This is a genomic window from Nonomuraea angiospora (genome assembly GCF_014873145.1).
Taxonomy (GTDB): domain Bacteria; phylum Actinomycetota; class Actinomycetes; order Streptosporangiales; family Streptosporangiaceae; genus Nonomuraea; species Nonomuraea angiospora.
On record NZ_JADBEK010000001.1, the window covers coordinates 2267178 to 2379854 of the forward strand.

The 112677-nt window shown below is 72.2% G+C and carries 110 protein-coding genes (2 of these 110 running past the window's edge); 34 read left to right on the top strand and 76 right to left on the bottom strand.

Annotation, left to right across the window (positions count from 1 at the left end):
• The 3 genes from H4W80_RS62605 to H4W80_RS10355 form a co-directional block, all read right to left on the bottom strand.
• Nucleotides 1-125, bottom strand: partial view of a phospholipase D family protein gene (locus H4W80_RS62605; protein ID WP_192784892.1) — the start only. It extends 1432 nt beyond the left edge of the window; the window shows 125 of its 1557 coding nt (coding positions 1-125); its start codon is at nt 123-125; its stop codon lies beyond the left edge, outside the window.
• Nucleotides 122-913 (bottom strand): DUF1206 domain-containing protein, encoded by a 792-nt coding sequence (locus tag H4W80_RS10350; RefSeq protein ID WP_192784893.1) that lies wholly within the window; start codon nt 911-913, stop codon nt 122-124. Before H4W80_RS10350 ends, H4W80_RS62605 begins: the two co-directional genes overlap by 4 nt.
• 95 nt (nt 914-1008) lie before the next feature.
• On the bottom strand, nt 1009-1542 hold the full coding sequence (locus tag H4W80_RS10355; protein WP_192784894.1) for a DUF3592 domain-containing protein: 534 nt from the start codon (nt 1540-1542) through the stop codon (nt 1009-1011).
• Between the two features lie 152 nt (nt 1543-1694).
• Here H4W80_RS10355 and H4W80_RS10360 point away from each other — a divergent pair, with 152 nt between their 5' ends.
• Nucleotides 1695-2390: an AMP-binding enzyme gene (locus H4W80_RS10360; RefSeq protein ID WP_192784895.1), complete on the top strand. Its 696-nt coding sequence runs from the start codon at nt 1695-1697 to the stop codon at nt 2388-2390.
• A 13-nt stretch (nt 2391-2403) separates the two neighbouring features.
• Here the strand turns inward: H4W80_RS10360 and H4W80_RS10365 are convergent, their stop codons facing one another.
• Complete coding sequence (locus H4W80_RS10365; RefSeq protein ID WP_192784896.1) at nt 2404-3615, bottom strand: ATP-grasp domain-containing protein; 1212 nt, start codon at nt 3613-3615, stop codon at nt 2404-2406.
• Nucleotides 3616-3784: 169 nt separating this feature from the next.
• On the opposite strand from H4W80_RS10365, the gene H4W80_RS10370 reads away from it, so the two are divergent.
• Together H4W80_RS10370 and H4W80_RS10375 are read left to right on the top strand one after the other, a co-directional pair.
• A complete protein-coding gene (locus H4W80_RS10370; protein ID WP_192784897.1) occupies nt 3785-5011 on the top strand; it encodes an alpha/beta fold hydrolase in 1227 nt (408 codons plus the stop codon).
• Between the two features lie 73 nt (nt 5012-5084).
• Nucleotides 5085-5486 carry a hypothetical protein gene (locus H4W80_RS10375; protein ID WP_192784898.1) on the top strand — a complete coding sequence of 134 codons (402 nt, stop codon included), beginning with the start codon at nt 5085-5087 and terminating at the stop codon, nt 5484-5486.
• On the opposite strand, the gene H4W80_RS10380 is transcribed toward H4W80_RS10375, so the two are convergent.
• From H4W80_RS10380 to H4W80_RS10400, 5 genes are all read right to left on the bottom strand, one after another.
• The gene (locus H4W80_RS10380; protein WP_192794440.1) at nt 5464-5691 is read right to left on the bottom strand and encodes a hypothetical protein; all 228 of its coding nucleotides are present in this window, start codon (nt 5689-5691) and stop codon (nt 5464-5466) included. The genes H4W80_RS10375 and H4W80_RS10380 overlap by 23 nt on opposite strands.
• A complete protein-coding gene (locus H4W80_RS10385) occupies nt 5678-6853 on the bottom strand; it encodes an MFS transporter (protein WP_318786789.1) in 1176 nt (391 codons plus the stop codon). The genes H4W80_RS10380 and H4W80_RS10385 overlap by 14 nt, the downstream gene beginning before the upstream one ends.
• Entirely contained in the window at nt 6850-7392 is a 543-nt protein-coding gene (locus H4W80_RS10390) for an SRPBCC domain-containing protein (protein ID WP_192784899.1), read from the bottom strand. Before H4W80_RS10390 ends, H4W80_RS10385 begins: the two co-directional genes overlap by 4 nt.
• Nucleotides 7393-7549: 157 nt before the next feature.
• Nucleotides 7550-8443, bottom strand: coding sequence for a lysophospholipid acyltransferase family protein (locus H4W80_RS10395; protein ID WP_318786790.1), 894 nt, complete (start codon nt 8441-8443; stop codon nt 7550-7552).
• Nucleotides 8440-9156: a GNAT family N-acetyltransferase gene (locus H4W80_RS10400; RefSeq protein WP_192784900.1), complete on the bottom strand. Its 717-nt coding sequence runs from the start codon at nt 9154-9156 to the stop codon at nt 8440-8442. The genes H4W80_RS10395 and H4W80_RS10400 overlap by 4 nt, the downstream gene beginning before the upstream one ends.
• Nucleotides 9157-9531: 375 nt before the next feature.
• On the opposite strand from H4W80_RS10400, the gene fusA reads away from it, so the two are divergent.
• Nucleotides 9532-11610, top strand: coding sequence for an elongation factor G (gene fusA, locus H4W80_RS10405; RefSeq protein WP_192784901.1), 2079 nt, complete (start codon nt 9532-9534; stop codon nt 11608-11610).
• A 65-nt stretch (nt 11611-11675) separates the two neighbouring features.
• On the opposite strand, the gene H4W80_RS10410 is transcribed toward fusA, so the two are convergent.
• The 3 genes from H4W80_RS10410 to H4W80_RS10420 all read right to left on the bottom strand — a co-directional run bounded on the left by H4W80_RS10410 (nt 11676) and on the right by H4W80_RS10420 (nt 14176).
• On the bottom strand, nt 11676-12260 hold the full coding sequence (locus H4W80_RS10410) for an O-methyltransferase (protein WP_192784902.1): 585 nt from the start codon (nt 12258-12260) through the stop codon (nt 11676-11678).
• 106 nt (nt 12261-12366) lie between these two features.
• Nucleotides 12367-13290 (bottom strand): phosphotransferase, encoded by a 924-nt coding sequence (locus H4W80_RS10415; protein WP_192784903.1) that lies wholly within the window; start codon nt 13288-13290, stop codon nt 12367-12369.
• Nucleotides 13291-13315: 25 nt separating this feature from the next.
• Nucleotides 13316-14176 (bottom strand): alpha/beta fold hydrolase, encoded by an 861-nt coding sequence (locus tag H4W80_RS10420; protein ID WP_417629236.1) that lies wholly within the window; start codon nt 14174-14176, stop codon nt 13316-13318.
• A gap of 93 nt (nt 14177-14269) precedes the next feature.
• Here H4W80_RS10420 and H4W80_RS10425 point away from each other — a divergent pair, with 93 nt between their 5' ends.
• Complete coding sequence (locus tag H4W80_RS10425; protein WP_192784905.1) at nt 14270-14410, top strand: hypothetical protein; 141 nt, start codon at nt 14270-14272, stop codon at nt 14408-14410.
• On the opposite strand, the gene H4W80_RS10430 is transcribed toward H4W80_RS10425, so the two are convergent.
• On the bottom strand, nt 14397-14849 hold the full coding sequence (locus H4W80_RS10430; protein WP_192784906.1) for a nucleoside deaminase: 453 nt from the start codon (nt 14847-14849) through the stop codon (nt 14397-14399). The genes H4W80_RS10425 and H4W80_RS10430 overlap by 14 nt on opposite strands.
• Nucleotides 14846-15649 (bottom strand): LLM class flavin-dependent oxidoreductase, encoded by an 804-nt coding sequence (locus tag H4W80_RS10435; RefSeq protein WP_192784907.1) that lies wholly within the window; start codon nt 15647-15649, stop codon nt 14846-14848. Before H4W80_RS10435 ends, H4W80_RS10430 begins: the two co-directional genes overlap by 4 nt.
• Nucleotides 15650-15742: 93 nt before the next feature.
• Here H4W80_RS10435 and H4W80_RS10440 point away from each other — a divergent pair, with 93 nt between their 5' ends.
• The gene (locus H4W80_RS10440) at nt 15743-16189 is read left to right on the top strand and encodes an Lrp/AsnC family transcriptional regulator (RefSeq protein ID WP_192784908.1); all 447 of its coding nucleotides are present in this window, start codon (nt 15743-15745) and stop codon (nt 16187-16189) included.
• 81 nt (nt 16190-16270) lie between these two features.
• Nucleotides 16271-16606 (top strand): hypothetical protein, encoded by a 336-nt coding sequence (locus tag H4W80_RS10445; protein WP_192784909.1) that lies wholly within the window; start codon nt 16271-16273, stop codon nt 16604-16606.
• A 131-nt stretch (nt 16607-16737) separates the two neighbouring features.
• Here H4W80_RS10445 and H4W80_RS10450 read toward each other — a convergent pair whose 3' ends face one another.
• Nucleotides 16738-16953 (bottom strand): hypothetical protein, encoded by a 216-nt coding sequence (locus H4W80_RS10450; RefSeq protein WP_192784910.1) that lies wholly within the window; start codon nt 16951-16953, stop codon nt 16738-16740.
• Between the two features lie 374 nt (nt 16954-17327).
• On the opposite strand from H4W80_RS10450, the gene H4W80_RS10455 reads away from it, so the two are divergent.
• A complete protein-coding gene (locus tag H4W80_RS10455; RefSeq protein WP_192784911.1) occupies nt 17328-18110 on the top strand; it encodes a class I SAM-dependent methyltransferase in 783 nt (260 codons plus the stop codon).
• Nucleotides 18111-18215: 105 nt separating this feature from the next.
• Nucleotides 18216-19622 carry an FGGY-family carbohydrate kinase gene (locus H4W80_RS10460; protein WP_192784912.1) on the top strand — a complete coding sequence of 469 codons (1407 nt, stop codon included), beginning with the start codon at nt 18216-18218 and terminating at the stop codon, nt 19620-19622.
• Nucleotides 19623-20050: 428 nt separating this feature from the next.
• On the opposite strand, the gene H4W80_RS10465 is transcribed toward H4W80_RS10460, so the two are convergent.
• Genes H4W80_RS10465 through H4W80_RS10485 form a run of 5 tightly spaced genes read right to left on the bottom strand, consistent with a single transcriptional unit; the run spans nt 20051 to nt 24356 of the window.
• Nucleotides 20051-21028, bottom strand: coding sequence for a quinone oxidoreductase family protein (locus tag H4W80_RS10465; protein WP_225963352.1), 978 nt, complete (start codon nt 21026-21028; stop codon nt 20051-20053).
• Nucleotides 21028-21387 (bottom strand): hypothetical protein, encoded by a 360-nt coding sequence (locus H4W80_RS10470; protein ID WP_192784913.1) that lies wholly within the window; start codon nt 21385-21387, stop codon nt 21028-21030. The genes H4W80_RS10465 and H4W80_RS10470 overlap by 1 nt, the downstream gene beginning before the upstream one ends.
• On the bottom strand, nt 21384-22247 hold the full coding sequence (locus tag H4W80_RS10475; RefSeq protein WP_192784914.1) for a DODA-type extradiol aromatic ring-opening family dioxygenase: 864 nt from the start codon (nt 22245-22247) through the stop codon (nt 21384-21386). Before H4W80_RS10475 ends, H4W80_RS10470 begins: the two co-directional genes overlap by 4 nt.
• Complete coding sequence (locus H4W80_RS10480; protein ID WP_318786791.1) at nt 22240-23187, bottom strand: citryl-CoA lyase; 948 nt, start codon at nt 23185-23187, stop codon at nt 22240-22242. The genes H4W80_RS10475 and H4W80_RS10480 overlap by 8 nt, the downstream gene beginning before the upstream one ends.
• Entirely contained in the window at nt 23184-24356 is a 1173-nt protein-coding gene (locus tag H4W80_RS10485; RefSeq protein ID WP_318786792.1) for a CaiB/BaiF CoA transferase family protein, read from the bottom strand. The genes H4W80_RS10480 and H4W80_RS10485 overlap by 4 nt, the downstream gene beginning before the upstream one ends.
• Before the next feature lie 160 nt (nt 24357-24516).
• Here H4W80_RS10485 and H4W80_RS10490 point away from each other — a divergent pair, with 160 nt between their 5' ends.
• The 4 genes from H4W80_RS10490 (at nt 24517) to H4W80_RS10505 (ending at nt 31608) form a co-directional block, all read left to right on the top strand.
• Nucleotides 24517-25959 carry an amidohydrolase family protein gene (locus H4W80_RS10490; RefSeq protein WP_192784915.1) on the top strand — a complete coding sequence of 481 codons (1443 nt, stop codon included), beginning with the start codon at nt 24517-24519 and terminating at the stop codon, nt 25957-25959.
• A gap of 82 nt (nt 25960-26041) precedes the next feature.
• Nucleotides 26042-26842, top strand: coding sequence for an IclR family transcriptional regulator domain-containing protein (locus H4W80_RS10495; RefSeq protein WP_192784916.1), 801 nt, complete (start codon nt 26042-26044; stop codon nt 26840-26842).
• A gap of 162 nt (nt 26843-27004) precedes the next feature.
• Nucleotides 27005-29002, top strand: coding sequence for a M14 family zinc carboxypeptidase (locus H4W80_RS10500; RefSeq protein WP_225963353.1), 1998 nt, complete (start codon nt 27005-27007; stop codon nt 29000-29002).
• Nucleotides 29003-29025: 23 nt separating this feature from the next.
• Nucleotides 29026-31608, top strand: coding sequence for a M14 family zinc carboxypeptidase (locus H4W80_RS10505; RefSeq protein ID WP_225963354.1), 2583 nt, complete (start codon nt 29026-29028; stop codon nt 31606-31608).
• Here the strand turns inward: H4W80_RS10505 and H4W80_RS10510 are convergent.
• From H4W80_RS10510 to H4W80_RS10520, 3 genes are all read right to left on the bottom strand, one after another.
• Nucleotides 31598-34408, bottom strand: a complete 2811-nt coding sequence (locus H4W80_RS10510; protein WP_192784918.1) for an FAD-binding and (Fe-S)-binding domain-containing protein — start codon at nt 34406-34408, stop codon at nt 31598-31600. The two genes, H4W80_RS10505 and H4W80_RS10510, sit on opposite strands and share 11 nt — an antisense overlap.
• 8 nt (nt 34409-34416) lie before the next feature.
• Complete coding sequence (locus H4W80_RS10515) at nt 34417-35256, bottom strand: fumarylacetoacetate hydrolase family protein (protein ID WP_475717319.1); 840 nt, start codon at nt 35254-35256, stop codon at nt 34417-34419.
• Between the two features lie 85 nt (nt 35257-35341).
• Entirely contained in the window at nt 35342-36112 is a 771-nt protein-coding gene (locus tag H4W80_RS10520; RefSeq protein ID WP_192784920.1) for an IclR family transcriptional regulator, read from the bottom strand.
• Nucleotides 36113-36273: 161 nt separating this feature from the next.
• On the opposite strand from H4W80_RS10520, the gene H4W80_RS10525 reads away from it, so the two are divergent.
• From H4W80_RS10525 to H4W80_RS10535, 3 genes are read left to right on the top strand one after another with little or no spacing between them, the layout of a single operon-like run.
• Nucleotides 36274-36735 (top strand): hypothetical protein, encoded by a 462-nt coding sequence (locus tag H4W80_RS10525; protein ID WP_318786793.1) that lies wholly within the window; start codon nt 36274-36276, stop codon nt 36733-36735.
• A gap of 6 nt (nt 36736-36741) precedes the next feature.
• Nucleotides 36742-36984, top strand: a complete 243-nt coding sequence (locus tag H4W80_RS10530) for a hypothetical protein (protein WP_192784921.1) — start codon at nt 36742-36744, stop codon at nt 36982-36984.
• Between the two features lie 35 nt (nt 36985-37019).
• Nucleotides 37020-37736 carry a phosphatase PAP2 family protein gene (locus H4W80_RS10535; RefSeq protein ID WP_192784922.1) on the top strand — a complete coding sequence of 239 codons (717 nt, stop codon included), beginning with the start codon at nt 37020-37022 and terminating at the stop codon, nt 37734-37736.
• Nucleotides 37737-37788: 52 nt separating this feature from the next.
• Here the strand turns inward: H4W80_RS10535 and H4W80_RS10540 are convergent, their stop codons facing one another.
• On the bottom strand, nt 37789-38469 hold the full coding sequence (locus H4W80_RS10540; RefSeq protein ID WP_192784923.1) for an MBL fold metallo-hydrolase: 681 nt from the start codon (nt 38467-38469) through the stop codon (nt 37789-37791).
• Nucleotides 38470-38478: 9 nt separating this feature from the next.
• On the opposite strand from H4W80_RS10540, the gene H4W80_RS10545 reads away from it, so the two are divergent.
• Nucleotides 38479-38802: a MerR family DNA-binding protein gene (locus tag H4W80_RS10545; RefSeq protein WP_192784924.1), complete on the top strand. Its 324-nt coding sequence runs from the start codon at nt 38479-38481 to the stop codon at nt 38800-38802.
• 5 nt (nt 38803-38807) lie between these two features.
• Nucleotides 38808-39623 (top strand): NAD-dependent epimerase/dehydratase family protein, encoded by an 816-nt coding sequence (locus tag H4W80_RS10550; protein WP_192793398.1) that lies wholly within the window; start codon nt 38808-38810, stop codon nt 39621-39623.
• Here the strand turns inward: H4W80_RS10550 and H4W80_RS10555 are convergent.
• Nucleotides 39572-39907 (bottom strand): ABC transporter permease subunit, encoded by a 336-nt coding sequence (locus H4W80_RS10555; RefSeq protein WP_192793399.1) that lies wholly within the window; start codon nt 39905-39907, stop codon nt 39572-39574. The two genes, H4W80_RS10550 and H4W80_RS10555, sit on opposite strands and share 52 nt — an antisense overlap.
• 191 nt (nt 39908-40098) lie before the next feature.
• Nucleotides 40099-40710 (bottom strand): TetR/AcrR family transcriptional regulator, encoded by a 612-nt coding sequence (locus H4W80_RS10560; protein WP_192784925.1) that lies wholly within the window; start codon nt 40708-40710, stop codon nt 40099-40101.
• Between the two features lie 22 nt (nt 40711-40732).
• On the opposite strand from H4W80_RS10560, the gene H4W80_RS10565 reads away from it, so the two are divergent.
• The gene (locus tag H4W80_RS10565) at nt 40733-41650 is read left to right on the top strand and encodes an NAD-dependent epimerase/dehydratase family protein (protein WP_192784926.1); all 918 of its coding nucleotides are present in this window, start codon (nt 40733-40735) and stop codon (nt 41648-41650) included.
• A 40-nt stretch (nt 41651-41690) separates the two neighbouring features.
• Here the strand turns inward: H4W80_RS10565 and H4W80_RS10570 are convergent, their stop codons facing one another.
• The 7 genes from H4W80_RS10570 to H4W80_RS10600 form a co-directional block, all read right to left on the bottom strand.
• A complete protein-coding gene (locus H4W80_RS10570) occupies nt 41691-42752 on the bottom strand; it encodes a VWA domain-containing protein (RefSeq protein ID WP_192784927.1) in 1062 nt (353 codons plus the stop codon).
• Entirely contained in the window at nt 42753-43733 is a 981-nt protein-coding gene (locus H4W80_RS10575) for a VWA domain-containing protein (protein ID WP_225963355.1), read from the bottom strand.
• Nucleotides 43730-44617: a DUF58 domain-containing protein gene (locus H4W80_RS10580; protein ID WP_192784928.1), complete on the bottom strand. Its 888-nt coding sequence runs from the start codon at nt 44615-44617 to the stop codon at nt 43730-43732. The genes H4W80_RS10575 and H4W80_RS10580 overlap by 4 nt, the downstream gene beginning before the upstream one ends.
• A gap of 6 nt (nt 44618-44623) precedes the next feature.
• On the bottom strand, nt 44624-45613 hold the full coding sequence (locus tag H4W80_RS10585) for an AAA family ATPase (protein ID WP_192784929.1): 990 nt from the start codon (nt 45611-45613) through the stop codon (nt 44624-44626).
• 31 nt (nt 45614-45644) lie between these two features.
• A complete protein-coding gene (locus H4W80_RS10590; RefSeq protein ID WP_192784930.1) occupies nt 45645-46439 on the bottom strand; it encodes a S1C family serine protease in 795 nt (264 codons plus the stop codon).
• Between the two features lie 92 nt (nt 46440-46531).
• On the bottom strand, nt 46532-47698 hold the full coding sequence (locus H4W80_RS10595; protein WP_192784931.1) for an erythromycin esterase family protein: 1167 nt from the start codon (nt 47696-47698) through the stop codon (nt 46532-46534).
• Nucleotides 47699-47857: 159 nt separating this feature from the next.
• Nucleotides 47858-49381, bottom strand: a complete 1524-nt coding sequence (locus H4W80_RS10600) for a serine hydrolase domain-containing protein (protein ID WP_225963356.1) — start codon at nt 49379-49381, stop codon at nt 47858-47860.
• 287 nt (nt 49382-49668) lie between these two features.
• Between H4W80_RS10600 and H4W80_RS10605 the strand changes: the two genes are divergently transcribed.
• The gene (locus tag H4W80_RS10605) at nt 49669-50481 is read left to right on the top strand and encodes a CPBP family intramembrane glutamic endopeptidase (protein ID WP_192784932.1); all 813 of its coding nucleotides are present in this window, start codon (nt 49669-49671) and stop codon (nt 50479-50481) included.
• On the opposite strand, the gene H4W80_RS10610 is transcribed toward H4W80_RS10605, so the two are convergent.
• The 3 genes from H4W80_RS10610 to H4W80_RS10620 form a co-directional block, all read right to left on the bottom strand.
• Nucleotides 50429-51133: a response regulator transcription factor gene (locus tag H4W80_RS10610; protein WP_192784933.1), complete on the bottom strand. Its 705-nt coding sequence runs from the start codon at nt 51131-51133 to the stop codon at nt 50429-50431. The genes H4W80_RS10605 and H4W80_RS10610 overlap by 53 nt on opposite strands.
• Nucleotides 51130-52374, bottom strand: coding sequence for a sensor histidine kinase (locus H4W80_RS10615; RefSeq protein ID WP_192784934.1), 1245 nt, complete (start codon nt 52372-52374; stop codon nt 51130-51132). The genes H4W80_RS10610 and H4W80_RS10615 overlap by 4 nt, the downstream gene beginning before the upstream one ends.
• Nucleotides 52375-52586: 212 nt before the next feature.
• A complete protein-coding gene (locus H4W80_RS10620) occupies nt 52587-53201 on the bottom strand; it encodes a hypothetical protein (RefSeq protein ID WP_192784935.1) in 615 nt (204 codons plus the stop codon).
• Between the two features lie 257 nt (nt 53202-53458).
• Here H4W80_RS10620 and H4W80_RS10625 point away from each other — a divergent pair, with 257 nt between their 5' ends.
• The 4 genes from H4W80_RS10625 to H4W80_RS10640 all read left to right on the top strand — a co-directional run bounded on the left by H4W80_RS10625 (nt 53459) and on the right by H4W80_RS10640 (nt 55972).
• Nucleotides 53459-54181 carry a sulfotransferase family protein gene (locus H4W80_RS10625; RefSeq protein ID WP_192784936.1) on the top strand — a complete coding sequence of 241 codons (723 nt, stop codon included), beginning with the start codon at nt 53459-53461 and terminating at the stop codon, nt 54179-54181.
• Nucleotides 54182-54229: 48 nt separating this feature from the next.
• Nucleotides 54230-54841, top strand: coding sequence for a TetR/AcrR family transcriptional regulator (locus H4W80_RS10630; protein WP_318786794.1), 612 nt, complete (start codon nt 54230-54232; stop codon nt 54839-54841).
• A gap of 180 nt (nt 54842-55021) precedes the next feature.
• Nucleotides 55022-55528 (top strand): SET domain-containing protein, encoded by a 507-nt coding sequence (locus H4W80_RS10635; RefSeq protein WP_192784937.1) that lies wholly within the window; start codon nt 55022-55024, stop codon nt 55526-55528.
• A 27-nt stretch (nt 55529-55555) separates the two neighbouring features.
• A complete protein-coding gene (locus H4W80_RS10640; RefSeq protein WP_192784938.1) occupies nt 55556-55972 on the top strand; it encodes an RNA-binding S4 domain-containing protein in 417 nt (138 codons plus the stop codon).
• Nucleotides 55973-56043: 71 nt separating this feature from the next.
• Here H4W80_RS10640 and H4W80_RS10645 read toward each other — a convergent pair whose 3' ends face one another.
• A complete protein-coding gene (locus tag H4W80_RS10645) occupies nt 56044-57291 on the bottom strand; it encodes an MFS transporter (RefSeq protein ID WP_318786795.1) in 1248 nt (415 codons plus the stop codon).
• A 252-nt stretch (nt 57292-57543) separates the two neighbouring features.
• On the opposite strand from H4W80_RS10645, the gene H4W80_RS10650 reads away from it, so the two are divergent.
• Nucleotides 57544-58758 (top strand): phospholipase D-like domain-containing protein, encoded by a 1215-nt coding sequence (locus H4W80_RS10650; protein WP_192784939.1) that lies wholly within the window; start codon nt 57544-57546, stop codon nt 58756-58758.
• A gap of 185 nt (nt 58759-58943) precedes the next feature.
• On the opposite strand, the gene H4W80_RS10655 is transcribed toward H4W80_RS10650, so the two are convergent.
• A complete protein-coding gene (locus tag H4W80_RS10655; RefSeq protein WP_318786796.1) occupies nt 58944-59855 on the bottom strand; it encodes an aminoglycoside phosphotransferase family protein in 912 nt (303 codons plus the stop codon).
• 43 nt (nt 59856-59898) lie between these two features.
• Complete coding sequence (locus H4W80_RS10660) at nt 59899-60342, bottom strand: ester cyclase (RefSeq protein WP_192784940.1); 444 nt, start codon at nt 60340-60342, stop codon at nt 59899-59901.
• 222 nt (nt 60343-60564) lie between these two features.
• Here H4W80_RS10660 and H4W80_RS10665 point away from each other — a divergent pair, with 222 nt between their 5' ends.
• From H4W80_RS10665 to H4W80_RS10675, 3 genes are all read left to right on the top strand, one after another.
• Nucleotides 60565-61056, top strand: coding sequence for a hypothetical protein (locus H4W80_RS10665; protein ID WP_192784941.1), 492 nt, complete (start codon nt 60565-60567; stop codon nt 61054-61056).
• A 94-nt stretch (nt 61057-61150) separates the two neighbouring features.
• Entirely contained in the window at nt 61151-61591 is a 441-nt protein-coding gene (locus H4W80_RS10670) for a cupin domain-containing protein (protein WP_192784942.1), read from the top strand.
• Between the two features lie 169 nt (nt 61592-61760).
• Entirely contained in the window at nt 61761-62825 is a 1065-nt protein-coding gene (locus H4W80_RS10675; RefSeq protein ID WP_192784943.1) for a class I SAM-dependent methyltransferase, read from the top strand.
• Nucleotides 62826-62838: 13 nt separating this feature from the next.
• On the opposite strand, the gene H4W80_RS10680 is transcribed toward H4W80_RS10675, so the two are convergent.
• Complete coding sequence (locus H4W80_RS10680) at nt 62839-64722, bottom strand: hypothetical protein (RefSeq protein ID WP_192784944.1); 1884 nt, start codon at nt 64720-64722, stop codon at nt 62839-62841.
• Nucleotides 64719-65654, bottom strand: a complete 936-nt coding sequence (locus H4W80_RS10685; protein ID WP_192784945.1) for a leucine-rich repeat domain-containing protein — start codon at nt 65652-65654, stop codon at nt 64719-64721. The genes H4W80_RS10680 and H4W80_RS10685 overlap by 4 nt, the downstream gene beginning before the upstream one ends.
• 193 nt (nt 65655-65847) lie before the next feature.
• Between H4W80_RS10685 and H4W80_RS10690 the strand changes: the two genes are divergently transcribed.
• Nucleotides 65848-67101: a DUF6745 domain-containing protein gene (locus tag H4W80_RS10690; RefSeq protein ID WP_192784946.1), complete on the top strand. Its 1254-nt coding sequence runs from the start codon at nt 65848-65850 to the stop codon at nt 67099-67101.
• A gap of 32 nt (nt 67102-67133) precedes the next feature.
• A complete protein-coding gene (locus H4W80_RS10695; RefSeq protein ID WP_192784947.1) occupies nt 67134-67538 on the top strand; it encodes a hypothetical protein in 405 nt (134 codons plus the stop codon).
• Nucleotides 67539-67892: 354 nt separating this feature from the next.
• Here the strand turns inward: H4W80_RS10695 and H4W80_RS10700 are convergent, their stop codons facing one another.
• The 19 genes from H4W80_RS10700 to H4W80_RS10790 all read right to left on the bottom strand — a co-directional run bounded on the left by H4W80_RS10700 (nt 67893) and on the right by H4W80_RS10790 (nt 96091).
• Nucleotides 67893-69467, bottom strand: coding sequence for a choice-of-anchor I family protein (locus tag H4W80_RS10700; protein WP_192784948.1), 1575 nt, complete (start codon nt 69465-69467; stop codon nt 67893-67895).
• A gap of 119 nt (nt 69468-69586) precedes the next feature.
• Nucleotides 69587-72703 (bottom strand): AfsR/SARP family transcriptional regulator, encoded by a 3117-nt coding sequence (locus H4W80_RS10705; protein WP_192784949.1) that lies wholly within the window; start codon nt 72701-72703, stop codon nt 69587-69589.
• 87 nt (nt 72704-72790) lie between these two features.
• Nucleotides 72791-73018, bottom strand: coding sequence for a hypothetical protein (locus tag H4W80_RS10710; protein WP_192784950.1), 228 nt, complete (start codon nt 73016-73018; stop codon nt 72791-72793).
• A gap of 66 nt (nt 73019-73084) precedes the next feature.
• Nucleotides 73085-75004, bottom strand: a complete 1920-nt coding sequence (locus H4W80_RS10715) for a glycoside hydrolase family 127 protein (protein ID WP_192784951.1) — start codon at nt 75002-75004, stop codon at nt 73085-73087.
• 37 nt (nt 75005-75041) lie between these two features.
• Entirely contained in the window at nt 75042-75650 is a 609-nt protein-coding gene (locus H4W80_RS10720; protein ID WP_192784952.1) for a YesL family protein, read from the bottom strand.
• On the bottom strand, nt 75650-76552 hold the full coding sequence (locus H4W80_RS10725) for a carbohydrate ABC transporter permease (protein ID WP_318786797.1): 903 nt from the start codon (nt 76550-76552) through the stop codon (nt 75650-75652). The genes H4W80_RS10720 and H4W80_RS10725 overlap by 1 nt, the downstream gene beginning before the upstream one ends.
• Complete coding sequence (locus H4W80_RS10730; RefSeq protein ID WP_192784954.1) at nt 76549-77514, bottom strand: ABC transporter permease; 966 nt, start codon at nt 77512-77514, stop codon at nt 76549-76551. Before H4W80_RS10730 ends, H4W80_RS10725 begins: the two co-directional genes overlap by 4 nt.
• Complete coding sequence (locus tag H4W80_RS10735; protein ID WP_192784955.1) at nt 77514-79112, bottom strand: type 2 periplasmic-binding domain-containing protein; 1599 nt, start codon at nt 79110-79112, stop codon at nt 77514-77516. Before H4W80_RS10735 ends, H4W80_RS10730 begins: the two co-directional genes overlap by 1 nt.
• A gap of 139 nt (nt 79113-79251) precedes the next feature.
• Entirely contained in the window at nt 79252-80316 is a 1065-nt protein-coding gene (locus H4W80_RS10740; RefSeq protein ID WP_192784956.1) for a LacI family DNA-binding transcriptional regulator, read from the bottom strand.
• On the bottom strand, nt 80313-81371 hold the full coding sequence (locus H4W80_RS10745) for a LacI family DNA-binding transcriptional regulator (protein WP_318786798.1): 1059 nt from the start codon (nt 81369-81371) through the stop codon (nt 80313-80315). The genes H4W80_RS10740 and H4W80_RS10745 overlap by 4 nt, the downstream gene beginning before the upstream one ends.
• Nucleotides 81372-81400: 29 nt before the next feature.
• Complete coding sequence (locus H4W80_RS63515; protein WP_192784957.1) at nt 81401-82570, bottom strand: cellulose-binding domain-containing protein; 1170 nt, start codon at nt 82568-82570, stop codon at nt 81401-81403.
• A gap of 159 nt (nt 82571-82729) precedes the next feature.
• Entirely contained in the window at nt 82730-83608 is an 879-nt protein-coding gene (locus H4W80_RS10755) for an SGNH/GDSL hydrolase family protein (RefSeq protein WP_192784958.1), read from the bottom strand.
• Between the two features lie 140 nt (nt 83609-83748).
• Nucleotides 83749-84819 carry a hypothetical protein gene (locus H4W80_RS10760; RefSeq protein WP_192784959.1) on the bottom strand — a complete coding sequence of 357 codons (1071 nt, stop codon included), beginning with the start codon at nt 84817-84819 and terminating at the stop codon, nt 83749-83751.
• Nucleotides 84820-85312: 493 nt separating this feature from the next.
• A complete protein-coding gene (locus H4W80_RS10765) occupies nt 85313-87763 on the bottom strand; it encodes an SCO7613 C-terminal domain-containing membrane protein (protein WP_192784960.1) in 2451 nt (816 codons plus the stop codon).
• Between the two features lie 249 nt (nt 87764-88012).
• Nucleotides 88013-88534 (bottom strand): hypothetical protein, encoded by a 522-nt coding sequence (locus H4W80_RS10770; protein ID WP_192784961.1) that lies wholly within the window; start codon nt 88532-88534, stop codon nt 88013-88015.
• 4 nt (nt 88535-88538) lie between these two features.
• Entirely contained in the window at nt 88539-91745 is a 3207-nt protein-coding gene (locus H4W80_RS63520; protein WP_192784962.1) for a CHAT domain-containing protein, read from the bottom strand.
• Entirely contained in the window at nt 91670-92884 is a 1215-nt protein-coding gene (locus tag H4W80_RS10780) for a tetratricopeptide repeat protein (RefSeq protein ID WP_192784963.1), read from the bottom strand. Before H4W80_RS10780 ends, H4W80_RS63520 begins: the two co-directional genes overlap by 76 nt.
• A gap of 569 nt (nt 92885-93453) precedes the next feature.
• The gene (locus tag H4W80_RS10785) at nt 93454-95055 is read right to left on the bottom strand and encodes an aminoglycoside phosphotransferase/kinase family protein (RefSeq protein WP_192784964.1); all 1602 of its coding nucleotides are present in this window, start codon (nt 95053-95055) and stop codon (nt 93454-93456) included.
• A gap of 58 nt (nt 95056-95113) precedes the next feature.
• Entirely contained in the window at nt 95114-96091 is a 978-nt protein-coding gene (locus tag H4W80_RS10790; RefSeq protein ID WP_192784965.1) for an NUDIX hydrolase, read from the bottom strand.
• 445 nt (nt 96092-96536) lie between these two features.
• Between H4W80_RS10790 and H4W80_RS10795 the strand changes: the two genes are divergently transcribed.
• The gene (locus H4W80_RS10795) at nt 96537-96803 is read left to right on the top strand and encodes a hypothetical protein (protein WP_192784966.1); all 267 of its coding nucleotides are present in this window, start codon (nt 96537-96539) and stop codon (nt 96801-96803) included.
• 13 nt (nt 96804-96816) lie between these two features.
• Nucleotides 96817-97161: a hypothetical protein gene (locus H4W80_RS10800; protein WP_192784967.1), complete on the top strand. Its 345-nt coding sequence runs from the start codon at nt 96817-96819 to the stop codon at nt 97159-97161.
• Here the strand turns inward: H4W80_RS10800 and H4W80_RS10805 are convergent.
• From H4W80_RS10805 to H4W80_RS10880, 16 genes are all read right to left on the bottom strand, one after another.
• Nucleotides 97143-97664: a carboxymuconolactone decarboxylase family protein gene (locus H4W80_RS10805; RefSeq protein WP_318786799.1), complete on the bottom strand. Its 522-nt coding sequence runs from the start codon at nt 97662-97664 to the stop codon at nt 97143-97145. The two genes, H4W80_RS10800 and H4W80_RS10805, sit on opposite strands and share 19 nt — an antisense overlap.
• 276 nt (nt 97665-97940) lie before the next feature.
• On the bottom strand, nt 97941-98393 hold the full coding sequence (locus H4W80_RS10810) for a hypothetical protein (RefSeq protein ID WP_192784969.1): 453 nt from the start codon (nt 98391-98393) through the stop codon (nt 97941-97943).
• A 127-nt stretch (nt 98394-98520) separates the two neighbouring features.
• On the bottom strand, nt 98521-99855 hold the full coding sequence (locus tag H4W80_RS10815) for an MFS transporter (RefSeq protein ID WP_192784970.1): 1335 nt from the start codon (nt 99853-99855) through the stop codon (nt 98521-98523).
• Nucleotides 99852-101075 carry an ATP-grasp domain-containing protein gene (locus tag H4W80_RS10820; RefSeq protein ID WP_192784971.1) on the bottom strand — a complete coding sequence of 408 codons (1224 nt, stop codon included), beginning with the start codon at nt 101073-101075 and terminating at the stop codon, nt 99852-99854. The genes H4W80_RS10815 and H4W80_RS10820 overlap by 4 nt, the downstream gene beginning before the upstream one ends.
• Nucleotides 101072-101632, bottom strand: a complete 561-nt coding sequence (locus tag H4W80_RS10825) for a cupin domain-containing protein (RefSeq protein WP_192784972.1) — start codon at nt 101630-101632, stop codon at nt 101072-101074. The genes H4W80_RS10820 and H4W80_RS10825 overlap by 4 nt, the downstream gene beginning before the upstream one ends.
• Complete coding sequence (locus tag H4W80_RS10830; RefSeq protein WP_192784973.1) at nt 101632-102570, bottom strand: BtrH N-terminal domain-containing protein; 939 nt, start codon at nt 102568-102570, stop codon at nt 101632-101634. The genes H4W80_RS10825 and H4W80_RS10830 overlap by 1 nt, the downstream gene beginning before the upstream one ends.
• Before the next feature lie 4 nt (nt 102571-102574).
• Nucleotides 102575-103030, bottom strand: coding sequence for a GNAT family N-acetyltransferase (locus H4W80_RS10835; RefSeq protein ID WP_192784974.1), 456 nt, complete (start codon nt 103028-103030; stop codon nt 102575-102577).
• Nucleotides 103031-103933, bottom strand: a complete 903-nt coding sequence (locus tag H4W80_RS10840; RefSeq protein ID WP_192784975.1) for a beta-ketoacyl-[acyl-carrier-protein] synthase family protein — start codon at nt 103931-103933, stop codon at nt 103031-103033.
• On the bottom strand, nt 103934-104212 hold the full coding sequence (locus tag H4W80_RS10845) for a hypothetical protein (RefSeq protein WP_192784976.1): 279 nt from the start codon (nt 104210-104212) through the stop codon (nt 103934-103936).
• Nucleotides 104205-105116 carry a chlorinating enzyme gene (locus H4W80_RS10850; RefSeq protein WP_192784977.1) on the bottom strand — a complete coding sequence of 304 codons (912 nt, stop codon included), beginning with the start codon at nt 105114-105116 and terminating at the stop codon, nt 104205-104207. The genes H4W80_RS10845 and H4W80_RS10850 overlap by 8 nt, the downstream gene beginning before the upstream one ends.
• Entirely contained in the window at nt 105113-106036 is a 924-nt protein-coding gene (locus H4W80_RS10855) for an amidohydrolase family protein (RefSeq protein WP_192784978.1), read from the bottom strand. Before H4W80_RS10855 ends, H4W80_RS10850 begins: the two co-directional genes overlap by 4 nt.
• Complete coding sequence (locus H4W80_RS10860; RefSeq protein WP_192784979.1) at nt 106033-106263, bottom strand: acyl carrier protein; 231 nt, start codon at nt 106261-106263, stop codon at nt 106033-106035. The genes H4W80_RS10855 and H4W80_RS10860 overlap by 4 nt, the downstream gene beginning before the upstream one ends.
• Nucleotides 106260-107786: an AMP-binding protein gene (locus tag H4W80_RS10865; RefSeq protein ID WP_192784980.1), complete on the bottom strand. Its 1527-nt coding sequence runs from the start codon at nt 107784-107786 to the stop codon at nt 106260-106262. Before H4W80_RS10865 ends, H4W80_RS10860 begins: the two co-directional genes overlap by 4 nt.
• Nucleotides 107776-109128, bottom strand: coding sequence for a hypothetical protein (locus H4W80_RS10870; RefSeq protein ID WP_192784981.1), 1353 nt, complete (start codon nt 109126-109128; stop codon nt 107776-107778). The genes H4W80_RS10865 and H4W80_RS10870 overlap by 11 nt, the downstream gene beginning before the upstream one ends.
• Complete coding sequence (locus H4W80_RS10875) at nt 109125-110723, bottom strand: GMC family oxidoreductase (RefSeq protein ID WP_192784982.1); 1599 nt, start codon at nt 110721-110723, stop codon at nt 109125-109127. Before H4W80_RS10875 ends, H4W80_RS10870 begins: the two co-directional genes overlap by 4 nt.
• On the bottom strand, nt 110724-111560 hold the full coding sequence (locus H4W80_RS10880) for a TauD/TfdA dioxygenase family protein (RefSeq protein WP_192784983.1): 837 nt from the start codon (nt 111558-111560) through the stop codon (nt 110724-110726).
• Between the two features lie 292 nt (nt 111561-111852).
• Here H4W80_RS10880 and H4W80_RS60520 point away from each other — a divergent pair, with 292 nt between their 5' ends.
• Together H4W80_RS60520 and H4W80_RS10890 are read left to right on the top strand one after the other, a co-directional pair.
• Nucleotides 111853-112548 (top strand): class I SAM-dependent methyltransferase, encoded by a 696-nt coding sequence (locus H4W80_RS60520; protein WP_318786800.1) that lies wholly within the window; start codon nt 111853-111855, stop codon nt 112546-112548.
• Between the two features lie 21 nt (nt 112549-112569).
• Nucleotides 112570-112677, top strand: partial view of a diaminopimelate decarboxylase gene (locus H4W80_RS10890; protein ID WP_225963357.1) — the beginning only. It continues 1116 nt past the right edge of the window; the window shows 108 of its 1224 coding nt (coding positions 1-108); it begins with the start codon at nt 112570-112572; its stop codon lies beyond the right edge, outside the window.

Sequence of the window (112677 nt, forward strand, 5' to 3'; positions counted from 1 at the left end):
AGCTCGGCGAAGTAGGTGGCCCCGTGCACGAGCGGGCGCACCAGGTTGCCCTCCGTCCAGGGGGCGAGCCTGGTCGCGTCGTTCCCGCGCTCGGGGCCGGTGAGGAACCAGTCGTCCAGCCTCATGTACGCCGCCAGCGGGCCTCTCCGAAGCAGTAGCCGGCGAACAGCAGCAGCCCGAGGGCCACCACCACCAGCAGCCAGGGCCCGGCCGGAGTGTCGGCGAACGCCCTGAGCGTGGCGTCGATGCCGCCGGCCTTGTCCGGGTCGAAGGTGACGGCCGCCTGGACCACGAAGACGCCGGCCAGCGCGGCGATCAGCCCGCGCGCGAGGTAGCCCGCCAGGCCGAGCCGGTCCATCACCGAGCCGGCCCGCCTCGGCATCGGCCTGAGCTCCTTGCGGAACTCCTTCTTGATGCCGTGCCGCATCCAGTAGACGCCGAGCGCGATGACGCCGAGCCCGATCGCGCCCACGAGGACCTGCCCCGCGGGCAACTCGAGCAGCTTCCCGGTGAGGTCCTGGGTCCGCTGGTCGTCGGAGGCGGTCTTGTGCGACAGCAGCATGGTCAGCAGCGTGGAGCACACGAACACGTAGACCGCGACCCGGCTGGCCGACTCCACCCGGTCCTTGACTTCGTGGGCGCCGAAGATGGCCTCCGACGCCTGCCACAGGGCCAGGGCGGCGAACCCCACGACCATGATCCACAAGAGCACGGCCCCGAACGGCAACGACGCGACCGTGCTGATCGCCCCGTTCTTGTCGGCCTCCCGCCCGCCGTCCCCGAACGCGATCTGCACGGCCAGCACTCCGATCAGCCCGTACAGCACGCCGCGGCAGACCAGCCCTACCCGCGCCAGCTTGTCCATGGCGGGGCTGTCCGCCGCCTGTCTCGCTTTGGCCTCGGCTTCGGTCATGACTTCTCCCAAGAGCTCGTCAAAACCGGCGAACTGCCCTGAATTCCGCGTTCTAGACCCTCACCCGCCGCGACCGGCGGGAACGAGTGTGAGGATCACTCGCCGAGGTCGAGATCGGGCGGGCAGTCGATGGGCGCGAAGGAGCCGTCGGCCTGCTGCATCTCGCACTGGCTCTGCCGGTCGCGTTCTCCGGGGCCGGAGGAGCCGGAGGACCCGGAGAACGCGGCGAAGCCCGCGAAGAAGGCCAGGCCGATGGCGACGACGACGAATCCGACGACGATCGCGCCGTGGCCCCCGCCGGCGTCGGCCGCGGGCACGGCCCTGGTCGGGTTCCGCGGGTCGTAGAGCACCTCGGTCTCGTTGCCGACGCCGAGGCCGGAGGTGGTCGCCGCCTCGGTGGTGATTTCCCGCCCCTCCACGGTCGTGAAGGTCAGGACGGGCCGCTGCCGCGCTCTCAGGTGCTCGCCTTGCCCCGTGAACGTGGTCCGGACGTCGCTGACCACGCCCGGCACCCGCTGCGCCCGCCGGACGAACTGCCCGCGGTCGACGACCCCCTTGATCGAAACCAGAACGATCAGTATGCCCACCGCCACGAACAGCAGCGGGAAGTACTGGAACAGATTTTCCACCGCGATCTCCTTGGCTCGGCCTGCATCTGAGAAACGTCCGGGCGAGCCACAGGTTCCCGGACGGGCGGCCCGGTGCCGGCGGCGCGGAGTACCGTTGATCGACGGGCCGGGCGGCCCGGCGGCGGAAACCATGGCGAGCGACGGGAGCGGCTTTGACCGAGAGCGGGCTCGAACAGCGCTTACCCGGGCACCCGGCGGTGACCGAGTGTGTCGTGGTCGAGGGCGAGCAGGTGATCGCCTACGTCGTGGTCGGTGAGACGGGCCGGCTCACGAAGTTCCTGACGGAGCTGGTGCCGCGGCGGCGGCTGCCCGACGTGGTCGCGGTCGTGCCGGCGTTGCCGCGCACGCCGGAGGGCGAGATCGACGTCGCGGCGCTGCCCCTGCCGGTGGCGGAGGGGCCGCGGCCCGAGGGCGGCAAGGGCGGCGGCGCGGCGGCCGGGAGCGGTTCGCTGGTGGTCGGGGGCACGCTCCTGTTCGGCTTCCTGGCCTTTGCGACCACCAACGTCTTCTGGCCCTACTCCACCGACCTGTCCGGCGTGCCGCTGCCCTGGGCGGCGCTGTTCTTCGGGCTCTACCTCTTCGAGTGCCTCTCGTTCGGGCTGGGCGTGATGGTCCTGCTGCGGGGCCGCTCGGCGCTGGCCCGGCGGGGCCGCTCCGCGTCGCTGACCACGGCGGCCTGGCTGGCGCTCGCGTGGCTGCTGCTGGCGTGGTGGCCGCAGGACAACTTCTACCGCCTGGCCGCCAAGACCGACTGGCCGCAGCAGGCGGCCCTGGTCTACGCATTCAACGTCACCCTGATGATCGCCGCGGCGGTGCTCGTCGCCTTCGTCTCCGGCCGGCGAAGATGAACCCGCGGCCGGGTCAGACGAACATGGCGCCGAGCGCCTCGTTGGCGTTCCGCACGGCCCGCTCCGCCTCGTCGAGCTCGCCGATCGTCCGGGCGGCCAGCGCGATCCCCAGGTAGGGAAAGGGGTCGAACGCGGCCGTCGGGATGGTGACCAGGAGGATCGCACCGAGCTCCCGGCAGCGCGCGGCCAGCCGCGTGACGTGCTCGCGCAGCGCGGCCGGCGGCAGCCGGGCGCCCAGCGGCAGGCAGTCCAGGGTGCGCACCAGGTGCCCGGCGCCGTGCAGGCCGTCCAGCGCCGTCTGGATGGTGAAGGCCGCGCAGGGGCCGGTGAGCCGCAGGTTGATCTCGGTGGGCACCAGCGAGCCCGCCCGGTCGGCCACGTAGTCCACGTCGTACCAGCCGCGGTAGCCGTGGCGGACCAGTGCCGCACCCACGTCGGCGCCGAACGCGGCCGCGGTCCGCGCCTGCCCGGCGGGCAGCGTGCCAGGTCCGACGGTGACGCCCTGGTAGCGGGTTCCGTCGATCGCCATCGCGCCCGTACCGACCGGGTGCACCTGCCCGTCGGCGGCGATGACGGCGTCGAACGTGGGGTCGGCGACGCCCGCGATGTACTCCTCCAGCAGCAGGCCGCGCACCCTGCGGGGCGGCGGGGACGTGGTCACGACCTGGGTGCCCGTTCCGCCCACTCCGTACTCCTTTTTGAGCACGTACGGCCTGGCCGCCCCGCGCAGCTCCCGGCGTGCGGCGATCCGGCGCTGTGCGGCGATCCGGATCCCGCGATGGCCGGGAGCCAGCTCGCGGAAGAGCTCGTGGGAGCCGCGTTTGGACTCGAAGCGGCGGACGCACTCCAGCACCCCGGCGGGGGCGGGCCGGATCCGGTCGAACGCGGGCGAGCGGCCCCAGGACAGCACCGCCGTCCCGGGCGGGACGAGCTCGGGCAGGCCCGCCAGAGCCGCCGACACCTGCCCGTCCGCCGCGATCCCGCCGCGTACCGGCACCTCGCCCCAGCCCAGCGTCCCGGCCAGGTGGCGCACCCACCACTCCGGTACGGGCAGCGGCAGCACGACGAGGGCGGGCCGCGGGCTGGCGAAGGCCGCCAGGCACGAGTAGTGGTCACGCCCGGCCGGGATCCCGCCGAAGGCGGCGTTGAACTCGGCGGCGTTGCCGACATGAACGGCGGGCAGCCCACCCGTCCAGGCCCGCACCCACGACGGCTCGGCACTCATCCGGTCAGGAAATCCCATGGATCACCTGACGTGCAAGGTTTGCGGACCGCCGCCCCGCGCCCCCGGTCCTTCTTCGACGGCGGAGAAAAGCGACATGATCACCCGTTGACCTGACATGAGCGCTTCGAGCGATGGACCGCGCCGTACAGCTGACGAAAAGCGCGCGGGCGTGAGGGCAAGGGCAGCGGCTGGGCTGCTCATCGTGGTGGCGGTCCCGGCCGCGCTCGTCGCGGGACTCGGCGCGCTGTGGGCCGCCGCCGCGGCGAGCGGCAACCGGTACGTGGCGCTGACCGTGGCCGCACCGGCGCTGGCGGGCGTGGCCTGGGGGTTGTGCCGATTGGCGCTGCGGCGCGTGGCGGGCTCACGGGTACGGCGCTGGGTGCCGATCGCGGTCGCCGGGGCGGAGCTGGCGGCCGTGGCCGTCCCCCTCGCGGGCCTGCTGTTCGGCGGGCCGCCGCCCCGGCCGATGGCGGCCGGGCCCGGCACGCGGTACTGGGACCTGCCGACCGGCTCGCGCATCGCCTACACGCGGACCCCGGCCGAGGGCGAGCGCGCGGACACGCCGGTGATCCTCGTGCACGGCGGGCCGGGCGCGCCGGACGCCGAGCCGTCGCCGCTTGCGCCCGCGCTCGCCGCCGCGGGCTTCGACGTGTACGCCTACCACCAGGTGGGCGCGGGCCTGTCCGGCCGCCTGTCCGACGTGGGCGGCTACACGGTCGCCCGGCACGTCGCCGACCTCGACGCCGTCAGGGCCGCGATCGGCGCCGACCGCGTCGTGCTGGCCGGCGTCTCCTGGGGCGGCCAGCTCGTCGCCGCCTACCTGGCCGCGCACCCGGACCGGGTCGCCCGCGCGGTCGTGGCCTCGCCGGGAACGATGTGGTCTCCCGCCTTCCCGGACAACCGGCACCTGACGGCGAGCGGGCTGCGCGACCAGAACAGCGCGCTGTGGGACCGCCATCCGCGCTTGCTGCTGGCCGCCGCGCTCGTCGAGGTCGCGGGGCCTCGCGCCGCCCACGCGCTGCTGCCGGGCGAGGCGATGGACGGCGAGTTCGAGTCCCTCGTCGGCGACCTGGACATGCGGGCGGGATGTCCCGGCCGGCCGCTGCGGGAGCCGCCGTCGGGGTCGGGGTTCTGGGCCAACGTCATGACCGCGCGCGACGCCGGCCGGATGGCCGACCCCCGGCCCGCGCTGCGCCGGGTCGCCGTGCCCGTGCTGGTGCTGCGCGGCTCGTGCGACTACCTGGCGCCCGAGGTCGCCCGCGAGTACGCCGACGTGCTGCCGAACGCCGCCTTCCGCGCGATCGACGGCTCCGGCCACGACATCGCCCACGACCGGCCCGCCGAGTACCGGGAGCTGGTCACCGCGTTCCTGCGCGGCGACCCGAATGCCCGTTGAATGCCCTGCTGCTGCCCTGGCCGGTGCTGCTTCCCGTACCGAGAATCGGTCCTGGAACCCTGAGGAGGCGGACATGGCACACAAGGGATCGCATTTGAGGAAGCCGACCATCGTCCTGAGCACGGCCGCCATGCTGGGCACGGCCGTCGCGCTGCTGACAGGCGGGACCGCGAGCGCCGGCCAGGCGTCATCGGGCATGGCGCTCGCGGTCACCTGCGGAGACGGCTCGCTGTCGGCCGACTGGTACTTCGACTCCTCCCACTACAACCCCAGCGCGTGCGCCAAGTGCCAGGAGGCGGGCGCCAGGCTCGAGGCGACAGGTCTCTGGCGCGCCTACTGCAAACGGCGTTACAACCAGGCCGGCACGCTCACCCGCGTGGACCTCTATCGCTTCTGCTTGGCCTGCCGGAGCGCCGAGGCGGCCCTCGCCGCGGGGCCGTCGCCCTGGCGGCTCAGCCGTCCGGCCCGCGCCTGACGAGGACGAGCACCAGGACGAGCACCAGGACGAGCACCAGGACGAGCACGGCCACGCCGGCCAGTCCCACGACGTTGCAGGCGCCGGTGAACGCCGCCCGCACCTCCCCCAGCAGGTGGAGGTCGCCGCGGGCGGCGGCGCCGGCCCGCTCCGGCGGTGCGGCGCTGATGACGTCACGGTGAGTTGCGTCATCATGGCCCCACAAGAGCCGACGGGGCCCTGCGGGCCCGGGGGACGAAGGCGCCGGCGAGTGCCATCAGGGCCGCGGTGACCAGCAGCGCCGGCGGGTAGCCGGTCAGGGGAGCCAGGAGGCCGACCGCGAACGCGCCGGCGGCCATGCCGCTGTCGTAGGCGGCGTTCCACAGGGCGCTGACGGTGCTGAACAGCTCCGGGCGGACGCGCCCGTACATGATGGTCATGGTGGCGTTCTGCAGGACGCCGAATCCGGCGCCGAAGACGGCGGCGCCGGCGACGACGCTCACGCTCCAGTGCGTCAGCGACACGGCGGCCATCCCTCCCGCGGACAGGACGAGCCCGGCGAGCAGGAGCCCCTCGTGCCCGCGGCGGTCGCCGACGCGGCCGGCGACCCATTTGGCCAGCGTCGCGGTGGCCGACTGCGCCAGCAGCGCGGCCGGCGCGACCCAGACAGGCCCGCCGCGTACCGCGAGCGGCACGAAGGTGCACAGGATCCCGGTCCCCGCGGCCGACGCGGCGAACACGGCGGCCGGCCACATCAGGTACGGCGAGCGCAGGCCGGCCGGCACCCCGGCGGCCCGCCCCGCGACCGCCGGACGGCCCGGCAGGAACGGGACGGTGAGGACGGACAGGACGGGGACGGCGGCGGTGGCGACGAAGACGGCGTCGTAGCCCGCGACCTGCGCGAGCCAGGTGCCCGCGGGCAGCGCCAGGAGCGCGCTGACCCCGCTGACCAGGCCCACCAGCGCGAGCCCCTCGCCGCGCCGCTCGGCCGGCACGAGTTCGGCGGTGAGCGCGCCGCCCGCCACGACCGTGACCGCGAAGCCGACGCCGCGCAGGGCGCTGACGGCGATGACGGCCGCGGCGTCCGAGGACGTCACCAGCACGAGGGTCGGCCCGCCAAGGGCGACGAGGCCCAGGCCGAGCGCCCACCGGTAGCCGAGCCTGGCCACCAGGGCGGGTGCGGCCAGCTCGACGGCCACGGTGGTCACCAGCAGGGCCGCGTTCGCGGCGCCGGCGACGGTGGCGCCCGCCGACCGCTCGGCGTACTCGGGAACGACGGCGAACGGCAGGAAGAACCCGATCGACGAGGCCATCACGGTGGCCATCCGCACCAGCAGCGCCCCGGTGACGATCGGCGGCCGCGCCGCCGCGCGCGTGGTGGCGATCACGGCCGTGCCTCCCCACCGGGGAGGGGACTGGCGGCGTCTCGCCGGGTGGCCGGCCTGCCCGGCGGCCTGGCGGCGCCCTGCCGGGATGGGGGTGGCGCCGGCCCGCCCAGCTCCGCCTCCAGCGACTTCAGCGCGTTGCGCATGTGCTGCTCGAACCGGGAGGTGTCGTCGTCGGTGAGGAAGGCGGCCTGCTCGGTGTGGACGAGCCTGGTGCCCGGCCCGTGCCGGACGAACTCGATCGTGGCCAGCGAGACCAGGGCGCGTACCTGGTCGAGCAGCACGTCGTAGCTGTAGACGATGCGTTTGCTCGGCACGATGTCCAGGTAACGAGCCTGGACGGTGTGCGCGGGGCCGCCGGTCTGGAGGCCGTGGCACCGCTCCACTCCGTCGACGCGGAAGTCCAGGTCGAGGCGCGGGTTCCAGCCTGGGGGACCGCCGGCCCAGCGGGCCTTGACGGCCGGGTCGGCCCAGGCGGAGAAGACCTCGACCGGCGGGACGGCGTACACGTGCTCGGCCACGAAGGTGGCGTGCGTGATCATGAGAGCCTCTCGTTGTCCGTTCGCTGCCTGCGACCTTGGCCTGCAGCGACCGGCCGGGGCATCCGTGGGGGCCTCCTGATCACCACGGAGGAGGCACGGATTCGCCCCGGAAAGAGCACCTGACGGAATGGAGGAGGAGGCCCGCCGCGGCGGCGCGCTAGTGCCCGGTGACGGCAGTGTGGACGAGATCGTCGGCCCCGGTGCGGACGCGGGCCTCGGCGATCCTGGCCAGCGCCGCGCGGGCCTCGGACCGCCTGCCCTCCGGCCGCGCGGGCGGTACGGGGGCGAACAGCGTCACTTCGACGACCAGGTCACGGGTCCCGGCCACCCGGACCATGGAGGCGAGCAGCGAGTCGTCACCGACGTAGCAGGCGCGGGTCGAGGCCGCCGTCCCTTCGCGGTAGCGCAGCGTGGCCGGGCGGACCGCGGCGCCGGTGTCGACGGCCGCCTGGAACACCGCGGGCCGGAAGCGCCCCATCCCCCGCCCGCACCACGTGGTGCCCTCGGGGAAGGCGACGACGGTGTCGCCCTCCCTGAGCGCGTCCGCGACGGCCGCGACGGCCGAGGGCAGCGCGGAGAGCCGTTCCCGGTCGATGAACAGCGCCCCCGAGCCCCTCGCCAGCGTGCGGATGACCGGCCACTCGCCGATCTCGCGCTTGGCCAGCGGCCGCGACGGCAGCGTGGCCGCGACCACCAGCGGGTCGAGCCAGGACACGTGGTTGGCCACGACCAGGGCGCCCCCGTCCGGAACGGCCGGGGCGCCGGTGACCTCGAGCCGGATCCCGAGCGCGCGCAGGAGCAGCCGCGCCCAGGCCATGGTCAGCTTCGCCCGCCACGACGTCCGTACCCGCCCCACGAGGGACACCGGCACCCCGGCGAGCACCACGAGCAGCGCGGCGCACAGCCGGGCGACCAGGAGGAGGGGCCTGCTGGCGCGGGCGGCGGGCGCCAGGCAGGCCTGCGCGGTGCACGGGCCGAACGGACGCCAGGGATCGAGCGCGGCCGCCGGGGCAGCAGGGGCAGGGGCCAGGATGTCAACGGCCGTGTTCACAGCGGCTCTCCCAGGAAGTGGCGCAGGTAGCGGGTGTTCACGTTGGCCATCGGGAGCAGGACGAAGAAGTCGGCGGTGCCGAAGTCCCGGTCGTGCGCGGGCGCCCCGCACACCCACGACCCCAGCCGCAGGTAGCCGCGCAGGAGGGCGGGCGGCACGAACCGGTCGGAGCGCACCGCGCCCCGGGGACGCCACGGCGTGCGCGGCGCGACCCGGTACTCCTCCGGCCCGAGCGGCACCCGCTCCACCACGGCGGAGGCCACCGCGCCCCCGTCGTCCAGCGGTACCGAGCAGCAGCCCGCCAGCCACTGGTGACCGCCGGAGATCATGTAGCGCGCGATGCCCGCCCACATCAGCGCGACGACCGCGCCGCCCCGGTGGTCGGGGTGCACGCACGTACGGCCCGCCTCGACCAGCCCCTCCCTGATGGGCGCGAGGTTGGCCAGGTCGAACTCGCCGTCGGAGTACAGCCGCTCCGCGCGCCCCGGGGGAAGCAGCCGGTAGGTGCCGACGACCTCGCGGCCGTCGCGCACGAGGAGGTGGTCGCAGTACGCGTCGAACCTGTCCACGTCGAGGCCGGAGACCGGACTGTCGAGCCGCGCCCCCATCTCCTCGGCGAAGACCTCGTGCCGCAGCCGCTGCGCGGCCTGGACGTCGGCGGGGCCGGTGGCCATGCCGATCGTGTAGCGACCGGTGTCAAGAGAGATCGTCATGGGCGCGGATCCTTCCCTGAAAGCGTCTCACGCCTATGTCGACATGCGGAAATGACGGTTGAGCCGCACATCGGGGTCAGCGAGGCGACCGCGTGGTGAACCTCGCACGCACGCGAAAAATCGCTTTCTTGACCGGCTCCCGGTTCACTACACTCGCCACTGATCATCGACGAGGGAGAGGAGTACGGCCGTGCGCCACAGCACCACTGCCGTCGTTCCCCCGTCGCGCTACGAGGTGATCCTGGTGTCTCCGTCGTCCCGGTGCCGGCTGCGCGGCCGCCACTGGACGACGCCCTGACGACACCCGCCTCCTGGCCTCTCGTCAGGGGAATCGCGCTGTCCTGCTGAAGAATCCTCCCGAAAGGGTCTTGGGCCGTGCGTCCCCGAATACCTGACAATCCCCTTGCCATCGTCCGCAACCTCGGCATCCTCGCCCACGTCGACGCCGGCAAGACCACCGTCACCGAGCGCATGCTGTACCTGGCCGGCGCCACGTACAAGCGCGGTGAGGTGCACGACGGCACGACCGTCACCGACTTCGACCCCCTGGAGCGCGACCGCGGCATCACGATCTTCGCCGCCGCGGTGAGCTGCGCCTGGGACGGGCACCGCGTCAACATGATCGACACCCCCGGCCACGTCGACTTCTCCGACGAGGTGGAGCGCTCGCTGCGGGTGCTCGACGGGGCGATCGCGGTGTTCGACGCCGTCGCGGGCGTCGAGCCGCAGAGCGAGTCCGTGTGGCGGCGGGCCGACCGGTACGCCGTGCCGCGCATCGCGTTCGTCAACAAGCTCGACCGGGCCGGCGCCGACCTGGACACCGCCGTCGAGTCGATCCGCCGCCGGCTGCACAAGGCCCCGCTGGTGGTCCAGCTGCCGATCGGGCAGGAGGACGGGTTCACCGGGGTCGTGGACCTGGTGCGGATGCGTTCGCTGGTGTGGGCGGGCGGTGCCTGCTCGGCCGGGCCGGTGCCGGAGGACCTGCTGGCGCAGGCGCGGCGGCGGCGCCGGCTGCTGGAGGAGTCGGTGGCCGAGCTGCACGCCGGCGCGCTGGAGGAGTTCTGCGTACGGCCGTCGATCTCCGACGAGACGCTGGCCGGCGCGCTGCGCGACCTCACGCGCAGCGGCGCGGGCCTGGTGGTGCTCTGCGGGTCGGCCTACCGAGACCGCGGGATCGAGCCGCTGCTCGACGCCGTGGTGGCGTACCTGCCGTCGCCGCTGGACGTGCCGCCGGTGCGCGGCGAGGGCGGCGCGGAACGGGCCGCCGACCCGCAGGCGCCTCTGGCGGCGCTGGCGTTCAAGGTGAACGCCACCGCCACCGGGCGGCTGACCTACGTGCGGGTCTACTCGGGAACGCTGCGGAAGGGGGACACGGTGCTGGTCACCGGGCTGGTCACCGGGCTGGTCACCGGGCTGGTCACCGGGCTGGACACCGGCGCGGGGCGCACCGAGCGCGTCAGCCGCATCCTGCGCGTGCAGGCCGACCGGCACACCGAGGTGGACCTGGCGGTGGCCGGGGACATCGTCGCGGTCGTCGGCCTCAAGTCGGCCCGCCCCGGGGCCACGCTGTGCGCGCCCGGCGCGCCGCTGGTGCTCGAACCGCCGAGCACGGCCGAGCCGGTGGTGTCCGTGGCGGTCGAGGCCCGCAGGAGCACCGACGCCGACCGGCTGGCCTCGGGGCTGGCGCGGCTGGCCGAGGAGGATCCGTCGCTGGCGGTCCGTACGGACGCCGAGACCGGGCAGACGCTGCTGTCCGGGATGGGCGAGCTGCATCTGGAGGTGGCGGTGGACAAGCTCCGGCGCGAGCACGTCATGGACGTCGCCGTGGGCCGCCCGCAGGTGGCCCTTCGGGAGACGGTCGTGCGCGGCGTGTCCGGGCTGCTGTACCGGCACGTCAAGCAGGACGGCGGCGCCGGGCAGTTCGCCCACGTCGTGCTGGACGTGGAGCCGCTGGACGGCGCGCTGGACGGTGGGGGCTTCGAGTTCGCCTCGACCGTCGTCGGCGGCCGGGTGCCGCGCGAGTACGTGCGCGCGGTGGAGGCCGGCTGCCGGGACGCCCTGGCCGACGGCCCGCTCGGCGGCCACCCGGTGACCGGCCTGCGGGTCACGCTGACCGACGGGGCCACCCATCCGAAGGACTCCTCGGACCTGGCGTTCCGCACGGCCGGGCGGCTCGCGCTGCGCGAGGCGCTGCGGGCCGGCGTCATGGAGCTGCTGGAGCCGGTGGCGGAGGTCACGGTCACCGTGCCCGGCGACGCGGCGGGCGCCGTGCTCGGCGACCTGGCCGCCAGGCGCGGCCGGATCTCGGGCTCGTCGGCGCGGGCCGGGACGGTGGTGATCACCGCCGTGGTGCCGCTGGCGGAGGTGTTCGGGTACGCGACCCGGCTGCGCAGCCGTACGCAGGGCCGTGGCACGTTCACCAGCAGGCCCGCCGGTTACGCCCCCGTCAGGTAGGGGGTGGCCCCGTCCGTACGCGGGCGGGGCCACCCGCGGCGGCGTCGTCAGGCGTCCCGCCGAGCTCAGCGCCGCAGCGCGACCAGTTCGCCCTTGCCCACGGCGATCGTGGTACAGGTCAGGCTCGGCTCCCGGAGGAGCAGCTCGCGCAGCGGGGCGATCTCCTCGGGGTGGGACAGGGCGTTGTCGGCCACGAGCACCCCGCCCTGGCGCAGCACCCGGTACGGGTTCGGCCACCAGGAGGGGTACTCGACGCGTTCGGCGTCGAGGAAGAGGAGATCGACGGAGCCGTCCGGCATGCGGGCGAGCGCGCCGCCGCCGTCCTCGACCCGGAACTCGACATGATCCTCCAGTCCGGCCTCGGCGACGGTGCGCCGGGCGTGCCGCTGGGCCTCGGCGTCGGTGTCGAGGCTCAGGACGTGACCGCCGACCGCCCGGGCGGCGTCGGCCAGCCACAAGGTGGACACGCCGCGAGAGGTGCCGATCTCCACGATGACCCGGGCTCCGACGCTTTGGGCCAGGAACCAGAGGAACTCCCCGGCGTCGGGCTCGAGCACCCGCCACCGGTCCAGCCGGTCCTGCTGACCGGCGTCGTGCTGGGCGGCGGCCTCGTTCAGCTCAGCGATGATCTTGCGCAGTACGGTGTCCACAGACGCATTCTGCCGCGCCGGCAGCCTTCCCGGCGTCCTCGCCGCACGACCCGGACCGGCGCATTCGAGCGAGCGGGGAGCCGTCGCTCAGCGACGGGCCGTCTGCTCAGCGACGGGCCGTCTGCTCAGCGATGAGGCGTCGCAGTGCCGCCTGGGCGGGCGGGCCCCACGTGGCCTTGCCGCCGCGGCGGCCGTGGACGCCGGTGTGTCCGATGAGCAGGCCGCTGAGGGCGCGCAGCACCGCCCATCCGCGGGCGCGGCGCAGGGTCGCGGCGTCCGGGGCCGGCTGGTAGGCGGCATGGAAGCGCTCGGCGGCGCCGTCCGGCAGCAGGATCCAGGCGGCGGCGAGGTCGCAGGCCGGATCGCCCGCGAACAGGTCGCCGAAGTCGATCACGCCGCAGATGGTGCCGTCCGCGGTGAGGACGTTGGCCGGATGCAGGTCGCCGTGGAGCCAGAGCGCCGGGCCTGCCCAGCCGGGCGCGGCGGCGGCGTCTTCCCAGACGGCGCGGACGGCGTCCGGGTCGGGGATCAGCCCCAGTTCGGTGGCCTCGGCGAGCTGCCTGGCGAACCTCCCGGCGTAGCCGGCCAGCGACCCTCCGCGGTCCCGGCCGGCGGGCGCCTGTTCGGGGGCGGGCCGGTGAAGAGCGGTCAGGAAGGCGGCCAGGGCGCCGGCCGCCTCCGCGCCACGCGTGACCGGGGCGCGGTCGGCGGGCTCGCCCGGCACCCAGGTGGTGACGATCCAGGGTCGCGGAAACCGCGCGGAGGGATCGCCGAGGCGTTGCGGGACCGGAACCGGCAGGGGCAGGCGCGGGGCGAGGACGGGCAGCCACGCGTGCTCCTTGCGCAGCAGCCCGTCCGCGGACTCAGTCGCCCAGGGCAACCGGACGGCGAGGTCGTCGCCGAGCCGCCACAGCTGGTTGTCCCAGCCTCGCGCGCCGAGCCGCACAGGGTGGCCGGCCAGGTCGGGGTGCTGGTCACGCAGCAGATCCCGTACGAGCTCCGCCGTGATCTCGATCTCGGTGTGCGTCATGCGGAGCAACAGTACGCGTTCATGATCATTCAGGTGTCGAGTTGTGTGACGCGGAGGCGAGGAACGCCAGCAGCGACTCCGCCAGGGCGTCCGGGGCCTCCTCGGCCACGTGGTGGCCGCTGTCGATCGCCTGACCGGTCACCTCGTCGGCCCAGGTGCGCCAGATCGCCAGCGGGTCGCCGTACAGGTCCTCCATGTCGTCCTTGGCCGACCACAGGAACAGGGTCGGGCAGGTGAGACGGCGGCCCGCGGCACGGTCGGCGTCGTCGGCGGCGCGGTCCACGGTCAGACCGGCTCGGTAGTCCTCGCACATCGCGTGCACGGTGTCCGGGTCGTGGATGGCGCGGCGGTAGTCCTCGTACGCCTCCTGGCCCATCTGCTCGGCGGTCGCCTTGTACCAGGCGTCGGGGTCGGCGTTGATGACGCGCTCGGCGGGTTTGGCGGTCTGCCCCAGGAAGAACCAGTGCCACCAGGCCGCGGCGAATCTCGCGTCGGCGCGGGCCAGCGTCTCACCGATGGGGATGGCGTCCATCACGATCAGGCGCGTCACGGCGCCGGGGTGGTCGGCGGCCAGGCGGTGGGCGACGTACGCGCCGCGGTCGTGCCCCGCCACGGCGAAGCGGCGGTGGCCCAGCGCCTCCATGAGCGCGACCATGTCGCCGGCCATGGCCCGCTTGGAGTAGGGCGCGTGGTCGGAGGTGGTGGGCGGCTTGCCGGAGCGGCCGTAACCGCGCAGGTCAGGGCAGACCACCGTGTGGTGCGGGGCGAGGAGCGGGGCGAGGCGGTGCCAGGTCGCGTGCGTGCGGGGGTGGCCGTGGAGAAGCAGGAGCGGGGTGCCCGAGCCGCCGTACCGGACGAACAGCTCTGTCTCACCCACGTCGACCATGCTGGTTGCGAAGTCCTCGAACATCCGCGGCTTCTACCCGAGAACCGGTCACCATGGCCCGTGATCGCGAAGGATCCCGATAACGATTGGGCTGTGCGGCCCGCGGGGTCCGCGAACGTCCTGGCGTGCCTGGCGGGCGCGGGTCTCGGAGTGTCCAGCCTGGTGAAGGTCACCACGTTTCTCCTGAAGCGGGAGTATGCCGACGCCAACTCCGCGATCATCACCCGGCGCTGACGGGGTCCTGACGGTAGAAGGCGTCGATGGGGGCACGTGCCTCGTCGAACAGGGCCGGGCCGTCCTGCGGCACCGTCGGCCAGGTGCCTGACGCCGGGTTGAGTTCGACGAGTTGCTCGGTGGCCAGGGCGTAGACGACGCGGCCGAGCCCGGAGCGGGCGATGCCGCCCGCGCACATGGTGCAGGGCTGGCAGCTGGTGTACATGGTGGTGCCCGCCGCGGTGTCCGGGTCGAGTTCGCGGGCCGCCCAGCGGGCCAGCTTCAGTTCCGGGTGGGCGCTGATGTCGTCGTCGCGTCGTACCGTGTTGTGGGCCTCGGCGAGGATCGCGCCGTCCGGGCCGACCAGCAGGGAGCCGTACGGCGCGTCGCCCAGCGTGACGGCGTGGGCCGCGATGGCGATCGCGCGCCGCAGGAACTCCTCGTCGGCAGGGGTGATCATGATGCTGTCCTCCAGTGTGTGGCCACGGCGGTGAGCGCCTGCCAGGCCGCGTGGGGCCGCCGGGTCTGCTCCGGATCACCGTGGTAGGGGTCGAGCAGGACGGTGTCGGCGCCCAGCGAGCGAAGCTGCTCCAGGTCGTCGATGATCTGTTCGATGGTGCCGACGCCGGCGAGGCGCTCGCCGTCCTCGACGGGTTCGGTGGTCAGCCGCAGGGCGATACGGGGCGCGAACGCGAGCCGCGGGTGCTCCGCCAGGGTAGAGCGCAGCCACGCCACGGTGCCCCGCAGCGGGTGCCAGACGTGGCCGAAACCGATGGCTCGGCGGATCGCCGCCTTGCTGTTGCCGCCGACCCAGATGGGCACGCCGCTCTCCTCGCGCCAGGCGTCCCGCAGGGCGGACAGGTATTCGTCGGTCAATCTGCCGCGCTCGGCGAACGGCACGCCGAGCGCGTCGAACTCCTGGCGCGACCAGCCGACGCCCACACCGAGCACGAGCCGGCCGCGGCTGAGCTGGTCGAGGTTGGTGGCCATGCGCGCCACCAGCAGCGGATGCCGGTAGGGCAGCACGAGCACGGTCGTGCCCAGCCGCACCCTGGTGGTGATGCCGGCCAGGAAGGACAGCGTGGTGAACGGCTCGTAGAACGGCTCGGGGTACCGTTCGGCCACCTCGGGGGTGATGACCACGTGATCCGACATCATGAGGAGGTCGAAGCCGAGCCCCTCCACGACCCCGGCCCACTCGCGGAGCACGCCGGGATCGGTTCCGGGCCCGAAATTCGGTACGTTGACGCCAAGTCGCATGACGTGAAGCTATCCCGGCTCTCATCGGTTACGGAACCATCTTTTCCCGGCTATATCGGCATTCTCCCGTGAATCTGCCGGTAGATTCGCGTGATGGCCATCAACCTTGACGACGTCGATTGGGCGATCATCGGCCGGCTGCAGCAGGAAGCCCGGATCTCTCTCAGCGAGCTGGGCCGGCGCGTGAGCCTCAGCGCGTCGGCCACCACCGAACGGGTGCGGCAGTTGGAGGCGCAGGGCGTCATCACCGGCTATCAGGCGGTGGTCGACCTGGCCAAGGTCGGCTATCCCGTCCTGGCCCTGGTCCGGCTGAAGTATCCGGGCAACCACCACCAGCCGTTGCGCCGGCTGCTCGCCGAGCGCCGCGAGATCCTGGAGTGCCTGCGTACCACCGGCGACGATTGCTACACGCTGCGGGTCGCCGCGACCTCCATGGCGCATCTGGAAGAACTCGTGGACGAGCTGGCCGGGTTCGGCAGCACGACCACCAGCGTCGTCTACAGCCAGACGCTGCCTTACCGCGGCCCCGACCGGCCCTGAGCTGATTCTCAACGGATCCTCAACACGGCCCGGCCTACCTTCCTCTCATCGGTCACACCGACAGCAGAAAGGAAGGCCGCAATGACCGCCTTCATCCGCAAGTCGCTCACTGCACTGACCATCGCGGGCGCCGCCTCGGTGAGCCTGCTGGCCACCGCCCCCACCCAGGCGAACGCCGACACCCAGACGGTCACCCAGGCCCTCGGCAACGCCCCGTCCTGCGTCAGGGTCTGGGAGAAGAAGGGCAAGGTGACCAAGACGGGCTACGCCCGGAACAACTGCGGTCGTGCGCTCAACCTCAAGATCATCTGGGCGGACGGCGGCGACGGCCCCTGCACGCGGGTGGCACACGGCCAGTACATCTCGCACAAGGTCGCCAGGTGGCCGCGCCGGTTCGACGGCGCAGGCCGGTGCTGACCTGGTTATCACGCCTGGCCGAAGCCGCGATCGAGAGTCAGTCGGCAGGTGGCCGGCTTCATGATGAACGGCTGCGTCCTGCGCCCCGCCTGTGGGCGCAGGACGCAGCCGTTCATCTGGCGCGTTGCCGGCTAGCAGAGGGTCCTTCGCGCGGATTCCCTGTCACCGACCGGTGTCCTGGCCAGCGTGTAGTAGTTTCCGTGGCCGGTCCTGCTGCAGTAGGCGTATGCGGTGACCGGGCTGGTGTATCGGGGGCAGCAGCCTGCCCTGACGTCGGGCCCGGGCACGTCGATCCAGATCTCCACCGTGACGGCCTGGTTGCCGCACCCGCCGATTCCGGAGATCACGTCTCCGTTCTGGCCCGGAGGATAGGCGTACGGCTCGTACCCGTTGCAGGTGGCCGCAGCCGAGGCGGCCGATGTTTCCGCTGCCGCTGACGCCGCCGAGGCCCATGGCATGAGGAGCCCTAGCGCCACTGTGAGAATCATGATGGTTCGCCGGAACTTCATCCTTTTCTCCCATCTACGAGCCACCAAGGATTGAGCGAGGTCGATGGTTCCGCGTCGAGGCGGAGGCCCTCGTCGTACGACGATTCTGGTGAGCGGCCGGATCGGCGGCTATCCCGTATCCGCCGAGGTATCTCGTTCACTGGATTGACGGAATCAGCGCAGGCCGTAAAAGCAGTGGCCGTGCGGGCTCGGGGCCACGTACGTTCGCCTCCATGGTTGACGCAGCTTTCGGACATCCGCGCCTCGCCGCCATCTACGACCCGCTCGATCCGGACCGCAGCGATCTCGACGCGTATCTCGCGATGGCGGAGGAGTTCGGCGCGCGGTCCGTGCTGGACATCGGGTGCGGTACGGGCGTGTTCGCGCTGCTGCTCGCCGGGCGCGGGATCACGGTCACCGGGATCGATCCCGCGCGGGCGTCCGTCGACGTCGCGCGTGGCAAGCCGGGCGCGGAGCGGGTGCGCTGGCTCGACGGCGACGCGGGGGACCTGCCGCCCATGCAGGTCGACCTGGTGACGATGACCGGGAACGTCGCCCAGGCGATCGCCGATCCGCGGGCATGGCGTGCGACGCTGCGCGGCGCGTACGAGGCGCTGCGGCCCGGCGGGCGGCTTGTCTTCGAGACGCGCGATCCGGCGCAGCGCGTGTGGGAGGAGTGGGCGGAGTGGACGCGCGAGACCACGTACCGCATGACGAACATCCCGGGCGTCGGCCACGTCGAGACCTGGGCCGAGCTGACGGACGTGAGCCTGCCGCTGGTGAGCTTCCGGGGTACGCACGTGTTCGCCGCGGACGGGGACGTGCTGACCTCGGAATCGACGCTTCGCTTCCGCGAACGTACGGAGATCGAGCGGGACTTGCACGAGCACGGCTTCGTCGTCGAGGACGTACGCGACGCACCCGACCGGCCGGGGAGGGAGTTCGTGTTCGTGGCGCGGCGCGATGCCGCGGAGCTCGTCCCTCCCGGAATGAACGCCGGGCAGACGGGACTTTGAAGACACTCCCTGATCAGGGCCGAAGCGTTCTCGTGCCGTAAGACCGAGTAGGCGGGCTCTGGGGCGGTGGCCGGGCCCGGTGATCGGCTCCGCCATAGTGACAGCATGAGAATGCTGGCCGGGGTCGACGTGGGGACCACGCATGTCAAGGTGGGCTTCTTCGACGAGCTGGGCGGCTGCGCCGTGGCCGTGCGGCAGCCGACCCCGCGCGAGCTGCCCGCCCTCGTCGCCGCGGTGACGCGGGCGCTCGGCGAGTGCGCCGAGCGGGCCGGGCGCGGGCCGGACGCGATCGGGATCGCGGGCATGGCCGAGACCGGCGTGCCCCTCGACCGCGCGGGGCGGCCGCTCACCCCGCTGCTGTGGTGGAACGACCCGCGGGCCGCGCGGGAGGCCGCCGAGCTGAGCCGGGACGCCACGGCGTTGTACGCGCTGACCGGCCGCCGCGCCGACCCCAAATCGCCGCTGGCCAAGTGGCTCTGGCTGCGGGCCCACTCGCCCGAGGTGCTGGAGTCGATGCGGTGGTGGGCGAACGTGCCGGACGCCGTGGCGTACGCGCTCACGGGGCGCCTGCGGACGCACGAGACGCTGGCCGCCCGCACCCTGGCCTACGACCTGGACGCCGGGGACTACGACCCGGGGCTGCTCGCGCGTGCCGGGCTGCGCACCGGGCAGCTGCCGGTTCCGGGCGGGTCCGTGGAGCCGGTCGGGCCGCTGACCGCGCGGGTGAGCGGGGTGGCGGCCGGGGTTCCCGTGGTGATCGCGGGCCATGACCACGCGGTGGGGTCGTGGGCGGCGGGGGTGCGGCGGCCCGGCGACGTGGCCGACTCCCTCGGCACGGCGGAGGCGGTGATGGTGCCGTCGGACACGCGCCCGGATCCGCGTACGGGGCTGGCCCGCGGCATCACGACCGACCCGTCGCTGGACGGGACCCGCAAGGTGGTGGTCGGCGGCCTGCCCACCAGCGGCGCCATGCTCGACTGGCTGCTCTCCCTGACGGGGAACGGCGAGAGCGGGTACGCGGCGCTGCCCGGGCTGCTGGGCGGGGTGCGGTTGCCGACGGGGATCGTGGTGGAGCCGTACCTGCGGGGCCGGTCCGCCCCCGCGCCCGACCGCGCCCGGCGCGTGACGGTTTCGGGGCTCGGGCCCGAGCACACGCCGGGCGACCTGCTGGCGGCGGCCGTCGAGGGCACCTGCCTGCACGCCCGCTGGATGCTCGACGCCCTCACCGCCGTCACCGGCACCGCCCCGGAGCGCCTCGTGGTCCTCGGCGGGCAGGTCAGGCTCCCGCTGTGGATGCGGGTCAAGGCCGCGGTCTCGCCCGCCCCGGTCGAGGTGGTGCGATCCGATGACGCGGTCTGCGCGGGCGCGGCACTCATCGCGGGGCAGGCGGGCGGGTCGCTGGACGACGTGCCCGTGCTCCCCCGCGATCGCCAGCCGCCCGAACCCGATCTCGCCGCCGCCTACGTCCCCATTTACGAACGTTTCCTGGCTTCGGCCCGCACACCCCGATAACGGCATGGCCCGCACACCCCGATGAGGGCCCGGCGAAGCGGACGCCTGCGGGCGACGGCGGCGCGACTTGGCGTGGCAGGGCGGGATAGAGGCGGAGACGGGACGGGTGTGGTGGGGCGGGCGTCGTCGTGAGGCGGACGGAGCGGGGTGGAGCGGCACGGCGCCGGGCGGCACAGCGCGGGGCGGCGCGGGCGGGGCGGCGAGAGCGGAGACGGCGCGGGGCGGCGCGGCGCGGCGCGAGCGGAGACAGCGCGGGGCGAGCGCCGCGAGCGGGGAGGCGCGAGCGGAGACGGCGCGGGACGGCGCGGCGCGAGCGGGGCGGCGCGAGCGGAGACGGCGACGGCGACGGCGACGGCGACGGGGTGAAGCGTGCCGACGCGAAGCGTGCCGGGGCTGGCGGGACCGGCGGAGGCGGGCGACAGCACGGCTCAGGTGACGCGCAGGACGATCCGGCCATCGGCCGTGCCCGCCGCCTGGCGGCGCCATGCCGCTCCCGCATCCTCCAGCGGCACCACCTCGTGGGCCACCGACAGCCGCCCCCGCGCCGCGTGCTCCGCGACCAGCGTGATGGCCTCGGCGCGCTGCTCCCGGGTCAGCTCATTGTTGGTGTAGCCGAGCACCCGCAGCGACCGGCCGCGCAGGGTGGAGGAGTCGAGCGGGCACGTCTCGGAGGCCGAGCCGCCGAGGTTGACGAGCCTGCCGCCCGGCCGGAGGGTGCGGGCCGCAGCGGCGGCCGGGGCGCCGAAGAGCGGGTCGAGCACCAGGTCCGCCGGGCCGTCGCACGCAGCGGAGAGGCGGGCGGCGAGGTCGGCCACGTCCTGCGTGCCGAGCTCCACCACCGCGTCCGCGCCCGCCCGCTCCGCCCGTTCCCGGCCTTCGGGAGAGCGGGCGGCCGCGACGACCCGGCGCGCTCCGGCGAGGCGGGCGAGCCGCACGGCCGCCTGGCCCACCACGCCCCCGGCGCCCAGCACCACCACCTGCTCCCCCGTTGCGAGCTCGCCGCGCCAGGTCAGCGCCATGTGGGCGGCCACGGCCGACAGCCCGAGCGCGGCGACGGCGTACGGGTCGGCGCCGGCGGGCAGCTCCACCAGGTCCTCCGAACGCACCACCGCCAGCCCGGCCATGCTCCCGTCGCCGGGCGCCATTCCCGCCGTGGTCGGGAACCACACGGCCCGGTCCCCGACGGTCCCGACGCCCTGGACGCCGGGCACGTAGGGGACGGCGGGCGTGCCGAAGTAGGAGGCGCCGCCCGCGCACAGCAGGTCCAGCGGCGTGACCGGGGCGGCACGTACGCGTACCAGGCTCTCCCCCGGCCCGGCCACCGGCACGGGGACGTCGCCGACCACGGGCGGCCGGCCGCACGCCTCGACCCGGGCCGCGCGCATCCGGCCGTGCTCACCGGTCATCAGGTCGCGATGTCCGGGTACGGGAGCCGGAAGGCCGCCAGCCGCCGCGCGTACTCCGTCTGGAAGCCCAGCGGCGGGTGGTCGCGCTCGAACATCGCGATGAACAGGGTCAGCGTGAGAAACGGGTGCGCCCCCAGCTCGAACAGCTTCGGGTAGTCGTGCGCGGCCAGCGCCTCCCGCTCGTCGTCGTCGAGGCGCAGCCAGGTGGACGACTCGCCGGTGTGGCAGCCGAGGATGCGGTTGGCCTGCTCTGACTCCCACCACTCGACGGTGGCGCGCGGCTCCTCGCGGTAACGCTCGACCAGCTCGGGGTCGCGGTCGACGGTGAAGAGGAACTTGTTCAGCACATACTTGCTCACGAAGAACCCCCGCTCGGATACCAGGTGAAGTACGCCTCCATGGTGTGGAACAGGTCGTACGTGTCCACGTAGTCGGCCTTGCGGCCCTCCCCCGCCACGCCCATCATCAGCATGAAGTCCATGAACCCGTGCGTGGCGTTCCCCGGCAGGTGGAGGCTGTCCAGGGTGACCTCCGACAGGCAGCCCTCGATGTCCCCGGTGGAGATCCACTCCACGGCCTTGCGGTCGAACTCCGGGTCGGGCCCGTGCGGCCCGAACTGGCGCGGCCCGCCGAGCTCCAGCGACAGGTGCCCGGTGCCGATGACCGCCACCCGCCGGTCCGCCGGCCAGGACTCCACGAGCTGCCTGATCGTCCGTCCGAGCTGCACGAACCGCTGGGGACGCGGCAGGGGCGGGGCGAAGATGTTGGTGTAGACGGGCACGATCGGCAGGTCGGCCTCGGGGCGCAGGGTGATGATCGGGCACGTGATGGAGTGGTCGATGCGCAGCTCGTTGCTGAAGGCGAGGTCGAAGCCGGCGTCCAGGCCCTCGCGCAGGATGTACGCCGACAGGTCCTCCTGACCCTTCAGCACCATCCGCGGCAGCCCGAACTCGCGCTCCTCGTTGTAGAAGTTGGCGTCGTAGAACGGCGCCTTGCCGACCAGGAACTGCGGCATGTTGTCCAGCCACAGCTGGTGGAAGTGGTCGGAGCCGACCATCACCAGCACGTCGGGCCGCGCCCTCGTGAGGGTCTGCCTGAACGCCTCCACCTTGCGCACCCACTCGTCGGCGAACGGCGGGCGGTCCTCGCCGGTGGAGGTGCTGGCGCGGTAGTAGAAGGGGTGGTGGGTGGATGCGATGACCGCGACGAGTTCAGCCATGCGTACCTCCGTTGGCGGCATACGGCTCGGGCGGGACGGGACGGTTGTTGAGGTCCACCGAGAGGAAGATGTCGTTGGCCACGGGACGGCGCAGCTCCTCGGCGAGCTGCCCGATCAGCCCGGCCGTCCTGGCCAGCAGCGCGAAGCCGCGCAGCAGCTCCAGCGGCAGCCCCAGGTCGGCCAGCGCCGCGCCGCACGCGCCCGCCCCGTTGAGCGGCAGCGTCCGGCCCAGGACCTGGGGGTGCACGCGGCCGACGGCGGCGTAGAGCGACAGGTGCGGCCCGAACAGGCCCTCCTCGGCCGCGATCTCGAACAGCCGCGCCGTGCGCGGATCGCCGTCCTTGTGCACGTGGTGGCCGAGGCCCGGGATGCGGCCGCCCGCCGCGCGCCGGGCCCGTACGGTCTCCAGGGCCAGGGCGTCCCAGCCCGCGTCGTCGGCCGGGAGGGGGTCCGCGGCCCGCAGCACGCCGGCGAGGAAGCGGCCGCAGTCCTCGGTGACGCCGAGGAAGCGGGAGCCGCCGCCGAGCAGCCCGGCGGCCAGCGCTCCCTGGACGGAGTCGGGCGCCGACAGGTACGTCAGCCGCGTCACGATCGCGGTGGGCGTGAACCCGTGGTCGGCCAGCGCGGCCAGCACGGCCTCGAACACGCGCACCTCGCCGCGGGCCGGGCGGCGCTGCGTGGCCAGCCAGAACGCCAGCTCACCGAAGCCCACCTCGCCCATGACGTCGGCCGCCAGGTCGTGCCCGAGCAGGGTGATCGTCTCCAGCGAGGACGCCCCGAGCGCGGTCGGATACTCCTTCCGCTCCCCGGCACGACCGCCGCCGACGCCGGGCTCCTTCAGCTCCCCGGCACGACCGCCGCCGACGCCGGCGGGCTCCTTCGGCTCCCCGGCACGACGGCCACCCACGCCGGCCGCCTCCTCCGCGTTCCCGCCGCTCACGACCGGGCCTCCCCGCAAGCGCCATCGGCCGGCTGGGTGAGCCATTTACGCAGCTCCGTGCCGTGCTCGTCGAGCTCCGGCGGCGGCAGCCGGTACCCCGCGGGCGTCCGCGAGAACCGGATCGGATGCCGCGTCGTCGGCACGGCCCGCTCCCCCTCCCCCACCACGACCACCGGTTCGAGGCCGAACCGCTCGGCCACCGCGAACCCCCCGTCGATCGTGTTGATCGGCCCGCTCGGCACCCCCGCCTCCACCAGCAGGTCGAACCACTCCTCCGCCCGCCGGGTGACGAGCCGCTCCACGAGGATCGGCCTCAGCTCCTCCCGCCGCGCGGTCCGGTCGGCGTTGCGGGCGAAGCGCGGGTCGTCGGCCACCTCGGGGATGCCCAGCACCTCGCACAGCCTGCGGAACTGCCCGTCGTTGGCGGCCGCGACGATCAGCTCGTGGTCCGCCGTCGGGAGCGGCTCGTACGGGAACACGCTCGGGTGCGCGTTGCCCATCCGGTACGGCACCACGCCCCCGGCCACGTACGCCGAGCTCTGGTTGACCAGCCCCGTCAGCGCCGACGACAGCAGGTTGACCTCGACGTGCTGCCCCTGCCCGGTGGCCTCCCGGTGCCGCAGCGCGGCCAGGACGCCGATGACCGCGTGGTTGCCCGCCATCACGTCGAACACCGAGATCCCGGCCCGGTACGGCGGCCCGCCGGGATCGCCGGTCAGGCTCATCAGGCCCGACATGGCCTGCACCATCAGGTCGTACCCCGGCACCCGCGCGCCCGCCCCCGCGCCGAACCCGCTGATGGAGGCGTACACGACGCCCGGGTTCGCCGCCAGCACGGCCGGGAAGTCCAGCCCGTACTTGGCGAGCCCGCCCGGCCGGAAGTTCTCCACCAGCACGTCCGCGCGCCGGGCCAGCTCCCTGGCCGCCTCCGCGTCGGCCGGCTCGCGCAGGTCGAGGGCGATCGACCGCTTCCCCCGGTTGACCCCGAGGTAGTACGTGGACGCCTCGCCCCGCGCGGGCGGCGTCCACGACCGGGTGTCGTCCCCGCCGGGCGACTCGACCTTGACGACGTCGGCCCCCAGGTCGGCCAGGAGCATCGTGGCGTACGGCCCCGCCAGGACCCTGGAGAAGTCGGCCACCAGCAGGCCGGACAGCGGCCCCTCAGGCACGATGGACTCCCTTTCCCGCGTCCGTTGAACGGACGATTGTCCGTTGGGCCAGATCTCATCACCGACGCGAGCCCGCGTCAACCGTCTTGACACCGGAGTGAGCGCTCATCACAGTGACTGTGACCGTGTAGCGGACAATCGTTCGCAAGGAGCGTGTGCCATGAACGAGTTCGAGGCCGGACGGCCCGTGGTGCTGCGCGGCGGCACCGTGCTGCCCATGTCACCCGGCGGGAGCAGGCGGGTGCTGCCCCGCACGGACGTCCTCGTGACCGGGGACAGGATCGCCGCCGTCGGCACCGAGCTGGAGGCGCCCGAGGACGCGGTCGTCATCGACGCCTCCGGCGGCCTGGTCATGCCGGGCATGATCGACACCCACCGCCACATGTGGCAGACGGCGCTGCGCGGCTACGGCGCCGACTGGACGCTCACCCAGTACTTCGTCTGGTTCTACCTGGAGCACGGCAAGCTGTTCCGCCCCGAGGACATCCACGCCGGCAACACCCTGGCCGCGATCGAGGCGCTGGACGCCGGCGTCACCACCGTCGTGGACTGGTCGCACGGCCTGCGGACCGTCGACCACGCCGACGCCGCCGCCGACGCGCTGGAGTCCGTGCCCGGCCGGTACGTGCTCGCCTACGGCAACATCCAGCAGCCGCCCGCCGAGTGGACGGCCGCGCCCGAGTTCCGCGACTTCGTGCGCCGGCGCGGCGCCGGCGGCGACATGCTCGGCTTCCAGATCGCCTTCGACGTGCTCGGCGACCCGTCCTTTCCCGAGCGGCCCGCGTTCGAGGTGGCCCGCGAGCTCGGCGCCGCCGTCACGACGCACGCCGGCGTGTGGGGCGCCACCAGCGACGACGGCATCCGCCTGATGCACGAGCACGGCTTCATGACGCCGGAGACGATCTACGTGCACGCCGCCTCGCTGTCGGCCGACTCCTACCACCGCATCGCGGCCACCGGCGGCTCGATCTCGGTCTCCACGGAGAGCGAGCAGAGCGCCGGCCAGGGCTACCCGCCCACCTGGGCCGTGCGCGCCCACGGCATCCCGGTGTCGCTGTCCATGGACACCAGCGTGTGGTGGAGCGGCGACCTGTTCTCGGCCATGCGCGCCACGCTCGGCGCCGACCGCTCGCGCGAGCACCTGGAGGCGCACGCCAAGGGCGAGACGGTCACGCACTGCGGCCTGCGCGCCGACCAGGTCGTGGAGTGGGCGACCCGGGGCGGCGCCCGGGCGCTGGGCCGCGACGACCTGGGCGTCATCGAGCCCGGCAGGAAGGCCGACCTCGTGCTCGTCAAGAACGAGCACTCGCCGGTGTCGTTCCCGATCCTCAACCCGTTCGGGCACGTCGCCTTCCAGGCCCAGCGCGGCGACGTGCACACCGTCATCGTCGACGGCCGCGTGGTCAAGCACGAGCACCGCCTGCTCGGCGTCGACCTCGCCGGGGCCCGCGCGCAGGTGGAGCGCACGGTCGAGCACCTGCGCTCGGCGATGGGCGACGAGGCCTGGGAGCAGGGCATGAACCCGGACATCCCCTCGGCGGAGGTCCTCGACAACCCGTACACGTACACCGGCTACCGCAGCGACGCCACGCACCGCCGCTGATCGGCCCCAGTATCGGCCGCTGTGCGGACGGCCGACCGTCTAGAGTCGGATCGGACGGATTCCGAGCGAGGCGAGGGCGTAGATGGCACGTGGTGGCACCGGACCTGACTTCATCGAGGCGCTGGCCCGCGGCCTCGATGTCATCAGGGCGTTCCAGCCTGGGCGCCCGGTCATGTCCCTGACGGAGGTGGCGACGGCCGCCGGCCTGGCCCGGCCGACGGCCCGCCGCATCCTGCTCACCCTCCAGGAGCTGGGGTACGCCAGGGCGGAGCAGGGCGGGTTCGCGCTCACGCCCCGGGTGCTGGAGCTGGGCGTCACCTACGTCCGCTCGATGGGGCTGTGGGAGGTGGCCAGGCCGCACCTGGAGCGGCTCGTCACCCAGACCAACGAGTCGTCCTCGATCGCCCAGCTCGACGGCTCGGATATCGTCTACGTCGCCCGGGTCGCGGTGCCGAAGATCGTATCGCTCCAGGTGCAGATCGGCACCCGCTTCCCCGCGCTCCAGACGTCCCTGGGCAAGGTGCTGCTGGCCGCGCTGCCGCCGGCCGAGGTGGAGCGGGTGCTGGCCGAGCCGGGCCGCTCGGGCATCGAGCCGCGCTGGCGCCCCGACGCCAAGGAGCGCGAGGCGGCGCTGCGCGCGGTCCGCGCCAAGGGGTGGGCCGCCACGGACGAGCAGCTCGCGCTGGGGATCCGGTCGGTGGCGGCGCCGCTCAGGGACGGGCTGGGCAACGTCATCGCGGCCGTCAACGTCAACGCCCACGCCGCCGAGACGTCCATGGAGAAGCTGACCGGCGAATACCTGCCGCTGCTGCTGACGACGGCCGGCGCGATCAGCGCCGACTGGGCGCTCTACCAGGCGGTCCCGCACGTCACGGCCTCCTGAGAGCCATCCCCCTGAGCCGGTCCCGCACGTCACCGGCCTCCTGAGAGCCGTCCCCGCGCCGCCTGGGTCTTGCCGGTTTGGGCAAGTCCGCTTTGAATGTGCCCCATACCGGTGATCCAGGAGGGGCCGATGCGCGGTGCACGGGCGTCCGCAGTCGTTCTGTTGATCGTTCTCACGACGTTCGTGGCCGCGGAGCCGTCCGTCCCGGCGGTCGCCGGGCCGAGCGACCCGGAGCCGGCCTCGCTGGTCACGCTCTCCGTGCCCGACCGCGCCGCGATGGAGCGGCTGGTGGCCTCGGGAGCCGACCTCACCGAGCGGGTGCGCCCGCAGGCGGACGGCAGCGTCCAGGTGGACGCGGTGGCCACGGCCAGCCAGCTCGCCGCCTACGCCGCGCTCGGCGCGACCCTGGCGCCGGGCACGCCGCCCCAGGCGAAGGCCAAGGTCACCACCGCCCAGGACCAGCTCGTCATCGAGCGGGCCGTCTGGATGAAGTCCCGCGAGGGCTACTTCCTGTCGGTGGAGGCGTCCAGCAGCGCGGGCGAGGCGGCCACGCTCACCGTGACGTGGAAGGGCAAGGGCGGCTCGACCGGGCAGGCGCCGATGGTCGCGTACGTGGACGCGGGCGCGTACCTGGGCCACCAGTTCAGCACCCCGGTGCCCGCCGGCGACCGGCCGCAGTGGGTCACCGTGACCTCCGCCGGCGGCGGCACGGCCGAGGCCAAGGTGCGGGAGTGGCCCGACGGCGACCGGCCGGACCGCGCCGGTCCCGGCTACCAGAAGGACTTCGTCACCCAGTACATGCCGCCCGCGCAGCTCAACGAGCGGATCAAGGCGCTGCACCGGCGTTACCCCAAGCTCACCGAGCTGATCACGCTGCCGTACCCGACCAACGGCTACCGGCGGCACGCCCAGGCGCTGATCGGCACGCCGCCCGCCGCCGCCGTCGTGCTCACCTCGGACGCGTACGGCTCCGAGGGCGGCAACGACGTGGCCGTCGAGCTGGTGAACCCCGGCGCGGCCGGCCGCCCGCTGCAGGTCACCGTGAACGGCAAGCTCATCACGGTCAGCCTGGCCACCGACGCCTCCGGCGCCCCCGCCAGCACCGCCGCCCAGGTCACCGCCGCGATCAACGCCACCGCGAGCACAGGTGTCAAGGCCGCGACCTACCGCGCCGACGCGGGCGGCGGCGTCATGGCGCCCGCGCCGCTCACCCAGCTCAGCGACTTCCTCAACGCGCCCGCGAGCGTCTCCCGCGCGCCCGCCCGGGTGCTGGCCCTGCGGATCGGCGCCCACCGCGACGGCAGCCGCACCGGCGTGCTGGCCTACGCCCAGGAGCACGCCCGCGAGTGGGTGGCGCCTCTCGTCGTGGTCGAGGCGGCCGAGCGGCTGCTGCGCAACCACGCCCGTGACCAGGCCACCCGCAGGTTACTGGAGCGCACCGACGTCTTCATCGTGCCGACCGTCAACCCGGACGGCGCCAACTACAGCTTCTACGACTTCAACGGCCAGCGGAAGAACCTGACGAACCACTGCCCGCCGCAGCAGTCCGACCCGGCACTGCGCAACACCTGGGGCGTGGACGTCAACCGCAACTACGCCGTCGGCTCGCTGTCCGACGGGTACTTCGGCGCCTCGGCCAACTGCCAGAGCGGCACGTACGCGGGCCCCGCCGAGCACTCCGAGCCCGAGAGCCGCAACGTCATGTGGCTGGCGGAGACGCACCGCAACATCAGGTTCGCCATGAACGTCCACAGCTACGGCGGCTACTTCATGTGGCCGCCCGGCGCGTACAAGCTCGACGGCCGCGTCGCCCTGCCCAGGCCCACGGACCGGCAGGAGGCGTACTTCATGCGCTCGGCCCGCACGATCGAGCAGGCCATCGCCGCCGAGCGCGGCACCGTCATCTGGCCGCAGCAGACCGGGCCCGTGACGGACGTGCTCTACTCCGCGGCCGGAAACTCCGCCGACGAGCTCTGGTACGACCACGGCGTCTACGGGTGGGACTTCGAGGTGGGCGCCGACCTGTGGGACCCCGGGACGCGGACGTGGCAGGCCGTGGGCTTCCAGCCGCCGTTCACGGAGGGGCACGCGGAGGCGCTGGAGTTCGCGTCCGGGCTGATCTCGCTGGTGGGGATCGCCGCCGACTACCGGGAACCCTGATCCGCGCCCTCTGGAGGACTTCCTTGCGCCTGCCCCCTGCCCTGCTCCCCGCTCTGCTCCCGGCTCTGCTCACTGCGCTCCTCGTCATCCCGCTCGTCCCGCACGCGGTGTCGGCCGACCCGGTCGCGCCGCCGGCCCCCGCCGTGCGCGACTTCGGCAACGGCCCGGAGCGGAACGAGGTCGCCGCCGACGTGCCCGAGCGGGCCGAGGCGCGGACGGCCGCCCAGGCCGAGCAGCCCGGCACCCTGTCGCACGACCGGGGCTACCCCCGCCGCACCCGGCTGCCGGTGCCCCCCGAGAACCCGGCCGACGCCTCGATCAAGCTGGGCCTGGTGCCCCACCACGGCATCGCGCCCCGGCTGAACGACCTCCAGCAGCGCGGCGACCGGGTCAGCGCCCAGGTCGTCGGCCGCTCGTACGGGGGCCGCGACCTCTACCTGGTGACGGTCACCGCGCCGGAGAGCGCCGCCGAGACGCGCGAGCAGGAGCGCATCCGCGAGCGCATCGAGAACGACCCGGCCGCCGCCGCCCGCGACCGGAAGCTGGTCAGGACGTACAAGGCGCCGGTGTTCGTCAACGCCAACATCCACGGCAACGAGTGGGAGGGCACCGACGCCGCCCTGCGCGTCATCGAGGAGCTCGCCACCAGCAAGGATCCCGGGATCGCCGACCTGCTGGCGCGTACCCGCCTGTACTTCAACGTCACCGCCAACCCCGACGGCCGCGTCAGCGGCGTGCGCCAGAACGGCGCCGGGTTCGACCTGAACCGCGACTTCGTCACCGCCTCCCAGCCGGAGGTGCGGGCGATGCGCCAGATCATGATCGACGCCCAGCCGGTCACCGTGATGGACCTGCACGGCTACGTCAACGGCACGCTCATCGAGCCGACCACGCCGCCGCACGGCGCCAACTACGAGTACGACCTGTTCATCCAGAACGCCTACGCCAACGGCCTCGGCATGGAGGCCGCCGTGAACGGGCTGGGCTACACCGCCGAGAAGGACGGCGTGTACCCGGCGCAGATCCCGTTCCGCGACTCCGCGGAGGGCTGGGACGACTGGCCGCCGATCTTCACCCCGCAGTACGCGCCCTTCCACGGGGCGGTGGCGACGCACACCGTCGAGATCCCGCTGCGGGTCAACGGCTCCGACTACACCCAGCAGCCGGTCGAGGAGCTGCGCCGCCGCTCCGCGATCAACACCGACGTGGCCGCCGCCGCCATCAGGGCCACCTACGCCTTCGTACGCGACCGGCACGACAAGCTGATCGCCGACCAGATCGAGGTGTTCCGGCGGGGCACGGCCGGGGAGCCGTCGAAGGCGGTGCCGCTCGGCATCGTGCCCGGGTTCGGGCCGGAGGACGTCTACACCACCACCTTCCCCCGGGCGTACGTCATCACCGGCCGGCGCTCGGAGGCGGCCGCCGCGCGCCTGGTGGACCACCTGATCGCGAACGACGTGCGGGTCGAGCGGGCCAGGCAGGCGTTCCGGGCGGACGGCAGGACGTATCCGGCCGGGTCGTACGTGGTGGACATGCGCCAGCCGAAGCGCGGCCTGGCCAACGTCATGCTGGAGGCGGGCGCGGACATCTCGCCCAGGGTGGACGCCATGTACGACATCTCCGGCTGGAGCCACAGCCTGCTCTGGGGCGCCGGCGTGGACGCCGTCACGTCCCTGCGCGTGCGGGCCGACCCGGTCAAGGCCGCCGCGCCGACCGGATCCGTGCCCCGCACGCCCGGGGCGCTCGCGCTCAAGGTGGCCGACGCCAAGGACGTCCTCGCCCTGAACGACCTCCTGGCCCAGGGCACGGCGGTGACCTGGGCGGACGGCGCGGCCATCGTGCCCGCCACGGCGCGCCCGGCCGCCCGCGCGGTCGCGGACCGCTACGGCGTCGCCTTCACCCCGGCGGGCACCCCTGCGGGCACGCCGCTCTCGCGGGTCAGGATCGCCGCCGCCGCCTCGGCCGACGAGCTGTTCACGCTGCGCGAGCTGGGCTTCGCCGTCACCCCCGTCTCCACGGCGGCCCTCAACGCGGGCTACGACTGGAGCGGGACCGACGTGCTGTTCGTCTCCAGCGGGCTGAGCTACACCGCGCTCAACCCGGCGGCCAGGGCGGCGCTGGACGCGTTCCTGACCACCGGCGGCGTGATCGCCCGTGGCGGCACCGGCGCGGCCTTCAACGCCGCCGCCGGGCTGCTCACCGCGACCGCCGTCGCGGGCCGCGGCGACGCCAACGGCGTCGTACGCGTGCGCTCCACGGGCGGCCCAGTGAGCGGGCAGGTGGGCGGCGGATCGCCGGACCACTCGTTCGTGTACTCGCCGCGCTGGTTCACCGGCCTCGGGCCGGAGGTCACGGTCGAGCAGTCGTACGCGGCCGAGGGCCCGCTGGTCTCCGGCCACTGGCGGCCCGACGCCGGCGGGAGCGGCGGCCAGGACGCCGCCAGGGGCCAGGCCGCCGTGGTCAGCGGCAGGGACGAGCGGGGCGCGGCCGTGGTGCTGTTCGGCACGGAGCCGATGTTCCGCAACCACCCCAAGGGGCTGTTCCCGCAGGTGGCCAGGGCCCTGTACTGGGCCTCCTCGGTCACCGGCGCGGCCGTCAAGGGGTAGTGACCCGGTCCAGCAGCTCCAGGAGGTGGTGGTACGGCCTGCCGGTGGCGCGGGTCAGGCCGAGCTCGCACGTGCGGTTGACCGAGGCGTGGGCGGCGAAGTCCTCCCGCGCCACGGCGGCGGCCTCCGCCCGGGTGGCGGAGGCGGTCAGCTCGGGGTGGAGCAGGCCGCGGTCGCCGGCGAAGGCGCAGCACTGCCAGCCGTCCGGCACGACGACCCGTTCGGCGACCGTCTCGGCGACGCGGGTGATGGCGGCGTCGAGGCCGAGCCGGGTCGAGGAGCAGGTCGGGTGCAGGGCCAGCGAGGGCAGCCGGCGCGCCTCGGGCAGGCGCGGCAGGAGGTGCTCGGCCGTGAAGGCGACCGCGTCGAGCACCCGGACGGCGGGTGAGGCCGCGGCGGTGAGGCGCTCGAAGCCCTCGGTGCAGGAGGCGGCGTCGCTGACGACCGGGATGCGGCCGCCGTCCGTGGCCGTCGCCAGCGCGTCCCGGACCCGGCGGCGCATCACCTCGTAGCCGTCGGTGAGGCCCTTCGACGACCAGGGCGTGCCGCAGCACAGACTGCCGATCCCGTCGGGCACGCGCAGCCGCACGCCCGCCCGCTCGGCCAGGCTCAGCAGCGCGGCCATCGCGCCGGGGCCGCCCTCGGCCGGGGCGAACAGGGTGTTCAGGCAGGACGGGACGAACACGGCGTCGGCGTCCTCGGCCGGGGCCGGGCGGCGGGGCGTCCCGCCCCGGGGCAGGTCGCGGCTCCACTGCGGGACGGCGTCCTGGCCCGCCACGGCGCGGGCGGCCCTGCTGGCGCCCTCGGCGAGCGAGGCCGGGGCCGCGGCGGCGGCGTCGAGCGCCAGGTCCAGGGCGCGGGTCACGCCGTTCCAGTGCTTGGCGGCCGACTTCCAGCCCGCGCGGGCGGCGCGGCCGTGGCGCTCTTCGCGCAGGCGTTTGGTCAGGTCGCCGGTGTTGATGAGGACGGGGCAGGCGGTGGCGCACATGCCGTCCACGGCGCAGGTGTCCACGGCGTCGTAGCCGTACTCCTCCTCCAGCCGCTCCGCCAGCGCGTGGTCGCCCGCCTCCCGGGCGGCGGCCAGCTCCCGGCGCAGCACGATGCGCTGGCGGGGCGTGGTGGTCAGGTCGCGGCTGGGGCAGACGGGCTCGCAGTAGCCGCACTCCACGCACCGGTCGACCTCGGGCTCGACGGTGACGACGCTCTTGAGGTCGCGCAGGTGGGCGTGCGGGTCGTCGGTGAGGACGACGCCCGGGTTGAGCGTGCCCGCCGGGTCGCACAGGCGCTTGACCTCGCGCATCACCTCGAACAGCTCGTCGCCGTACTGGCGGCGGACGAACGGGGCCATGACGCGGCCGGTGCCGTGCTCGGCCTTGAGCGTGCCGCCCCGGTCGAGCACCGCGGCGACCATGTCCTCGGTGAAGTCGGCGTAGCGCTCCAGGTCGGTGTCGAAGCGCTCGTTGAGCATGAAGTGCAGGTTGCCGTCCTTGGCGTGGCCGAAGATGACGCTGCGCTCGTAGCTGTGCTTGGCGAACAGGCCGGCCAGGTCGTCGCACAGGTCGGCCAGGACGGGCACCGGGACGGCGACGTCCTCCAGGAGCGCGGTGGTGCCGCTGGGGCGGGCGCCGGCGACGGAGGCGTACAGGCCCTTGCGGATGTGCCAGAGCGCGGCCCGGCCGCCCGCGTCCCTGCTCAGCCGCGCCGGGGCGGCCAGGTCGAGCGTGGGGAACAGCCGCTCGGCCGTGCGCTCGTGCTCGGCGAGCGGTTCGGGGTCCGACTCCTGCCACTCGACCAGGAGCGCGGCGTGGTCCCGCACGGTCAGCGTGCGCAGCACGTCGTCGGCCTTGGGGTCGCGCTGGGCCACCCGCAGGGACTCGGCGTCCAGCAGCTCGACGGCGGCGGGGCCGGCGGAGACGAGCTGCGGCATCGCCGCCATCGCCCGACGCAGCGTGGGGAAGACGAGCAGGCCGGTCGCGGCCAGGCGGTGGGCCGGGACCGTGCGCAGGACGGCCTGCGCGACGAAGCCCAGGGTCCCCTCGCTGCCGATCGCGAGGTGGGCGAGGATCTGCGCGGGCGTGTCGTGGTCGAGGAAGCTGTTGAGGCCGTACCCCATGGTGTTCTTCAGGGCGAACTGGGCGGTGACCCGCCGCACCGACTCCGGGTTGCCGCGGACCCGGTCGCGCAGCCGTTCCAGGCCCTGCGCCAGCTCGGGCTCCAGGGCGCGCAGCCGCGCGTCGGCATCGGGGGCGGCGGTGTCGACGACGGTGCCGCTGGGCAGCACGAGGACCAGCGACTCCAGCGTCCGGTACGTGTTGGCGTGCGTGCCGCAGGTCATGCCGCTGGAGTTGTTGGCGACGACGCCGCCGATCGTGCAGGCCGACTCGCTGGCCGGGTCGGGGCCGAGCTTGCGGCCGTGGGCGGCCAGCCGGGCGTTGACCTGGCGCAGCACGGCGCCCGGCTGCACGCGGACCCGGGCGCCGCCGTCGAGCACCTCGATGCCGCGGAAGTGCCGCCGGGTGTCGACCAGCAGGTGCTCGCTCACGCCCTGCCCGCTCAGGCTGGTGCCGCCGGAGCGGAACGTCAGCGGCAGCCCGGCCCGCATGAGCGCCGCCACCTGCTCGGCACTCTCCGGCACCAGGACCGCCTGCGGGGTGAGCAGGTAGTGGGAGGCGTCATGGGCCATGCCGAGCCGGTCGGTGGCCCGCGTACGGGTGATCCCGGGCACGGCGGCCTCGACCGCCGCCAGGACGGCGGGGTCCGGGGCGGTCAGCCGCTGCTTCTCGGAATGGGTGACGCTCATGCCTGTCCTTACCTCGGGCCCAGAACCTGCTGGCGCTGGCTGCCGAGCCTGTCGATGCCGAGCTCGATGACGTCGCCGGGCTGGAGCCAGATGGGCGGGTTGTGCCCCATGCCGACGCCGGGCGGGGTGCCGGTGTTGATCAGGTCACCCGGCTCCAGCACCATGAACTGGCTCAGGTGGTGCACGATGAGATACGGGTCGAAGATCATGGTCTTGGTGGTGCCGGTCTGGCGGCGCACGCCGTTGACGTCGAGCCACATGCCCAGGTTCTTGACGTCGGGGATCTCGTCCGGGGTGACCAGCCAGGGGCCGGCCGGGTTGAAGGTCTCGGCGGACTTGCCCTTGGACCACTGGCCGCCGCGCTCCATCTGGAAGGCGCGCTCGCTGACGTCGTTGACCACGCAGTAGCCGGCGATGGCGCCGGCCGCCTCCTCCACGGAGTCCAGGTAGGAGGTGCGCCGGCCGATGACGATGCCGAGCTCGACCTCCCAGTCTGTCTTCGTGGAGCCGCGCGGGATGCGCACCTCGTCGTACGGGCCGATCAGGGTGTTGGGCGACTTGGTGAACAGGATCGGCTCGGCCGGGACGGCCTGGCCGGTCTCGGCGGCGTGGTCGCTGTAGTTCAGGCCGATGCACAGGATCTGGTGCGGCCGGGCGATCGGCGCGCCGACGCGCTCACCGGCGAACTCGCGCGCGTCGCCCCGGGCGACCCGGTCCGCCAGCAGCGCGGCGCCGCCCGCTGCGAAGAAGCGCTCGTCGAAGTCGGGCGTGACGTCCGAGACGTCGATGTAGTGGGACTCGTCCACGCGGACGACGGGCTTCTCGGCGCCGGGCGCGCCGATGCGCATCAGGTACAACGCATTCTCCGTGTTCGGATCGGGAGGGTACGGGCGAGGTTCACGAGGTCTCCCGCCCGGCGGGTACGGGCGAGGTTCACGACGTCTCCCGCCCGGCGACGATGCCGCGGATGGCCGGCAGGTCGTCGACGAGCGACTTCAGCGGCGTCCGGTAGGCCAGCCCGCTGACGCTGACGGCGCCGCTGGGCACGGTGGGCGAGGTCAGGTAGGCCAGGACCGCCACGCAGTTGACGCCCGGCTCGTTCTCCTGGTCGTCCACGGCGTAGCCCAGCTCGCGGATGCGCACGAGCTCGGCGTGCAGCCGCTCCACCGTGCCGATCGAGCGCTCGGTCGGCAGCTCCAGTCGCCGCTCCCCCACCCACTCGCGCACCGCGTCCTCGGTGCGCAGGGCGTCGGCGAGCAGCGCCTTGCCGACGGCGGTGCAGTGTGCCGGGTTGCGGCCCCCGACGACGGAGGTCAGGCGGACGGCCCCGTCGGACGGGTCGAGCTTGGACCGGTAGACGACCGAGGTCCCCTCCAGCACCGCGTAGTGCACGGTCTCGCCGTAGCGCTCGCACAGGGTTCGCAGGATCGGCGTGACCCGGACGTGGTCCGGCCGGGCCTCGTGGTGGGCGAAGGCCATCCGCAGGAACTCGTCGCCGAGCACGTACCGCCCGTGGCCGTGCTGGGCCGCGAATCCGGCGCGGCGCAGCGACGCGAGGGCGCGGTGCACCGTCGGCTTGGGGCTGGCCACCGCTCGGGCCATCTCCTCCAAGCCGATACCGTCGGGGTGGCGAGCCAGCTCGGCCAGGACCGCGAGCACGCGGTCGGATCCGACGAGCTTCGACTCGGCAGCCATCTCGGACATCTTCCGAACGTTAGACCATCGTTCCGAAAAATGAAAGTTGGCCCCCTGTCCGGGCCCTCACTTCAGCGGCGCCGGCTTGAACACGCCCAGGACTCCCGACCTTCAGGGTGGCTGAAGCTTGCGCTAGGCTTCAGTCACCCTGAAGGTTTGGAGGTCGAGGAATGCTGGAGCATGTCCTGCTGTCGGTGCACGTCCTGGCCGGCATCGTGTTCGTGGGAGGCTCGGCCGTGGCCACGAGCCTGTTCCCCCGCTACGCGCCGGTCGCGACCGGCGGGCCGGGCGAGCCGCCGGACCCGGGCGAGCGTAGCCGGGGTGTGGCGGTCGCCCTGCACCGCATCACCGGCGGCTACGCCGCCTTCGGGCTCGTCGTCCCCCTGGCCGGGATCATCCTGGCGAGCGTGCAGGGCCGGATGGGCGAGATCTGGATCACCGTTTCCATGATCCTCACGGCCGTCGCCGGCGCCCTGCTGGCCACGCAGATCTACCCGCGCCAGCGCGCCGCGCTCAGCGAGCCCGGCGGCGAACGGCCGCTGCGGGCGCTGTCCATGCTGGCCGGCTTCTACAACCTGGCCTGGGCGATCGTCGTGGTCCTGATGATCGTACGGCCCGGCGCGGGAGACTGACCCGCCATGCGCCTGCTGCGAATCGCGGCCGCCGTCGAGGCCGCCTCCCTCGTGGTCCTGCTCGGGAACCTGTTCACCGTGCACGCCAAGGTGATCACGACGTTCTGCGGCCCGCTGCACGGCACCGCCTACCTCGCCGTGATCGCGGCCGCCTGGACGGCCCGGCCGGCCGGCCGATGGCTCGCGTTCGTCCCTGGGGTCGGCGGGCTGCTCGTCCTGCGGGCCCCGCGCGCCCGCGCCGGAGGCTGAGCTCGGCCTTATCCGGCCCTCTCTATCGTTCCACCATGAGGTCGGACAGAGCGAGGTTCCCGGTGGTGGGCCCGGTGGTGGGCCCGATGGTGGGCCCGGTGGTGGGCCCGGTGGCGCTCCTCGTTCTCGGCACGGTGATGGGCTTCGCCGCCCGTATGCCCGCGTGGACCGCCGTCGACACCGCCGTGAGCGACTGGGTGCAGTCGGCCCGGGGGCCGTGGCCGACCGCGGTGGCGCAGGTCCTGAACGTGGGGTTCGGCACGGTCATGGGCCCGCTCCTCGCCCTCGCCCTCGTCGCGGGGGTGGCCCTCTCGGGCCGGCGGCGGGCCGCCGGGCGCGTGCTGGTGGTGATCGCCGCCGGGTGGGGCGTCAGCTGGGTGCTCAAGACCGTCGTCGCCCGTTCCCGGCCCCCGGTCTCCGACGCCCTGGTGTACGGCCTCGGCCCCGGCAGCTTCCCCAGCGGTCACGTGTGCCTGACCCTGTCGATCGTGATCGCCGTCGCGACCCTGGCCAGGCACACCCGCTTCCACCGGCCGGTGCTGGCTGCGGGCCTCGTGCTCGTGGCCGGTCAGATGCTGGCGCGGGTCTACCTGGGAGCGCATTACGCCACCGACACGCTGGGCTCGATCGTCGTGGCCCCCGCCGCGATCCATGTGGCGTTGAACGCGTACCGGCCGGGGCTGTTCAACGCGCCGTGGACGCGCTGGAGAGCCCACGATGGAAGCACTGGCGAGCGCCCGCCCGGCGCGTGATCGGGCACTCGCCGCCCGGCGCGTGGTCAGTCACTCGCCGCCCGGCGCGTGGTCAAGCGTCGAGCTCCCAGCGCTCGCCCGTCGGCAGGTCCACCACCCGCAGCTCGGGGCCCGCCAGCGCCACGGCGTCGGAGGCGGTGCCGCTGGTGCGGAACAGCCGCGACAGCGGGTCGTGCCCATGGGCGTCGTGTACGGGGACCAGGATCCCGGCGCCGAGCGCGGACGCCCCCGCGACGGCCTGCCGGGGCCCCATGACCAGGCGGGGCCCGAAGAGGGGGCGCAGCCCGTTCACGGGCAGCAGGGCCAGGTCGGCCCGGAACCGCTCCAGCGGCGCGACCTCCCCCATCTCCCCTCCGAAGAAGACGACCCGGCCGCCCGCCGTGGTGAAGACGTAGGCGTTGTCGGGCCAGACGAGGGTCCGCCCGGACGGCGCGACCGTCATGGACAGGCCGGGCGCGAGGTCGAGCTTCCGCCCCCACGACAGGCGCTCCGCCCGCCGGAATCCGAGGGCTCGGGCCCGGCGGGCCATGCCGCGCGTGGGCACGTACAGCGGTGTGGTGTCCTTGGCCGGGAGGTGGCGCAGCGCGCGCAGGTCCCAGTGGTTGGTGGCCAGGTTGGTGACCACGACGGCGGTGAGCGGAGGAAGGTCGGGAACGCGCAGGCCCAGCGGTTCGCCCCGGCGCAGCCACCACCGTTCGGTCGGTTCGGCCTGGAGACGCATGTCCTGCGCCATTGGGAGAGCATGGGCCTGCTGGCGCCCGCGCGGCGCGCGGGCGGTCAGCGCGCCTACGGGCGGGGCGATCTCGAGCGGGTGGCGCTGATCCTCATGGGCAAGGAGGCCGGCTTCACGCTGGGCGAGTTGCGCGTGCTGCTGTCCGCCGCCGACCCGATGGACCACCGCGATCTGCTGCGCCAGCACGTTCAGGAGCTGGAACGGCGCATCTCGCGGGCGCTGGCCGCCAAGGAGCTCGTCGAGCATGCTCTGTCCTGCCCGCACAGCTTCGCCGAGTGCGAGCACGCCCGCGAGCAAATCGCCGGCCGCATCCCTGAGATCCTGGAGAAGTGACCATCATGACCGGACTCCCCGAATCCGTCCTCGTGACCGGAGCCGCCGGGAACATCGGCCAGGTGCTGCGGCGCACGCTGCTGCCGAAGATCGCGCGGGTGCGCCTGTCCGACCTCCGCGACGTCGGCCCGCTCGCCGCGCACGAGGAGTTCGTCCCCGCCGACCTCCTGGACCTCGACCAGGTGCGGGCGGCCGTGCGGGGCACCGAGGCGGTGATCCACCTCGGGGGCGTCTCCGACGAGGCCGGATTCGACGCGATCAAGGGCCCCAACCTGGAGGGCGTCTACAACGTCTTCGAGGCGTGCCGCAGGGAGGGCGTCCGGCTCGTCGTCAACACCAGCTCCAACCGCATCACCGGCTTCCACCCGGCAGGCACGACCCTCGACGGCGAGGAGGCCGTGCGGCCCGACGGCCTGTACGGCGCGGCCAAGGCGTTCGGGGAGGCGCTGGCCAGCCTGTACGCCGACCGCTTCGGCCTCGACGTGATCTCCGTACGCGTCGGCTCCTTCGAGGAGCGCCCCACCGAGCCGCGCCACCTGCACACCTGGCTGAGCCACGACGACGCGGCACGGCTCTACGGCGCCTGCCTGACCGCGCCGCCCGGCTCGGGACACGTGGTCGTCTACGGCGTCTCGCGCAACACGCGGTCGTGGTGGACCCAGAACGCCGCGGCGAGCGCCCTCGGCTACCGGCCGGCGGACGACGCGGAGGACTTCGCGGCCGAGCTGGGCGCTTTCACCGAGCCCCACCAGGGAGGCCGGTACACGCGCTACGAGTACGGCGGATGGGCCACCCGGCCCGGCGACACCCGCGAACCCTGACCGAACACCTTGGAAACGAGCCGGGCGCGCGCTGCGTGGCGGTCCCCGTCTTCCTGGGCAGGACCGCGCCGGTCGCGGCGGTGAGCGTGACGGCGCTCAAGGACCGGATGCCGCCGGCCAGGCCGTGCCCGCCATGATGGCCGGCCAGTCGGGCCGGTGCCGGCCCTGGAAGCCGGCCTGGCCACCGGCAACACGACCCGGAAGAACACGCCGAAGCGCGAGCAGCCGTCGATCCGCGCGGCCTCCTCCAGCTCCTTGGGGAACGACTGGAAGAACGAGGTCATCAGGTAGATGCCCACGGCGGAGGCCGGCGACGGCACGACGGGGGTCAGCTCGCGATCATGTGACGCATTCGTGGAGCGCGCGGGGCCGTACTTCGGTGACCGCGACCCTGCGCCCCGGTAGCCGGGTCGCGGTCACCGCGAGGGGGGCCGTCAGGCGAGGCCCGGCCCCGGAGGGAAGCGGGTGACCGCCGTCAGCGCAGCCGGAGGGTGGCGGCGGCGTGCTGGACCCAGGCCGCGAGGAACCGCTCCGGGTCGAGACCGCCCGGGGTGTGGCCGATCATGGCCCGCAGCAGCGGATAGTAGGTCAGGGACGCCAGGAGCACGGCCCCGGCCGCCTCCGGATCGTCGACGTCGGCCCTGCCCAGCTCCTTCTGCGCGGCGATCCAGGCGGCGCCTTGGGCGTACACGCTGGCCAGCACCCCCTCCCACATGCGCTCGAACAGGTCGGGGAACCCGTCGTACTCGCGCAGCATGATGCGGATGAGATCGCGGTCGTCCTCCAGCGACTCCCAGACCACCCGTGCCATGCGCTCCAGCGCCGCGCGCCCGTCCTCGTCCGCCGGCCGCTCGGCCGTGGCCGCGGCGGCGCGCCGGGCGACGGCCTCCATGTTCTGCCGGACGGCCTCCTCCAGCAGCGCCCGCTTCGACGGGAAGTGCTTGTAGAGCGCCCCCGAGCCGGTGGTCAGCCCGCATGCCGCCTGGATGTCGGCCACCGAGGTCTCGGCGTAGCCGCGGGTGGAGAACAGCCGCACCGCCTCGTCGATGAGCCGCTGCCGGGTGACCCCCGGGGTCGATCTCGCCATAGTGAGAGAGTACTCTCTTTCTATGCGAGTGTTCATCACGGGCGGCACCGGCGCGATCGGCCGCCACACGGTCCCTGCCCTGCTCGCCGCGGGGCACACGGTGACCGCTCTGGCCCGCACGCCGGGGAAGGCGGCCGCCCTCAGCAGCCAGGGCGCCACCCCCGTCACGGTGTCGCTGTTCGACCGCGAGGCGCTGACCTCGGCCTTCGCCGGCCACGACGCGGTGGTCAACCTGGCCAGCGCGATCCCGCCGATGAGCAGGTTCATGAGCGCCAGCGCCCAGCGCCGGAACAACCGGGTACGGACCGAGGGCTCGGCCGCCGTCGTGGACGCCGCGCTGGCCGCCGGTGTCGGCCGGGTCGTCCAGGAGTCGGTCAGCATGGTCTACCGCGACCAGGGCGCGCGCTGGATCGACGAGGACGCGCCCGTCGATCACTACCCGATGACCCGCGGCAACTTCGCCGCCGAGTCGGGCGCGCACCGCTTCGGCCGGGAGGGCGGCGGCGCGGGCGTGGTGCTGCGGTTCGGCTGGTTCTACGGGCCCGAGGCCGCGCACAGCGAGGAGATGTACGCCCAGGCCCGCCACCACGTCGGCATGGTGCTCGGCCGCCCAGACGGCTACGTCTCCTCCATCCATCTGACCGACGCCGCCGAAGCCGTCGTCGCCGCGCTCGGGGCGCCTGCGGGCACGTACAACGTCGTCGACGACGAGCCGTTGACCAAACGGGAGTACGCCCACACGCTCGCCCGCGCCGCCGCCACCCGCCTGTGGCTCAGCGTCCCCGGCCGCGCCGCCTATCTCTTCGGCCACCGCCTCACCTCGCTGACCCGCTCGCTCAGGGTGAGCAACGCCCGCTTCCGCGCGGCCACGGGCTGGGCCCCGCGCTACCCCAGCGCCCGCGAGGGCTGGCCGGCCACCGCCGCGGTCCTCACCGCCTGACGCGGCTGGATGCCCGCCGGCCGTCTGGGGCGGGGTGTCGTCAGCGGGCCGGGGTCCGGGGGCGGTTCCACCAGAGGGACAGGGACAGGGCGGCGGTGATGAGGACGGCGCCGCCGGCGGCGAAGGCGGCGGCCGTGTCGACCCGCCGGCGGACGACGGTGAAGCTGCCGGGGAGGGCGTCGAGGGCGCTCTGGAGCTGGTCGGCGTTCTCGGCGCGGTGGTAGGAGCCGCCGGTGGTCTGGGCGATCTGCTTGAGCGCGGGCTCGTCGATCAGGCGGACGTTCCGGCCGCGGTCGAATCCGCCGCGCCCGCCGAAGCCGCCGCCCCAGCCGCCGAAGCCGCTGCCGTCGAACTGGGAGTTGTCGCAGACCATCGGGGCCGGGTTCGTGGTGCCGAAGCCGATGGTGAAGACGCGGACGCGGCGCAGGGCCGCCTCCTGGGCGGCGGTCCGCGGGTCGACGCCCTGGGTGTTGGCGCCGTCGGTGAGCACGACGATCGCGGCACCGGCGTACCCTCCCCCGCCGCCGTCGGCGGGGCTCGCCCCGGTGGGGGCGACCGACGGATCGACCTCCGCGATCGCGTCGATCGAGGTGAGCATGGCCTGCCCGATCGCGGTGCCGCGGGACACGGTGAGGCCGTCCAGCGCCTTGATCAGCGCGTCGGTGTCGTCGGTGGGCGGCACGAGCAGCCCCGCGGTGCCCGCGAAGGTGACCAGGCCGATGCGCGGCCCGCCGCGCTGCGACTCGATGAAGTCGGCGGCGGCCTTCCTCGCGGCGGTGATGCGGTTGGGGTCGACGTCCGTGGAGCACATGGAGCCGGAGGTGTCGAGCGCGAGCAGGATCGTCGCCGACGTCCGCGGCACCGGCACCGACGCCTGCGGCCTGGCGGCCCCGACCGCGAGCAGCGCGAGCCCGGCGACGAACAGCGCCGCGGGGATCTTCCGCGTCCAGCGCGTACGGCCGGGCAGGGCCGCGCGTACGAGCGCGATCGAGGTGACCCGCACGGCGGCACGCCTGCGGCGGCGCCCCGCCCACCAGCGGATGGCGAAGATCAGCGGGATGATCAGGACGGACAGCAGCGCCCACGGCCATGAGAACGACATTCAGATCACCCGTCCGGACCGGAGCACGGTGAGCGCCGCTCCGGCGGTGAGCAGCGCGAGGGCGAGCCCGATCAGGGCGCCGGCGAGGGGCAGCGGCTCGCCGGAGACGGTGAGCCGCAGATCGATCGTGTCGGCGATCCCGTCGAGCCGCGCGGCGTCGGAGGCGGGGTGGTAGCCGCCGCCGGTGGTCTGCGCGATCACGGTGAGGGTGTCCTCCTCCAGCGAGGTCTGCAGGTGGTAGCCGTCGACCTGCACCGTCGCCCCGGCCGTGGTGCCGACCCCGACGGTGTGGATGTGGACGCCCGCCTTCTGGGCCACGGCGGCGGCCTGCTCGATGTCCCCGCCCCTGTTCTGGCCGTCGGAGAACATCACGATCGTCGCCGACGGCCAGTAGCCGATGTCGGGCACGGTGCCGTCGCGGCCGATGACCACCTGCTTGCCGGTGATCGCCGTCAGCGAGGCCGTGATGGCCGTCCCGAGCGAGGTGCTGCCGGTGACCTTCAGCCGGTCGATGGCCTTGAGCGCGATGGAGTGGTCGGCGTCGGGGCGGGCGGTGGTGAGCCCGTCCCGCGCGAACGCGACGACGCCGATGTCGACGCTGTCGGGCTGCGCCGCCACGAACGCGCGGGCCGCCCGCTGCGCGGCCGCCAGCCGGTTGGGCGCGACGTCGTCGGCGCCCATGCTGCTGGAGACGTCGATGGCGAGGATGACGGTGCCCGCGGTCCGCGGTACCGGCACCATGGCCGCGGGCCCGGCGGTGGCGATCGCGAGTACGGCGACGCCGGCGATCGTCAGGCCGCTGCCGAGGTACGCCCGCCGGCCACCCGGCACGGCGACGCCGGCGGCGGCCAGGGCGGCCGTCCGGCGGCGCGCGGAGACGACGACCGCCCAGGCGAGCGCCGCCGTGACGAGCAGTCCGACGACCAGCAGCAGCGGGGAGGACAGGGTCATGAGGGTGCTCCGCTCCACGGGCTCGGTCATGACGACCGGTCCCGGGTCCGGGCGACGACCTCGACGAGCGCCTCGGCCAGGTCGCGGTCGGTGTCGACGCGGTGGACGGGCACCCCGGCCCGGCGCATGCCCGCCGCGAGCCGGGCGTCGCGGGCGTCGACGGCCTCGCGGAAGCGGACGCGCAGCAGCGGGTCGGCGGAGTCGACGACGAGCTGCTCGCCGGTCTCGGCGTCCTCGACCACGATCAGCCCGGCCTCGGGCAGCGCGTCGTCGGCCGTGTCCACGATCCGCAGGGCGACGACCTCGTGCCGCCGGGCCAGGCGCTGGAGCGAGCGTTCCCAGTCGCCGTCGCCGATGAAGTCCGACAGCACGACGACGAGGGCGCGGCGGCGCGCGAGCCGTCCCGCCGCGTCCAGCATCTCCGCCAGGTCGGTGGTGGCGCCGCCACGCGCGGCCCCGGCGGTCCGTTCCAGCTCGGCGCCGATCCGCAGCGCGTGCCGCCGGGAGGTGCCGGGCGGCACGACGCGCAGCATCCCCGTGTCGAACAGCAGGGCGCCGACGCGGTTGCCGCCCCGGCCGAACAGCCGGGCCAGGACGAGCGCGAGCTCGGCGAGCACGTCGTGCTTACCGCGCCCCGGGCGGCCCGCCAGCATCGACGCCGACCGGTCGAGCACCAGCCACACCGTCAGCTCGCGGTCCTCGGTGAACACCCGCAGGTGCGGCTCGTCCAGCCGGGCGGTCACGTTCCAGTCGATGTGCCGGGCGTCGTCGCCGTCGCCGTAGGGGCGCAACCCGGTGAAGTCGATCCCGGAGCCGCGGTGCGCGGTGCGGTGGGCGCCCTGGAGGCGGCCGTCCAGCCTGCGGACGACCTTCCACTCCAGGCGGAGCAGGAGCTTTTCTGGGGTGGCGGCCATGGCGGCTCAGCGGTTCCGCAGGACGACGTCGGGCGCCCGGACGGCCCCGAGCACCCTGGCGATGATCGTGTCGGCGTCGACGTCGTCCGCGAGGGCCTCGTACGACAGCACGAGCCGGTGGCGCAGCACGTCGAGCGCGAGCTCGGACAGATCGTGCGGCAGGACGTAGTCACGGCCGCGCAGGAACGCCAGCGCCCGGGCGCCCGTGACCAGCGCGATCGAGGCCCGCGGGCTCGCCCCGTAGGTGACGTACCGTTCCAGCTCGCCGAGCCCGGCCGTCGCGGGCGAGCGCGTCACGGCGACCAGCCGGACCGCGTAGTCGACGATCGCCGGATCGACGTACACCTGCCGGGCGCGGGCCCGCATCGCGACCAGGTCCTCGGCCGTCACCATCGCCTGCGGCGGCTCGGGCGGGCGCAGCGCGCGTTCGACGATCGCCTGCTCTTCGGGCTGCGTCGGGTAGTCGACGACCACCTTCATCATGAACCGGTCGACCTGCGCCTCGGGCAGCGGGTAGGTGCCCTCCGACTCGATCGGGTTCTCCGTCGCCATGACCAGGAACGGCTCGGGCACCCGGAACGTCTCACGCCCGATCGTCACCTGATGCTCCTGCATCACCTCCAGCAGGGCGCTCTGCACCTTGGCGGGGGCGCGGTTGATCTCGTCCGCCAGCAGCAGGTTCGCGAACACCGGGCCGAGCTCGGTCCTGAACTCCCCCGAGTGCTGGTGGTAGACCCGCGTACCCACGAGATCGGCCGGCACCAGGTCGGGGGTGAACTGGACGCGCTGGAAGCTCCCGGCGATCGCCGCGGCCAGCGACCTCACCGCGAGCGTCTTGGCCAGCCCCGGCACCCCCTCCACCAGCAGGTGCCCGTCGGCGATCAACGCGACGGCCATGCGTTCCAGCAGCACGTCCTGCCCGACGATCGTCCGCTTGACCTCGAACAGCACCTGTTCGAGCGGATGGGCCGACTCGGCGGACTTGGTCGAGGTCATACGCTGTTCCTTCTCGAGACGCATCGGTCGGTCAGATCCCAGGTCCGTCACCCGGCGGGCCGTCGCCTTCGTCACCGCCCAGGGCCACGCCGATGGGCACCGCGAAGGCGATGCCCGCGAACGCGTCGTCGCCGCCCGGATCGGCGATCGAGACCACGATCCCGATGACCAGGCCGCGACCGTCCAGCAGCGGGCCACCGGAGCTGCCCGGGTTGACGGAGGCGTCGAACTGGATGAGCCCGCCCAGGTCGCGGCTGCCGTTCTCGGTGGTCCGGTTCAGGCCCGAGACGACGCCGGTGGAGACGCTGTAGGTGAGGCCGAGCGGGTTGCCGATCGCCACGACGGGCGCGCCCACGGCCACGGCGCCGCCGAGCGTCGCCGGGACGACGATCTCCGGCAGCTTCGCGGGCTTGAGGGCCGCGACGTCGCGCTCGGGGTTCGACGACGCGACCACGGCCTTCGCCTTGGTGCCGTCGGCGAAGGTCAGGTCGACGTCCTTCTTGCCCTTGACGACGTGGTACGCGGTCAGGATCGTCCCGTCCTCGGCCGCGATCACCCCGGTCCCGAGCGACTTCCCGGCCTGGATGACCACCACCGACGGCCCGACCCTCTTGAAGACCTCGGCCGTCGTGAGCGTCGCGCTGGGCGTCGGAGTCGGGCTCGGCCGGGGCGCGGCCACCTCACCGTTCCCGCCGCCGCTCCCCAGCCAGTACGCCAGCACCGCCACGACGACGAGCACGCCGCCTCCGACGGCGAACCGCCGAGCCCTGCCGGCCCCGGCTCCCCGAGCCTCGGCCGCATCGGCCTCCTGAGGCGCGTGCTCCATCGCCCCATAGTCATAAAAGTCAGCTCAAAGTGCTACAAAATCCACCTGAGAACTCCATGAGAACCGATGGAGCCCGCGGCCCACCACGCCTGTCAGCCCAGCTTTTTCAGCCTGACGGCCTGCTTGAGGAAGACGATGCCGTCGATCCGGTCGAGCTGGGCCGGGTCCAGCGGGAAATAGGCGAAATCGTGGGAGACGCGCTGGACGGGCTTCGTGACGGCTTCGGCCAGGCGGCGGGCATCGACGAGAGCGTGCTCCCACGGGAGCGTGGACAGGATGCCCTCGACGGTGTCCGGGGGCGGGGTGCCGTCGCCGACCGTGCCGAACGCCGAGGCCAGGAAGGCGTACCGGTCGCCCAGGTGCGCCGCGGCGATCGCCCCCGCGCTCCACCACTCCAGCCGCTGGTCGCCGAACGGCATGAGGCTCTTGTTCCGCTGCAGGTGGAGGTTGGAGGAGAAGACCAGGGCCGGGCCGTGCTCGGCGATGGCGCGCAGGTTGCCGGCCATCATCACGGCCCGCAGGGCCGACAGCCGGGTCCAGCGCAGCGGGGACGCGTCGGCCATCCAGTAGTGGTAGCGGAGCAGGCCGGTGGCGGTGCGGGCGTACAGTGCCGCCCGTTCCCTGTCCTCCGCGCTCAGCTGCGGCGCCTGCATGTCGAGCAGTGCCACCAGGTCGTCGGCGATCAGCCGCAGCCGCTGGGCCTCGGCGGACCGGCCGATCGACTGGGACGGGTCCATGGCGGCGGCCTCGTTCGACCACCGCTCGTCCGGACCCAGCAGCGTGTCGAGGGTTTCCCTGCTGCACAGGAGCGGGCCGTCGAGGAGGTCGTGGAGGGCGGTGAGCGCCTGGCGGGGACTCGCCGCCCAATACTCCAGAGGGCCGTCGAACCCGAAGAACCTGAGCTTCTCGTCGTGCTCCTCGTTGTAGGCCCGCATCCAGCGTACGAGCTCGCGGTTGGCCGGTACGGAGCCGAAGTCGTGGCTGAAGCCGCGTTCCATGACGTCGTCGAGCGTGCCCGCGCCCGTCATGACGTAGTCGTCCACCACGAGGCCCATGAGGCAGTCGCTCTCGATGGCGAACGACCGGTAGCCCTCGTGCTCGACCAGATGCCGGAAGATCTCGTTGCGCAGCTCGCCCAACTCCCCCACGAAGTGCCTGGCCTCGCCCAGGCCGAGCAGCAGGGGCCGGGCGGGAAGCGACCGCAGGAACGCCGAGATGCCCGCGCCGTCGACCGGCCGGGCCGTGTCCTTGATATCCATTCCTTAAACGGTATCGTTGAACACTCGGTGTAAACTTTCGCCGCGGATCCCCCGCTTCAAGCGCGATGGACCTTCAATCGATGATGCATCCGTGAGGCGAGCGGGCCCGGCGCCGCCATGCCGCCTCACGCCGTGGGGAGAACGCCGGGCCGGTCCGGTCTACTGGGCCGATCCGGCCTGCCCGCCGCAGAACACCTCGTCGACGAGCCGCCGCGTCGCCTTCTGGAACGCCTCCGCCAGGGACATCGTGACGTCGTCCACGTAGTTCAGCGCGGCGGTCAGGGTCCTGCTGCCGTCGGGCGTGCTGTACATCAGCGCCCCGTGGCCCGCGATGCCGCCGTTGTGGGTGATGACGGTGCCGCCGCACGCCGTCTCCTGCACGAACACCCCCAGCCCGTAGCCGGCCTTCGGCTCCGGCGTGCACATCTCGGCCAGCAGCTCGGCCGGCAGGAGCCTGCCGCCCACCAGCGCGGAGATGAACGTGTGCAGGTCCTGGGTGGTCGAGATCATGTCGCCGCCGGTGGAGATCCAGGAGGGGTTCTGGCGGGTGACGTCGACCGTCTCCTCCCGGCCGGCTTCCCCGTACCGGTAGTAGGCGTGGGCGTGCGGCTCGGGGAGCTCCGGCGAGGTGTCCGGCACCACGGTGCCCGACAGGCCGAGCGGCCCCAGGATCAGCCGCCGCATCTCCTCGGCCAGCGAACGGCCGGTGACCTTCTCGATCAGCAGCCTGGCCAGCACGTAGTTGGTGTTGGAGTAGCTCCAGTCCGTGCCCGGCTCGAACCGCGCCGGCTTGGACAGCGCCAGCCGTACCAGCTCCTCGGGCCGGTAGGTCCTGAACCGGTTGTCCACCCACTCCTGGCCCGACCAGACGATCCCCGGCCCGACCGTCCCGTCGTCGTAGTACTCGCCGGTGAAGTTGAACACCCCGCTGGTGTGCTGCAGCAGCATCCGCACCGTGATCCGCCGGTCCAGCCCGAACTCGGGCAGGTAGTCGTCCACCGGGTCGTCCAGCCCGATCTTGCCCTCGCCCACCAGCTGCAGCACCACGGTCGCGGTGAAGGTCTTGGTGTTGCTGCCGATCCGGATGTGCCCGTTCACCGGCGGCTCGGCGCTCTGGCCCAGCTTGCCCACGCCGGCGCTGCCGGCCCACTCGCCCCGCTCATCGTGCACGCGCAGCGACACCCCGGTGAAACCGGAATCGACGATCTCCTGGATGACCTTCTGCAGCTCCGGGCGATCCTGCCCGGCGGCGACCTTCGGCAGGGCCCCGCTGTTCGTGGCGGCGTCGAGGGCTCCGGTGATCTTGCGGACCATCTCCGCCACGGTGGGGCTGGGCAGGCCCTGGTGGGTGCGGGTGGCTGCTTCGACGGCGACGTTGACGGTGTTGCGGAAGTTGTCCGCCTCGGCCGGGTCCTGCTTGTTGAGCAGGCTCATGGCCGCCGTCAGGGCCGGCAGCACGTGGTCGGCGAGTTCGGCCACGGACTTGCCGTCCAGCTTGATGTCTCTGCTCTTCGCGGCGAGCACGTGGCCGACCGGGCCGGTCGCGGAGGCCAGGGCGATGGAGCCCTCGGTGGCGATCCTGTGGGGCGAGCCGGCGGCACCGGCGGCGGCCAGCAGCGAGACGGCACCGTACGCGGCGGTCCGCAGGGTGAGCTTGTCCTGGTCGGTGAGGGTGATGGACATGGTCATGTGCTCCTTCGACAGATTCGGCTGAACGGGCGGGCGCTGCACCGTTCATGGCGTCCACCATCGCCGAGCGCGCTGATACCGGGCCGTCGCCGTTCTGACGCGGCCGCTGACACGACACGGCACGGTCGGGGGCGCACCTGCCGGCTTCCTGGACCAGGGGCCTAGTCCCGCGGGCGGAAGGGGCGGGCCAGGGGCGGCCGAAATTCGGATCGTGGGTGGATGGCGGCGGCGACGCGTTCATGAACACTGGCCAGGCCCGTTCCCCGAAAGAAGGTCTGCCCATGTTCGAACGGCTCTCCGATCGCGCCACGTCGATCGTCTTCGTCGTCCTCGTGCTCACGATCTCGCTGGGCACCGCCGGCATCGCCGGAGGGCTCGTCCTCGCCCTTTCGCCGCTGCTCGTCGTGCTGGCCATGCTGCTCGTCGTCACCCGAGAGGGGTACTCCAGAGCCGGGTGGCGCCGGCTCGGTACGGGGCGGCTCGGCCTGCGGACCTGGCCGCTCGCGCTCGCCACCACCGCCGGCGTCTGCCTGCTCGCCACCGCGGGTGCCGTCGCGCTCGGCTTCGGCCGCTTCTCCGCGCCGCGGGGCGACTGGCTTCAGTCGCTGATCGCCGTGTCCGTCACCGGGCCGATCCTGTCGTTCGCGGAAGAGATCGGCTGGCGGGGCTACCTGCAGCCACGGCTGGCGTTCCTGGGCGAGCGCTCGGCGATGCTCGTGGTCGGGCTGGTCTGGATCGCCTGGCACCTGCCGTACATCCTGTTCACGCCGTACTACCACAGCGAAGGAGACCGGCCCCTGGTGCTCCTGCTGTTCGGTGGCTCGGTGATCGCGTTCTCGTTCCTCTTCGGGTATTTGCGCGTCATGTCCGGGAGCGTGTGGCCGGTCGTGCTGGCCCACTTCGCGCACAACGCCACCTTCGCCCTGCTGCTGGAGCACGCGGTCTCGACCGAGTACCCCGTGGTGGTGCGCGAGTACCTGGCCGGTGACACCGGGCTGTTCGTGCTCGTCGGCACGGCGGCCTGCGCCCTCGCGATCGGGATCAGCCGGTCTGCCGCGAGTCGCCGGTCAGCCCCTGCGTCCGCGCGAGGATGACCGCCTGCACGCGGTCGCGTAGCTCGAGCTTGCGCAGCACCGAGCCGAGATGCGTCTTGACGGTCGACTCCGCCAGCTGAAGCCGCGCGGCGATCTCCGCGTTGGTGAGTCCCAGGCCGACCGAGGCGAGGATCTCGCGTTCGCGGGTGGTGAGCCGCTCCAGCCTGGACGCGGTGGCGGGCGGGTGCCCGGCGGGTGCGGTCGCGGGCGGTGCGAGGACGAACGAGTCGATCAGGCGGCGTACGAGCCTCGGCGCGACAGGCGCCTCCCCGGCGGCGGCGGCCCGGATCGCCGCCAGCAGTTCCGCCGCGCCCGCGTCCTTGAGCAGGAACCCGGCCGCCCCGGCTCGGAGTGCGGCCAGGACGAGCTCGTCGTCGTCGAACGTGGTCAGCATGACGACGTGTGGCGGGTCGGGTGTGGCCAGCAGCCGCCGGGTGGTCTCCACGCCGTCGAGCCCCGGCATGCGGATGTCCATCAGGACGACGTCCGCGCGGTGCTCCGGCCGCCGCAGCGCGTCGAGGGCCGTCTGCCCGTCGGCGGCCGATCCGACGACCCGCAGATCCGGGGTGGCGTCGAGGATCATCTCGAACCCGGTGCGTACCAGCTCCTGGTCGTCCACCAGGAAGACGCGGACGAGGCGGTCGGCGCTCATCGCTCGCCGCTTGCTCTCGTGCCGCCCGGCGCGGAAGGCGGCAGAACGGCGACGGGAATCGCGGCGTCGACCACGAATCCGCCGCCGGGGCGTGGACCCGCCTCCAGGACTCCGCCGAGAGCGCGCAGGCGCTCCCGCATTCCGTCGAGGCCGTAGCCGGGTTCGGAACCGGTCGCGTCGGCGCGGCGGACGCCGACACCGTCGTCCTCGACCCGTACCATGATCCCTCCCTGCGTCCTCGCGACCACCACGTGCGCTGCCGCGTACGGGCCGGCGTGCTTCAGCACGTTCGTCAGTGACTCCCGGGCCACACGGAGCACGGCAAACCGTATCGCGGTGGGAACGTCGTCGAACGCGGCCTGCTCGGCGTCGACCTCCACGGCGAGTCCCGCCGCCCGTACCGAGTCCACGAGCTGCCGCAGCTCGGCGAGTCCCAGCCCGGCACCGCGCGGCTCGTCCGGCCCGTCGGCCTCGCGCAGGACCTCGATGACGCCGCGCACCTCGGTGAGGGCCGACCGCGCGGTACGCCCGATGGTGGCGAAGACCCTTCCCGCGTCCCCGCGGTCCCAGGGCTGGGCGTGCTCGGCGGCGTACTCCGCGCCGTCGGCCTGCACGATCACGACGGTGAGAGAGTGGGCCACGATGTCGTGGATCTCCCGTGCCGCGGCGACCCGTTGCCGCTGCGCGACGAACCGTTCGTGGTGCAACCGGCCCTCCTCGAGCTGGGCACCCGCCTCACGCAGTGCGCGCATGTTGGCCTGGCGGCCGCGGACGAGATTGCCGATGACCCAGACGAGCACAGCCAGAATCCCCAGGAACGCCGCGTTCTTCACCACGTTGACCGGGTATTCCGGCGGCGTGCTCCATCGGAAGCCGGCGAGCACGCTCCCGGCCAGCGCGGCGCCGAGGGCGAGCAGGCGGATCGGCAGAGAGCCGACGTGCGCGGCAACGGTATAGACGACGACCGCTTGCGCGATGTCGGCCGGCAACGGGATCGGCACCACCAGGAGCTGGACCCCGAAGGCTGCGGCCGACCAGAGAAGGACCGCGGTCGGGAAGCGTCGCCGTACGACGAGCGGGAGGATGGCCGCCGTGGCGACGAGGAAGGCGGGCAGCCCGGCAAGAGCGCTCGTCAGGCCGAGAACCAGCCACATCAGACCGGTCAGGGTCAGGTCCAGCCGCCTGGGGTGCTCGCGTGACCACTGGTCGATGCGTGCGGCGAGGAAGGTCCGCTGTCTCAAAGGGCTCCCGATCCTCCGTGACCGTTCGGCCGAAGCCGCCGTCGGCGCGCGGGCACCTGGTGTGCTCCGGCACGAGGGTCACACACCATAACGCAAGGGGTGCCGGTGGACGCGGTTGCCGGTCTACGGGGGTTCGGCCGCAGGAGCGGCACGTGGTGTTCCTCGCCGCAGGAACGGCGACCGCCCGCGTGGAGGCGGTCGCCTGAGCGCCCTTAGGGGTAGTACGCGGCCAGCTTGGCCTTGATCTTGGCCACCGTGGCGTCGAAGGGCATGAGCTGCGGGTCGCCGTGCCGGTAGTCGAGGAGCTGGACGGCGTACACGGCGCGGCCCTGGCGGACCACGGCGACCCAGAAGTGGTGCGTCAGGGTCGAGTACGGGTTGACGGCGGCGGTGACCCGCAGGACCTCCACGCCGTCCGCCTCGCCCGCGCTGGTGACGTCGAACACCGCGGAGCCGGTCTCGGCCGGCGGATTGCGGTCGACGCAGGTGGCCAGGTCGGCCCGCCATTGCCGCTCGAAGGCGGCCGCGGCGTCAGCGCTCGGGAAGACCCAGACGTCGTTGTAGGAGTGGAACCACGTCGGCGTGGAGAACCTCGCGCTGACGCCCGCGCTCGCGCCGGTGGCGCGCCCGTACTCCCAGCAGGTCGGGCCGGTGACGCCGGGCTCGAAGTACGGGTTGATCCATGGGTCCCCGTACGACTCGCTGACCGGCGGCTGATCCGCCTTGGTGAGCAGCACTCCGCGGTCGACTCCGGCCTGGGCGGCGCCGGCCTGGGCGGTCGAGGCCGGTGCGGCGGAGGCGGTCGCGGGGAGGGCGGTGAGGAGCATGGCGCAGACGACGGTGGCGCCGCTCAGAGCAGACCGAACTGCGGATAAGTGCATGGGATGTCCTCTCTCCGAAGCTTGACTGCATTGATCATCTGATGTCAGGCACGAGAGTCATGCAGATTCGGCAATCGTGATCAAAGCGCAACAAAGATCCATCACACACGGGGGCCGGCAGAAAAATGTACAACTGTTGAGTTTTTTCGCCCGTCCTCCTAGCCTGAGGGCGACCGCCATCGCGGACGACAGGGGAACTCGTCATGATCAAAGTCATCGGCGCGGGCCTTCCACGCACCGGCACCACGTCAATGAAGGCCGCGCTGGAGCGGCTGGGCTTCGCCCCCTGCTACCACATGGTCGAGGTGATGACCCATCCCGGCCACGTCGATCACTGGCTGGAGGCTGCCGCCGGAAAAGTCCGGACTCGCGAGGACTGGGACCGGGTCTTCGAGGACGGCTACCAGGCGGAGGTGGACTGGCCCGCCAGCTTCTACTGGCGGGAGCTGGCCGACGCCTATCCCGAGGCGAAGGTCATACTCACCGTACGAGACCCGCACAAGTGGTACCCGAGCATCCGGATGCTGCTCTCCGGCGAGAACCGGCCGGACCCTTCGGACGAGATGCCCGAGGAGGTCCGCCGGCTCTTCTCGACCATGCAGCGGATGCGGCCGGCTCTGAACCAGATGGGGCAGGCCCTTTTCGGCCCCGGCTGGGCTTTCGGGGACGACCTGTCCGACGAGGAGCTGGTCGTCGCGGCCTTCGACCGGCACGTGGAGACGGTGAAGCAGAGCATACCCGCGGAGCGGCTGCTGGTGTTCGACGTGCGGGAGGGGTGGGAGCCGCTGTGCGCCTTCCTCGGCGTGGACGTCCCGGCCGGCGAGCCGTTCCCGCATCTGAACGACGCCGAGTCGATGCGGCAGGCGTTCGAGCGGATGAAGGCCGGCGACATGTCGGGCTTCCCGCTCGGCCGGCCCGGTAGCTGACAGGCCGTAGTGGATAGCATCGGCCTGCGCGGGATGAGGTGACCAGCAGTGACCGATGCCATCGAGCAGGCCGGCGGCGGCGAGCGAAAGGGCGAGCGCACCCGCCGCCGCATCCTGGAGGCAGGGCGGCGGGTGTTCGGCGAGGTGGGCTACGACCGCGCCACCATCCGGGCCATCGCCGCCGAGGCGCGGGTGGACAAGTCCTCGGTGATCCAGTATTTCGGCACCAAAGAGCAGCTCTTCCGCGAGGCTCTCGACCTCCGCATCAACGTGGACGCGCTCACGGTGGACGGCGACCCGGCGGCCTCGGCGGAGAACTACCTGCGCGCCATGCTCGAACGCTGGGCCGCCGCCCCCGACAGCCCCATGGCCGTGCTCCTGCGTACCAGCCTGACCAGCGACGAGGCCGCCGACCTGCTGCGCAGGCACATCACCGCCGAGGCCATCGACCGCATCGCCTTCCACTTGGAGGGGCCGGACCCGCGGCTGCGGGCGGCGCTGGCCGGGGCCGTCATGTTCGGCATCACCTTCCACCGCCACCTGCTGCGCACTCCCGATCTGGCCGGCGCCCCGCTGGACGACGTCCTGCGCCTGGCCGTCCCGCTCATCCACGAGCTGCTCACATCGCCGCCGACCGCGACCGCCGCGCAAGAACCCTGACGGCCCGCTCGCGGTGTCCTCGCACACCGAGCGCCCCCACCGCCTGGACCCCTGGCGCCACCTCGTCGGCCCTCCCTCCGCCATCCCCCGAACGCACACCGCTCCGTGTCACTCGCTGAGGCTCGGAGGCACTTCCCACGCGAGTGCGATTTCGGCAGTGCGCTCCCTGGGTAAGTGCCGATGATGAGCTCAGAATGCTGGCTCACCCCAAGCGCTCAGCCCCGGCTCTCCTCCATCCACGGCACCGGTCTGTTCGCCATCGAGCAGATCCGCCAGGACGAGGTCGTGATGCGGCTCGGCGGGCGCGTCATCGGGGATGAGACCCTGGCCCGCCTCACACCGCCCTACAGCAGCCTCACCGTCGCCGAAGGCGTCCACCTGCTTCTCGATCCCGCTCACCCGGTGCGCTACGGCAACCACTCCTGCGACCCCACTCTCTGGCACCGTGACGCGACCACGGTGATCGCCCGACGGGACATCGAACCGGGCGAGGAGCTCACCATCGACTACGCCACGCACACCGGCGTCGCCGCGTGGTCGATGGCCTGCCGTTGTGGCACGCCTTTGTGCCGCCGCGTCGTCACCGGCGACGACTGGCGGCTGTCACGGCTGCGGGCCGCCTATGGCACCCATTGGAGCCCGCCCCTGCTCGGACGCATCGAGGCCGCCGTCCTTGACTCCTCATGACCGATCGTCACTCAGTACAGTGTCGGGGTGTCAGGTGAGCAGACGAGTGCGCGGGTGGACAGCTGGATCTGGTCGGTGCGGCTGACCAGGACCCGTTCGGTCGCGGCCGACGCCTGCCGGGGCGGTCACGTCCGGGTCAACGGGGTGCGGGTCAAGCCCGCGCACGTCGTCCGGGTCGGTGACGAGGTCCGGCTGCGGCACGAGGGGCGCGAACGCATCGTGGTCGTCTCCCGGATCATCACCAAGCGCGTCGGCGCCGCCGTGGCCGCCGAGTGCTACGTCGACAAGAGCCCGCCGCCTCCTCCGCGCGAGGAGACCGTCACGGTGGCCGCCCGGGCTCGTGGCGCGGGACGTCCCACCAAACGCGAGCGCCGCAGCATCGACAAGCTGCTCGGACGCCCGGCGGCGGAGGGGCGGGACCGCAGGGACGGCCACGCCGATTGACGCGGCCGTCCGCATAGAGCCGGATGGCAAGGCGGTCGGGCTCCGTGGCGGCCGGCGCCAGAGCACCTCGATCAGGTCGTGGGGGTCGTCTCGGGGGCGAGGCCGGTGTCGTCGAGAGCCGGGGCCGGTGCCAGGCGCGCGCTGATCGTCATCACGGCGAGGCCGGCCAGGACGATGGCGGCGCCGACGTACAGCGGGGCGGTGTAGCCGAGGCCGGCGCTGATCGCCAGGCCGCCGAGCCAGGCGCCCAGCGCGTTGCCGACGTTGGAGGCGGAGACGTTGGCGCTGGCGGCGAGCGGGACCCCGTTCGCGTAGTCGGTGACCCGCGTGATCATGCCGGGCACGCCGGCGAACCCGAAGAGGCCCAGCAGGAACACCAGGACCACCGACGCGACGGGACTGCCGGCCAGCAGGCCGAACGCGATGAGCGTGGCGGTGAGGCCGGCCAGCGAGACGACCAGCGTGCGGTCCCGGTCGCCGTCCGCGGCCCGCCCGCCGGCCAGGTTCCCGATCACCAGGCCGCTGCCGTACACGACGAGCAGCCAGGCGACGTCGGCGCCGGAGAAGCCGGTGACCCGGGTGAAGGTGTAGGCGATGTAGCTGAACGCGCCGAACATCCCGCCGTAACCGAGCGCGGTGGCCGCCAGCGTCAGCCAGACCTGCGCGGAGCGGAACGCGCGGAGCTGGACGCGCAGCCCGTTCGGGCCGGAAGCCGCCGAGGGACGCGTACGGTCCACCGCGCCGGCCCAGCCCGGCACCATCGCCGCGATGGCGACCAGGGCGATCACGCCGATCGCGGTGATCGCCCAGAACGTGACGCGCCAGCCCCAGCGCTCGCCGACCAGGGCGCCGAACGGGACGCCCAGGACGTTCGCCAGCGTCAACCCGGCGAACATCACCGCCACCGCCCTCGACGCCCGCTCCGGCGCGACCATGCGCCGGGCGACGAGCGAGCCGATGCCGAAGAACGAGCCGTGACACAGGGCGGCGACGACGCGTCCGAGCAGCATCACCGGATAGCCGGACGCGACGGCGGAGAGGAGGTTGCCGGCGACGAACAGCGCGACCAGCCCGATGAGGACCGGCTTGCGGGGCAGCCCGCCGGTGGCGGCGGTCACCACGATCGCGCCGACCGCGACGCTCAGCGCGTACCCGGAGATCAACCATCCCGCCGCGGCCTCGGACACGGCCAGGCTCCGGCTCACCTGCGGAAGCAGGCCCGCGATCACGAACTCGGTCAGGCCGATCCCGAAGCTGCCGAGGGTCAGCGCGATGAGCCCGGCGGGCATTCGCGGGCTGCCGTTTGCCTGAATTGTCACCCGAACATCATCCACCGGGGGCTGGGCGCGGTCCCCGGCGGCCGAGCCTGGGCGTCAGGAGATGTTCCCTCATCGTTGATCCCGCCTTCAGGCTGCCCTTTCCGAACACGCCGCCGCAGGGTCCAGGATCGGTGCCGCGACGAGGAGCCGGCGCTCATCGGCCGGGACACGGGTCTTCAGGTCGCGCGCCGCTTCCCCGGAGCACCGGCGACACCCGCGGCCGGTGGTGGCCGCGTCCTGAAGGAGTGATCCATGCTTGGCAAGTCCCTGTCAGTGCCGACTGCGGACCCCGTCGCGGCCCCCGTCGTGGCCGCTGTCGTGGGCGCCGTCCTGGCCGCGGCCACGTTGACGGGCGCCGCCCCGGCCTCGGCCGCGGCCTCCGCCTGTGCTGACGCCCCCGTTCCCGCGCGCGTCACGACGAGCGCCGTGTTCAACGACCCCGCGGGCGGGGACCCGGCCGCCCTCGTGCGTACGCTCTGCGGCCTCGTCCGGCAGGCCCCCGCCGGGGCCCGTATCCAGGTCGCCCACTTCGTCATGTCGGGCGCCGCGGGCACCGAGTTCGCCGACGAGCTGATCAAGGCGCACCAGCGGGACGTGGACGTGCAGGTCATCCTGGACGGGGACACGCGCGGCGCGGCCGTGGCCGCCAAGCTCGCCGCCGCGCTGGGCACCGACACGGCGGCCGGTTCGTGGACGCACGTCTGCAGCGGGCCGCTGTCCGGTGGCACGGCCGCGTGCATCGGCAACAAGGGGCAGCACAACAAGTTCTACCTGTTCTCCCGCACCGGCGACGCCTCCGACGTGGTGGTCCAGTCGTCGGCCAACCTGACCGACCTCAACTCCTCCACGTACTGGAACAACGCGGTCGTCCTGCCCGGGAACCGGCGCCTGTACGACGCCTACGCCCGCTACTTCGGCGACCTGGCCGCCGAGCGCAAGAACCTCGACTACTACCGCGTCGTCCAGACCGGCGGCCCCGGCGGGTCGGTGCGGGCCGCCTTCTTCCCCAAGGCGGACGGCGACCCCATCGTCGACGAGCTCGGCAAGGTGACCTGCCAGGGCGGCACCACGATCCGGGTCGGCATGTCCGAGTGGGACACCTTCCGGATCGCCATCCCGGCCAAGCTCCGCGACCTGGCCGCCCGCGGCTGCACCGTCCGGATCGTGTACGGCATCATGAGCGACGAGGTCAAGCGGCTCCTGCTGGCCGAGCCGCGCGTCGAGCTGCGCACCCTGGGCGACGGCGGCGCGCTGCCCGGCCGCGTGCACTCCAAGTACCTGCTGATCGAGGGCTCGTACGGCGGCGACCGCGACGCCCACTGGGTGATCACGGGCAGCCACAACTACATCGAGACGTCGCTGCGCCGCAACGACGAGACGCTGCTGAGGCTCAACGACAAGTCGATCTACCGGCAGTACGTCGCCAACTTCGAGCGCATGCGCGCCGTCGCGCCCCTGGCGGGTTGATCCTGGTCGCCGGCCGGCGGTCCTGTGGCCGGCGACAGGCGGTCCTGCGGCCGGCGGTCCTGCGGTCGGCGGCAGGCGGTCCTGTGGCCGGCGGCAGGCGGTCCTGTGGCCGGCGGTCCCGCGCTCGGCGGCAGGCGGTCCTGTGGCCGGCGGTCCCGCGGTCGGCGGCCGGCGCTCCTCGATCGTCAGCCGGCGCTCTTGTGGTCGGCCAGGACCTCGTCGATGACCCGCCGCTGTACGGCGGCCTGCTCCTCGTCGGTGCCGATCTTCTCGGCCAGCACGATCAGCGCCTTCCACAGTGCCCAGCCCCGGGCCCGCGCCCACATGGCGCGATCCTGGCCGGCGACCTGCCGGAAGGCCTCCCGGCTGTCGCCCGAGAGCATCGTCCAGGCGATCACCAGATCACAGGCGGGATCGCCGACGCCCGAGGTCCCGAAGTCGATGACGGCGGCCAGCTTCCCCTCCCTGACCAGCAGGTTGCCGGCGGCGAAGTCGCCGTGGAACCACACCGGCGGCCCGGACCAGGTCGCCTCCAGGGCGGCGTCCCAGACGGCCGACGCCAGGCCGGTGTCGAGCTGACCGTCCAGCGCGGCGAGGGCGCGACGGGTCTGCTCGTCGTAGTGCGCCGGCGGCGCGCCCCTGTAGAAGCTGTGCGCACCGGCCCGAGGCCCGCCCGCGGCGTCCACGCGCCGCAGCGCGAGGAGGAATTCGGCCAAAGACTCCGCGAACCCGCACGGGTCGTCCACGCGGTCGAGGGTGGCGGTCTGGCCGTCCAGCCACCTGCGGATCGACCAGTCGAACGGGTATCCCGCGCCCGGCACGCCCTTGGCCAGCGGCACGGGAACCGCGACCGGCAAGGACGGCGCGAGGACCGGCAGCCACCGATGTTCCTTGTCCACCGCCGGCGCGTAGCCGGCAGCGGTCGGAAGGCGCACCGTCATCTCCTCGCCGAGCCGATAGGTGCGGTTGTCCCATCCGTCGACCTCGACCGGCGTCACGGGCAGCTCGCTCCACTGCGGGAACTGGTCCTCGAGCAGCCGCTTGACCAGTGAGGCGTCGATTCCGGCACGTCCGTCGGGGGGCATGATGTCGACCACCCCGAGAGTGTGGCGGCCTCGACCGCCGCCGGGCAAAGGGTTTTCAGGCCGGCCTCTCGTCCTCCTCGAAGCAGAGCTCGCCGCCGAGCTGGGCGCCCAGCTCCAACTGGTCGTAGTAGATGCGGTGGCTGACGATGAGATCGTCCTCCACGGTCGAGACGCTGCACGCGCGCACGAGGATGGGGCGGCCGGTCGCCGGGGCCACGCCCCCTCCGGGCATCAGGTAGGCGCCCTTGTGCGTGCCGCTCAGGGTGTACTCCGCCACCAGGGTGTCACCCAGGATCGTGAGCGACTGGATGGTGCACCTCGAGTCCGGGAACGCCTCGATGAACGCGCCGTAGTAGGAGGCGATCTCGTCCCTGTCCTGGCCCACGCCGTCCGGCGCGACGAGGACCGCACCGCGGCTGAAGGTGTCCGCGAGATCGTCCACGTCGTGGCGGTTGAAGGCTCTGCGCAGCCGGTCCAGCGGGCGTCGGGGATCAGACATCGACTCATTTTAATGGCCAGAAGGGCAATTATTGGGCCAACCCTCAGTACAGAAATATCGGGAAAAATCCGTTTTTCTGGAGACATATACGTCTGTCACGGTTCGCCGAGCCGTCCTGTCAGAGAGGGTGACCACCCTGGTGCCGGCATCGCCCCGGCGACTACCATCTCGGCCAGTTCGGAAAACGAGGAGTGCCTGCCCGGTGAAAGTCGAGACCGCCTGATGCAGGCCGTCCTCCACGCGGCGGGGATCTCCGCCGGGTGCGCCCTCGCCCTCGCCCCGGCCCTGCTGCCCTCCGCGCATCCCACCAGGAGGTGGCCGCACGTCGTCATGGCGCTCGGCATGGCGGCCGGGCACCTGGGCGGCTGGTTCCTGCCCGCCGCGGTGCTCGCGCTGCTGACCGCCGGCTGGCTGTGCGGCTCCCCCTCCCGCCGCGCCGAGACCGGCCATCACATCCAGGACTTCGTGGTCATGTCCATCCTCCTGGTGCTGACGGCGTCCGGCTCGCCCCCTCTCGCCGGCGCCGCGTCCGGGCACCCGCACGGAGGCGGTGCGCCGGCCGCGGTGGCCCTGGCCATCGGGCTGGCCTGGACCTGCGCCCGGCTCGTCCGCGTCCTGCCCGCACGCGGCGCGGACCGAAGAATGTTCGGTCAGGACGTCTGCTCGGCCGGAATGGCGGCCAGCATGGCCTTCATGGCCGCGCTGGCCCTCTGACGGGTCAGCGCGCTGTCACACATCGGGGCGCTGCCTTGTCTGAGCTGGTACACGGCCGGACCGAGCCGGCCACCGTCCCGTGAAGGGAACCCCGATGAGCATCGATCAGGCTCACGCCCACCAGCTGGAGAGCCCCGACAAGAGCGGGCCGCTACCGAAGATCGAGATCGTCGCCACCGTGCCGGGGGCGCCGCCCGCGCCGGAGGGCGCCGAGGCCATGACGATCCTGGTCACGCTGCCGCCGGACAGCCCGGGCGCGCCGCCGCACCGCCACTCCGGCCCCGCGTACGGGTACGTGGTCAAGGGCGCCATCAACTTCGAGCTCGAAGGCGAGCCCGTGCGGGTCGTCCGGGCCGGTGAGGCGTTCTGGGAGCCCGGTGGGGACGTGATCCACTACCAGGACGGCAACCACCTGGCCGACGAGGAGTCGGCGTTCGTGGTGACGATGTTCTGCGCGCCCGGGCAGCCGATGCTGATCCCGGTCAGCCCGCAGGAGCTGGAGGCCCGGCGAGACCGTCGCGCGCCGCGAGCATGACCGAGGCGGCCCTGTTCACGACCGCGCACTGAAGACAAAGAAGGCGGGAATCGGGGGCGTTTCCCGCCTCTTCAGAGAAAGACGTGCGCTTGGGCGGGTTTTCACCGTTTATATAGCTGTGATTGTCACTGTTTATATAGATTTGCGCTCGCAAACAACGGGGGAAACCATGGAGAAGACGCTTGACCAGGATCGGGTGAAGGAGTTCCTGGAACGCGTGATGATCGACAACGGTGCCGCCCTCGCGGGCCTCTGCACGTCGATCGGCACCCGGCTCGGGCTCTACCAGGCGATGGCCGGTGCCGGGCCGCTGACCTCCGAGGCGCTCGCCGCCCGTACCGGCCTCGACGAGCGGTACGTACGGGAGTGGCTGGCCTCCCAGGTGGCCGGCCAGTACGTGCGCCACGAGCCCGGCACGGACACCTATGTGTTCCCCGACGAGCACGCCGCCGTGCTCGCGGACCCGGCCTCTCCCGCGTACTCGGCCGGGGCGTTCGCCATGCTCCAGCCGCTCTACGCCACCGAGGACGCGCTGGTGGACGCCTACCGGACCGGCGGCGGCGTGGGCTGGGAGGAGCACGGGCCCGCCTTGTACGAGGGGGTGGCCGCGTTCTTCCTCCCCGGCTACGCGGCGTCCCTGGTGCAGGAGTGGTTGCCGGCCATGGACGGCGTGGTGGAGGGGCTGGAGCGGGGCATGTCCGTCGCCGACGTCGGCTGCGGCTTCGGCCACAGCACGTTGCTCATGGCGCACGCGTACCCCCGCTCCCGCTTCCACGGCTTCGACTTCCACGGCCCGTCCGTCGAGAGGGCGCGGCGGGCGGCGGCGGAGCAGGGGCTGGCCGACCGGGTGAGCTTCGAGGTCGCGGGCGCGGGCGACTTCCCCGGCGGCGACTACGGCCTGATCACCTTCTTCGACTGCCTGCACGACCTCGGTGACCCCGGCGCCGCGTTCCGGCGCGCCGCGCGGACGCTGGCCGCCGGCGGCGCCTGCCTGATCGTCGAGCCGAACGCCGCCGCGGCGCCCCAGGACAACATCAACCCGCTCGGCCGGGCGTTCACGGCGACGTCCGCGACGTTGTGCCTGCCCGGGGCGCTGGCCCAGAAGGGGCCGTACGCGCTGGGGAACCACGCCGGCGAGGACGCCCTGCGGCGCATCGCGCACGAGGCCGGCCTGCGCACCTGGAAGCTGGCCGCGCAGAGCCCCGCCAACCTCGTCTACGACGCCCGCCGCTGATCCCCCGAGCGCGTCAGCCGTCCTCGTCGTCCCAGTCGTCCTCTTCGTCGTCCCACAGGTCGCTGGGCGGCAGCGGGTGCTCGTCGTCGACGAGCGAGTCGTCCACGTAGCGCCGCCAGGCGCGGCTCTCGCCCGGGTCGGCCCAGTCGTCCTCGGTGATCCTCGGGACGGGGATGGTGGCCCGCTGGTGGTCGACCATCCACGAGTTGCGGAAGAAGTCGAACCTGAGGTGCCGGCAGCCGGCGGACTCGGTGTAGATGATGGGCGGGACGAGGAACTGCGCCACGCCGACCTTGGCCGCGACGACCACGTAGTCCTCGGGGATGGATTCGTCGTTCCAGCAGGCGGCGAAGTTCACCGGCTGGAGCGCGCCCTTGCCGAGCACGTGGATGAGGTTGTCCTGGATGACGAACCGGTCCGGGTCGAGGGCCACGTCCTCGCCGAGCATGAGGATCGGCGCGGGCAGGATGTGCGCCTTGGCGAAGGACTGCGCGTCGGTGTAGAGATCGATGATCTCGTCGTGGCGCGTGGGGTCGTAGCGTCCGGAGGAGTGGAACGGGCAGCAGATCCGGAGGTTCGGCTCCTCCGGCTCGGGAAAGAATCCGGACTTGTCCACCCGCGTCATGACGGACCCGCCGCGCCTGGCACTCAGGAACTCGGGGATCCAGCCGGCGTCGTCGGACTCGATCACCTCCGTCTCGCACAGCGCCCGGAACGCGGTGTCGCCGAGCTTGCAGTTGAAGTAGTCGAGCAGGGTGAGCGCGGCGCACTCCGCCGGCGACAGCTCCTCGCTCTTGGCGAACCAGAAGTCGTAGCCGTTGGTCACGAAGTGCACCCCGCGGAACTCCTTGTGCACGAAGGTCTCGCGGGTGGGGCCCTCCCCCAGGCCGTTCCAGTGGGCGGCCGCCACCTGGTTGTAGTACGCGTCGGCGTGCCGGGCCAGCTCCGGCGCGAACACGCTCTCACCGGTGAGATAGCACGCCTTGCTGAACAGCTCGCCGATCTCCGGCGCCTCGGTGACCTCGTCGGCGGCGAAGATCAGCTCGGTACGCAGGAACACCTTGCGGCCGTCGCGGTAGGGGGCGCCCTCGTGCTCGTACCGCTGGTCGAAGATCACGCACGTGAACTCGCCGATCTCGCCGAGCGCGGCGCCGCCGACCAGGTCGAGCGCCGGCGACCCCGTGCCGCCGGTCAGGTAGAGCAGCACCGTGTACCGGGAGATGTGCCGCCGCGCCGCGTCGAAGTACGGCGTGTCCCGGTGCCGGTGGAAGTTCGCGTCGCCGGGCTCGAACCGGTTGCACCTGAACACCGGGTTCACGTGCGAGAACCCCTCCGCCGTCGCCGGCGGCAACGCGTCGGCCACCGCCGCGCTCAACGCCTCGGCCAGCAGCGCCGAGTGGAAGATGAACCGTTCACCGCCCCGGGACCCGGCGTTCAACGGCGGCACGTACAGCTTCAGCTCGTCCAGCCGCTCCAGGCGGGTCCGGGCCTCGGCCGGCAACCGCAGCGAGAACGAGAACACCCCCTCCGCGAGCTCCGCCCGCTCGGCCAGCTCCGCCTCCAGCGGCACGCCCTCGAACAGGCGGTCCAGCGGGACGATGTTCTCGAACGTGCGGAACGACAACTCGTGCGGATCCACGAACACCGCCGCCAGGTACGGCGCGTCCGCGCTCGGCCGGGCGAACAGGTCCCGCACCCGCTCGTCGATCCGCTCGGCGTCGATGAACCGCACCGCCTTGAACCGCGCCGACGGATGCCAGGAAAGGTCCAGCCCGTCCACCGTCGCGGCCGGCTCGGCGTCGGTCGCGTCCACCTCCGCCCGGTATCGGGCGGCCTCCTCGGCGGGCGCGTCGCCGGCCGACAGGACGAAGAAGCGATCCCGGAGTTCGATGCTCACATGGACCTCCACATGCTGCGCAGTCCGGACGGAAGGTTCGCGGCGTGCGCCAGTTCGCGCACGCCGTCCCGGCCCACATCGGAGCCGTACAGCCACAGCCGCGCGAGGGACCCGGCGAACGGGGCCGCGATCAGGGCCTGCGCGCCGGCCTCGCCGAGGTCGTTGTAGCGCAGGTCGAGCTCGGTCAGCTCCGGGAACCGGTGCAGGGAGCGCACGCCGTCGGCGCTCAGCTTGTTGCGCTGCAGGTGCAGGCGGCGCAGTCCGCTCAGGTGCGGGGACGCCGCGAGGGCCGCCAGACCGGCGTCGCCGATCCGGCAGTACCGCAGTTCCAGTGCCCGCAACCGGTCCGTGCGGAGCGAGGCGGCGAGGAGTTCGGCGCCGTGCGGGCCGAGGTCCAGGTAGGAGAGGTCGAGCCCGGCGAGCCGGCCGAGATCCAGCCCGTTGAGCGCCTCCATGTCCGGGCGCCCGGACCGACCCCCACCTTCCTCATCGTCGTCCTCGTCGTCCTCGTCGTCGTCCTCGTCCCAGTCGTCATCCTCGTCGTCCCAGTCCTCGTCCTCGTCGGACTCCGCGTCCGACCAGATCCGCAGCTTGGTGACGAACCGGCCGCGCAGCACCTGCTCCACGACCTCGCGGACGTCGTCCGACCACGGGACGGCGACCTCCGTGGCGAAGCCGTACCGGCGGGCCAGCACCCGCACCGTCGCCGGCAACCCGTCGTCCCACCCGCCCTCGTGCTCCGCGACGAGGTCGGCGATCTCCCGCTCAATGGCCGGGCGGTCGGCGGGACGGGTCCGCGCCAGGCGCTGTTCGAGGCGGATCAGCGTGCCTCTGGCGTCGCCCTGCTCCAGCAGCCGGTCACTGTAGGCGTCCCACGAGGCGAGGTCATCGGGCTGAGCCCGTAACGCGTCTTCGACGGCGGTCGCTTGCATTCGTACGAATGTACGGAGATCGACAGATGTGTCAAGGCGCCGCGCATCATCTGTAAACGGACCCCGGATGACCGCGCGGGCAGGTATCGTGCTGCGCCGAGTACATGATCGTCTACGTGTCCCAGGCGGCACGGTGTCGTCGCGGCGCTCTCGGGCGGAGCCAGGGGGCCCGCCTCACTTGGAGGTCTCCACCGTGAATTCACCGGGTCCTGAGCAGGGCCGGGACGACGACGATGCCGCCGCCGAGAGGCGGGCGTGGGAGTCCGCCGCCCGTGCCTGCTACCGGGAGATCGGGGTCCCGTTCCCGGAACGGGTCGTGTGGGTGTCCTCACCGCTCGTCGGCGCGTTCGCCGCACCGATCGCGGCCTGCCTGAGCACCGGCCACCGCAACAACCGCGTCCTGGAGTCCGTCTACCGCGCGGTGGACGGCACCGCCGGCGAGAGCGTCGGCCACGCCGTGCGCGCCGCGGTCCGGGTCGCGGCCGACGGGGCGGCGAGCGATCCGGTGTACGGCGCGGCCGCCACCGCCCTGCACGCCGAGATCGCCGCGACGATGGGCTCCGCGCTGGCCTCGGCGGTACGGGACCTGCCCGCCCGCGAGGAGGGCCGCAATGCGCTGGCCGGCGTGTTGAACCTGGTCGCCGCCGCGTCGGAGACGGCCGTGGGGGCGGCGGTGGACGCGGCGGTGGGCGGCCCGCGGCAGGACACGATCCGCGGCGAGGTACGCCGGCTGTGGCGGGCCCACCTGGCCTTCCAGCGTTCCGGCACCTGGCTGCCCCTGGTCGGCCACTTCAGACAGGCCCCGCCCCCAGGACACGACCCGGCCTCAGGGCGCGACGAGGATCGGCCGCCGCAGGGCGCCGTGGAGCAGGAGGCGGCGCGGTCCGCGCCCGCCGGCTGGTGGTGGTGGCCCTTCCTCGACTTCGTCATGCTCTGCCCGCGCCCGACCGAGCTGCACCTGGAGCAGGTCGGCGAGGGCGCCGGGGCCGCGCAACGGCCGCACCGCGCCGACGGTCCCGCGGCCGGCTGGTCCGACGGGTTCGGGGTCTACTTCTGGCACGGCACCCAGGTCACCCGGGCCGTCATCGACGACACCCTCACCGCCGACGAGATCCTCCGCGAGACCAACGCCGAGATCCGCCGCTGCGCCATCGAACGCCGCGGCTGGGACCGCTTCATCACCGAGGCCGGCCTGGCCCAGATCGGGCCCGCCGTACCCGATCCCGGCAATCCCGGGCAGACCCTCACCCTGCACGACGTGCCCGATGACATCTACACCACGCACGTGCGGGTCCTGCTGTGCACCAACGGCACCGTCGAGCGGGACGGCACCCGCCGCCGCTTCGGCCTCACCGTCCCCGCGGACTGCACCGACCCCATCCAGGCCGCCGCCTGGACCTACGGCCTCACCCCGGCGCAGTACGCCGGCGCGCAACGACGATCCTGACCCCGCCCACCGGCAAAGGAGCCCGAGAGAAGATGCCCACCATCGAGCAGGCCATCGCCACCTTCGGCGTCACCGTCGACGAGCACCTCGACCGGCAGGCCGAGATCCCCATCCTGTCCGGCCTGCAGTTCCAGGGCGATGTCGCCGTCGTACCGGTCAACCGGGACCCGGCCCGCACCCCCGTCCCCGAGACCGGCGTCCCGATCGTCCGCGGCCAGGGCGGGGCCAACACCCACCTCCTGCTCGCCACCGGCAAGGCGTTCTTCACGCCGGAGCGCTTCGGCGGCGGAATGGTGCTCGGCGTCCTGACCGTGACCGAGGACGCGACCGCCTATCTCGCGCACCCCGAACACGCCTTCACCGGCATCGCACCGGGCACCTACGAGCTGCGGCGCCAGCGCGAGCAGGCCGACGACACCCGGCTCGTCGCCGACTGAAGCCGCGGTCACCGCCACAGCGCCCACCGATCCCTCCGGCCGCTTGACGACGTCCATCGCCCCCCGAGGTGGGCGGATGCCGGGCATCCGCCCATCTGCCCGCTCTCAGGGCGCCGGCGCGGCCAGCAGCCCGTACTCGATGGCTGTCGCGGCGTTGGCGGTGCCGGCGAGCAGCGCCGGCGCCGAGAAGGCCAGGACGAGCAGGAGGGAGATTCGTCGAGCCATGAGGGCCTCCGGTCAGGTTTCCGCCGCGCATTCGACGACCGGACCGGCGCGGATCGCGGCCAGCTGCACCTGTGACGAGGACGTTACCTCGCGGACCTCGGGCGGCGCGTCGGGAGCCGGTCGGGGCGCCTACCGGATCTCGTAGATGGCGGTGGTCCCGCTCACCTCGTTGCCCACGATCAGCAGCGGCCGGCGGGTCGGGCTGTCCGCCGCGGACACGAAGAGCACACCTTCCGGGCCGACGTCGCCGGCGGTCCCGTCCTCGACGGATCCGGCGAAGTCGCGGGTGTTGAGATAGTCGGCGAGGACCGGGCGCCGGGGGTCGGTCACGTCGTAGGCCACCACCCCGCTGACCCGCTCGAGCCCGGCGAACGCGTACGTCCTCCCCCGCACCTGACCCACCGCGACGCCCTCGGGCTCCGGCCCCTTGTTGTCGCTGCGGCTGTCGAAGGAGTCGTTCTCCTCGTTGTCGGCGTTGAACTCCTTGGGCAGCTCCCGGGCGATCAGCTGCTCGAGCTCGTCCCCCGAGTCCCAGACCAGCGCGCCCGTGGCGGAGCGCACGGAGATCGAGCGGGCGCCGAAGGCGTACAGCTCCCGGTAGGCGCCCGAGGCGTCCTTCGGCGAGTCCGCGGCCACGGTCAGGCGGCCCAGCTCCGCGTCCTTCTTCAGCTCGGCGGCGTTCGGGAACGTCTCCGCCGACAGCGTCAGGTCCTTCACGCGCACCTCGTCCATGTGGCAGTCCCAGTCGCGCCCGTCGCCCTCGTTGGCGGTGACGAGGTACGTCTGCCCCTTCGAGCGGAAGTGCGCGACCGCGTCGGGCATGTACATCCCCTTGACGCCGGCCCGGGGCCGGATGTCGATCTTCCCGTCCTTGTCGGAGGCGTCCAGGCCGACCTTGCCGAAGTCCTTCAGGCCGAGAGGCACGATCCGCCGCACCTTGGCGCGGGCGAGGTCGACGATCGCCACCGCGTTGTTCTCCTGCAACGTCACCCATGCCGTGTCACCGGCCACCGTGATGTACTCCGGCTCCAGGTCCTGCGCCACCGTCGCGCCCGGACCTGGGATGCGCACGCCCGCGGCCCGGAGCGCCTCGGCCTGGTCGTTGAACGCCCGGAAGTCGGCCGTCCGTACGGTGCCGCGCTTCACGTCGATGACGCTCACCGACCCCTCAGGGTCGTCGGCGGCGCCCGCGCAGTACGATTCCGGCTCGCCCTCGTTGGCGACGACCAGCCGGCGGCCGTCCTCGCCGAAGGTCACCATGTCGGGAAGCGCCCCCACGGCGAACTCCTTGAGCTTCTTGCCGGAACCGGCCTGGAACAGCGTCACCTTCCCCTGGCCGGTCTTCTTCGCCGCCTGCTGCGCGACGGCCACCAGACCTCCGCTCACGGCGACGCTGTTGGCTCCGGGAGCGGCCAGGGAGGTGACCCGCTCCGGGTTGCGCGGGTCGCGGAGGTCGAGGACGTCCACCGTTCCCGCCTGCGCGTTCACCACGAAGGCGCGCTTGGTGGCGGGATCGTAGGAGGTGATCTCGGAGGCCCCGGCACCGACCGACCCGGTCGAGAACCGGCCGAGGAACGCCAGGCTGACGCCCTTGATCCCGTTGTCCCGGGAAGTCGTCGCCTGGGCGGGAACGGCGAGCAGGGCGAGTGAGAGAGCGGCGCCGGCGGCGGCCGCGGCCGTCCGGAAGGCATGTGAGCGGTGCATGCGCCGATCGTGGCGACAGCCGATGACTATTTGAGCGCCGGAGGATGTCCATGTGGTGAATTGCACCTGGGAAGAGCCTCGTCCACGCAGCTCAGGCCACATGAGGACGGAGAGGAGAGCTACCTGGCGTCCTCCAGCAGCGGCGCGAGCTTCTTCTCGCAGGGTGCGTGTCCGATCTCCCGGCACAGCCGCAGGACCTCGCCGGCCCTGCGCGCCGCCGCCTCGCGGTCGCCGCGTCGCCGTTCCAGCTTGGCCAGCTCCGTCAGCGCGGCCAGCTCCGGCAGCCGGTACGCGCTCTCGGACGCCACGGCGTGTCCCCGCAGCGCGTGGCGGACGGCGCCCTCCTGGTCGCCCAGGGCGTCGAGCAGCCGGGCGCGGGCGAGCAGCGCGTAGGCCAGATGCCAGTTCAGGCCGCCCGCGCCGATGAGGTCGCCGGCCAGGTCCAGGCTGTCCGCGGCCTCCGCCGTCAGTCCGAGGCGGACCCCGGCGTCGGCCAGGGCGACCAGCGCCGCCGCCTCCACCAGCCGGTCCCCCTGGCCCCGGCACACGCCGAGCGCCGCCAGCGCCTCGTCCCGCGACTGCGCCCACCGGCCGTTCTCCCAGTGCAGCCGGCTGATCCAGATCTGCGTCGTGGCCGCGCCGTGGCCGCCTATCGAGGTGATCAGGGCGAGCGACTGCCGCAGGCAGGTCTCCGCCTCGCCGTACCGGCCCTGGTCGAGGAGCACGGCGCCCAGCTGCCGCAGGTCGGCCCCCTCGGCGTAGGGCAGATCGTGGCGCCGGCTCAGCGCGAGTGCCTGCCTGCAGTATTCCTCGGCCAGCTCCAGCCGGCCCAAGTGGTGGTGCTGGTAGCCGAGCGCGTTGAGTGCCCGCACCTGGCCGGGCACCGAGCCGAGCTCGCCGAAGAGCTGCGCGGCGCGTACGTTGTCGGCCATCGCCTCGACGAGGTCGCCCGTCCACGCCCGCGCGAAGCTCAGCCCCATCCTGGCCGCCGCCTCGCCCTCCCGCTCGCCGCTCTCGCAGGCGATGCGGACGGCCTGCTCCAGGTGCCCGACGGCCTCCTCGCGGCGGCCGACGCGGAAGAGGCCGTCGCCCATGCCGGTGTGCAGCATGGCGGTCACGGCCGGCACGTCGTGCGCGGAGGCGGCCTCCAGCAGGGGCGGCGCGATCTCCATCCACTCGCCGATGCGTCCGGTGCGGGCGCAGATGGCGCGGACCATGTCGGCCAGGCGCCAGACGGCCGGGCCGGGCTCCCGCTCGATCGCGCATCTCAGCGCGGCCAGCAGGTTGATGACGTCGGCCGCCTCGGGGGACGGCAGCTCGCGGGCGTCCGGGCCCGGCTGCGGGCCGGAGAGCAGGGACTCGCCGGGCGCGCACCGGGCGGCGACGGCCGCGCCCAGCTCCAGGTAGTGGCCGAACAGGCGCTGCCAGGCCGGCTCACGCTCGGAGTCGCGCCCGGCTTCCGCCACCGCGTACAGGCGGACCAGGTCGTGGAAGCGGTAGCGGTCGGTGATGTGGTGTTCGAGCAGGTGGGCCGCGGCCAGGGCCCTGAGCGAGGCGCGTGCCGCGTCCCGCGGGAGGCCGGTGACCGCCGCCGCGGCCGCCACGGTGACATCGGGGCCGGGCACGAGCCCGAGCAGGCGGAAGACCCGCTGATCGGCGGGGGCGAGCAGGCGATAGGAGGCGGAGAAGGCGACCGTGACGGCGTTGTCCTTGGCGCCGTCCACGGTGAGCCCCGCCAGCGGGTTGCCGGCGGCCAGCTCCGCCGCGACCGCCGCGGTGCCGTCCTCGGGGCGGGCGGCGGCGTTCGCGGCGGCGATGCGCAGCGCGAGCGGCAGCCCGCCGCACGCGCGCACCAGCTCGCCGCGCGCGTGCGACTCGGCCGGGCCGCCCGCCGGCCCGAGCACGCCGTCCAGCAGCGCCCGGCCGTCCGCCTCGGACAGCGGGCCGAGCGAGTGCTGCCTGGCGCCCGCGAACGCCACCAGCTCGCCCAGGCGGTGCCGGCTGGTCACGAGCGCCACGCCGTTCGGGGGCAGGAGCTGCTCGATCTGGGCCGCCGCGCGGGCGTTGTCCAGGACCAGCAGGTACGAGTGCCCCGCCAGCAGCGAGCGATAGAGGCCGAGCTGGGTCTCGAACCCGCCCCCCACCCGTTCGGGATCGACGCCGAGCGAGACCAGCAGCCGGGTCAGCGCCGCCGTCGGGGTCAGCGGCTCGCGGTGCGGGTCATAGCCGCGAAGGTCGAGGTAGAGCTGCCCGTCGGGGAAGCGGTCCTTGGCCCGGTGCGCCCAGTGCAGCGCGAGGGCCGTCTTGCCCATCCCGGCCGTGCCGCTCAGCACGCACACGCCGTCGCCGCCGGCCAGGCACTCGTCCAGCCAGGCCAGCTCCGCGTCGCGGGCGGCGAACGCGGGCACGTCCCTGGGCAGCTCGGCCGGCCGTGCGACGAAGGGCTCCGGTCGCGGCGGAAGGGGCGCCGGGTGCGCGCCCTCCCCGGGTGAGCCCGGTTCGTCGTCCCGCAGGAGCCGCTGGTGCAGCTCGCGCAGGGGGCGGCCGGGCTCGATGCCGAGTTCGTCGACCAGCCGCCGTCTCGACTCCCGGTACACCGCCAGCGCCTCGCCGCGGCGCTCGCACCGGTGCAGGGCCAGCATGAGCTGGCCCAGCAGCCGCTCGCGCAGCGGGTGCTCGGCCACCGCCGTGTGCAGCTCGCCGACGATCTCGGCGTGCCGCCCGGCCGCGAGTTCGGAGTCGTACAGCTCCTCCAGGGCGCAGATCCGCCTGTCCTCGAGGCCGGGGCGTTCCTGGCGGATCAGCTGGGCGCTGGTCCCCGCCAGCGCGGGGCCGCGCCACAGCCCCGCCGCGGCGCGCAGCCGTAACACGGCGTCGGTGTGACGCCCCTGCTCCGCGTCGGCGCGCGCGGCGGCTCTGTGCCCCTCGAACAGCTGCAGGTCGAGCTCGTCCGCGCCGGTGTGGATGCGGTAGCCCGCGCCGACGCGGCTGATGCGCTCCTTGCCGACCAGCGCTCGTAACTCGTGGATGTAGACCTGCAGGCGCGAGACGGCCGTACGCGGCGACCGCTCGCCCCAGATCAGATCGACGAGCCGGTCGTCCGACACCGTGCGGTTCGCGTGGAGCAGCAGGGCGGCCAGCACGGTCCGCTGTTTCGGTGAGCCCAGCGCGATCGGCCCCTCAGGCCCGTCGACCGATACCGGCCCGAGCAGCGCGAACCGCACCTCCGATTCCATGAGCCCCCTTCACGTCCCGACTCCCCCGCTGTGATGCTAGCGAGAGATGATCGTGCGGAAGGGGGATACGGGAACCCGGGCGACGGGTTACTTCAACACCCAGAGAGCCCAGAACGGGCTGTCCCAGTCGCAGTCCCAGTATTCGTGGTCCCCGGAGTACTTCCAGCCCGCCGCCTCGCACTGCGCCAAGGTGCGGTGGACGCTCTTGATGTAACCGACCTTGACCTCGGCGCTCGCGGGCACGCCGGCGCCGGCTGTCACGGCCATCGCCAGGGCGGCCGCCGGGACCAGCACTCGCATGATCTTGTTCCGCATGGAGAACCTGCCTTCGCTCGATGACCCCAAGAGCGTCGCAGCCAAGACTTCCGTAACGCTTCTCTTTCACTCCCGAATCCATACGGTCATGTCGGAGAGGCCGCGGTTGGCCCAGGAGAAGTACGGCACGGCGGTCATCGTGACGCCGCGCCGGGCCGGAGGGCGGTCGCCGTACAGCGAGCCGTCGGTCCCGGCGTCCACGGTGGCGTCGGTGGTGGCGTCGGCGCTCAGGGTGACGACGCCGGTCCGCTCGTCCGGGACCGCGTGGACGGGGACGTCGCGGGCGAGGACGAGGCTGTGCACGGCGCAGTCGTGGTCGACGCCCTCCAGGCAGAACACGATCGGACCGCGTTCGAGGGCGACCTTGCCGGCGGTGGCGGCGACGGCGGGATGCGCCCAGGTCCGGCGGATCTCCATGCCGAGGTCGATCTCGACCACGTCGCCGGTCCGCCAGCGGCGGGACAGGGTGCAGTAGCCGTCGCGGAGGCCGGGCCGGTCAACGGGTTCGCCGTTGACGGTGACGGTGGGCCGCCGGCTCCAGCCGGGGATGCGGACGGCGAGCGCGAAGTCCACCCCGTCGCCGGCGTGGGTGACGGTGATGGCCAGGCGGCCTTCCCGGGGGTAGGCGGTGTCCTGGCGGAGGGTGACCTCGCCGCCGGCGAAGGTGAAGCGAGCGGTGCCGGCCACGTACAGGTTGACGACGGCTTCGCCGGGTCCCTGGGCGTAGACGTAGCGGCCGAGCTCGCTGAGCAGCCGGGCGAGGTTGGGCGGGCAGCAGGCGCAGTCGAACCACTCCTGCCGGGTGACGGTGCCGTGGCTGGCGAGGGGGTTGCCGTAGAAGTAGCGGGTGCCGTCGGCGGAGGCGCCGCTGAGGACGCCGTTGTACAGGGCGCGTTCGAGGACGTCGACGTAGTGGCCGTGGCCGGTGAGGTCGCTCATCCGCCGCGCCCACTGGACGAGGCCGATCGCGGCGCAGGTCTCGGCGTAGCCGTGGGCGTCGGGCAGGTCGTACGCGGGTCCGAAGCCTTCGATGCGGGGGTCGGAGCCGAGCCCGCCGGTGATGTACAGCTTCTTGTCCGTGACGTCGGCCCACAGCCGGCGCACGGCCTGGAGCAGCCGGTCGTCGCCGTACTCGCCGGCCAGGTCGGTCATCGCGCTGTACATGTACATGGCGCGGACCGAGTGGCCGACGGCCTCGGCCTGGTCGGCGGCGGGCTGGTGGCTCTGGTTGTACTCGCGGAAGCGCCGCAGGTCATCGGGCTTGCGGGGGAGCCTGGTGCCGAAGTAGCCGGGCGTGCCGCGGCGCCGCAGCTCGGCCTCGAACGAGTAGGGCTGCTCCCCGCGCCAGTCGATGAAGCGCCGGCCGAGGTCGAGGTAGCGGCGCTCGCCGGTCACGCGGTAGAGCTTGACCAGCGCGAGCTCGATCTCCTGGTGCCCGCAGTAGCCACCGGCGCGGGGGCCGTCGGCGCCGAAGACGGTGTCGATCAGGTCGGCGTAGCGGCGCACGACGTCGAGCAGCCGGGTCTTGCCGGTCGCCTCGAAGTGGGCGACCCCGGCTTCGATGAGATGGCCGGCGCAGTAGAGCTCGTGGGCGTCGCGCAGGTCGGTGAACCGCTCCCCCGGCTTGACAACGGTGAAGTACACGTTGAGGTAGCCGTCGTCCTGCTGCGCGCCGGCCAGCAGCTCGATCGCCTCGTCCACGGCCCGGTCGAGCTCGGGGTCGTCGGTGGTGGCCAGGCAGTAGCTGGCGGCCTCGATCCACTTGGCGACGTCGCTCTCCCAGAAGATGTGCGGCTCGTCCGGGTCACCCGGCCGCCAGGACAGGCTCAGGGCGTCGAACTGCTGTCCGGGCCGGCGCAGCTGGCCCTCCTGGTGCCGCAGCGTACGCGTACGGATCAGCTCGCGGCGCGGCGCCCAGAACTCGTCGTCGATGGTGACCGCGGTCAGCGGCAACGGCTCGCGGCGCACGGCGGCGGCAGAGGTCATGGTCATGAGATTCCCAACGTGAAAGGACCGAAGACCGTCACGGGCCCGGAGCCCTGGGCAGGACCCCGGTGCCCCAGACGTAGGCGAAGGAGGCGAAGGCCGGCACGGCGACGCCGAAGACCGGGACCAGCCCCGGGACGAGGTAGTACGCGCACAGGATCACGCCGGCCGCGACCAGCGTGACGAGCGCCTGCACCGGGCGGGCGAGGACGAGGATCGCGCTGCGGCGGACGAGCGCGCCCGGCCCTTCGTCGAAGTGGGCGGCGAGGATCCAGATGTTCGCGGTCATGGCCGACACGAACAGCGTGACCAGCCAGAGCACCGCGCCGAGCAGCGGCTCGACGACGCCGAGGTCGGCGCTCTCCAGCAGCCGCCGGTCCACCAGGAGCACCGCCCAGGCCGCCGCGAAGACGTAGCCCACCACGTTGGCGGTGCGGAACTCCTGCCGCCAGAGCCGCCGGAACTCGCGGGGCGCCCCTGAACCCAGGAACTCGCCGCGGATGACGCCGTACACCGCGGCGGTCGCGGGGAAGACGCCGAGCACGATGCCGCCGGCCAGGCTCCCCACGACCCACAGCAGGTGCAGCTTGAGCAGCAGCAGGCCCACCTCGCCCGCCCTCGTGTGCCAGGTGAGGACGCGTCTCATCAGCCCTTCACCGACCCGATGAGGACGCCCTTCTCGAAGTAGCGCTGCAGGAACGGGTAGAGCACCAGGACCGGGAGGCTGGAGACGACGATCACGCCGTACTTGATCTGGTCGGCGTACTGCTGGTCGTAGGAGGTGCCGCTGCCGCCGGAGGCCCCGACGCCGCCGGCGAACGCCTGGTTGGACAGGAGGATGTCACGCAGCACGATCTGCAGCGGTTGCAGCGCGTTGTCGCGGACGAACACCATGCCGGTGAAGAAGTCGTTCCAGTGCTGCACCAGGTAGTACAGGCCGATGACCGAGACGATCGCCTTGGACAGCGGCAGCGCGACCCTGGCGAAATACTGCAGGTAGGACACGCCGTCGATCATCGCCGCCTCGAACAGCTCCTTCGGCAGCGAGTGCTCGAAGAAGGCGCGGGCGATGATGAGGTTGTAGACGTTCACCGCCGACGGCAGGACGAACACGAGCCAGTTGTCCAGCAGGCCGAGATCGCGGTAGAGCAGGTACGTCGGGATCAGGCCGCCGTTGAAGAACATCGTGAACACGAAGAACAGCATGAGGATCCGCCGCGGGCGGAACTCCGGCCGCGACAGCGCGTACGCCGCGGGGATGGTCACGACGAGGTTCAGCGCGGTCCCGGCCACGCTGTAGAGCAGCGTGTTGCGGTAGCCCGTCCAGATCCGTTCGTCGTTGAGGATCTCCCGGTACCCGAAGAGGTTCACGCCCTTCGGCCACAGCCACACCTCGCCGGTGGAGATCAGCGACGGGTTGCTCACGGACGCGATCACCACGAAGTAGACCGGGTAGACCACCGCGAACAGGACCGCCACGCAGATCGCGCCGAGCGCCAGCGCGAAGACGATGTCGCCCGGCGTCTTCTTCAGGGGGGTCGCGCTCACCACAGGCTCCAGTTCGACACGCGACGGGCGATCGCGTTGGCGGCGATCAGGAACGCGAAGTTGATGACCGTGTTGAACAGGCCGATCGCGGTGGCGTAGCTGAACTGCGTGCTGAAGATGCCGATCTTGTAGACGTACGTCGCGATGACCTCGGACACGGGCAGGTTCAGGTTGTTCTGCATCAACCAGACCTTCTCGAAGCCGGTGTTCAGCACGCCGCCCATGGTGAGGATGAGCAGGATCACCATGGTCGGCACGATGCTCGGGACGTCGACGTGCCGGATGAGCTGCAGCCGGTTCGCGCCGTCCACCTTGGCCGCCTCGTACAGCTGCGGGTCGACCCGCGAGAGCGCGGCGAGGTAGATGATGCTGTTCCACCCGCAGTGCTGCCACACGTCGGAGATCACGTACACCGGCACGAAGGCCGCCGTGTCGCCGAGGAAGTTCACCCCGTCGAGGCCGAAGGGGGCCAGGGCGCGGGTGAGCAGTCCGGTGGACGGGTTGAGGAACGCCTGAAGCATGCCGACGACGACCACGATCGAGATGAAGTGCGGCAGGTACGTCGCCGTCTGCATGACCCGCTTGCGCCGGCCGCCGGCGATCTGGTTGATCATCAGCGCCAGCAGGATCGGGGCCACGAACCCCACCACGAGCGTGGTGAACGCGATGACGAACGTGTTCTTCAGCAGCGGCCAGAACAGCGGGCTGTCGAAGAACTGCCGGAAGTACTTCAGGCCGGCCCAGTCCCCGCCGGTCAGCCCGGCGGCGAAGTCGAACTCCCGGAAGGCCAGCTGGATCCCGTACATCGGGACGTACATGAACACGGCGACGAACCCGACGGCCGGCAGGACCATGAGCCACAGCTGCCAGTACCGCCTGACGTGCCGGCCGGCGCCCGGCCTGCGGGCGCCGGTCACCGGCTTGCGAGCCGGCTTGCGAGCCGCGACGAGAGACTCCGCCATCAGCGCGTCTTCGCGTACTCGTCGTAGTAGCGCTGGTAGGTGTCGATGTTCTTCTGCAGGCCGGCGTTCTGGACCTGCTGGACGTACTGGCCCCACTGGTCCTCGACGCCGCCCTTGGTGATCCACTCGGCGAACTTCGTCATCGCGGTGTTGAGCATCGTGGTGTCGTTCAACCCGAGCTGGTTGGTGTCGTCGGGCTTCATCTGGATGAACTGGAACGGGTAGACGTCCTTGTTGACGTCCATGTTCGCCAGCGCCTTCTTCAGCGGCTCGGTCTGCTCGACGGCCTCGTCCAGGTCGGCCGGCAGCTTCACCTCGATGTCGTCGCGGATCCAGACCGGGCCGGCGTCGGCGATGGTGACCGTCCACTTCCAGGTCGACGGGTCGACCTTGGCGTCGGCCGGTGGGAGCACCTCGTACTCCTTGTCGCTGACCTTCTTGACATACCGGCCGAGGTCGCCCCACAGCACCTGCAGCGACATCTCCTTGTCATAGAAGGCGTTGACGACCTTGAGCGCGGCCTGCTTGTTGCTCGTCCTGGCGGACATGAGGATCTGGTTCGACGGGAAGTTCTCGCTGTAGGAGTCGTAGGTCCAGGTCACCGGGGTGGTCTGGCCGGCTTCGGCGAGCAACGGCGCCATCGCGACGTACTGATCGGCCAGCTCGGCGCCGAACCGGTCGCTGGCCGTCCAGCCCCAGCTGAAGCCGACCTTGGCCACCTTGCCGGAGCCGCGGCCGACCGCCTGGTAGGCCGAGTAGTCCTGCGTCATGACGTTCTTGCTGATCAGGCCGGCGGCGTAGCACCGGTGGAGGAACTGGATGACCCGCTTGTAGCGCTCGTCGACGAGGAAGTTGCCGACCTTGCCGTCCTCGAGGAAGTAGCCCTGGCCGCCGCCGCCCGCGATCGGCAGGCCGACGCTGCCGAGCAGCACGCTGGGCTGGAAGTAGCCGAAGCCGCCCGTGCCGACCGGTGACCAGTCCATCGGGATCTCGTCGTTCTTGTCACCGTTGCCGTTCGCGTCCTCCTCCTTGAACGCGACGAGCACGGTGTAGAGCTCGTCCCAGGTGGTCGGGACCTTCAGGCCGAGCCGGTCAAGCCACTGCTTGTTGATGTACTGGTGGGTGACGGTCGTCGGCCAGAACCGCTTGTAGCCCGGGACCGCGTAGACCTCGCCGGTGGTCAGCGTGGCCATCGACTTCAGCTCCGGTTTCGCCGCGAACAACGCCTTCACGTTCGGCAGCGCGTCCAGGTCGTCGGCCAGGTTCTCGAAGAGCGTCCGGTACGTGCCCAGGTCGGCGTTCGTGATCGCGTTCGTGCCGACGATCAGGTCCGGCACGTCGCCGGCGGCCAGCATGGTGGACTTCTTCTGGTCCCAGTCGGCCGAGATCTCCTGCCACTGGATCTTGACGCCCGCGATCTTCTCCAGCTGTTTGGGCCACTCCATCGTGCTGATCGGCTTGGTCAGCGGATGCTTGTTGACCAGGATCCGCAGCGTGTTCGGATCGCCTGCGGAGTTCCTGCTGGAGCAGCCCGCGAGTGCGGTGAGGCCGGCCGCGACGACGAAGGCCCGGCGGGACAGAACCGGTGGGGTGGTCATGCGGTCCTCCTGAGGGGGGACGGAGGGTGTGACCGAGATCTCGGTGAATGTTTCAGCGATGTTAGGGGCCGTCATTCAGCGTTGTCAATGACAAGACAATCAAGGGAAGAGGTGACCGGGTCGAGAGGTGCGGAGCGGGTCAGACCTGCGCGGACGAGTCGCGGATCAGCAGGTGAACACCGGTGTGCACCTGCCGGGCGGGGCCGTCGTAGCCGTCGAGGCGCTCGATGAGCAGGCGGACGGCGGCGGCCACCATCTCGCCCTGGTCGGGGCTCACCGACGACAACGACGGGATGGTGAACTCCCCCTCGTCGGTGTCGTCGAAGCCGGTGACCGCGACGTCCTCGGGGACGCGGATGGCGTGCGCGCGCAGCGCTTTCAGCACGCCCACGGCGATCGTGTCGTTGACGCAGACCGCGCCGTCGAACCCGGGGCCGTCGAACCCGGGGCCTTCGAACTGGGGGCCGTCGAACCTGGGGCCGGAGCGCCGCAGCAACCCCACCATCGCCTCGTAGCCCGAGGCCCTGCGGTCCCAGTCGGAGCTGTAGGCTACGAGCGAGGGATCATGCTCGATGCCGTGCTCCTCCAGAGCGGCGGCGAACCCGGAGTAGCGGTCCCCGGTCGGGACCGCGCCCGCCGGACCGTTCCACACGAACGCGAGCCGCCGCCGCCCGGTGGCCAGCAGATGCCGGGTGATCGCCAGGAACCCCGCGTACTCCCCCATCATCACACCGTCGAGCGCCTTGATCGGCGCGCCGCCGAGCGCCACCGCCGGGCGCCGCGGCGCCGCGCCGGCGAGCAGCTCGTCCGACAGGTGGTGCGGGCAGATGATGACGCCGTCGGCGTCGGCGGTCGTCACGCCGAGCACGGCGTCGCGCTCGCGGTCACCGCCGTTGGCGATCCGCAGCGTGCTGGTGAACCCGCACTCGGCCAGGGCGAGGATGAGCCGCTCGGCGTTCTCCGCGAAGTACGGCTGGTAGAGGTTCGGCACGACGACGGCGATCCGGCCGGTCCGGCCGGAGGCGAGCCCGCGCCCGGCCTGGCTCGTGGCGTGTCCCGCCTCGTAGCCGACCTCCTCGACCGCGGCCTGGACCTTGGCGCGGGTGGCGGCCGAGACGTGCGGGCGGCCGAGCAGGACGTTGGACACGGTCTTCGCCGAGACCCCGGCCCGCACGGCGACGTCCGCCAGCGTCGGGCGCTTCATCGCGGATCCCGGCCGAGCGTGGACTCACGCCGGATCAGCTCGACGGGCGAGACGACCGCGCGCGGCTGCCGCGGCGCCGTGCCGGCGAGGCGATCGGCGAGCAGCTCCAGCGCGCTGCGCGCCAGCCGGGCCGGCCCCGGGTCGATCGTGGTGAGCGACGGCGTCGAGAACCGCCCGTCCTCCAGGTTGCCGTAGCCGGCGACCGCCACGCGTCCCGGGACGTCCACCCCGTGCTTGACGAGCGCCGCGAGAGCCCCGAGCGCCACCTCGTCGTTGACGCACAGCAGCACGTCGACGTCCGGGTGCCGCTCCAGCACCTGTACGGCGGCCCGCGCGCCCGCGCGCCGGTCGGCCACCTCGCCGAGCTCCGCGCACGGCACGGGCACCGGGCCGGATCCGCCGAGACGGGCGCGCAGCTCGTCCTGACGCGCGCCGAGCAGCGCCGGGCGGGACCTGCCCATGACGGCGAGGTGACGGGCCAACAGGGCCGCCGCCTCCGCGACGTCCTCCTCGACGCGGTCCACCCCGGCCCGGTCCGTTTCTGTCCGGTCCGTTTCTGTCCGGTCCGTTTCTGTCCGGTCCGTTTCTGCCCGGTCCACCCAGGCCGTGTCCCCTCGCACGACGACCACCGGGCGCTCGCCCAGCCCGTCGGCGACCGGCGCCGCCGGGCCGATCAGCACCACGCCGTCGAACGTCCTCCCCCGGGCGGCGAGCACCGCCGCCAGCCGGGCCGGATCGCCGTGGGTCGGCTCGACCGCGGCGAGCATCCCCCAGCGATCGGCCTCGGTGACCAGGGCTTCGACGAGACCCGCGAGATAGGGGCGGCGCAGCTCGGTGACGGCGATGCCGACCACCCCGACCTGCCCGGTCCTGAGCGCCCTGGCGGCCCGGTTGGGGACCCAGCCGAGCTCGTCGATCGCCGCGTGCACCCGCCGTACCTTCTCCGGACGGATGTGCGGCTCGCCGTTCACCACACGTGACACGGTCTTGATCGAGACGCCCGCCCGATCGGCCACCTCCCGCATCGTCACGCGCATGCGAACAGCGTAGGTCACGCCCGGACTTCTCAGCATTCGGATTGTGATCAGCAGGACAGCGGCGCCGAGCCGAGCGCCACGTCGTCGTACCAGAGGGTGTCCTGGTCGCTGCCGTAGCTCTCCCAGCCCAGCCGGAGCGTGGCCGGGCGCGGCGCGGTGGCGCGGCGCAGCCACTGGGAGTCGATGTCCTGCGTCGGGGTGCCGTCCACGCGCAGGCCCGCGACCTCCTGGTTGTCCAGGTACGTACGCATCGACTGCTTGGTGGTGTCGATCTCGTAGCGCAGGCAGACCCAGCGGTTGACGGGAAGCGCGGTGCTGAGCGCGACGCCCGCCGGGCTCTGCTCGGGCAGGGTGGCGTCGTCGGACTCGCGGTTCCACTGCAGGGCGCCGTTCTGGCCGCCGATGCGCAGGTCGCGGTTGCCGTCGCCGGCGTCGGCCATGGTGATCATGCTGACGTGCGTGGCGGGCAGGGCGGTCGTGTGCCGGACCCACATCCTGCCGTAGACCACCGGGCCGACGTGGGAGACGTCGCGGGTGGTGCCGACGAAGAGGTGGTTGCAGTAGCCGCCGCCCCCGTTGACCCGCAGGGACTTGCCGCCGCTGTGCGCGATCGCGGTGTCGATCACGGCCGTGCCGGTGCCGGCGCAGTTGGGGGTGACGACCTGCCAGTCCCCTGACGGGCTGCCCACCTGGTCCTCGAACCCGGAGCAGACCGTCGCCCCCGAGCACCCGGGTGGCACCGTGGGTGTGACCGTCGGGGTGACCGTGGGCGTGACGGTGGGGGTCTGGCTCGGGGTGGTGGTGCCGTTGCAGGCGACGTCGTTGAGCGTGAAGTCGGCAGGCGCGGGGTTGGCCGCCGACCAGGTGGCCTGCAGGCCGAACTCGGCGCTGCCGCCCGTGGCCAGCGTGCCGTTCCACGCCACGTTGGCCGCCGTGACGACCCGGCCGTTCTGCTCGACCTGCGCGTTCCACGCGCTCGTCACCCGCTGGTCCCCCGCGTACGTCCACCGCAGCCGCCACCCGCTGAGCGCCGTCCCCAGGTTCGTGACCTTCACCTGCGCGGTGAAGCCGCCCTGCCAGGAGTTCACGGTGTAGTCCACTTTGCACCCGGTGTCCGCGGAAGCGGGGACGGTCACGGCGGCGATGCCGCCGATCGCCACCGCGACGCAGGCGACGACTGCCCAGAGCCGGGCAGACAGCGTGAGGGAACCGGACATGACATCGCTCGCCTTCGGGGTCCGTATGGGAGCGCTCCCAAACCGTCTCTTGAGAGACGATGTTTCGCGGGATCAGGCCGAAGTGTCAACCCCGCACCTGCTCCCTACGCCCCTGACCAGGGAGCTCACCACTGAATCTTTCATCCCGGCCGTACGGGATCAGCCCGCGGCGAGGGCGGCCAGGATGGAGTCGGCGATGACCCGATGTCCGGCGGCGTTGGGGTGGTCGCCGTCGGCGGCCAGCAGCGGGGTGTCGTCGCGGGAGCCGTCCCCCTTGAACGGGCCGTAGACGTCGACGTAACGCGCGCCCCTCGCCGCGGCCGCACCGGCGAGGGTCCGGTTCACCACGCGCGTGAGGGCGTCGCTGTTCGACACGTACGCCGTCCCCTTGGCCCGGGCGCTGTCGCCGTCCAGGAACACGTTCCAGTAGCCGGTCACGACGATCCGGCTGCGCGGGCGGGTCTGCAGCGCCCGAACCTTGCCGAGGATGCCGTCCACGTTGGCCCGCAGCCGCGCGAGGTCATCCTTGTAGCAGGCCAGGCCGGCGCGGGGACCGCAGTCGTCGTCCTCGAGCGAGTCGCTGTCGAAGTCGTTGGCGCCGATGGTGATGATCACCAGGTCGGCTTTCACGATGGCGTCCGTCACCGGCCCGCCGTCCATCTGGTCCAGCAACCCCTGCGAGGTGAGCCCCCCGGTGGCCAGGTTGTCGACGGCGACGCCGACGCCCTGCCTGCTCGCCAGGGTCTTCCTGATCAGCGAGACGAAGGTGTCGCAGTCGCACGCGGCGCCCGCCGGCACCGAGTCGCCCAGCCCCACGACGGAGGTCACCGCCGCCGGCCCGGTGGTCGGGGCGGCGACGGCAGCCGTGTCACCGGCCCGCGCGTCCCTCGTCACTTTCGCGACCGGGACGGTCTCGAGCGCGACGCTCCAGGCCACGGCGAGGAGCGCGACCACCGCCACCCCTCTGAACCGCCGCGCCATGCCGGTGTCGTGGCGGCCCGCTCCGTGACGCCCGCGCCTGCCGCCTTCCCACCGCACGCAATCCCCCCTGCCTTGCTCTCTCCGCTCCGCGTCACCGTAGTGGCCGTCGGCGGCGGCGCGAGGGAGATGCACCAGCTTACGCTGGACACTCCACGCAAATCCCCGTAACCACGACAGGAATCCGCCTCTGGGGGCGGTCAGTCGCCCGCCACCGGCCGCCAGAGCACGGCGTGCTGCTGACCGTCGGGATAGATCGCGTTCCCGGCGATCTCCCCGTGGACATTGACGGCGTTGCCGGCCGTCGCCGTGCCACCCGCGGGGTCGGGAAGCAGGGCCGGTGCCTGCGAAGGGCCGGTCCACACCACCGCGCGGGCGGTGCCGGAAGCGCAGGTGTGCGTCCCGACGATCACGCCCCCGTCATTGATGGCCTTCGGGCGGGCCACACCGCCACCGTCCTCGAGGCGCCGCATGCCCGTCTCGGAGTCCCATACGAAACCGGCCTGGAGCACGCCGCCGGCGTCGAGCGCCAACTGGCCGACGACCTGGCCCTGGTTGTTGAGGCCGCTCGCCTCGCTCCAGATGCCGCCCAGAGTGCCCAGCTCGGTGACGGCGCCGTTCTCCCACAGGAAGGCGCGCTGGGTCTGCCGGCTCGCCGGCAGGCCCACTCTTTCGGTACGGCGGTGGGTGCCGGCGATCTGGCCGGCCGTGTTGATGGCCGTGGCCTCGCTGCCGGCGACGAGGTCGAGATCGGTCTTGACGCCGTTCCGGATCACGAAGGCGTGCCTGAGTCTGCTGTAGGCGTCGGACGACACGGTGCGGTAGTCGCCGACGATGACGCCCTGGTCGACGTCCCCGGGAAATGCGGCGTACCCCCCGAACAAACCCAGGTCCTGCATCGTCCCCTGGTACCAGAGAAAGGCATGGCTTTTCTCCGACTCCGTGTAGCTGTTACCGACGACATGACCTTCCTCGTCGATCCCGGAGGCGTAGCCTCTGGGGCCGCCCAGGGTGCCCACGTCGATGATCTCGCCGTCGTCCCAGACGATCGCCCGGGTCTCGCCGGTCGCGCTCCTGCTGAAACCGGCGACCTGCCCCAGGTCGTTGATGTCGAGCGCGCCACCGGTCACCCCGAGGTCGACGGCCTGCCACCGATCGGTCGTCGTCAGGCACTCGTCCGCCGTGGCCGGACCGGCGCCCAGCACCTGCCCGGTCGATGTCATCAGGAGGGCACTCGCCAGGATCGCGAGGCTCTTGCTCGTGGATCGCATGATCATCACCCGTTCGTCGCGCAGCCGAAAAATCAAAACGATCACCAAGATAAACGCGTCATCAATTTTCACCAAGGGGTGACGGATGAGAAAAAGGCGCCCGGCGAATAAATGTTTCTTCGTTGCTCGCGAACGGAAAGGGGAACGTCACAATCCGCTGCTCAATGTGAATGCGGAATCCCCGGCAGGATTATTACCGCGACGCGGACGCCGTCAGGCCGTCGGCGGGCGCGTAGCCGTTCGGCGTCATCGCCGCCCCCGGTCGGGGATGTCCGTTCCGGTGTCCAGTGCGTCGCCGGCTAGGACCCGACAGCCGTCGGCTTGGGACGTTCCCCGAGAAGCCGACCGGCCGTCTCCTCATGCGCGCCGACGGTAACGCCATGGACGTCACGGATGCGAACGCGGCGACGCGTACGTCCCGCCAGACGCTCAGTGGCCGATCTGGACTGTGGCTGGCGTCTTCGCGCCCCCGGCACGCGGCGGGGTTCGTCCTTCACCCCATCGCCTTCAGGACGTCACGCACCCGGCGCAGGTCCCGCATGCGGGCCTCGTACGTCGCCCCGACCACCACGAGCAGCACCCCGCCCACGGCGATCGGCACCCAGCGCGGCACCGCGAGGAGCATCTCCGACACGTACGGGGCCAGTTCCCGCACCACGACCCCGGCGAGCACGAGGCCTCCGACCATCGTGGGCGCCTGCAGCCGAGACCGGGCTCCGGCGAACAGCACCGCCAGCGCCAGCACGCCGAGCGCCAGCGACCGCCGCCATTCCGTGTCCGAGTAGACGACCACCAGGCTGGGCAGCATCGTGAAGGACAGGCCCGTGCCATAGGCCGCCCAGGACGAGACCGGTGCGCGGCGCCGCCGCAACCAGCCGGATCCCAGCAGGACCAGCGAGCACGGCACCGTGTACGCCTCGACGACGGTGACCTCGTCCGCCCCCAGCCGTAGCCAGGAGGCCAGCAACAGCAGGGTGGTGCCGGCGTACCTGAGGCCGCTCGCGCCGCCTGCCCACAGCGACCTGAGCAGCACCAGCACTCCGGCCACGGCGAAGCCCGCGCTCGCCGCCACCAGGACGCGCAGCCCCAGCGAGAACCCCACCGCCACCGCCTCCAGCCCGAGGAACAGCGCGGCGAAGCCCAATCCCCAGATCCGCAACTCCTTCACCCTGGCCACCAGCGCCATGGCGGCGGCCGCCGCCGCCAGGATCGGCAGCGCGGTCAGCGTCGCCGGCTCGCTGCCGAACGCGTACGCCGCCGCCCGTACCGAGGCCGGACCGGCGACGAGCGCGCACGCCACCGCCCACCAGGGCGCCCGGCCCAGCGTGGCGGCCAGCGCGAGCGCGACGGCGAGCACCACCTGCACCGCCAGCGCGGCCGGGTACGGCATCGCAAAGGCTTGGGGGACGACCGCGACCATGAGCACCCCGGCCACCAGCGCCCCGACCACCAGCACCCTCGACACGAGCGCCCCAACCGCCGGCCCCCGGGACCCCAGCGCCCCGGACACCGGCGCGGGGGACACCGGCGCAGGAGACACCGGTGCCCCGGACGACGCCGCTCCCTTCGTCGGCTCGGGGGACATTGGCGCCTTGGACGACACCGTTCCCTTCATCGGCGCGGGAGACACCGGCCCCCCGGACGACACCGCTCCCTTCCTCGGCGTCAGCCGCCCACCGGTGCCGCGCACGGCCACCGCCAGGAGGCTGGCACCGGCCGCCAACGCCCCCAGCACCACCACGTCCGCCGGCCTCGCCATCTCGAACGGCGGCCACTGCCGCCCGTGCCAGGTGCCCGTCCAGAGCACGTCCAGCCAGGCGAGCGGCGCCACCAGCGTGGCCACGAGCCGAGGCAGCACCACCAGCGTGGCCAGCAGCGCCACCACCCCACCGGTGGCCATGCCCGCCGACCGTACCCGCCGCCAGGGCAGCCGGCCGGCGGCGAGCACCACCGCGACTGCGGGAACGAGATACGCCAGAGGACGCCAGTCCGTCCCCGGACCCTCGTCCAGCACCGGCTGCGCCAGCGCGGCCGGCACGGCGATCAGCGTGAGCGCGGTTCCGACGGTGACCACGGCCGCCCAGGTCTCCCCCTGAGCCTTGCCCGGCCTGGCCAGCAACCACGTCACGAACCCGCCGAGCAGCGCCAGCGCGACCAGCGGCGCCGACCTGACCAGGGCCTGACCGACGGAAGGGGAACCCAGCGCGTCCACCGCGCCGACCAGCAGCGCGAGCGTCGCGACCCCGCTGCCTGCCACGGCGGCCGTCACCCGCACCGCTCCCCGGCCGTAGCAGACAACAGGGACGTCCAAGGCCGCCGTGGCCACCAGCATGGCCACCAGCCAGGTCTCCGGCAGGTCGCCGGTCAGCAGCGGCAGCACCGGCTGCGCCAGCACCACGGCGACCGGAGCGGGCCCGCGAAGCCGGGTGCCCCGGGCATAGGCCACCAGGATGAGCGCGGTGAGCCCGAACACCCCCGCCGTGTAGTGCAGCCCGTCGAGCGCGTCGAGCCCGAGGAAGCCCACGCGCCTGGCCGCGTACCCGTCGAGCAGCAGCAGCACGACCGCGAGCCCGGCCACGGTCTCGGCCGTGGCGGTGAGCCTGCGCCGGATCAGCAAGACCGGCGCCAGCATGACCAGCGCGGTGAACGCGGCCAGCACGGCCGCGCGCCCGGCCATGCTCATCTGCCCCCAGCTCACCACGGTGAACACCACCGCCGCCACCGTCAGCAGCAGCCCACCGAGGATGAGCAGGACATTCTTCGCAGCCCCCGGAGAGACCTCCCGCCCCGGAGCCCCAGCCCCCACGCCTCCAGGCCCGGCCGCCGCCCCCGCGCTTGCGGCCCCCTGACCCGCCGCGTCGGCGCGCAGGATGCCGAGCAGTTCCCTACGGCGGGCCTGCAACCTGGCCTGCTGATCCCTCAGCCCGGCGAGAGCCCGGTCCACCTGCCAGAGCTCGCGCGCGGCGGGCCCCTGCAGCGGCAGCCCACACCCCGGACACCTGGATGCCGGCCCCGGGGCCCCGGTTCCGGACAACGCCGCACCACAGTCCGGACATTTCATACTTCCACGCACCGATACTCCGTCTGAGCCTGTCGAGATGACCCATCTTTCACCCACGCCCTTGCGAACCACTGTCCGGAACCACGAACGACGACCGGCCGACGCAAGGGAGCGACATCCAGCCGGAGGCGGTCAGATCGGCCCCGGTCCCTGGCCACCGCTGCCGCGGAGGATGTCGGCCATCAGCCTGGCGAGCGTCCGCAGCAGGGAGTCCGAGCTGGCTCGCTTGAGCAGCTCGAACTCCACCTTGGTCCCGTCGGCGTCTCGCTGGATCTTGATCGACACCTTGGTCTGCAGGAACGCGATCATGGCGGCGAGCACCACGACGACCACCGCGGCCGCCTCCACCGACAGCTGGTCGTCGGCGGGTGGATCCTGGGTCAGCGCCCGCGCGACCGGTCCGGCGTCCTCGTCCCGCTGCGCGGCGGCCAGCAGCCGCCGTCCGGCTCCGATCGCCTCCGCGGCGCTCCGGGGCAGGGGCAGCGCGTCCTGGGCCGTCCGCGCGTCACCGTCCGCGTAGCCGTCGAGGAGGGCCCGGAGCACCAGCCGTGCCTCGTCCTCGCTGGTCACCTCCAGAGCGGCAGCGGGCCCCTGCAGGTCCTCGGCCAGCTCCTGCAGGATGAGAATGACCGTACGGTCCGCGAGCTCTGTCACGAGATCATCTCCAGTCGCCGATCAGGGCGAGCGCCCCCCAGTGGTAGGGATGGGCTTCCCAGGGGTCGAGCGGGCGTTCGATCATCTCACGCTGCGTGTGCCAGAAGCCACGCCACAGCGGCTCGTCCGGCCGCTGCGCCAGCCTGCGGTAGAACGACTCCAGGAAGCGTCCCGAGCTGGTCCTGTCGACGTTCCACAGGGCCGCGATGACGGCTCCCGCTCCGGCGTAGAGCAGCGACTGCGCGAGGTTGGCCGCTTGCTCGGTCGGGTCGTAGCGGCCGGTGGAGCAGGCGCGCAGGGTGATGAGCCCCATGTCGATCCCGGCTCCGGCGAGGTCGCCCACCGTCAGCAGGTGACGGAGCCGCTGGGGCATGGAGAGTGCGGCAGGCTCGCGGCTGGGCCGCTCCCCGCCGTCGGCGAGCAGCAGCCCGGAGTCCAGAGGGTTGACGGCGTCGAAGTGGCCGTGGCAGGTCAGATGAGCCATGCGCCGGGTGCGAAGCGCGTCGAGGACGGCCTGCCGGACGGCGTTCGTGCCGCTCAGCTCCTCGACCGCCCAGCCGGCCGCGCGCAGCAGGTCGCCGTCGCGCTCCAGCGCCGCCGGGTCGGGGTCCTCCCGCGCGGCCACGCCCGCGCAGAAGATCGACTGCGGCCGGGGCGCCGCCGTACGCCTGGCGACGAGGTAGCCGAGCGCGCTCGCCGTCGGCACGTACGTCACCGCGTGCCGCTGCCCCAGGCAGGTGCCGTCAGAGAGAGGCAGGGCATGCAGCGGCAGGCCGTGGAGCGGGCCGTCGGGCGAGAGGCAGAGATGCTCGCTGCCGGCGACCTCGGGAAGGAAACCCAGCAGCTCGCCCGCCGTCTCGGCGAGGAAGCCCAGGTCACGCTTCCACGGGCGCCGCGCGGGCAGCGGAGCGAGCGGCGGGAAGTCGTGCGGCGCGCCGTTGAAGGCGCGGTCGAGCGCGGCGGCGGCACGGGCGAGCGTCCCCGCGCCGACCGGGACGCGGGTCACGGCCAGCCGTCCCGTACGCGGCGTGTACACGAAGGCGACGGTCACGGCCGAGCCCGCGTGGAAGGAGACCAGCGCGGTGTCGAGGTCGCCGGCCAGTTGCTCGCGCAGGCGCGCCAGCGTGATCGGTTCTGCCCGGCGGAGCAGCGCGTAGCCGGGGGCATGCCGTTCCATCTGGGCCCAGACCTCGGACAGCAGATCGTCGACGCGACCTTGCCGGCCACGCTTGGTCCATTCATCGACGGGCTGACCCTGGCCGCGTGGCCGGGCGGCCAGGGCGCGCCGCTCTTCCAGCAGGGCGGCCTCCCGCTCGGCCAGCTCGACCGGAACCCCGGCCGGGACAGGCAGCGGCATTCCGGCCAGCCCGCGCAGAATCCGGCGGGACTTGATCGCCTCGTGCAGGTCGAAGGCGAGCTCGTGAGCGTCGCGCGAGTCGGGCAGCCGCCCGGGCGGCAGGTCGTCGCAGAGCAGCGCCACCAGCGCGCCGTCGAGTTCGTCGGAGTCGTCCCACGACGCCGGCCCGTCCTGCGGCCCCGGCGCCTCCGTGGGAGCCGCCGGTTCCGGGGCGCGGGCCGTCCACAGCAGGTCGAAGGCCTCCTGCCGGGCCGGCGGCGAGCCGTCGGCGTCGACGAGGACGCCCGCGAGGAGCAGGATCATGTGGACCCGCTCCACCGCGCTGTCCGCCGGGCGGGCGAGCTGTTCCTTGATCGCCGCGACGGCGCCGGCCACGTCGCCGTCCGCCACGAGCAGGTCGGCCCTGGCGCGCACGGCGAACCGTGCCAGCATCGCGTCCTTGCCCGCCTCCGCCAGTTCCATCGCCTCGCCGACCAGTTCGGCGAAGCGGTCACGGTGGTGCTCCAGGACGGCAGGGCGCGTGAGGATCTGGATCAGGGCGTCACGGCGGTTGCCCGCCTCCCGCGCGATCTCCAGCCCGCGCAGGAAGCGATCGGCCGCCGTGGCGGAGTCCTCGGCGACGTGCCCGAGGCCGAACCAGGCCAGCGCCAGGCTGAAGCTCGGCTCCTCCTCGCCCAGCAGTTCCACGACGCGGCGGTAGCACCACTCGGCCTCCGCGCCGTTGCCGGCGTCGTACAGGGCCATGGCCAGGTTGTTGAGCGCGGACGGCTCGGCGCCAGGATGCTCGCGCGTCCAGTCCAGCACCCGGCGGTTCTCCTGGACTGCCAGGCGCACCCTCCCCGCCTTCAAGTGCGAGCCGGCCATGAACGACCAGGCGCGATGGTACAGCTGGTCGTCGTTGGCCGCCTCGGCGAGCCGGCGCGCGTTCGCGTAGCTCTCCAGGCCGGCGTCGTAGTCTCCCGTGTCCTCCTGGAGCAGGCCGTACATGAGGTGCATGCGTGCCGCCAGACCCAGCACTCCGGACAGATCGGACGCCATGCCGACCCTGGACGGGTGGAAGCCGGTCGAGGCCAGCACCTCCATGGCTTCCTGATACCTGCCCAGGCCGCGCAGGACGGTGGCCAGCTGCAACGAGATCCGCGCGGGCCTGATCGACTCCTCCAGCATCCACACCGGTACGGCGATCGCCCGCCGGTAGGCGTCGACCGCCCCTTCCACGTCGCTCCGGCCGAGCAGCAGGTCGCCCAGGTCTTCGAGGGCACGGCTCAGCCTGCCGTACCCCTCCGGGCTGCTGTGGAGCGCCACCAGCCGCTCCAGATGCCGCTCGGCGTGGCCGTACGCACCGCGCGCGCGGCAGTCGGCGATCCACGTCACGCGCGCGTCGGCGCGGTCGTCCTCGTCGTCCGCCAGGAAGGCGAGCGCGATCCGGACCTGCGTGTACTGCGGGATCCAGTCGGGGAAGAACTCACGCCGGTGCCGGGCCAGCACCTCAGGAAAGACCCCGCTGCCGCGCAGGTGAAGGTAGGCGGCGAGCACGCCGTCCCGCTCGTGCGCTGCGGTGTAGAGCGCCGTCGTGGCGGCCTCGTCCAGGTCGAGCTCCGGTTCCGGTTCGGGTTCGGGAAGCCGGCCGTAGCCGACCTTCTCGCGCCTGGACTCGGCGAACTCGGCGAAGAACCTGGCCAGCGCGGCGTGCGCCGGAAGGCCGTCGGACTCGTACCGTTCCGCGGCGGACTCGAGGGTGGCGCGCAGCGCGTCCACGTCGTAGTCCTGGGCGGCGATCAGGAGCCGCTCCGCCTCCTCCACCGTCTCCGTCTCAAAGAGCCATCCGAGGACCCGCTCCTCGCTCGCACCCACCGGCGCCGCCCCTTCCGCTCCGGACCGAACTGTTCGTGCAGGAAAAGAATCATGCGCATGGCGTCCTGGGCCTCTTCGTCGTTCTCCGCCAGCTCGATCGCCCGCACCAGGTGGTCGTTGGCCCTGCCGTACTCGCCGTTGTGCCAGTAGACCTGAGCCACGTTGAAGTGGGTGTCATGGGTGTCGGAGTCGGCCACCAGGGCGTCGGCCAGCGCCACGCCCTCCGCCCAGTCCTCCCGCGCGATCGCCACGGCCAGCAGCGCGTTGCGGTACGAGAGGATCTTGGGGAAGGCGCGGGCGAAGGTGCGCAGGTCGTCACGGGCGGCGTCGGCCTGCGGCCCCTGGCCCATGGCGTCCTCGGTCAGCCTGGTGACGTGCTGCTTCCACAACTCGTACTGCTCGGCCGCGCTCTCCTCGTCCGGCGGCCGCATCGCCTCCAGCAGCCGGGAGTGCGGCGCGACCCGCTCGAGCCGGTGCAGCGCCTCGCGCAGCGCCTCGTGATCGCGGTCCTGCCAGACCGCTCTCACCAGCAGCTCCAGCGTGGCGGCGTCGTCGCCGTCCACGTCGCACGCCTGGCGGAGCACGTCGGCCGCCTCACGTGCGGTCGCCGACCCCTCGTGATCGGCCGAGACCAGTTCCAGGAGCGCGGCGCCCAGCCGGCGCCGATCGCCCGGACCGGCCAGGCCGCGCTCGACGCGCTCGCGTAACATCGCCGCCCGCAGCGTCACCAGCCGGGCCTGCTCCCGCCGCGTCTCCGCCCACTCTCTGAGCTCCCAGAGCCGGTGCTGCACGAACTCGTGCTCGTGCGGCTCCTGCGCGTGCTCCAGCGCCTCTTCCAGCACGGTGAGGGCCATGTACGGCTGGCGGAGTTCGAGATGGCACCGGCAGAGGTTCACCCAGGCCGGGATCAGCTCAGGATGGTCGGCGACGACGGCACGCAGGCGATCGACCGCCTGCCCGAGCCGGCCCGTGGCCGCCAGTGCCACAGCGTGGAGATTGCGCGCGTCCCGGTCGCCCGTCGCGGCCCGCTCCTCGATCTGCGCCAGGTGCCGGCCGGCGAGGCCCTTGGGCGCGGTCATCAGGCTGTCGAGCAGCTGGAGACCCTCTTCGTCCGCACCCAATGTCCACGGGAAATCCATGCAGACCTCCGCCCGGTCGAGGGCCGCTGTCGACCGGACGGTAACACGTCGTCGTAACGTTCCATATGGGGGCGGCGTCCGCGCCACACGCGAACGCCGCGAGGGCGAGCGCCGTACGGATGAGGTGCAGGTTGAACCACCGTCGGCGGCTCTCCTGCCAGTCGGCGGGCAGCTGATCGGGGTTCCAGGCGATCATCGACGAACCGGACCCCGCGCGCAAGCTGGCCCTGTACGCCGCCATGGCCACCGCGATCCTTCGGCGCATCAAGCCCGTACACGCGTCCTACGCGCGGCGGCCGCGGCGTCCCCGACCGACGCGGGGCTCCAGGACCTCTGGGCCGACATCGAACGCGAGAGGCTGACGGGCAGCCGCGGACCGGCCGAACATCTGCACGCTCTCGGCGCGTTGCGCCCGGGCCTCGCTCCGGCCAAGGCCGCCGCGGCGACTCTCCTCGGGCCCCCTCACCGTGAGCAGGCTCGCGGGGAGTGAGATCTCCGGCGCCGAAACCTCTTGACAGAGTGTGCAGAGCCAACGCGTTCGTCGGCGTGGTGCATCCGCCGGAGCCTGATTACACCTGGCTCGACGGATCGTCCACCGACTCGCGGACGCGCAGGCCGGTGAGCTCCTCCAACTTCGCCAGCAGGTCCTTCGCTTGGTCCCTGAGCAGGCCGCGGACGAGAAGTTCGACGGTGTCGCCGGCAATCCGCACATCGGCCGTGTCGAGCAGGCCAAGCCTACGGTCCGGATACAGTCGCAGCTCACCGATCTCGCTGTGGGCCACACGGGTGACATCAGATATTCGGTTCCTCATGTCCAGCTCGATCGCGCGCACATGCCGATCGCTCACGACGATGACCGCCGAGCCTGGCATACCACCGCTCATGCGATACGGCGCGAGGCAGACGAACCGCTCCGGCCCGTCCAGTAACTCCATGACGATGTTCAGCAGCAGGTCCTTGTTGCCGAAAGTGCGTTGCATGAACGGCAGATGCCGCTTGAGCCAAGCGTCTATCTCGACCCGGGAACGTGGCACACTTGCCACGGCCGACTTCCCGCCAGATGGGACGGATGCCTGGAATGAGGGCCAGCCAAGCTCCTTCCGCATCCGAAGGTACTCGCGCGTCCCGTAAGCGCTGAGATCGAAGAACCATTGCCGGACATCGTCGGTCAGCCGGCCTCGCCCCGCGAAGATCAGCCCGCAGCCGATCAAGGACAGCAGCGCCTGCGCGCGCCACTGATCGCCGAAACTCCCGCGGTTGGCCCAGCTTTGTGCTGTGCCGTGGAACGCCATGCTGACCGCCTTCGGCCCCATGACAGAGGCGGCTTCCGACTTGTCAGGGGTGACGATCGCGACTTTGAGGTCGTGCCGTATCGGGGAGTCGACCGCGAAGTCTCCCAACCACTCCCGGGCGAGGCTCAGCAACAGGTACGCCGGATCGTAGGCAAGCGATGCGTCCTCGGCGAATCCGCCATAGTCGATGAGCTTGAACCCTTGCGGGTCGTCGGGGTGCACGAGCACGTTTCGCACGTTCAGGTCACCATGCGCGCGCCCACGCCGGATGAACAGGGAGTGCGCGTCGTCGCTGTGCGCCAGCGCCAGTGGGTTGAGCGCCTGTCCGCCATCTCCGTCCGGAACGAACTTCTCCGTGGCCAACCCACGCGTGGCCGCCCAGGTGGACAACGCGCTCCCGGCCTCGAGCCGGTCGCCGAGCAGGAGTCGCAGGTACGCGCCCGCGGTCATGGGCAAGGGCGGATGAGCACGCGCCGCATTCCACTCGGCGAGCAGGGAGCCCACCACGATTCCGCAGACCTCGTGCAAACTGGCATGGTGTCGCAGCTTCACCAACGGCTGCACGACGGACTGGTCACCGCCGGCAATCTCCATCTGGATCATCCACCATGCATCCAGCGGGATCGCGTCACCGATCAGCTCCACCAGATGCGCCTCGCGAAACTCCCGCGGCGAGTGGTCCAGCGCCTGGCGCATCCGCCGCACCTCGCCGGGGCCGTCCTTCGGCAGGAACTTGAGTATCGCCTGCCGGTCGATGACGTTCTTCTCGAACTGAAGGACGACAGCGACCTTGGCCTCACTCATTCCTCCGTCGAGCCACCCCACCAACCTGGTGTCGTAGCCGGTGGAAAGATGCCACCGGTCGTAGGCGTCGAGCACTGCAGAGGGAAGCCGTGCTTCCCATCCGTCGCCTAACCTCTTGCCCACGTGATTCGTCCTATTCCAGGAAAAACAAGATGACGGAGATGATGATCCCGAGCACCCCGATGAGAATGCCGTAGAACTCCCAAGGCCTGTCCCTGACGATATCGCGCAGGGTGCGCCGCTGAACGGCTTGCAGGCTCAACGGCAGCACTTGGAACGCCTGTGGCATAGTTCTGCACAGTTCTCGCAGCCCGCTCATGTTCAGCGACGCCTGGTTGACGCGGGCCCCCTCTTTGAGGAGTGTCTCTGATCCGACCCAGCGGGCGTCCGGGCCGACGAGCAGGTGCGGGCGTGACGACCGGAAGTGAAAGAATGTGATTTCGTACCTGGTGAGGACGCCCAGCGTACGCGAAAGTTGCGTGATCTCGGCTGTCCCCATGTCCATCAGCTGATCCTTGTCGGCGTCAAAGACGAAGCGCGGGAGTTCTTCCTCCAGTTCCCGGATCGCGACATCACGTATCGTCGGGTCGGCGGAACGCATCCGCCCGCCCGGGAGTTGGTACTGATTGGCGGCGCTGTCATACATGACCAGACAGCTGACGCCCTGCCCACGCAGCCGCGCCGTAACAAGGACCTGGGCGACGCGTACCTGGCGCAGCGGCCGAGCCCCTGGGTTCATGTGCGCACGCTGGCGCTCCACCAGGTAGAGGAATTGCGGCCCCGTGAGGATCTTGTGGTTCAGGTACGGCGGATCGCCTATTCTCGCTCGTTCCCAGTTGCCCAGGACGGCTGTACCGGTCTCGACGTGCTCGGCCAGACTGCTGAGGAACAGTGAGGACGAGATATGCGCGGCCTTGACCCGATGGTCTTCGACCGCCAGCACGCCAAAAGCGTTCAGCAGCGTGATCAGCATCTGGCCGACGAACTCTGCCTGTTCCCGGTCCAGCCCCATGCCCTCGCACAGGGACGCTTCCAGCACTGGTCCCTCGTTCTCGCCCGGTAGTCTCCGAAGCAGTTCCGCTACGGCTTGCCGCACCTCTGGCTCCGTCATCACACAATGGTCTCGAGCTTGACGGCTCCGAGCCAGGGTTTCCCATGGCCTTGCGATGTCGATACAGGTAAAACGCGGATGCCGCCTCAGATCTGGCCTGCGAGCGGGTTGTGGTACTTGTTGTTGTCCTGCAGCTGCGCTTGCAGAGATCACTTCTCGATACAACCGGATGCAATCGATTGGCCCGGCCGGCAGATGATGGGCCGACGCGTGGGGCGGAAACCGAAGAAGCCGGCCAAGGAGCTCCGGCCATCGCCCCGTCGTCCCGTGTCGGAGTACATCAGGCCGAACTCATCCGCAGCCGGCGCATTGAACGCCACTCGCGGTGGCGGAGATTGGCTCCGGCCCGACGAGCCCTGCCGGTCATGGCTCTCCTGAGTGACGGCGACGCCTACGCCGCCTGGCCGTCGGCACCACCACCGCTTGGCGCTACGTCCGCGAAAGCGTGAACCTGCTGGCCGAGGACGTGCCCGACGCCGACGACAACGCCCTGGCCAAGCCGGCCGACGGCGAGCCGGCCTCGCCCGTCGTCATCTCCCAGGTCGCGGAACTCGACGCCGCCACCGCGGCGGCCGCCGTCGACAAGCTCTGCGGGCAGGGGCTCGCAACTCTGGCGGGCCTGCGGTTCTCCTCCCACCACCACACCGAGAACGCGACGACGTCGTGCCGTACCGCGGCCACCTGCTCAGCGGGGGCGAAGGCAGCGGGGTGACGGAGGCAGCGGGGTGACGGGCTCGCTGACCGAGAGCCGGTGGAGCCCGCACGAGATCATCCGCGTGCCACACGAGGTGGCCACGAGAGCGGTGGCCTTCTCCTCGATGATCTCGCGGTTGCTCGGCCGGCTGGACGAGGCGCGGGCCCCGCTGAGCGCGCAGTTCCCGCCGCCCGGTCAGGATGCGCGGGTGCTGATCCCGTTCCTGATGGGGCTGGCCACGGTGGCGACGGTCCGCGCCTCCGAGAACCGGCAGCTTGGCATCGGCACCAGGGTGCGGCTCACCCCCGAGGACCGCGCCTTTCTGGCCGGCGCACACAGACACCGTTCGGGAGGTTCTCAAGCGGGAAGGTCGTGATTCGCCACCCGCGCCGACGTCCACCACATGCTCCGGCCTCCCGCGGACGCCGCTCCACGGACGTCCGCGTCGGGCGGGGCGCCGCTGCCCTCCAGGCGGGTGGTGATCGCGATCCGGTTGTGCGCGTTGATCACTGTCGCGGCCCAGATCAGCGCCGCCAGCTGGGTCTCCTCGAACTGCCTCGCCGCCTCGGCGTACACCTCGTTCGGGACCTGTCCCGCGAAGACGAGGGTGATCGCCTCGGTCAGCGACAGCGCGGCCCGTTCCCCGCTGGTGAAGAGCTTGCTGTTGCGCCAGGCCCGCAACTCCCGGATGCGCTCCTCCCCTTCCCCCATGGCCCGCGCGTCCTGGGTGTGCCGGTCGAGTGAGAGGGAACAGCCGTTGATCTGGGAAGCGCGGATCTTGATCAGCTGGAGCAGCCCCGGCGCGATGTCCGCCGCCTGCGCCGCGGCCAGAGCGGCCTCCTGCAGGGCGCTCATCGCGCTGGAGACTTCGGGGGTCACGTTCTTGATCGCAATCCGCGGGGCAATCGTGGCTACAGACATGTCGTGACTCTCATCTCGCTCGTTGAAGCTCTTCGAAGCAAGGACGGGCGCAGCGACGATGTGACGATATGTCCCCCTCTCCGTCCCGCTCGAGAGCGCGCTCCCGGCACCGGGCCCCGCGCGCCCTCCGTACTGCATGGGATACGCGGCATCGCCCGCCCCGGTTCGCACCACACATGTCACCGAGGAGTCAGAGAGTCGGCCGGGAGCGTGGACGATTGTCCGGAGTGCCGCTCAGCCGCACGCCTTCCCGGTGCCGCCCGAGCCGGTCTGGACGTTGCGGCGGCCGGCGTTCCACTCCACCGTCACCCTGCCCCAGGCGCAGGTCCTGGGGGCTCGGAGCATGTTGCCCCAGTGACGGCCGTTGTTGCCTGGTTTGAAGTCGTACGCGTCCCTCCTGCGGTCCCCCGTGTACAGGTAGATGGTGCCGCTCACCTTGGAGTCGGTCGTGATCTCGACCCAGTTGGTCTTGCACCGGGGAGACCACCAGAGGTTGATCCGCCCGACAGCGGAGCGGCCCCGGTGTCTGACGAGCGTGCCGGTCCGCACCACCTGGGCGGAGTTCCAGCAGCCCGACTCGGCCGGGTCCTGGTGGTCGTACGTGTTGGCCTGCGCGTGCGCGGGAGCACCCGCCGACAGGACCGCCGTCATGGCGGCCACGGTGATGGCCACAACTCGAAGCTGCACGTGGAGTCGACTCCTCATCTCGAACGGCAAATGATGGACCCCGAGGACAGGACGGGGCATCACCGTCAGAATAACAGAGCGCGTGCTCCAAAATTGCGGCTCTGCCACAGGAAGCGGGCGCCGGCGGCTAGCGCGGGACAAGGTCGCGGACGCCCGCGCGCATCCCGAGATAGGCGAGAACGCCCAGACCTGCGCACATCAGCCAGACCGCGCCGCCGACATACTCGAACAGCGCCGTGCCGACGCTGGGGCCGACGGCCCAGCCGGCCGTCTGGCAGGTGGACAGCGCGCCGATGTAGCGGCTCCGCAGGGCGGGGGTCGGGGCGGCGAGGGCCGGGTACGCGCCGATGGACGGGGCGCTGATGATCTCTCCCAGCGTCCAGACGACGGCCCCGAGGATGAAGACCCACGGGCCGAAGGGCAGGCCGAACAGGCCGAGGCCGACGCCGAGGAGGAGGCACCCGGCGGCGACGGTGGCCCGCATGGAGAAGCGCTGGATGAGGGTGGTCAGCGGCAGTTCGACGAGGATCACGAGCGCGCCGTTGAGCGCGACGACCGCGCCGTAGAGCGCGGTCGGGTAGCCGCGCTGCTGCACCTCGAGCGGCAGCGTCGACTGGTACTGGACCTCGGCGACCGCCGTGATGAACATTCCGGCGAGGAACAGCAGGAACCGGCGGTCCCGCAGGAGGTCGCGGTAACGGGCGGTGTCCTCGCGATCCGCGGTGTCCTCGCGATCCGCGGTGTCCTCGCGCGCCGCAGGGTCCTCGCGCGCCGCAGGGTCCTCGCGCGCCGCAGGGTCCTCGCGCGCCGCAGGGTCCTCGGGCGCGGCGGGGTCCTCGGGCGCGCGGTGGCCGGCGCCGGCCGGGATGACGAGCAGGACGACGAGGGCGAAGAGCAGGTCGACGACGGCGTTGACGGCGAAGACCACCTGGTAGGAGTACGCGGCGGCCAGCCATACGCCCAGCAGCGGGCCGACGGCGGCGCCGAGGTTGAGCCCGAACCGGCCGGCGGCCGAGGTCATCACGAGCCGCTGCGGCGGCGTCAGCTCGGCGAGCATCGTCGCCGCGGCCGGGCGGTACATCTGCCCGAACGCGCCCGCCGCGAAGCCGACGATCAGCAACGGGACGAGCGCCGTCACGGCGGCGAGCCCCGCGGTGGACAGACCGCACAGCAGCATCGACCACACGATCACCACCCGCGCGCCGAACCGCCCCGTCACGCTGCCGCCGACGAACGTCCCCACGATCGACCCCACGCCGAACCCGGTCAGGACGAACCCGGCCTGCGCGGGGCTGTAGCCGAGGCCGGTCAGGTACAGGACCAGGAAGAGCGCGACGAAGCTCCCCATCCGGTTCAGCGCGATGCCGAACAGCAGCACGATCGCCGGCCGCGGCAGCTCGCGCAGCGTGCGGATCACTCCGGCGGGAGCCTCGTCGGCGGGCGCCTGCGGGGTGCCGGTCATGCGGGGCTCCACGTGCAGCGCAACGCCGCCAGCGCCCGGTCGAGCGCGGCGGACAGCTCCGCGCGGGTGCCCGCGGCGGCGGTGGCGAAGGCGACGCGGCCCTCCATGAGGTCCTTGTGCGGCAGCAGGACGACCTCCCCCGGGCGGACGAGCGGGACGGCCAGGCCCGCCTCCGGCGGCAGGGCGGACTCGTCGAAGGCGATCCCCTCGACGCGGGTCTCGTGCCACGGCGGGTAGGCGAACCTGATCCCCGCGCACAGCGCGCGCGTCCGCGTGAGGTCGGGGGCGTCGCCGCACGACACCGCCGCGAGAGCCAGGCCCGGGTCCACGCCGGAGGCGCTGTCGCACAGGTAGGACAGGAGGTCACCGCCGAGCCGGCCGTTGATCTCGATGAGCTTCGGACCCTCGTCGGTGAGCTTGAGCTCGGTGTGCGTGGCGCCGGTGGCGTACCTGATGGCCGCGTGGACCTGGGCGAGGAAACGAGTGATCTCGGGGTCGCCGAGCAGCGGGTCGTCGCCGCGCGTCCAGTGGCCGGTCTCCTCGAAGTACGGCGCGTAGCCCATCTCCTTGTGCGAGACGAAGACCGGCAGGACCCGGCCGTCCCGTACGACGGAGTCGACGGCGATCTCCGGCCCGGTCAGGTACTCCTCGATCATGACGAAGCGGTCCGGGGACCGCAGGCCGGCGGCCGGGAGACGATGAGCGGAGGCGAAGTGGTCGGCCAGCTCCTCGCCGTCGCGGACCAGCGCGACGGCCTGGCTCGCGACCCCGGCTCTGGGCTTGACGACGACCGGGTAGCCGAACTTCTCCGCCACGGCGCGCGCCTCGGCCACGTCGGCGACCAGCTCCGACTGTGGCTGCGGCACGCCCCGCGCGGCGAGGGCCGAGCGGGTGAGGTGCTTGTCGCGGCAGGCGCGGGCGGCGTCAGGGCCGGGGCCGGGCAGGCCGACGGCCGCCGCGGCGAGGGCGGTGCCGACGACGTGGTCCTCGGCCCACGTCATGACCCCGTCGGCGGCGTCTCGTGCGACGACGTCCCGGACGGCGGCCACGATGCCGTCCGCCGCCATCCCGGGTACGACGCTGACGCCGCGGACGTACGGCGTCTCCCACTCGGCCGGCCGGCCGATGACGAGGTGGACGTCGTAGCGCTCGCCGATGCTGCGCAGCATGAACTCCCGGTACAGGCGCGGCCCCGTCCCCACGACGACGAGCCGCTTCATGACGGCCGCTCCGCCCCGACGCCGACGAACGCCATCAGCGCCGGGGTCTCGGCGCGGTTGTGCCAGGCGTGCCTGGTCCCCTGCTGGACGACGCAGGCGCCGGGGGTGAGCCGGACCTCGTCGCCGGAGTCGAGTTCGAGCCACAGCTCGCCTTCGAGGCAGATTCCGTAGTCGAGGGTGTCGGTGGTGTGCATCCCCGACGGGTCGCCGGGCTGGAAGACGTCCATCAGGCCGGGGAGCCGCTCCTCGACCTCCGCGTCGATCTCGGCCTGGTCCTCGGGCGACGACGCGGCCGGCAGCCCGGCGATCGCGGAGGCGGGCGGGAAGCGCACGAGCAGCAGCCGCGTCCCGCCGGCTCCGGCGAAGAAGGGCAGCGTGACCGGGCCGTCGGCCTTCGGCCCGACGGTCGCGCCGCCGTCGGGGCTGCCCCACAGCAGGTACATCTCCTGGCCGGGCAGCGCGCGGGCCGTGATCGGCGCGACGGACGCGTCATGTACGATCACCGCCGCGCCGTCCGGGCCGAACCCGGTCACGATCAGGCGTGGATCGATCGCCATCAGGCTCCCCCTTGTCCCCGCAGCCGCTTCAGCGTGTCCTCCTCGGCCGCGCGGAGCTCCGCGCACGCGGCGGCCACGCGGAACGCGTCCACCTGGCCGATCGCCTTGCCGATCATGAGCTGGTTCCTGATGTCCTTGCACCGGCCGACGAGGTCCGCGAGCGCCGGCTCGGCGTCCGCGTACGCCGGTTGCCGCGCGGCGAACTCCCGCAGGCACGCCCGCGACCCCTCATACACCGAAAAAGCGTCATAAAGGAGGGCGATTGCGCGGGCGGGCGTGATCCACCGCGTCCCCAGCAGGTCCGTGACCCCCTCCAGCAGCGCGTACGTGTCGTCGTGCGCCCGGAGCACCTCGGAGAACGCCGCCGCCGACCCGGTCACCGCCGCCGCCGCGTCGTACGGGCCGGCCGGGAACCAGCTGACGTGCCGCAGCTTCCCGTTGTCGTACGCCGCGGCGATGACGTCCTCGGGGTAGGCGTAGCGGCACAGCACGCTCGCCCGGTTGTCGTCGAGGATCGACCAGTGCCCGTCCTCGTACGAGGTGAGCGTGATCGTGTGCACGACGTGGTCGGTCCGGTACTCGGGGGTGTGCGGGAGGTAGTAGACGTCCACGAAGAGGATCACGTAACCCTCGCGCGCGACCGTGTCGATGACGAGCTCGCGCGCCTGCGCGTAGGTGTCGAACGGGACGTACTCGCGGGCGATCCCGACGCGGGCGAGGGCCGCGGGGTCGAGGAGCTTGCTCTGGAAGTCGTATTTCGGGCGGCCGAGACGGATGACCTGGTCGGCGATGTCGTCGCCGCCGACCAGGCAGTTGCAGAAGACCAGCGGCAGGTCGGGGACCCGCTCGGCGAGCATGACCATGGCCTGCCGCTGGTAGCAGTTGAGGAACGACCGGTCGTATAACCGCTGGTCGTAGTCGTAGACGTCGTCCTTCATGCCGTCAGAGCGTCCGGGTCATGAAGGCGCTGTGCGGGTCGGGGCCGTAGCCGGCGAACGGCCCGCAGGGCTCGAAGCCGAACTTCTCGTACAGCTTCCGCGCCCGCTCGAAGTGCTCGGTCGAGCCGGTCTCCAGGCTGAGCCGCTTCAGGCCCATCGCCCTGGCCTCCTCCAGCATGTGGGTGAGGAGCAGGCTCGCGACGCCGTCGCGCCGCCGCTCGCGGGCGGTGCGCATGGACTTGATCTCGCCGTGCCCGTCGTCGATGCGCTTGATCGCGCCGCAGCCGACGAGCTGGTCGCCGTCGTACACCGACCAGAACGTGACCTCGGGGACGCGCAGCCCGTCGAGGTCGAGCGCGTACACGCTCTCGGCGGGGGTGATGGAGTGCATCTCCCGCAGGTGTTCCTCCAGGAACGCGGCGATCTCCGGTCCGCGCAGGTCGTCGACCACGATCTTCATTTATCCTGCCTCCAGTAGTGCGCACGCGAAGAAGCCCGGCGCGGAGGCCTGCGCGAGGTAGAGCGCTCCTCGCTCCGGGCCGGACTTGTCGGTGTGGTCCATCAGGTTGATCAGCCAGTCCGCGTTACCGCAGTGACCGTACCTGGTCATCGGCTCCTGGTAGTGCAGGAGCTCGCGGGCCTGGCCGGCGGCCATCGCGTTGAAGCTCACGATGGGGGCGAACAGGCTCGAGGGGAAGATCTTCGTGACGTCCCCGGGTCCGCGGCCCGCCTGGCCAAACGCCTGGTCCAGCGCGGCCCGCGCGACCGCCTGCCGGGAGGCGAACGTGTCCTGCCCGATCATGCCGGAGAAGTCCGCGGCCAGCCCCGTCCCGGCGAGCGTGAGGCCGCCGTGGTCGCGGCTGATCAGGCAGCCCGCCACGGCGTCCCCGAAGAGCGCGAACGACTTCACCCGGTCGCGGTCGTCCGGGGTGAGGTCCAGCGCCACCAGCACGACGTTGCGCGCGCCCGCGCCGGCCAGGCCCCAGCCGTAGCGGAGGGCTTCGAGCGAGCTGCAGCACTGCTGGAGCGACACGATCGCGGGGACGCACGCGGTCAGCCCGGCGGCCCGCATGACCTCGACGGCGACGTCCCTGCCGAGCAGGCCGAGCACGGCGTCGGAGGTCGCGAGCACGAGCCGGTCCACCTCGCCCGCGCGGACCCCGTGCGCGCTCAGCACCTTCGCCACGCAGTCCACGAGGTACGGGACGAGCGGCCCGGTCATCTTCCGGTACGTGCCCGTGCCCATCGCGGCGAACGCGGTGTCCGGCGAGACCGCGCGCCACAGGTCCTCGAAGCCGGGTATGTCCTCCGGACGGCCCTCGGCGTCGCCGAACACGCACGCGAAGGACCCGATGCCGCCCACTCAGACCTCGGCCGGCGCGCTCGCGTCGATCTCCTCGATCACCGACAGGATGCCGTCGACGTCCTCGAGCATCGGCACCCACTCGGGACGCAGCGCGATCCTCCCGTTCGCCTTCTCCTCGATGTAGGTGTTGACGAGGATGAGGATGTTGAGCGAGCTGATCCCGAGCTCGGCGCGCGACCTGCTCCGCGCGACCTCGTCGTAGGTGAGCTCCGGCGCCATGGGCTGCGTGCCGAGGAAGTCGACGAAGTTCCGCAGCCGGTCGTCGATGTCAGGCATCGGCGGCCACCTGCTTGAACGCGAAGCCGTTGAGGTTCTCGGTGTAGATGCGGTTGTAGCCGTACCTGTCCTCGCCGGAGACCAGGACGCAGCCGTGGTAGTCGAGGGCGATCTCGTCGCCGAACTCGACCAGCCTGTCCACGTGCTCGTACACCTTGGTCTGCGGGATCACGTACCTGGAGGCGTAGCCGAGGCGGGTCTGGTCGCTGATGTTGGGTAGGGAGCCGTGGACGCACTTCTCGACGAACAGGACGAACTGCCCCGGCTCCATCTCCATCTCGACGACGTCCTCCTTCTCCGGGTCCCAGTCGGGGTCGAGCTGGAGCTCGGAGTAGTCGTAGCCGAAGAAGTCGGTCTTGCGCTCCGGGCTCTTGGTGAGCCGCTTGTTCTCGTCGTAGAACCAGCGCTTCTGGCTGCCGCGGATGAAGCGCAGGCAGCCGTTCTCGCGCTTGGCCGGGGAGAAGGCGGTCCAGACGCTGACGTCCTGGAGGACCGCGTCGTCGTCGCGGTCGTAGGCGAAGCTCAGCGACGGCGTGGCGGCGGTCGTGGTCTCGCCGACGATGTACTTCTCGACCTGGTGCCAGCCGGTGCCCGCGTCGCCCGGCTGCTTCTGGAAGATGTTGGACTTCCAGCAGATGATGTCCTCGCCCAGGAGCGAGCGCAGCTTGTTCACGATCTCCGGCCGCGAGATGTGCTCGGAGAGCGTGTCGCAGTCCAGGTGCCGGTCGTAGTTGATGACCGTCGAGTTGTGCGGCTTGTTCTTCGACAACGCCATCTCGATCATCGCCTTGCTCCAGATCTTCTGGGCCTCGTCGGGCCCGTAGAGATCGAAGGGGCCGACGTAGCCGTTGTCCTTGAAGAACTGGACCTGCTCGGCGGTGAGGCCGTCGGTCAACGATGTCATCTGCCTGTGCCCTTCTTGTCGAGGAGCCGTTTCGCGTTCTTCCCCATGAACAGGTCGCGATCGGCCTGGGTCATCTCAGCCGGGAAGGCTCCTTCGGCCGTGAGTCGTTCCACGAAGTTCGCCTGCTTGCCCTGCAGCCGGAAGATCGGCCAGTCGGTGCCGAACAGCACCTTGTGGTTGATGTTGCGGCGGAAGAACCGGTTGAGCCCGGCCACGCCGTCGGGGGCCTCGTAACCGCTGGCGTCGATGTAGACGTTCGGCCGGTTGTTGCAGAGCATCGCGCACTCGTCGGGATAGTGCACGCTGCCGTGCGCGAGCACGAAGTCCACGTCGGGGAAGTCGCGCGCGGGCCGGTCCACGTAGATGGGCAGCGCGATCTCGAAGTCGAGCGCCGGGGAGGTCGCGCCGATGTGCGACAGCACCGGCAGCCGATGCTGCGCGCAGATCTCGTAGAACGGGTAGAGCGCCCTGTCGTCGAGGCGGTAGCCGCATGGCGGGTAGAGCTTCATGCCGTCGAAGCCGTACTCGACGATGGCCCGCTCGAACAGCGCGATCCCGTCGGCCCCCCAGCGCGGGTCGACGCCGACCAGGACGCGGAAGCGGCCGGGATGCCGATCGACGACGGCCTTGTGGTGGTCGATGATCTCCTCGATGGAGTGCGTGCCGTCCTTCAGCGCGTACGTGAAGTCCGGCAGCAGCAGCACGGCCTCGTCGATCCCCGCGTCCTCCATCTCCTTGACGAGCTGGTCGCACAGCGGGTCCTGGAGGGTCGCGTCGTGCATGCGGCGCAGCCGTTCCTTGGTCGCGGGCAGGCCGCGCGCCCGCATGGCCACGGCCATGTTGTCGATGACCCCGTCGCGGAAGGACGGCGGGAAGCACATCTCGGCCGCGACGTGGCAGTGGAAGTCGATGATCGTCATGAGTTCGCTCCCAGGCAGATGCCGACGATGTCGTGCACGTACTCGGCCTCGATGAACTCCCCCATGTGGCTCATGGCGTCGATGCCGGTCTGCTCCTCGAGGACGAACACGATGCTCATGAGCCCGATCGAGTCGACGCCGAGGTCGTTCCTGAGGCTCATGGACGGCGCCACGTCCCTGCCGGGCAGGACGCTGGCGATGATCTTGCAGAGCGCCTCCTCGGTCACCTGTCGCCACTCCCCCAGACGGCGCGCGCGACCGCGCCACGGTCGATCTTGAAGTTCCGGGTCAGCAGACCGCTCTCCACGGTGAGCTCCTCCGCCGGGCGGACGAGAGTCGTCGCGATCCGGTGCGACGGCTCGCGGCCCGCGTTCATCCGCTTGATGTACGCCTCGACCTCGGCCGCCCTGGCCGTGTCCTCGATGTCCTCGATGTCCTCGATCCAGAGGACGCAGGCGAGCAGCGCGGCGCCGGCCGGCAGGGCCACCATGGCGCGGACGCCGGGGAAGGCGCGTTCGACGTCGGCCTCCAGCTCGGCCGGGTTGATCTTCACCCCGCTCCGGGTGATGATCACGTTCTTCTTGCGGCCGGTGAGCCGCAGGAATCCGTCCTCGAGGACCCCGAGGTCGCCGGTGGCGATCCTGCCGTCGGGGAGGAAGACCGCGTCCTGGGTCTCGACGCCTTCGTAGACGTACCCGGCGACCTGCGGCCGCTCTGCGCGTACGAGGACTTCGCCGTCGTCGCCGAGTTCGACGGTGATGCCGTCCACGGGCCGTCCGGCCGTGCCGATTTTGGCCCGGCCCGGCACGTTCATGGCGATCCAGCCGATCTCGGTGCTGCCGTAGAGCTCGTAGAGCGGCGCGCCGAGCTCCTGGAACAGGGCGACCATGGCCGGCGGCACCGGCGCGGACCCGGTGTACATGAGCCGCACCCGCGACCCGTACATCGACAGCCACCCGCGGCCCTTGTCCATGCGCTCGGCCGGGTCGGCGGCCATGACGCGGTTGTGGAGCAGCTCGAAGAAGGACGGCGGGCCGAGGATGATCGTGGGCTCCACGGCCTTGAAAGCCTGGAACATGATCTCCGGCGGGACGACGGTGGCGGCGCAGCCCGTCCAGATCGCGAGGTAGGTGAGGTAGCGCTGCTGGAAGTTCGAGTACGGCATCACGATCGCGATGTCGTCGTCCGGCGTGACCTGCCAGGCGCGGGCCGACAGCTCGACGGTGTTGGCGATGCCGTCGTCGGTGAGCAGCAGGCCCTTCTGCGTGCCCGCGGTCCCCGAGGAGAACGCGATCGTGCGCACGCCGGGCGGCAGCGCCGGAGCGTCGGCGTGCCGTACCGGGTCGAGCTTGACCGGCCGTTCGGAAAGGACCGCGGTGGCCGGGGGCAGGCCGGCGCCGGCCTCGCCCGGGAGCGCCCGGGTGACCAGCAGCGCGGCCAGCCGGTACGTGTCCACGAGCGCCCCGATCCGCGCCGCGTCGTGACGGTTCTCCGCCGGGATGGCGACGGGGACGCAGCCGAGTGCGAGCAGCGCGAGGTCGGCGAGGATCCACTCGTAGGAGTTGGGGCCGAGCACGCCGACGAGGTCGCCCGCGCCGAGGCCGCTGTCGCGCAGCTCGGCCATGAGCCGGCCGGCGTCGTCGTGGATCTCGGCGTACGTCCTGACCAGCGTGCTCCCGTCGCGCGACAGGAAGCGCATCCGCTGCCCGGGGTGCTCGGCCAGCTTGTCCACCAGGGAGTCAACGAACATGGAGGTGTTCCTGGACGTACTCGACGGACTGCATGGGCCTGCGGCGTAACTCCTCGACCAGCGGTTCGAGGGGCCCGAGGTCGGCCGGGCCGTACGCGGCGTGGAAGGCGAGCGCGGGCCCGGGGTCGGGCAGCAGCAGGGTCTCGGCCAGGACGCGGGCCAGCGACCGCAGCCCGGCGAGCACCACGTCCGGCTCACCGGCGAGGGCGGGCCCGTCCAGCGCGAGCGCGCCGAGTTTCACCAGGTAGGACAGCTGGAGGAACATGCCGTCGCTGTCGGGGAACGTGCCGAGCCCGCGGTCCACGTAACGCAGGCACTCGGCCAGGTAGTAGGAGATGACGTCGGCCTGGTCCAGCCCGAGCGGCCCGGCCCACACCTCGGCCAGGACGAGGATGCCGAACACGTCGGCGGCCGTCTCCTGGAGCACCCCCACGACCCACGGGTCGGCCGTCCACAGCGGGGTGAAGTCGGTGGCGGGCCGGTGTACGAAGTGCCCGAACTCGTGGCTGAGCACCCCGAGCGTCGGAATCCCCGCGAACCGCTCGGCCGCCGGGTCGAACCCGTTCCCCACCCGCGCGTACCGGGCGGAGAGCGGCCCGGACACCGTGTCGAGGACGGCCCGGTGGGTGTTGCGGAAGTAGTAGGTCTTCTTGTACGGCGACTGGTCGACCCCTTCGTCCTCCGGCAGGAAGTACGCGATGTGCTTGGGGTGCAGGTTGCCCTCCCCGGCCATGAAGAACAGCCGGGTCGCGCCGAACGCCGGGAGGTCGCCGAGCCGCAGGTCCGCCATGAGCGCGCGCAGGTACGGCTCGACCTGGTGCCGCTCGGCGAGCGCGGCGGCCACGTACTCCTGCCCCGCGTCGTCGCGGCGGCAGGCGAACGCCGTGGGCAGCCCGCCGGGGTCCTTGCCCGACCAGGTGCCGAGATGGCCCGCGACGAGCGTCACATCCTCCCGCAGCTCGGCGAGCTCGCACAGGGCGTCGGCGGAGTAGCCGTGCTCGACGGCGTCGGCGCGCAGCGCGAGCGCGCGCCGGTCGGCGTCGTCGGGCAGGTGCTTGGCGATGTCCCGCATGGCGGAGGCGACCAGCGCCGGGGCGTGGAAGCGCCGTCTTTCCCGCGAGTCCTCGGGCGGCCCCGCCGCCTCCTTGACCCGTTGCCAGTCGGCGTCCACGGCCGCCCTCAGCGCGGCCAGCCCGGCCAGGAAGCCGCCGCCGAGGTCCGGGGTCTCGGCCGCGAGGTCGAGGCAGGCCAGCTGGTAGCCGGCGGACGGCGGCCAGAAGGCGCTGCGCCAGTCGCGGAAGGTCCCGGCGGCGGCCAGGTTGCGTGCGTAGTCGAACCTCATGCGTTCTCCAGGAAATCGGCGATAACGAGCGCTGCGCCTTTTTCGCCGATCATCATGCTCGCGGCGTTCGTGTTGCCCGAGACCATGGTCGGCATCACCGAGGCGTCGATCACGCGCAGCCCGGACAGGCCGTGGACGCGCAGCCGGTGGTCGACGACCGCCATCGGGTCGGCGCCCATCCGGCACGTCCCCACCGGGTGGTAGGACGTGTCGCCGTTCTCCCGCGCGTAGGCGACCAGCTCGTCATCGGTCCGGACGTCCTTGCCCGGGATCAGCTCGAACTCCCGGTACGCGTCGAGCGCGGGATCCTCGACGACGCGGCGCGCGATGCGCATCCCAGCGACCAGCCGCGCGCGGTCGGCCTCGGCGGCGAGGAAGCGCGGCCGGATCGCGGGCGGGGCCATCGGGTCGGCGGAGCGGATGTGGATGGACCCGGCCGACTCGGGCCGCAGCGGATAGACGCCGACGGTCATGCCGGGAGCCGTGTCCAGCCGCCGGGTCGCCCCCGCGCCGTAGCTGGCCGGAGCGAAGTGGAACTGCAGGTCCGGCCGCGGTTCGGCGTCGGACGAGCGGACGAACCCGTGGCCGAGCGCGATGGGCAGGCTGAGCAGCCCGCGGCGGCGCGTCACGTACGTCGCGACCTCGCGGGCCAGGCGCAGGCCGCGCGAGCGCTCGTTGAACGTGATGGGACGGCGGACCCGCCAGCGCAGCCGGGTCGCGTAGTGATCGCGGAAGTTCTCGCCGACTCCGGGCAGATGGCGCACGACCGGCACCCCGGCGGCGGCGAGCACGTCGGCGGAGCCGATCCCCGACAGTTCGAGCAGCTGCGGCGACTGGACGGCGCCCGCGCTGACGATCACCTCGCGCCCGCAGCCGGCCTGCCGTGCCCGGCCCTGGTGGCGGAAGGTGACGCCGACGCAGCGCGTGCCCTCGAACCGCAGCCCGGTGACGTGCGCGTCGGTGAGCACCATGAGGTTGGGCCGCCGCAGCGCGCGGCGGAGATACGTCCCCGCGACCGACGAGCGGCGGCCGCGGTCGTGGTTGACCTGGTAGTAGCCGAAGCCCTCCTGGTCACCGGAGTTGTAGTCGGGGTTCTCCCGGTATCCGGCTTTCTGCGCGGCCACCAGGAACGCGTCGCACAGCTCGTCACGCTCGCGCGGCAGGCCGACGCTGATCAGCCCGCCGCTCCCCCGGCTCGGCCCGCCGATCGCCGTGCGCTCCAGGCTCCGGAAGTACGGCAGGACGCCGGCCCACGACCAGCCCGGGTTGCCGAGCCGCTCCCACTCGTCGTAGTCCTCGCACTGGCCGCGGACGAAGATCATGCCGTTGATCTGGTTGGACCCGCCGAGCAGGCGCCCGCGGGGGATGCGCAGGGTCCGGCCGCCGATCGTCGGGTCGGCATCGGTCTCGAAGCACCAGTCGTAGCGGGGGTTGCCCATGAGGATGGTCTCCGCGGCCGGGATCGACAGCAGCGGGCTGCGCCGCCGCGACCCCGACTCCAGCAGCAGCACCCGCGTGCCGGGGTCCTCGGACAACCGCGCCGCGAGCACGCACCCCGCCGCGCCCGCTCCCACGATGATGTAGTCCGCCCGCATCTAACCGGCCGCCGCGAGGGTGGTCCGGTGCATGAGGCGCCGGTGGTTGACGTCGTCGTAGGGGGTGGCCCGGTGCATGGCGCTGCGGTTGTCCCACAGGACGATGTCGCCGGCCTGCCAGCGGTGGCGGTAGGTGAAACGCGGCATCGTGGCGAACTCCTGCAGGAACGTGATGAGCGGCCGGCTCTCGTCCTCGGACATCCCCTCGATCCGCCACGGCACGTTGCCGCCGACGTACAGGGCCTTGCGTCCGCTCACGTCGTGCACCTTCACGATCGGGTGCGCGACGTCGGCCCACTCCTCGCGTTCCTTGGCGGTGGGCGGCGGCCGGTCCGGGTAGTTGTAGGGCCGTGACTGGACCCGGCTGATGATGACCCTGAGATCGGCGATCCGGTCCTTGACCTGGTCCGGGAGCGCGTCGTAGGCGGCGTACATGTTGCCGTACCACGTGTCCCCGCCGACCGGCGGCACCTCGCGCGCGTACAGCATCGACCCCGCCGGCGGGGCGGCCAGGTACGCGCCGTCGCTGTGCCACACCCGCCCGCTGTACGCCGAGCCGATCGGCTTGCCGTCACGGGTCAGATTCGACAGGACGAGGATCTCGGGATGGTCGTCGGCGTTGAACTGGGACCTGGTGTAGGTGACCACCCGGCCGAACCTGCGGCTGAACTCCACCTGTTCGGCCGGGGTCATTTCCTGGCCCCTGATCAGCAAAATGGTGGTGTCGATCCAGGCGCGATAGATGCGCTCGAAATCCTGGTCGGAAATATAACCGGTGACATCAATGCCACGGACTTCAGTGCCAATACCCGCCGTGATGGGAATCAACTCAAGCACGGCGGGAGCATACGGCGCGGCCGCCGCGCGGCGCAAGGACGCGGGAAACTTTCATTTACCGTAATCGGCCCGGCGGGCGGCCCCGATAAGTGTCGGGACAAAATTCGGGACCGGCGCCGACCAGCGAGTTTACATGTTACAGACTTCTCACACCCGGCGAATCAGCCGGCGCCCGCCTTTGTTCCGGCCGGTATTGGACACGGGCCTTTGCCCGCCGTCGGCCGCGTGTTACGCTCCTGCCGCCCGTCCGACGGCCGGAAACTCAACGGCGACAAACTCAGGGAGGGAAAGGGTGCCGCAATCCAGACCGGAGCTGGCGCGCATTCACGACTATTACTGCCTGCCCCGCTCCGTCGGCTCCGCCTCGCAGAGCATCTATGACATTTGGGAGAGCGGTGGCGCCTTCAACGACTCCATCACCCCCTCGACCTACGTCCCCGAATACCGCGCGCACGTCGTCCTCAAGATCCTCATGCTGACCGCCCCCGGGGCGGCGGTGCTCTCGCTCGGCTGCGGCAACGGCTTCGTCGAAGGCGACCTCGTCACGCACGGCTGCGACGTGCGCGCCATCGACTGCAACGCCGAAGCCGTCGAGCTGACCAGGCAGAAGGGGGTGGACGCCCGCACCGTCGACTTCTTCGACCTGCCTCCCGCCGACGCCGCCGACGTCTCGGTCGTCTACGCCGACGGCCTGCTCGGCCATCTCTTCGACGCGGCCGGGGAGCTCGCCCCCGCCCTCGGAAAGCTGCGCGACCTGGCCCTGCGGCCGGGAACGTACCTGGTCCTGTCCAACGACGCGCCCCGCGACGCCAAGGCCGACTTCGCGCCGCACGAGCACGTGGACGGGTTCTGGTTCATCGCCAAGGACTATCTGCACAAGAGCCTGATTTCTTTCGGGTTCGAGCCGGTGGAAAGCTACTATTTCCCGTATCTGCGGCCGGTCAGCGGAATTCGTAACCGCACGATCTGCGTCGCGCTCGTGCCCTGACGATCGGATCCCGTCTTGCCAATGTCGGCTGAATTCGCCGAGCGACTGCTGCCGCGGCTCCCCGAGCTCGTCGCGGATTACGGCACGCCATTCCACGTCTACGACGCGCGCAACATCGTGGCCACCCAC

What these genes read in the sequence shown, in the direction of transcription:
- H4W80_RS10675 (WP_192784943.1), top strand. Translation starts at nt 61,761, where the DNA reads ATGGAGAAGACGCTTGACCAGGATCGGGTGAAGGAGTTCCTGGAACGC.
- H4W80_RS10460 (WP_192784912.1), top strand. Translation starts at nt 18,216, where the DNA reads ATGAGAATGCTGGCCGGGGTCGACGTGGGGACCACGCATGTCAAGGTG.
- H4W80_RS10575 (WP_225963355.1), bottom strand. Translation starts at nt 43,733, where the DNA reads ATGACCGAGCCCGTGGAGCGGAGCACCCTCATGACCCTGTCCTCCCCG.
- H4W80_RS10455 (WP_192784911.1), top strand. Translation starts at nt 17,328, where the DNA reads ATGGTTGACGCAGCTTTCGGACATCCGCGCCTCGCCGCCATCTACGAC.
- H4W80_RS10850 (WP_192784977.1), bottom strand. Translation starts at nt 105,116, where the DNA reads ATGACATCGTTGACCGACGGCCTCACCGCCGAGCAGGTCCAGTTCTTC.
- H4W80_RS10710 (WP_192784950.1), bottom strand. Translation starts at nt 73,018, where the DNA reads ATGCGGAACAAGATCATGCGAGTGCTGGTCCCGGCGGCCGCCCTGGCG.
- H4W80_RS10490 (WP_192784915.1), top strand. Translation starts at nt 24,517, where the DNA reads ATGAACGAGTTCGAGGCCGGACGGCCCGTGGTGCTGCGCGGCGGCACC.
- H4W80_RS10540 (WP_192784923.1), bottom strand. Translation starts at nt 38,469, where the DNA reads ATGGCGCAGGACATGCGTCTCCAGGCCGAACCGACCGAACGGTGGTGG.
- H4W80_RS10430 (WP_192784906.1), bottom strand. Translation starts at nt 14,849, where the DNA reads ATGATCACCCCTGCCGACGAGGAGTTCCTGCGGCGCGCGATCGCCATC.
- H4W80_RS10605 (WP_192784932.1), top strand. Translation starts at nt 49,669, where the DNA reads ATGTTCGAACGGCTCTCCGATCGCGCCACGTCGATCGTCTTCGTCGTC.
- H4W80_RS10760 (WP_192784959.1), bottom strand. Translation starts at nt 84,819, where the DNA reads ATGCGATCCACGAGCAAGAGCCTCGCGATCCTGGCGAGTGCCCTCCTG.
- H4W80_RS10465 (WP_225963352.1), bottom strand. Translation starts at nt 21,028, where the DNA reads ATGACCGGTGAGCACGGCCGGATGCGCGCGGCCCGGGTCGAGGCGTGC.
- H4W80_RS10445 (WP_192784909.1), top strand. Translation starts at nt 16,271, where the DNA reads ATGACCGCCTTCATCCGCAAGTCGCTCACTGCACTGACCATCGCGGGC.
- H4W80_RS10390 (WP_192784899.1), bottom strand. Translation starts at nt 7,392, where the DNA reads ATGATCACGCACGCCACCTTCGTGGCCGAGCACGTGTACGCCGTCCCG.
- H4W80_RS10595 (WP_192784931.1), bottom strand. Translation starts at nt 47,698, where the DNA reads ATGGATATCAAGGACACGGCCCGGCCGGTCGACGGCGCGGGCATCTCG.
- H4W80_RS10870 (WP_192784981.1), bottom strand. Translation starts at nt 109,128, where the DNA reads ATGAGGTTCGACTACGCACGCAACCTGGCCGCCGCCGGGACCTTCCGC.
- H4W80_RS10420 (WP_417629236.1), bottom strand. Translation starts at nt 14,176, where the DNA reads ATGGTCGACGTGGGTGAGACAGAGCTGTTCGTCCGGTACGGCGGCTCG.
- H4W80_RS10650 (WP_192784939.1), top strand. Translation starts at nt 57,544, where the DNA reads ATGCTTGGCAAGTCCCTGTCAGTGCCGACTGCGGACCCCGTCGCGGCC.
- H4W80_RS10440 (WP_192784908.1), top strand. Translation starts at nt 15,743, where the DNA reads ATGGCCATCAACCTTGACGACGTCGATTGGGCGATCATCGGCCGGCTG.
- H4W80_RS10825 (WP_192784972.1), bottom strand. Translation starts at nt 101,632, where the DNA reads ATGGCGATCGATCCACGCCTGATCGTGACCGGGTTCGGCCCGGACGGC.
- H4W80_RS10610 (WP_192784933.1), bottom strand. Translation starts at nt 51,133, where the DNA reads ATGAGCGCCGACCGCCTCGTCCGCGTCTTCCTGGTGGACGACCAGGAG.
- H4W80_RS10820 (WP_192784971.1), bottom strand. Translation starts at nt 101,075, where the DNA reads ATGAAGCGGCTCGTCGTCGTGGGGACGGGGCCGCGCCTGTACCGGGAG.
- H4W80_RS10570 (WP_192784927.1), bottom strand. Translation starts at nt 42,752, where the DNA reads ATGTCGTTCTCATGGCCGTGGGCGCTGCTGTCCGTCCTGATCATCCCG.
- H4W80_RS10635 (WP_192784937.1), top strand. Translation starts at nt 55,022, where the DNA reads ATGATGAGCTCAGAATGCTGGCTCACCCCAAGCGCTCAGCCCCGGCTC.
- H4W80_RS10590 (WP_192784930.1), bottom strand. Translation starts at nt 46,439, where the DNA reads ATGGAGCACGCGCCTCAGGAGGCCGATGCGGCCGAGGCTCGGGGAGCC.
- H4W80_RS10435 (WP_192784907.1), bottom strand. Translation starts at nt 15,649, where the DNA reads ATGCGACTTGGCGTCAACGTACCGAATTTCGGGCCCGGAACCGATCCC.
- H4W80_RS10350 (WP_192784893.1), bottom strand. Translation starts at nt 913, where the DNA reads ATGACCGAAGCCGAGGCCAAAGCGAGACAGGCGGCGGACAGCCCCGCC.
- H4W80_RS10695 (WP_192784947.1), top strand. Translation starts at nt 67,134, where the DNA reads ATGCCCACCATCGAGCAGGCCATCGCCACCTTCGGCGTCACCGTCGAC.
- H4W80_RS10550 (WP_192793398.1), top strand. Translation starts at nt 38,808, where the DNA reads ATGACCGGACTCCCCGAATCCGTCCTCGTGACCGGAGCCGCCGGGAAC.
- H4W80_RS10855 (WP_192784978.1), bottom strand. Translation starts at nt 106,036, where the DNA reads ATGACGATCATCGACTTCCACTGCCACGTCGCGGCCGAGATGTGCTTC.
- H4W80_RS10515 (WP_475717319.1), bottom strand. Translation starts at nt 35,256, where the DNA reads ATGCGCATCGGCGCGCCCGGCGCCGAGAAGCCCGTCGTCCGCGTGGAC.
- H4W80_RS10730 (WP_192784954.1), bottom strand. Translation starts at nt 77,514, where the DNA reads ATGGCGGAGTCTCTCGTCGCGGCTCGCAAGCCGGCTCGCAAGCCGGTG.
- H4W80_RS10525 (WP_318786793.1), top strand. Translation starts at nt 36,274, where the DNA reads ATGCTGGAGCATGTCCTGCTGTCGGTGCACGTCCTGGCCGGCATCGTG.
- H4W80_RS10560 (WP_192784925.1), bottom strand. Translation starts at nt 40,710, where the DNA reads ATGGCGAGATCGACCCCGGGGGTCACCCGGCAGCGGCTCATCGACGAG.
- H4W80_RS10875 (WP_192784982.1), bottom strand. Translation starts at nt 110,723, where the DNA reads ATGCGGGCGGACTACATCATCGTGGGAGCGGGCGCGGCGGGGTGCGTG.
- H4W80_RS10625 (WP_192784936.1), top strand. Translation starts at nt 53,459, where the DNA reads ATGATCAAAGTCATCGGCGCGGGCCTTCCACGCACCGGCACCACGTCA.
- H4W80_RS10495 (WP_192784916.1), top strand. Translation starts at nt 26,042, where the DNA reads ATGGCACGTGGTGGCACCGGACCTGACTTCATCGAGGCGCTGGCCCGC.
- H4W80_RS10545 (WP_192784924.1), top strand. Translation starts at nt 38,479, where the DNA reads ATGGGCCTGCTGGCGCCCGCGCGGCGCGCGGGCGGTCAGCGCGCCTAC.
- H4W80_RS10520 (WP_192784920.1), bottom strand. Translation starts at nt 36,112, where the DNA reads ATGTCCGAGATGGCTGCCGAGTCGAAGCTCGTCGGATCCGACCGCGTG.
- H4W80_RS10415 (WP_192784903.1), bottom strand. Translation starts at nt 13,290, where the DNA reads ATGACGCACACCGAGATCGAGATCACGGCGGAGCTCGTACGGGATCTG.
- H4W80_RS10865 (WP_192784980.1), bottom strand. Translation starts at nt 107,786, where the DNA reads ATGTTCGTTGACTCCCTGGTGGACAAGCTGGCCGAGCACCCCGGGCAG.
- H4W80_RS10565 (WP_192784926.1), top strand. Translation starts at nt 40,733, where the DNA reads ATGCGAGTGTTCATCACGGGCGGCACCGGCGCGATCGGCCGCCACACG.
- H4W80_RS10530 (WP_192784921.1), top strand. Translation starts at nt 36,742, where the DNA reads ATGCGCCTGCTGCGAATCGCGGCCGCCGTCGAGGCCGCCTCCCTCGTG.
- H4W80_RS10720 (WP_192784952.1), bottom strand. Translation starts at nt 75,650, where the DNA reads ATGAGACGCGTCCTCACCTGGCACACGAGGGCGGGCGAGGTGGGCCTG.
- H4W80_RS63515 (WP_192784957.1), bottom strand. Translation starts at nt 82,570, where the DNA reads ATGTCCGGTTCCCTCACGCTGTCTGCCCGGCTCTGGGCAGTCGTCGCC.
- H4W80_RS10700 (WP_192784948.1), bottom strand. Translation starts at nt 69,467, where the DNA reads ATGCACCGCTCACATGCCTTCCGGACGGCCGCGGCCGCCGCCGGCGCC.
- H4W80_RS10685 (WP_192784945.1), bottom strand. Translation starts at nt 65,654, where the DNA reads ATGCAAGCGACCGCCGTCGAAGACGCGTTACGGGCTCAGCCCGATGAC.
- H4W80_RS10585 (WP_192784929.1), bottom strand. Translation starts at nt 45,613, where the DNA reads ATGACCTCGACCAAGTCCGCCGAGTCGGCCCATCCGCTCGAACAGGTG.
- H4W80_RS10845 (WP_192784976.1), bottom strand. Translation starts at nt 104,212, where the DNA reads ATGCCTGACATCGACGACCGGCTGCGGAACTTCGTCGACTTCCTCGGC.
- H4W80_RS10555 (WP_192793399.1), bottom strand. Translation starts at nt 39,907, where the DNA reads ATGACCTCGTTCTTCCAGTCGTTCCCCAAGGAGCTGGAGGAGGCCGCG.
- H4W80_RS10780 (WP_192784963.1), bottom strand. Translation starts at nt 92,884, where the DNA reads ATGGATTTCCCGTGGACATTGGGTGCGGACGAAGAGGGTCTCCAGCTG.
- H4W80_RS10790 (WP_192784965.1), bottom strand. Translation starts at nt 96,091, where the DNA reads ATGACGGAGCCAGAGGTGCGGCAAGCCGTAGCGGAACTGCTTCGGAGA.
- H4W80_RS10815 (WP_192784970.1), bottom strand. Translation starts at nt 99,855, where the DNA reads ATGACCGGCACCCCGCAGGCGCCCGCCGACGAGGCTCCCGCCGGAGTG.
- H4W80_RS10535 (WP_192784922.1), top strand. Translation starts at nt 37,020, where the DNA reads ATGAGGTCGGACAGAGCGAGGTTCCCGGTGGTGGGCCCGGTGGTGGGC.
- H4W80_RS10670 (WP_192784942.1), top strand. Translation starts at nt 61,151, where the DNA reads ATGAGCATCGATCAGGCTCACGCCCACCAGCTGGAGAGCCCCGACAAG.
- H4W80_RS10660 (WP_192784940.1), bottom strand. Translation starts at nt 60,342, where the DNA reads ATGTCTGATCCCCGACGCCCGCTGGACCGGCTGCGCAGAGCCTTCAAC.
- H4W80_RS10715 (WP_192784951.1), bottom strand. Translation starts at nt 75,004, where the DNA reads ATGACCTCTGCCGCCGCCGTGCGCCGCGAGCCGTTGCCGCTGACCGCG.
- H4W80_RS10365 (WP_192784896.1), bottom strand. Translation starts at nt 3,615, where the DNA reads ATGAGTGCCGAGCCGTCGTGGGTGCGGGCCTGGACGGGTGGGCTGCCC.
- H4W80_RS10830 (WP_192784973.1), bottom strand. Translation starts at nt 102,570, where the DNA reads ATGAAGGACGACGTCTACGACTACGACCAGCGGTTATACGACCGGTCG.
- H4W80_RS10705 (WP_192784949.1), bottom strand. Translation starts at nt 72,703, where the DNA reads ATGGAATCGGAGGTGCGGTTCGCGCTGCTCGGGCCGGTATCGGTCGAC.
- H4W80_RS10735 (WP_192784955.1), bottom strand. Translation starts at nt 79,112, where the DNA reads ATGACCACCCCACCGGTTCTGTCCCGCCGGGCCTTCGTCGTCGCGGCC.
- H4W80_RS10400 (WP_192784900.1), bottom strand. Translation starts at nt 9,156, where the DNA reads ATGACGATCTCTCTTGACACCGGTCGCTACACGATCGGCATGGCCACC.
- H4W80_RS10740 (WP_192784956.1), bottom strand. Translation starts at nt 80,316, where the DNA reads ATGAAGCGCCCGACGCTGGCGGACGTCGCCGTGCGGGCCGGGGTCTCG.
- H4W80_RS10475 (WP_192784914.1), bottom strand. Translation starts at nt 22,247, where the DNA reads ATGGCTGAACTCGTCGCGGTCATCGCATCCACCCACCACCCCTTCTAC.
- H4W80_RS10665 (WP_192784941.1), top strand. Translation starts at nt 60,565, where the DNA reads ATGCAGGCCGTCCTCCACGCGGCGGGGATCTCCGCCGGGTGCGCCCTC.
- H4W80_RS10375 (WP_192784898.1), top strand. Translation starts at nt 5,085, where the DNA reads ATGGCACACAAGGGATCGCATTTGAGGAAGCCGACCATCGTCCTGAGC.
- H4W80_RS10510 (WP_192784918.1), bottom strand. Translation starts at nt 34,408, where the DNA reads ATGAGCGTCACCCATTCCGAGAAGCAGCGGCTGACCGCCCCGGACCCC.
- H4W80_RS10620 (WP_192784935.1), bottom strand. Translation starts at nt 53,201, where the DNA reads ATGCTCCTCACCGCCCTCCCCGCGACCGCCTCCGCCGCACCGGCCTCG.
- H4W80_RS10580 (WP_192784928.1), bottom strand. Translation starts at nt 44,617, where the DNA reads ATGGCCGCCACCCCAGAAAAGCTCCTGCTCCGCCTGGAGTGGAAGGTC.
- H4W80_RS10835 (WP_192784974.1), bottom strand. Translation starts at nt 103,030, where the DNA reads ATGAAGATCGTGGTCGACGACCTGCGCGGACCGGAGATCGCCGCGTTC.
- H4W80_RS10600 (WP_225963356.1), bottom strand. Translation starts at nt 49,381, where the DNA reads ATGTCCATCACCCTCACCGACCAGGACAAGCTCACCCTGCGGACCGCC.